Source organism: Amaricoccus sp. B4 (genome assembly GCF_043226085.1).
Lineage (GTDB): Bacteria > Pseudomonadota > Alphaproteobacteria > Rhodobacterales > Rhodobacteraceae > Amaricoccus.
In genome coordinates this window covers 222,056-337,398 of sequence record NZ_CP171225.1, presented here as the reverse complement: position 1 = coordinate 337,398, position 115,343 = coordinate 222,056, and the positions used below count along the sequence as shown (strand labels likewise).

At 66.2% G+C, this 115,343-nt stretch carries 104 protein-coding genes and 1 tRNA gene (2 of these 105 running past the window's edge); 64 read left to right on the top strand and 41 right to left on the bottom strand.

The annotated features are described in order from the left end of the window. A protein-coding gene (locus tag ACF66B_RS01620) for a dihydrolipoyl dehydrogenase family protein (protein ID WP_392663789.1) crosses the window boundary here: on the bottom strand, nt 1–365 show its 5' end (the start). Its footprint begins 1,054 nt before the window's first position; 365 of the gene's 1,419 nt are visible here — the first part of the coding sequence; the start codon lies at nt 363–365; the stop codon falls past the left edge of the window. Next, entirely contained in the window at nt 362–1,105 is a 744-nt protein-coding gene (locus ACF66B_RS01615) for a TVP38/TMEM64 family protein (protein ID WP_111428937.1), read from the bottom strand. The genes ACF66B_RS01620 and ACF66B_RS01615 overlap by 4 nt, the downstream gene beginning before the upstream one ends. 269 nt (nt 1,106–1,374) lie before the next feature. Here ACF66B_RS01615 and rpmH point away from each other — a divergent pair, with 269 nt between their 5' ends. The 4 genes from rpmH to ACF66B_RS01595 all read left to right on the top strand — a co-directional run bounded on the left by rpmH (nt 1,375) and on the right by ACF66B_RS01595 (nt 3,215). Beyond that, entirely contained in the window at nt 1,375–1,509 is a 135-nt protein-coding gene (gene rpmH, locus ACF66B_RS01610; RefSeq protein ID WP_111428564.1) for a 50S ribosomal protein L34, read from the top strand. A gap of 20 nt (nt 1,510–1,529) precedes the next feature. After that, nucleotides 1,530–1,952 (top strand): ribonuclease P protein component, encoded by a 423-nt coding sequence (gene rnpA, locus ACF66B_RS01605; protein ID WP_111428565.1) that lies wholly within the window; start codon nt 1,530–1,532, stop codon nt 1,950–1,952. A gap of 7 nt (nt 1,953–1,959) precedes the next feature. Then, on the top strand, nt 1,960–2,211 hold the full coding sequence (gene yidD, locus ACF66B_RS01600; RefSeq protein WP_111428566.1) for a membrane protein insertion efficiency factor YidD: 252 nt from the start codon (nt 1,960–1,962) through the stop codon (nt 2,209–2,211). 503 nt (nt 2,212–2,714) lie between these two features. Next, nucleotides 2,715–3,215: a ferritin-like domain-containing protein gene (locus ACF66B_RS01595; RefSeq protein ID WP_111428567.1), complete on the top strand. Its 501-nt coding sequence runs from the start codon at nt 2,715–2,717 to the stop codon at nt 3,213–3,215. A gap of 520 nt (nt 3,216–3,735) precedes the next feature. On the opposite strand, the gene ACF66B_RS01590 is transcribed toward ACF66B_RS01595, so the two are convergent. Together ACF66B_RS01590 and parC are read right to left on the bottom strand one after the other, a co-directional pair. After that, entirely contained in the window at nt 3,736–5,058 is a 1,323-nt protein-coding gene (locus tag ACF66B_RS01590; protein WP_111428568.1) for a mechanosensitive ion channel family protein, read from the bottom strand. A gap of 446 nt (nt 5,059–5,504) precedes the next feature. Next, on the bottom strand, nt 5,505–7,745 hold the full coding sequence (gene parC / locus ACF66B_RS01585) for a DNA topoisomerase IV subunit A (RefSeq protein ID WP_111428569.1): 2,241 nt from the start codon (nt 7,743–7,745) through the stop codon (nt 5,505–5,507). A gap of 142 nt (nt 7,746–7,887) precedes the next feature. Between parC and ACF66B_RS01580 the strand changes: the two genes are divergently transcribed. Beyond that, nucleotides 7,888–8,577, top strand: coding sequence for a hypothetical protein (locus ACF66B_RS01580; protein WP_111428570.1), 690 nt, complete (start codon nt 7,888–7,890; stop codon nt 8,575–8,577). Here ACF66B_RS01580 and ACF66B_RS01575 read toward each other — a convergent pair. Beyond that, nucleotides 8,543–9,634: a LuxR C-terminal-related transcriptional regulator gene (locus ACF66B_RS01575; RefSeq protein WP_162683155.1), complete on the bottom strand. Its 1,092-nt coding sequence runs from the start codon at nt 9,632–9,634 to the stop codon at nt 8,543–8,545. The two genes, ACF66B_RS01580 and ACF66B_RS01575, sit on opposite strands and share 35 nt — an antisense overlap. A 213-nt stretch (nt 9,635–9,847) precedes the next feature. Here ACF66B_RS01575 and ACF66B_RS01570 point away from each other — a divergent pair, with 213 nt between their 5' ends. After that, nucleotides 9,848–11,218 (top strand): MATE family efflux transporter, encoded by a 1,371-nt coding sequence (locus ACF66B_RS01570; RefSeq protein ID WP_162683156.1) that lies wholly within the window; start codon nt 9,848–9,850, stop codon nt 11,216–11,218. Nucleotides 11,219–11,266: 48 nt separating this feature from the next. Here the strand turns inward: ACF66B_RS01570 and ACF66B_RS01565 are convergent, their stop codons facing one another. Continuing rightward, complete coding sequence (locus ACF66B_RS01565; protein WP_111428573.1) at nt 11,267–12,877, bottom strand: DUF1254 domain-containing protein; 1,611 nt, start codon at nt 12,875–12,877, stop codon at nt 11,267–11,269. Nucleotides 12,878–13,010: 133 nt separating this feature from the next. Next, nucleotides 13,011–14,138: a carboxylate-amine ligase gene (locus tag ACF66B_RS01560; RefSeq protein WP_111428574.1), complete on the bottom strand. Its 1,128-nt coding sequence runs from the start codon at nt 14,136–14,138 to the stop codon at nt 13,011–13,013. 234 nt (nt 14,139–14,372) lie between these two features. Between ACF66B_RS01560 and ACF66B_RS01555 the strand changes: the two genes are divergently transcribed. Beyond that, nucleotides 14,373–14,615, top strand: a complete 243-nt coding sequence (locus tag ACF66B_RS01555) for a hypothetical protein (protein WP_111428575.1) — start codon at nt 14,373–14,375, stop codon at nt 14,613–14,615. Between the two features lie 240 nt (nt 14,616–14,855). Next, nucleotides 14,856–15,893, top strand: coding sequence for a tryptophan--tRNA ligase (trpS, locus tag ACF66B_RS01550; RefSeq protein ID WP_111428576.1), 1,038 nt, complete (start codon nt 14,856–14,858; stop codon nt 15,891–15,893). Between the two features lie 7 nt (nt 15,894–15,900). Here trpS and ACF66B_RS01545 read toward each other — a convergent pair whose 3' ends face one another. Further along, nucleotides 15,901–16,797, bottom strand: coding sequence for a hypothetical protein (locus tag ACF66B_RS01545; protein ID WP_111428577.1), 897 nt, complete (start codon nt 16,795–16,797; stop codon nt 15,901–15,903). Between the two features lie 226 nt (nt 16,798–17,023). Between ACF66B_RS01545 and ACF66B_RS01540 the strand changes: the two genes are divergently transcribed. The 11 genes from ACF66B_RS01540 to ACF66B_RS01490 all read left to right on the top strand — a co-directional run bounded on the left by ACF66B_RS01540 (nt 17,024) and on the right by ACF66B_RS01490 (nt 26,832). Next, nucleotides 17,024–17,482: a universal stress protein gene (locus ACF66B_RS01540; protein ID WP_111428578.1), complete on the top strand. Its 459-nt coding sequence runs from the start codon at nt 17,024–17,026 to the stop codon at nt 17,480–17,482. 84 nt (nt 17,483–17,566) lie between these two features. After that, nucleotides 17,567–18,127, top strand: coding sequence for a NifU family protein (locus ACF66B_RS01535; protein ID WP_111428579.1), 561 nt, complete (start codon nt 17,567–17,569; stop codon nt 18,125–18,127). Then, the gene (tsaB, locus tag ACF66B_RS01530) at nt 18,117–18,791 is read left to right on the top strand and encodes a tRNA (adenosine(37)-N6)-threonylcarbamoyltransferase complex dimerization subunit type 1 TsaB (protein ID WP_111428580.1); all 675 of its coding nucleotides are present in this window, start codon (nt 18,117–18,119) and stop codon (nt 18,789–18,791) included. The genes ACF66B_RS01535 and tsaB overlap by 11 nt, the downstream gene beginning before the upstream one ends. Then, the gene (locus ACF66B_RS01525) at nt 18,788–19,210 is read left to right on the top strand and encodes a GNAT family N-acetyltransferase (protein ID WP_111428581.1); all 423 of its coding nucleotides are present in this window, start codon (nt 18,788–18,790) and stop codon (nt 19,208–19,210) included. Before tsaB ends, ACF66B_RS01525 begins: the two co-directional genes overlap by 4 nt. Nucleotides 19,211–19,395: 185 nt before the next feature. Then, nucleotides 19,396–20,397, top strand: a complete 1,002-nt coding sequence (locus tag ACF66B_RS01520; protein WP_111428582.1) for a BMP family ABC transporter substrate-binding protein — start codon at nt 19,396–19,398, stop codon at nt 20,395–20,397. Nucleotides 20,398–20,408: 11 nt separating this feature from the next. Continuing rightward, nucleotides 20,409–21,989 carry an ABC transporter ATP-binding protein gene (locus ACF66B_RS01515; protein WP_111428583.1) on the top strand — a complete coding sequence of 527 codons (1,581 nt, stop codon included), beginning with the start codon at nt 20,409–20,411 and terminating at the stop codon, nt 21,987–21,989. Next, nucleotides 21,986–23,083, top strand: coding sequence for an ABC transporter permease (locus ACF66B_RS01510; RefSeq protein WP_111428584.1), 1,098 nt, complete (start codon nt 21,986–21,988; stop codon nt 23,081–23,083). The genes ACF66B_RS01515 and ACF66B_RS01510 overlap by 4 nt, the downstream gene beginning before the upstream one ends. Further along, nucleotides 23,083–24,048, top strand: coding sequence for an ABC transporter permease (locus ACF66B_RS01505; protein WP_111428585.1), 966 nt, complete (start codon nt 23,083–23,085; stop codon nt 24,046–24,048). Before ACF66B_RS01510 ends, ACF66B_RS01505 begins: the two co-directional genes overlap by 1 nt. Nucleotide 24,049: 1 nt before the next feature. Next, a complete protein-coding gene (locus ACF66B_RS01500; RefSeq protein WP_111428586.1) occupies nt 24,050–24,850 on the top strand; it encodes a purine-nucleoside phosphorylase in 801 nt (266 codons plus the stop codon). A 294-nt stretch (nt 24,851–25,144) separates the two neighbouring features. Continuing rightward, entirely contained in the window at nt 25,145–26,062 is a 918-nt protein-coding gene (locus ACF66B_RS01495; RefSeq protein WP_111428587.1) for a sulfite exporter TauE/SafE family protein, read from the top strand. Beyond that, complete coding sequence (locus ACF66B_RS01490) at nt 26,059–26,832, top strand: TIGR02186 family protein (RefSeq protein WP_111428588.1); 774 nt, start codon at nt 26,059–26,061, stop codon at nt 26,830–26,832. The genes ACF66B_RS01495 and ACF66B_RS01490 overlap by 4 nt, the downstream gene beginning before the upstream one ends. Here ACF66B_RS01490 and ACF66B_RS01485 read toward each other — a convergent pair. The 6 genes from ACF66B_RS01485 to ccrA all read right to left on the bottom strand — a co-directional run bounded on the left by ACF66B_RS01485 (nt 26,829) and on the right by ccrA (nt 32,456). Continuing rightward, nucleotides 26,829–27,644, bottom strand: a complete 816-nt coding sequence (locus ACF66B_RS01485; protein ID WP_111428589.1) for an ion transporter — start codon at nt 27,642–27,644, stop codon at nt 26,829–26,831. The genes ACF66B_RS01490 and ACF66B_RS01485 overlap by 4 nt on opposite strands. Before the next feature lie 93 nt (nt 27,645–27,737). Beyond that, entirely contained in the window at nt 27,738–29,255 is a 1,518-nt protein-coding gene (locus ACF66B_RS01480) for an AAA family ATPase (protein ID WP_111428590.1), read from the bottom strand. Between the two features lie 89 nt (nt 29,256–29,344). Then, nucleotides 29,345–29,980: an acyl-homoserine-lactone synthase gene (locus ACF66B_RS01475; protein ID WP_111428591.1), complete on the bottom strand. Its 636-nt coding sequence runs from the start codon at nt 29,978–29,980 to the stop codon at nt 29,345–29,347. Nucleotides 29,981–30,053: 73 nt separating this feature from the next. Further along, nucleotides 30,054–30,755 (bottom strand): LuxR family transcriptional regulator, encoded by a 702-nt coding sequence (locus tag ACF66B_RS01470; RefSeq protein WP_111428938.1) that lies wholly within the window; start codon nt 30,753–30,755, stop codon nt 30,054–30,056. Continuing rightward, nucleotides 30,733–30,945: a hypothetical protein gene (locus ACF66B_RS01465; protein ID WP_162683157.1), complete on the bottom strand. Its 213-nt coding sequence runs from the start codon at nt 30,943–30,945 to the stop codon at nt 30,733–30,735. The genes ACF66B_RS01470 and ACF66B_RS01465 overlap by 23 nt, the downstream gene beginning before the upstream one ends. 212 nt (nt 30,946–31,157) lie before the next feature. Then, complete coding sequence (gene ccrA / locus ACF66B_RS01460) at nt 31,158–32,456, bottom strand: crotonyl-CoA carboxylase/reductase (protein WP_111428939.1); 1,299 nt, start codon at nt 32,454–32,456, stop codon at nt 31,158–31,160. A 258-nt stretch (nt 32,457–32,714) separates the two neighbouring features. Here ccrA and ACF66B_RS01455 point away from each other — a divergent pair, with 258 nt between their 5' ends. Together ACF66B_RS01455 and ACF66B_RS01450 are read left to right on the top strand one after the other, a co-directional pair. Next, a complete protein-coding gene (locus ACF66B_RS01455; RefSeq protein WP_111428592.1) occupies nt 32,715–34,682 on the top strand; it encodes a protein meaA in 1,968 nt (655 codons plus the stop codon). A 96-nt stretch (nt 34,683–34,778) separates the two neighbouring features. Then, nucleotides 34,779–35,267, top strand: a complete 489-nt coding sequence (locus ACF66B_RS01450; protein WP_111428593.1) for an N-acetyltransferase — start codon at nt 34,779–34,781, stop codon at nt 35,265–35,267. 22 nt (nt 35,268–35,289) lie between these two features. Here the strand turns inward: ACF66B_RS01450 and ACF66B_RS01445 are convergent, their stop codons facing one another. The 9 genes from ACF66B_RS01445 to ACF66B_RS01405 all read right to left on the bottom strand — a co-directional run bounded on the left by ACF66B_RS01445 (nt 35,290) and on the right by ACF66B_RS01405 (nt 42,508). Further along, nucleotides 35,290–36,000, bottom strand: a complete 711-nt coding sequence (locus tag ACF66B_RS01445) for an NYN domain-containing protein (protein ID WP_111428594.1) — start codon at nt 35,998–36,000, stop codon at nt 35,290–35,292. Between the two features lie 134 nt (nt 36,001–36,134). Continuing rightward, nucleotides 36,135–36,914 (bottom strand): succinate dehydrogenase iron-sulfur subunit, encoded by a 780-nt coding sequence (locus ACF66B_RS01440; protein WP_111428595.1) that lies wholly within the window; start codon nt 36,912–36,914, stop codon nt 36,135–36,137. A 12-nt stretch (nt 36,915–36,926) separates the two neighbouring features. Continuing rightward, nucleotides 36,927–38,735, bottom strand: a complete 1,809-nt coding sequence (sdhA, locus tag ACF66B_RS01435; protein WP_111428596.1) for a succinate dehydrogenase flavoprotein subunit — start codon at nt 38,733–38,735, stop codon at nt 36,927–36,929. Nucleotides 38,736–38,747: 12 nt separating this feature from the next. Further along, nucleotides 38,748–39,128 carry a succinate dehydrogenase, hydrophobic membrane anchor protein gene (gene sdhD / locus ACF66B_RS01430; RefSeq protein WP_111428940.1) on the bottom strand — a complete coding sequence of 127 codons (381 nt, stop codon included), beginning with the start codon at nt 39,126–39,128 and terminating at the stop codon, nt 38,748–38,750. Nucleotides 39,129–39,150: 22 nt separating this feature from the next. Then, nucleotides 39,151–39,540, bottom strand: a complete 390-nt coding sequence (sdhC, locus tag ACF66B_RS01425; RefSeq protein ID WP_111428597.1) for a succinate dehydrogenase, cytochrome b556 subunit — start codon at nt 39,538–39,540, stop codon at nt 39,151–39,153. A 238-nt stretch (nt 39,541–39,778) separates the two neighbouring features. Further along, nucleotides 39,779–40,813 (bottom strand): MaoC family dehydratase, encoded by a 1,035-nt coding sequence (locus tag ACF66B_RS01420; RefSeq protein WP_111428598.1) that lies wholly within the window; start codon nt 40,811–40,813, stop codon nt 39,779–39,781. A gap of 3 nt (nt 40,814–40,816) precedes the next feature. Beyond that, nucleotides 40,817–41,020 (bottom strand): DUF1737 domain-containing protein, encoded by a 204-nt coding sequence (locus ACF66B_RS01415; protein WP_111428599.1) that lies wholly within the window; start codon nt 41,018–41,020, stop codon nt 40,817–40,819. Between the two features lie 4 nt (nt 41,021–41,024). Continuing rightward, nucleotides 41,025–41,588, bottom strand: a complete 564-nt coding sequence (locus ACF66B_RS01410) for an NnrU family protein (protein WP_111428600.1) — start codon at nt 41,586–41,588, stop codon at nt 41,025–41,027. 32 nt (nt 41,589–41,620) lie between these two features. Further along, nucleotides 41,621–42,508 (bottom strand): CoA ester lyase, encoded by an 888-nt coding sequence (locus tag ACF66B_RS01405; RefSeq protein WP_111428601.1) that lies wholly within the window; start codon nt 42,506–42,508, stop codon nt 41,621–41,623. A 293-nt stretch (nt 42,509–42,801) separates the two neighbouring features. Here ACF66B_RS01405 and ACF66B_RS01400 point away from each other — a divergent pair, with 293 nt between their 5' ends. From ACF66B_RS01400 to ACF66B_RS01345, 12 genes are all read left to right on the top strand, one after another. Beyond that, complete coding sequence (locus tag ACF66B_RS01400; protein ID WP_111428941.1) at nt 42,802–43,146, top strand: hypothetical protein; 345 nt, start codon at nt 42,802–42,804, stop codon at nt 43,144–43,146. Between the two features lie 133 nt (nt 43,147–43,279). After that, the gene (gene mdh, locus ACF66B_RS01395; RefSeq protein WP_111428602.1) at nt 43,280–44,242 is read left to right on the top strand and encodes a malate dehydrogenase; all 963 of its coding nucleotides are present in this window, start codon (nt 43,280–43,282) and stop codon (nt 44,240–44,242) included. Nucleotides 44,243–44,479: 237 nt separating this feature from the next. Beyond that, on the top strand, nt 44,480–44,608 hold the full coding sequence (locus ACF66B_RS01390; protein ID WP_392663769.1) for a hypothetical protein: 129 nt from the start codon (nt 44,480–44,482) through the stop codon (nt 44,606–44,608). A 296-nt stretch (nt 44,609–44,904) separates the two neighbouring features. After that, complete coding sequence (gene sucC, locus ACF66B_RS01385) at nt 44,905–46,098, top strand: ADP-forming succinate--CoA ligase subunit beta (RefSeq protein WP_111428603.1); 1,194 nt, start codon at nt 44,905–44,907, stop codon at nt 46,096–46,098. Between the two features lie 237 nt (nt 46,099–46,335). Then, nucleotides 46,336–46,977: a hypothetical protein gene (locus tag ACF66B_RS01380; RefSeq protein WP_162683158.1), complete on the top strand. Its 642-nt coding sequence runs from the start codon at nt 46,336–46,338 to the stop codon at nt 46,975–46,977. A gap of 13 nt (nt 46,978–46,990) precedes the next feature. Beyond that, the gene (gene sucD / locus ACF66B_RS01375; RefSeq protein ID WP_111428605.1) at nt 46,991–47,875 is read left to right on the top strand and encodes a succinate--CoA ligase subunit alpha; all 885 of its coding nucleotides are present in this window, start codon (nt 46,991–46,993) and stop codon (nt 47,873–47,875) included. Nucleotides 47,876–47,994: 119 nt separating this feature from the next. After that, nucleotides 47,995–50,961, top strand: a complete 2,967-nt coding sequence (locus ACF66B_RS01370; RefSeq protein WP_111428606.1) for a 2-oxoglutarate dehydrogenase E1 component — start codon at nt 47,995–47,997, stop codon at nt 50,959–50,961. Between the two features lie 11 nt (nt 50,962–50,972). Beyond that, nucleotides 50,973–52,511, top strand: coding sequence for a 2-oxoglutarate dehydrogenase complex dihydrolipoyllysine-residue succinyltransferase (gene odhB / locus ACF66B_RS01365; RefSeq protein WP_111428607.1), 1,539 nt, complete (start codon nt 50,973–50,975; stop codon nt 52,509–52,511). A 311-nt stretch (nt 52,512–52,822) separates the two neighbouring features. Continuing rightward, nucleotides 52,823–53,551 carry an STAS/SEC14 domain-containing protein gene (locus tag ACF66B_RS01360; protein ID WP_111428608.1) on the top strand — a complete coding sequence of 243 codons (729 nt, stop codon included), beginning with the start codon at nt 52,823–52,825 and terminating at the stop codon, nt 53,549–53,551. 53 nt (nt 53,552–53,604) lie between these two features. After that, nucleotides 53,605–54,993, top strand: a complete 1,389-nt coding sequence (lpdA, locus tag ACF66B_RS01355) for a dihydrolipoyl dehydrogenase (protein WP_111428609.1) — start codon at nt 53,605–53,607, stop codon at nt 54,991–54,993. 109 nt (nt 54,994–55,102) lie between these two features. Next, nucleotides 55,103–55,702: a hypothetical protein gene (locus ACF66B_RS01350; RefSeq protein WP_392663765.1), complete on the top strand. Its 600-nt coding sequence runs from the start codon at nt 55,103–55,105 to the stop codon at nt 55,700–55,702. A gap of 47 nt (nt 55,703–55,749) precedes the next feature. Further along, on the top strand, nt 55,750–55,971 hold the full coding sequence (locus ACF66B_RS01345) for a hypothetical protein (protein WP_111428610.1): 222 nt from the start codon (nt 55,750–55,752) through the stop codon (nt 55,969–55,971). Nucleotides 55,972–56,074: 103 nt separating this feature from the next. Here ACF66B_RS01345 and lipA read toward each other — a convergent pair whose 3' ends face one another. Together lipA and ACF66B_RS01335 are read right to left on the bottom strand one after the other, a co-directional pair. Continuing rightward, nucleotides 56,075–57,046 (bottom strand): lipoyl synthase, encoded by a 972-nt coding sequence (gene lipA / locus ACF66B_RS01340; RefSeq protein WP_111428611.1) that lies wholly within the window; start codon nt 57,044–57,046, stop codon nt 56,075–56,077. Between the two features lie 24 nt (nt 57,047–57,070). After that, nucleotides 57,071–58,039 carry a hydrogen peroxide-inducible genes activator gene (locus ACF66B_RS01335; protein ID WP_111428612.1) on the bottom strand — a complete coding sequence of 323 codons (969 nt, stop codon included), beginning with the start codon at nt 58,037–58,039 and terminating at the stop codon, nt 57,071–57,073. 281 nt (nt 58,040–58,320) lie between these two features. Between ACF66B_RS01335 and katG the strand changes: the two genes are divergently transcribed. The 4 genes from katG (at nt 58,321) to ACF66B_RS01315 (ending at nt 62,638) form a co-directional block, all read left to right on the top strand. Continuing rightward, a complete protein-coding gene (katG, locus tag ACF66B_RS01330; protein WP_111428613.1) occupies nt 58,321–60,495 on the top strand; it encodes a catalase/peroxidase HPI in 2,175 nt (724 codons plus the stop codon). Between the two features lie 222 nt (nt 60,496–60,717). Next, on the top strand, nt 60,718–61,464 hold the full coding sequence (locus ACF66B_RS01325) for a VIT1/CCC1 transporter family protein (RefSeq protein ID WP_392663760.1): 747 nt from the start codon (nt 60,718–60,720) through the stop codon (nt 61,462–61,464). Between the two features lie 188 nt (nt 61,465–61,652). Continuing rightward, nucleotides 61,653–61,916, top strand: coding sequence for a Rho termination factor (locus ACF66B_RS01320; protein WP_111428615.1), 264 nt, complete (start codon nt 61,653–61,655; stop codon nt 61,914–61,916). Between the two features lie 212 nt (nt 61,917–62,128). Further along, nucleotides 62,129–62,638 carry a DUF1269 domain-containing protein gene (locus ACF66B_RS01315; RefSeq protein WP_111428616.1) on the top strand — a complete coding sequence of 170 codons (510 nt, stop codon included), beginning with the start codon at nt 62,129–62,131 and terminating at the stop codon, nt 62,636–62,638. Nucleotides 62,639–62,687: 49 nt separating this feature from the next. On the opposite strand, the gene ACF66B_RS01310 is transcribed toward ACF66B_RS01315, so the two are convergent. Continuing rightward, nucleotides 62,688–63,101, bottom strand: a complete 414-nt coding sequence (locus tag ACF66B_RS01310; protein WP_111428617.1) for a cupin domain-containing protein — start codon at nt 63,099–63,101, stop codon at nt 62,688–62,690. A 144-nt stretch (nt 63,102–63,245) separates the two neighbouring features. On the opposite strand from ACF66B_RS01310, the gene putP reads away from it, so the two are divergent. Continuing rightward, a complete protein-coding gene (gene putP, locus ACF66B_RS01305) occupies nt 63,246–64,721 on the top strand; it encodes a sodium/proline symporter PutP (RefSeq protein ID WP_111428618.1) in 1,476 nt (491 codons plus the stop codon). 43 nt (nt 64,722–64,764) lie between these two features. On the opposite strand, the gene ACF66B_RS01300 is transcribed toward putP, so the two are convergent. After that, on the bottom strand, nt 64,765–65,970 hold the full coding sequence (locus tag ACF66B_RS01300; protein WP_111428619.1) for an MFS transporter: 1,206 nt from the start codon (nt 65,968–65,970) through the stop codon (nt 64,765–64,767). Continuing rightward, a complete protein-coding gene (locus ACF66B_RS01295; RefSeq protein WP_111428620.1) occupies nt 65,967–68,879 on the bottom strand; it encodes a valine--tRNA ligase in 2,913 nt (970 codons plus the stop codon). Before ACF66B_RS01295 ends, ACF66B_RS01300 begins: the two co-directional genes overlap by 4 nt. Nucleotides 68,880–69,101: 222 nt before the next feature. Between ACF66B_RS01295 and ACF66B_RS01290 the strand changes: the two genes are divergently transcribed. Next, complete coding sequence (locus ACF66B_RS01290) at nt 69,102–71,393, top strand: xanthine dehydrogenase family protein molybdopterin-binding subunit (RefSeq protein ID WP_111428621.1); 2,292 nt, start codon at nt 69,102–69,104, stop codon at nt 71,391–71,393. A 96-nt stretch (nt 71,394–71,489) separates the two neighbouring features. Here ACF66B_RS01290 and ACF66B_RS01285 read toward each other — a convergent pair whose 3' ends face one another. The 3 genes from ACF66B_RS01285 to ACF66B_RS01275 all read right to left on the bottom strand — a co-directional run bounded on the left by ACF66B_RS01285 (nt 71,490) and on the right by ACF66B_RS01275 (nt 74,100). Further along, on the bottom strand, nt 71,490–71,975 hold the full coding sequence (locus ACF66B_RS01285) for a hypothetical protein (protein WP_162683159.1): 486 nt from the start codon (nt 71,973–71,975) through the stop codon (nt 71,490–71,492). Continuing rightward, entirely contained in the window at nt 71,963–73,348 is a 1,386-nt protein-coding gene (locus tag ACF66B_RS01280) for a TolC family outer membrane protein (RefSeq protein WP_162683160.1), read from the bottom strand. The genes ACF66B_RS01285 and ACF66B_RS01280 overlap by 13 nt, the downstream gene beginning before the upstream one ends. A gap of 98 nt (nt 73,349–73,446) precedes the next feature. After that, nucleotides 73,447–74,100 carry a protein-L-isoaspartate O-methyltransferase gene (locus ACF66B_RS01275; RefSeq protein ID WP_111428624.1) on the bottom strand — a complete coding sequence of 218 codons (654 nt, stop codon included), beginning with the start codon at nt 74,098–74,100 and terminating at the stop codon, nt 73,447–73,449. 172 nt (nt 74,101–74,272) lie between these two features. On the opposite strand from ACF66B_RS01275, the gene bcp reads away from it, so the two are divergent. The 3 genes from bcp (at nt 74,273) to ACF66B_RS01260 (ending at nt 76,840) form a co-directional block, all read left to right on the top strand. Then, nucleotides 74,273–74,746: a thioredoxin-dependent thiol peroxidase gene (bcp, locus tag ACF66B_RS01270; RefSeq protein ID WP_111428625.1), complete on the top strand. Its 474-nt coding sequence runs from the start codon at nt 74,273–74,275 to the stop codon at nt 74,744–74,746. 230 nt (nt 74,747–74,976) lie between these two features. Further along, nucleotides 74,977–76,314, top strand: a complete 1,338-nt coding sequence (locus tag ACF66B_RS01265) for a DUF5930 domain-containing protein (protein ID WP_111428626.1) — start codon at nt 74,977–74,979, stop codon at nt 76,312–76,314. Further along, nucleotides 76,304–76,840, top strand: a complete 537-nt coding sequence (locus tag ACF66B_RS01260) for a polymer-forming cytoskeletal protein (RefSeq protein ID WP_111428627.1) — start codon at nt 76,304–76,306, stop codon at nt 76,838–76,840. Before ACF66B_RS01265 ends, ACF66B_RS01260 begins: the two co-directional genes overlap by 11 nt. A 91-nt stretch (nt 76,841–76,931) precedes the next feature. On the opposite strand, the gene ACF66B_RS01255 is transcribed toward ACF66B_RS01260, so the two are convergent. The 6 genes from ACF66B_RS01255 to metZ form a co-directional block, all read right to left on the bottom strand. Next, nucleotides 76,932–77,372 (bottom strand): DUF6446 family protein, encoded by a 441-nt coding sequence (locus ACF66B_RS01255; protein WP_111428628.1) that lies wholly within the window; start codon nt 77,370–77,372, stop codon nt 76,932–76,934. 28 nt (nt 77,373–77,400) lie between these two features. Beyond that, on the bottom strand, nt 77,401–78,324 hold the full coding sequence (locus ACF66B_RS01250) for a glycine--tRNA ligase subunit alpha (protein WP_111428629.1): 924 nt from the start codon (nt 78,322–78,324) through the stop codon (nt 77,401–77,403). A gap of 90 nt (nt 78,325–78,414) precedes the next feature. After that, on the bottom strand, nt 78,415–79,866 hold the full coding sequence (locus tag ACF66B_RS01245; RefSeq protein WP_392663748.1) for a TrkH family potassium uptake protein: 1,452 nt from the start codon (nt 79,864–79,866) through the stop codon (nt 78,415–78,417). A gap of 75 nt (nt 79,867–79,941) precedes the next feature. Beyond that, the gene (locus ACF66B_RS01240; protein WP_111428943.1) at nt 79,942–81,393 is read right to left on the bottom strand and encodes a TrkH family potassium uptake protein; all 1,452 of its coding nucleotides are present in this window, start codon (nt 81,391–81,393) and stop codon (nt 79,942–79,944) included. 533 nt (nt 81,394–81,926) lie between these two features. Continuing rightward, on the bottom strand, nt 81,927–83,048 hold the full coding sequence (gene folE2 / locus ACF66B_RS01235) for a GTP cyclohydrolase FolE2 (protein ID WP_111428630.1): 1,122 nt from the start codon (nt 83,046–83,048) through the stop codon (nt 81,927–81,929). Nucleotides 83,049–83,253: 205 nt separating this feature from the next. Beyond that, nucleotides 83,254–84,447, bottom strand: a complete 1,194-nt coding sequence (gene metZ, locus ACF66B_RS01230) for an O-succinylhomoserine sulfhydrylase (RefSeq protein ID WP_111428631.1) — start codon at nt 84,445–84,447, stop codon at nt 83,254–83,256. 234 nt (nt 84,448–84,681) lie between these two features. Here metZ and ACF66B_RS01225 point away from each other — a divergent pair, with 234 nt between their 5' ends. Then, nucleotides 84,682–85,692: an alpha/beta hydrolase gene (locus ACF66B_RS01225; protein WP_111428632.1), complete on the top strand. Its 1,011-nt coding sequence runs from the start codon at nt 84,682–84,684 to the stop codon at nt 85,690–85,692. Nucleotides 85,693–85,754: 62 nt separating this feature from the next. Next, a complete protein-coding gene (locus ACF66B_RS01220; protein ID WP_111428633.1) occupies nt 85,755–86,459 on the top strand; it encodes a glutathione S-transferase N-terminal domain-containing protein in 705 nt (234 codons plus the stop codon). A 15-nt stretch (nt 86,460–86,474) separates the two neighbouring features. Here the strand turns inward: ACF66B_RS01220 and mbfA are convergent, their stop codons facing one another. Then, nucleotides 86,475–87,458: an iron exporter MbfA gene (mbfA, locus tag ACF66B_RS01215; RefSeq protein ID WP_111428634.1), complete on the bottom strand. Its 984-nt coding sequence runs from the start codon at nt 87,456–87,458 to the stop codon at nt 86,475–86,477. A gap of 135 nt (nt 87,459–87,593) precedes the next feature. Between mbfA and pyrC the strand changes: the two genes are divergently transcribed. The 11 genes from pyrC to ACF66B_RS01160 all read left to right on the top strand — a co-directional run bounded on the left by pyrC (nt 87,594) and on the right by ACF66B_RS01160 (nt 104,420). Beyond that, nucleotides 87,594–88,634, top strand: a complete 1,041-nt coding sequence (pyrC, locus tag ACF66B_RS01210; RefSeq protein ID WP_392663742.1) for a dihydroorotase — start codon at nt 87,594–87,596, stop codon at nt 88,632–88,634. A 12-nt stretch (nt 88,635–88,646) separates the two neighbouring features. Next, nucleotides 88,647–89,342: an orotate phosphoribosyltransferase gene (locus tag ACF66B_RS01205; RefSeq protein WP_111428636.1), complete on the top strand. Its 696-nt coding sequence runs from the start codon at nt 88,647–88,649 to the stop codon at nt 89,340–89,342. Nucleotides 89,343–89,447: 105 nt separating this feature from the next. Beyond that, nucleotides 89,448–91,910, top strand: coding sequence for a glycogen/starch/alpha-glucan phosphorylase (locus ACF66B_RS01200; RefSeq protein WP_392663740.1), 2,463 nt, complete (start codon nt 89,448–89,450; stop codon nt 91,908–91,910). A gap of 32 nt (nt 91,911–91,942) precedes the next feature. Further along, nucleotides 91,943–94,162, top strand: coding sequence for a 1,4-alpha-glucan branching protein GlgB (gene glgB / locus ACF66B_RS01195; protein WP_111428637.1), 2,220 nt, complete (start codon nt 91,943–91,945; stop codon nt 94,160–94,162). Nucleotides 94,163–94,208: 46 nt separating this feature from the next. After that, entirely contained in the window at nt 94,209–95,468 is a 1,260-nt protein-coding gene (gene glgC / locus ACF66B_RS01190) for a glucose-1-phosphate adenylyltransferase (RefSeq protein ID WP_111428638.1), read from the top strand. A gap of 5 nt (nt 95,469–95,473) precedes the next feature. After that, nucleotides 95,474–96,907, top strand: a complete 1,434-nt coding sequence (gene glgA, locus ACF66B_RS01185) for a glycogen synthase GlgA (protein ID WP_111428639.1) — start codon at nt 95,474–95,476, stop codon at nt 96,905–96,907. An 11-nt stretch (nt 96,908–96,918) separates the two neighbouring features. Next, a complete protein-coding gene (locus ACF66B_RS01180) occupies nt 96,919–98,547 on the top strand; it encodes an alpha-D-glucose phosphate-specific phosphoglucomutase (protein WP_111428640.1) in 1,629 nt (542 codons plus the stop codon). Next, a complete protein-coding gene (gene glgX / locus ACF66B_RS01175; RefSeq protein WP_111428641.1) occupies nt 98,544–100,511 on the top strand; it encodes a glycogen debranching protein GlgX in 1,968 nt (655 codons plus the stop codon). Before ACF66B_RS01180 ends, glgX begins: the two co-directional genes overlap by 4 nt. A 136-nt stretch (nt 100,512–100,647) precedes the next feature. Beyond that, the gene (locus ACF66B_RS01170; protein WP_111428642.1) at nt 100,648–101,787 is read left to right on the top strand and encodes a porin; all 1,140 of its coding nucleotides are present in this window, start codon (nt 100,648–100,650) and stop codon (nt 101,785–101,787) included. Nucleotides 101,788–101,978: 191 nt separating this feature from the next. Next, the gene (locus ACF66B_RS01165) at nt 101,979–103,616 is read left to right on the top strand and encodes a SulP family inorganic anion transporter (RefSeq protein WP_111428643.1); all 1,638 of its coding nucleotides are present in this window, start codon (nt 101,979–101,981) and stop codon (nt 103,614–103,616) included. 153 nt (nt 103,617–103,769) lie between these two features. Further along, nucleotides 103,770–104,420: a TenA family protein gene (locus ACF66B_RS01160; protein WP_111428945.1), complete on the top strand. Its 651-nt coding sequence runs from the start codon at nt 103,770–103,772 to the stop codon at nt 104,418–104,420. A gap of 70 nt (nt 104,421–104,490) precedes the next feature. Here ACF66B_RS01160 and ACF66B_RS01155 read toward each other — a convergent pair whose 3' ends face one another. Continuing rightward, complete coding sequence (locus ACF66B_RS01155; RefSeq protein WP_111428644.1) at nt 104,491–107,328, bottom strand: FAD-binding and (Fe-S)-binding domain-containing protein; 2,838 nt, start codon at nt 107,326–107,328, stop codon at nt 104,491–104,493. Between the two features lie 627 nt (nt 107,329–107,955). After that, nucleotides 107,956–108,030, bottom strand: a tRNA-Thr gene (locus ACF66B_RS01150). Between the two features lie 81 nt (nt 108,031–108,111). On the opposite strand from ACF66B_RS01150, the gene ACF66B_RS01145 reads away from it, so the two are divergent. From ACF66B_RS01145 to ACF66B_RS01105, 9 genes are all read left to right on the top strand, one after another. Then, nucleotides 108,112–108,273, top strand: coding sequence for a hypothetical protein (locus tag ACF66B_RS01145; protein WP_162683124.1), 162 nt, complete (start codon nt 108,112–108,114; stop codon nt 108,271–108,273). A gap of 6 nt (nt 108,274–108,279) precedes the next feature. Further along, the gene (gene murA, locus ACF66B_RS01140; protein WP_111428645.1) at nt 108,280–109,554 is read left to right on the top strand and encodes a UDP-N-acetylglucosamine 1-carboxyvinyltransferase; all 1,275 of its coding nucleotides are present in this window, start codon (nt 108,280–108,282) and stop codon (nt 109,552–109,554) included. Beyond that, nucleotides 109,551–110,048: a DUF2948 family protein gene (locus ACF66B_RS01135; RefSeq protein WP_111428646.1), complete on the top strand. Its 498-nt coding sequence runs from the start codon at nt 109,551–109,553 to the stop codon at nt 110,046–110,048. The genes murA and ACF66B_RS01135 overlap by 4 nt, the downstream gene beginning before the upstream one ends. Nucleotides 110,049–110,053: 5 nt before the next feature. Continuing rightward, complete coding sequence (gene hisD, locus ACF66B_RS01130; protein ID WP_111428647.1) at nt 110,054–111,358, top strand: histidinol dehydrogenase; 1,305 nt, start codon at nt 110,054–110,056, stop codon at nt 111,356–111,358. Nucleotides 111,359–111,362: 4 nt separating this feature from the next. Next, entirely contained in the window at nt 111,363–111,851 is a 489-nt protein-coding gene (locus tag ACF66B_RS01125) for a UPF0262 family protein (RefSeq protein ID WP_111428648.1), read from the top strand. A gap of 65 nt (nt 111,852–111,916) precedes the next feature. Next, the gene (locus tag ACF66B_RS01120; protein WP_392664793.1) at nt 111,917–112,333 is read left to right on the top strand and encodes a low molecular weight phosphatase family protein; all 417 of its coding nucleotides are present in this window, start codon (nt 111,917–111,919) and stop codon (nt 112,331–112,333) included. A gap of 182 nt (nt 112,334–112,515) precedes the next feature. After that, nucleotides 112,516–112,734 carry a translation initiation factor IF-1 gene (infA, locus tag ACF66B_RS01115; RefSeq protein WP_111428650.1) on the top strand — a complete coding sequence of 73 codons (219 nt, stop codon included), beginning with the start codon at nt 112,516–112,518 and terminating at the stop codon, nt 112,732–112,734. 1 nt (nt 112,735) lies between these two features. Beyond that, a complete protein-coding gene (locus ACF66B_RS01110; protein WP_111428651.1) occupies nt 112,736–113,356 on the top strand; it encodes a Maf family protein in 621 nt (206 codons plus the stop codon). After that, nucleotides 113,353–114,420, top strand: a complete 1,068-nt coding sequence (locus tag ACF66B_RS01105) for a ribonuclease E/G (protein WP_111428652.1) — start codon at nt 113,353–113,355, stop codon at nt 114,418–114,420. Before ACF66B_RS01110 ends, ACF66B_RS01105 begins: the two co-directional genes overlap by 4 nt. Here the strand turns inward: ACF66B_RS01105 and ACF66B_RS01100 are convergent. After that, a protein-coding gene (locus ACF66B_RS01100; protein WP_111428653.1) for a radical SAM protein crosses the window boundary here: on the bottom strand, nt 114,402–115,343 show its 3' portion. It continues 414 nt past the right edge of the window; the window shows 942 of its 1,356 coding nt (coding positions 415–1,356); its start codon lies beyond the right edge, outside the window; its stop codon occupies nt 114,402–114,404. The two genes, ACF66B_RS01105 and ACF66B_RS01100, sit on opposite strands and share 19 nt — an antisense overlap.

The following is a 115,343-nucleotide window of genomic DNA, read 5'->3' as shown; positions in this document are numbered from 1 at the left end:
GGCGCGACGAACGCCGCCCGCGCCCGGATCACCCGCACCCCAAGCCCCTCGAAGCGCGCCTGACTGTCGTGCGGCGCGATACCCGCGATCACGCCCGCCACATGCGCGGCAACGGCGCCGAAATCCACCTTCGGCTCCACCGCGCCGATGCCGAAGGCCGCGCCCTCCCGGAGCGACTGCGCATGCGCCGCGGCGGCGATCAGCGCCTTGGAGGGCACACAGCCGTGGTTGAGACAGTCGCCCCCCATCTCGCCTGCCTCGATCAGCACGACGGAGGCGCCCATCTGCGCCGCGCCCGCGGCGACCGAAAGCCCGCCGGAGCCCGCGCCGATCACACAGAGATCGGCCCTCGCCGCGCCCTTCACCGCCGGGCCTTCCGCCCGCGCCAGCGCTTCAGCACCAGCGGCAGCGTTGCGAGCGCCGAGAGCGCGAGGAGCGGCCCGAGCACCACCGGATCGCTGAGGAGCCCGAGATCCGGCTGCCCGCCGCGGGCAAAGACCGCACCGAGCCCCGCCCCGATCCAGGCATAGACGAACGTGCCCGGAATGATGCCGAAGAAGGTCGTGAGCACATAGAGCCGCGTCCCGACGCCGAGAAACGCCGGCGCGAGATTGGCAACGAAGAAGGGCACCACCGGCATGAGCCGCATCAGAAGCAGATAGCTCACCGCATTCTCCGCGATGCCCCGCTCGATCCGCGGAAGCGCGCCGTCGCCGCCGCGCGCCCGGAGCCGGGCGTGAAGTGCAGCGCCAAACCCGTGCCGCGCGGCGAGGAACACCGCCGTCGCCCCGAGTGTCGCGCCCAGAACCGCCAGCGCCGTGCCGCCGGCCACACCGAAGAGGAAGCCGCCCGCCAGCGTCATCACCGCCGCCCCCGGCAGCGAAAGCGCCACCACGGTGACGTAAGCCGCGAGGAAGGCCGCCGCCGCCAGCGCCAGATGCCCGTCCCGCCAGGCGAGAAGCTCCGCGCGATTGTCACGAAGCGTTTCGAATCGCAGCACATCGCCCCACAGCCAGAGCGCCGCCAGCGCCGCGAGGCCCAACGCCAGGAGCGGCAGCGCCCGTCGCAGCGAAAGCTCGGGGCCGGCCCCTCGCCTCTCCGTCATGTCCTTCACCTGCCTTCTCCCGTGCGGTCCCCGTTCTCATGCCCTGCCCTCCGCCCCGCCGCACCCCTCCGTTACCGCTCTCACAGAGCCTTGATCTCCCCGCGGGAAATGTTTCAGGAAATGCACGTTTTCCGGCGCGGAAGAATTGACTTGCACAGCCGGTCTGCATTAAAGGCCATGCTTCGAAATTCCGGACGCCGTGCGCGCACCCTCGCATCGCGGCGTCTCCCGGCGGGCTGTCCCGCCGGCAAGTTCAGGAGACGTCAGAGATGAAACGCACTTTCCAGCCGAGCAACCTCGTTCGCAAGCGCCGTCACGGCTTCCGCGCCCGCATGGCCACCAAGGCGGGCCGCATCATCCTCAATCGCCGCCGGGCGCGGGGCCGCAAGGTCCTCTCCGCCTGATCCGAGACCGCGGGGCACCGATGACCGGGCTCGCCGCAACTCCGCCCGCCGCGGAGACCGGCCCGGGCCGCCCCGCGCTCGCGATCCTGAGGAAACGGCCGGATTTTCTGGCCGCTGCACGGGCCCGGCGCCAGCCGCGGCCCGCTTTCCTGTTGCAGGCCCGCCGCCGCGCGCCCGAGGAAGGCGTCCCGGGCATCCGGGTGGGCTTCACCTGCTCCAAGAAGGTCGGCAACGCCGTCGCCCGCAACCGCGCCAAGCGCCGGCTGCGCGAGATCGCGCGCCTCGTCCTGCCCGAAGCGGGCCATGAGGGCTGGGATTACGTCCTGGTCGGCCGCCGCGACGAGACCGCCGCCCGTGCCTTCACCGCGCTCTGCGACGATCTCCGCGCCGCGCTCGCCGCGATCCACGCGCCCGGCAAGGGCGGCAAGCCCCGGCAGCCCTGAGGCGCCGATGAGCCCGCTCGCCCATATCGCAGCCCTGCCCATCCGCGCCTACCGCCTGCTGCTCTCGCCCTGGGTCGGCCATTCCTGCCGCTTCCAGCCCACCTGCTCGGCCTATGCCCTCGAGGCCCTCGAGACCCACGGGGCGTTCCGCGGCAGCTGGCTCACCCTCCGCCGCCTCGCCCGCTGCCACCCCTGGGGCAGCTCCGGCATCGACAACGTCCCGCCCCCGAGGCCGCACCACCACCCGCATTCCCACTGAAACGGCCGCCGCGCGGACGGACTGGTCACGCCGAAGAACCGTCTCCGGAGCAGTGCGACCTCAAGTCCGGGCACACCAGAGGGCCATCGCCCGTCCGCGGGCAGCGATTGCCCCTCCCGAGGCTGCGCCGCGCGACGGGGCGGACGGGCGCTGGCCCGGCGGCGCTCAGGGCCGCCGGGCCAGCAGTTTTCGGGGTGCATCTGCGGGGGAGGCAGGCAATACGGCTCACAAAAAAGCGGTCCAGAGCCGTCCTTGCTGACCGACACCGCGTTGGTCCAGATCGAGCCCACATTATGTTTCACTGCTTGGCGCCCCACTGTCTCAGCCGGGTTCGACCGTGAAGACGGCAGCGGTCCGGGCAGGTGCGGGATGCGGGAAGCTCCTTTCCTTACGTGATTCCGAACAGGCGGTTAATTCAGTTGGCTGGAGCCATATCGGAGCGATCAGAGGAACCTTCCGCGACGCCACCCGTTGGGACGTGAAGCAAAACAAAGGATACCGACATGGCAATGAACTCGCTCAAGGACCTCTACCTCGACCAGCTGCAGGACATCTGGAGCGCCAACACGCAGTCCCTGTCCGTTGTGAACGAGCTGGGCCGCGCGGCGCAGGACAAGGAACTGTCCGAGGCCCTTATCGACGGCGGCAACGGCATCGCCGACGGCATCGCCGAGATCGAAAAGCTCTGCAACGACCACGGCATCAAGCCGAACGCCGAGCACTGCAAGGGCATGGAAGGCCTCGTGAAGGAAGCCCGCGCCCACGGTCTCTCGGACGAGATCACCGACCCGGACGTGCGCGACGCCGCCATCATCCCGCAGTACCAGCGCATGGTCCACTACGCCTTGGCAGGCTACGGCACGCTGGCCGCCTTCGCCAACCGCCTCGGTCTCGATGGTGATGCGGCAGTTCTCAAGAAGTGCCTCGACCAGACCTACGATGGCGACCGCCGCATGACCAAGATCGCCATGAAGGGCGGGGTCAACAAGGAAGCCGTTTCCTGATCTTCACCCGCCAATGGCACCCGGGGGCGCGCGAGAGATCGTGCGGCCTCTTCACATTTTGTGGACAGTCTACGCGTGGGCTTCCTTGAAGCTGCGCCATCAGATGTCTGCTCTGTAATGATCGATTGATGGGATTGGCGCGACATGAGTGATGATCCGCCGGGTTCATCTTCTGTTGCCCATGCTCCCTGATGCACGTTGGCTCATGCGACCTCGGCGTTCTGGATCCGAACCAACCTTCTGATGGTGCAGGCGAAGCTGGCGCTGCCGGTTTTAGCCTTGGTTCTTGCGATCCCGTCTTGCGATCCCGATGGTTCGGATCGTCAGGCCCATGGCCTGTTTCCGAACGGCAAAGACATGCCCGATCGGTGCACGATGCTTCGACCGGGTGGCGTGTCCACGGCGGAGAGGCACGAGCACCGGCTCACCCTTGCACTTGCAGCGAACGGCAGGTTCGACGGGCCGCGAGGCAGCGCTGCAAGGAGAAGGTCGATGTCGGCTCCGGGCCGGTCGCGTCCGATTACTCCCGGGGCGCACTCCTCTCGAGGAGGTCGTTGCTGTCTCGGCGTTCGGCGTCGACAAGGGGGATGAGAGCAGCTTCTTCCGATTTATGCACCGAGGGCTCCTTGAGCGCGGCGGGCGCCTGCGATACCGGCGCCTTGCGCGGCTGCGGGCCAGAGGTGAGCGGAGGCGTTTCAGACCCCTCGAGGCGGATGCGATAGGTCGTATCCGGGATCGCAACACCGGCCTCTTCGATGGCGGTCTTGACCAGGCGGATGGCATCGCCTCGCGCGGAGGCAAAGCCGGTGGCGTTCTGGTCGATCCACCCGGTCACGCGCAGGATCGCCCCGGCCTCGGTGATGTTCTCGATCCAGACCAGTTCCTCGGGATCGTCGAGCACGAATGGTTGCGCCTTCAGGGCCGCTTGTGCCAGGGCGCGCGTTGCCTCGAGGTCCGCGTCGGGGTCGATGCCGATGTCGAACGTGAACCGCCGCGCAGGGTTCTGGGTGTAATTCACGATCTTCCCCTTGAAGACCGTGGCGTTCGGGATGCGGATGTGGTTCCCGTCCAGCGACAGCAGGATCGTCGCTCGGGAGGTCAGACGGATGACGCGGCCGACGTCGCCCTCGATCTCCACCAGATCGTTCGGGCGGAACGGCTGGCGCAGGCTGAGCATGATGGAGGCCACGAAATTCTCGACCGTGTCGCGGACCGCGAAGCCGATGGCCAGGCCGATGATCCCGGCGGCGCCGAGGATGGTGCCCAGCAATGCAGCTGCCCCGAGGACGTCGAGCGCGACCACGATCCCCGCGATGCCGCAAGCGACGCGGAAGGCCTGCCGGTAGATGCCCGCTATGAAGGCATTGGGCGAGATCCGGTCCCAGAACCGCAGACGTGCTATCAGGAACCCTGCCCCAACGATGACCGAGAGGACGGCGAGTGCCAGCAGAAACAACGGCAAACGGGAGATCAGCTGCGCGATCCGTGCCCGGAAGCGGTCCACCGCGGGGTTGATCTGCCGCGCGAGGTCGCCCGTTTCCGCGAGGGTGTTGTTCACCGCGACGACGCCTTCGAGGCGCCCGGCTATGCTTTCGGCCTTCGCACGGGTGGAGGGGTCCGCCACCTCGCCCGTGAGCGAAACGACCCCGGCGTCGACGTTGACAGTGATCCCGTCAAATTCGAGCGCCGCGAGGATGGCTCGCAGACGCTCCGCGATGGCTGTGTCGTCGGGCACATCCTCGACCGCCAGCGTGGGCGAGGCATCGGCCTCGGTCGCGATATCCTGCGCAAGACCCTGGCACGGGGCGAGCAGGAGGCTAAGGCAGAGGAGGACCTGTTTCATACTGGTCCAGATAGCGTGGCGCGGCGCGCAGCCAACCGAACGCGCAGCGGATTGGTGTCGGGAAGCGCGCTCCAACGATCAACAGGGCAGGAACCGCGTCTCTTCGGCCAGGGTCGTGATCTTGCGGAAGCCCGCCGCATTCGGACATCGGACCTGCTGAAGATCGGGAGCGCCGCGACAGGCACGAGTGTCCAGTTCGGTGAAGCTGCATTCTGGCGTGACCCCAGCCGATGAATGGCTGGTCCGGGCCGTTCAGATCCACCGCAAACGCTCGATCGCCGTGGACCAAGACAGCCTCCCCCTGCCCCTGCACCAACACCCCAAAAGGTAATACTGACAGCCCTCCAGGCCGGCTTTCAAACCTCAAGCCCAGTCACTTCAATGACTTGCCCGCATCGTCACGGTGAGAGGTCTTATTTTCACCGTGAAAATACCCCCCTCACACCTCAGGGAAAGCGGTTGTCGCGCGGGAAGCCCCGTGGTGCCGTGCGGCCCGCGCCGGCCCGCGCGCCGAGCCATTCGGTGAACTCCGTCACCGTCCGGGTCCGGCCGGCGGTGTCGGGCCAGGAAAGCCCCGCCGCAAGCTCGAAGACCACCGCGTCGCTCAGGCCCCCGTCCTTGTAGCGCTGGAGCCGCACCCCCTTGCCCCGGCCGAGCTCCGGGAGCTCCGAGAGCGGGAAGACCAGCATCTTGCGGTTCTCGCCCACCACCGCGACATGATCGCCCGAAACCGGCCGGCAGACCTTCGCCACCACGCCCTCGCGCACGTTCAGCACCTGCCGCCCGGCGCGCTTCTGCGCGATCGCCTCGTCCTCGGGCAACACGAACCCGTCGCCCGCGCTCGAGGCGACGAGCAGCCGCCCGCCGGGCACATGCACCCGCAGCGCCACCGGCTCGACCTCGTTGGGCATGTCCACCATGAGCCGCAGAGGCTCGCCCATGCCGCGCCCGCCCGGCAGCTGTGAAGCCTGGAGCGTGAACAGCCGCCCGTTGGTGGCGAGCATCAGGAGCCGGTCGGTCGTCTCGGCATGGAGGAAGAAGCCCGGCCCGTCGCCATCCTTGAACTTGAGCTCGGCATCGGGGGCGATATGGCCCTTCATCGCCCGGATCCAGCCCATCTTCGAGCAGATGACGGTGATCGGCTCGCGCTCGATCATCGCCTCGAGCGGCACGTCCTCGATCTCGGGCGCATCGGCGAAATCCGTGCGCCGCGCCCCGGTCGCGGAGCCCTTGCCGAAGAGCTTCTTGACCTCCCTGAGCTGCTCGGAGATCCGCGCCCACTGGAGCTCCTCCGAGCCCACCAGCGCCTGAAGCTCCTCCTGCTCCTTGCGCAGCTCGTCCCGCTCGCGCCGGAGCTCCATCTCCTCGAGCTTGCGGAGGTTGCGGAGCCGCATGTTGAGGATCGCCTCGGCCTGCACGTCCGTGAGCGCGAACTCGGCCATCAGCACCGCCTTCGGCTCGTCCTCGAAGCGGATGATCTCGATCACCCGGTCGAGGTTGAGGAAGGCGATGATATAGCCCTCCAGCACCTCGAGCCGCTGGGCGATCTTGCCGAGCCGGAAGTTCGAGCGCCGGAGCAGCACGTCGCGCCGGTGATCGAGGAAGGCGCGCAGCACCTCCCGGAGCGAGCAGACCTTAGGCGTCCGCCCGTCGATCAGCACGTTCATGTTCATCGCGAACCGGGTCTCGAGATCCGAGTTGCGGAAGAGCGATTCCATCAGCACCGCCGGATCGACGCTGCGGGTCCGCGGCTCGAGGATGAGGCGGATGTCCTCCGCGCTCTCGTCGCGCACATCCGCCAGGATCGGGATCTTCTTCGCGTTGATGAGCTCGGCGATCCGCTCGATGAGCTTGCCCTTCTGGACCTGATAGGGCACCTCGGTGACGACGATCTGCCACTGGCCCCGGCCGAGCTCCTCGACCTCCCAGCGCGCGCGGAGCCGGATCGAGCCGCGCCCGGTGCGATAGGCCTCCTTGATCGCCGTCCGCGGCTCGATGATGATGCCGCCGGTCGGGAAATCCGGGCCCTGCACGAAATCCATCAGCTTCTCGTCCCCGGCATTCGGGAACTTGATGAGATGGAGACAGGCGTTGCAGAGCTCCTCGATATTGTGCGGCGGAATGTTCGTCGCCATCCCGACCGCGATGCCGGAGGAGCCGTTGGCGAGCAGGTTCGGGAACGCCGCCGGCAGCACCACGGGCTCGGTCTCCGAGCCATCGTAATTGTCCCGGAAATCCACCGCGTCCTCGGCAAGCCCCTCCATCAGGGCCTCCGCCGCCGCCGTCAGCCGCGCTTCGGTGTAGCGCTGGGCCGCCGCGTTGTCGCCGTCGATGTTGCCGAAGTTGCCCTGCCCGTCCACCAGCGGATAACGCACCGCGAAATCCTGCGCGAGCCGGACGAGCGCGTCATAGATCGCCTGGTCGCCGTGCGGATGGTAATTGCCCATCACCTCGCCGACGATCTTGGCGCATTTGCGGAACGCACCCTTCGGATCGAGCTTCAGCCCGCGCATGGCATAGAGAATGCGCCGGTGGACCGGCTTCAGCCCGTCCCGGGCATCCGGCAGCGCCCGGTGCATGATCGTCGAAAGCGCATAGGTCAGATACCGGTCGCCAAGCGCGCGGCCAAGCGGCTCGACCGTGATCGCGCCACCGGAGATGTCGGGGAGGTCTGTGTCATCGCTCATAAATCTTGTGTCTATGTCAGCGCCGTTTCTGCGTCCAGTCGTATCGGCACGCACGTGCCGCACAACCTTCGCGCGCAAGGGATCGCCGCGATTCACCCGCAAATTCGCGTGACCTGCGCGGATCTTCGGCTAATCTCGGGCCATGAACGACACTCCGGCAGCACCAGCGACCCCGGCGGAGCGGGAGAGGGCCTTCGCGCTCGCCGAATGGACGGAGATCCGCGCGCAGATGCTGCAACAGCTCCAGCAGATCTGGCGCTTCGAGGTCTATGTGATCGGCGGGCTCGCCCTGCTCTACGCCTGGATCTTCACCAAGGCGCCGCAGGGCGACGCGATCCTCTCCCGGCGTCTGCTCCTCCTGCTCGCCGTCGCCCTCGCCGCGACCGCGATCTTCCGGCTCAAGATCGAATACGCGATCCTGCTCACCCTCGGGCGCTACAGCGAACGGCTCGAGGCCTATCTCTACGGCGCGGCCGAGGCGCCCGGCGGCTGGCAGGCCTATCTCGGCGAGCGAAAGCCCGACGATCTGAGCTTCAAGGCCGTCTTCGGCCGCTACTCCCATGCCGGCTGGGCCTCATCGCTGATGCTGGCCTTCACGATCGTGCTTCTGCTGGCCTATGGCGGGTTCGGGACGATCCCCTGCACTCCGGGCCCGGCAACCCCTGCGCAGCGCACCGCCCATCTCTCCGCCCGCCAGACGGCACGCCATGGCGGCGCGAGACCACCAGACGCCAGCAGGCGCTCCATACCGCCGGGGCACCGGGCACCGCCCGACAGCCCCTGCCGGCGCGCCCGCCCTACTGCCCCTCGAAGGTCAGCAGCAGGCGCATGAGTTCTGCCTGGCGCGAGACCCCGAGCTTCGACATGACCGTCTTGATCTGCTGGCGCACGGTGGCCTCGGCCACGCCCCGGCGGGCCGCGATCTCGGGGATCGCCACCCCGCGCACGAAGATCTGGCAGACGGCCGCCTCCGCCGCCGTGAAGCCGAAGGCCTGGCGCATCCCGGCGGCGGTCGCGGCGGCCGCCACGGCGGGGTCGCGGATCAGCGCCAGCAGAAGACAGCGGTCAGGGGCGAGAAACCGGTGCTCCTGCGCCAGCGGCGCAACCGTCACCGCATAGGGCGCACGGCGCGAGGGCCTCGGGATCCGGATCGTGCCGCCGCCGGCCCCGCCCGCAGCGTCGCGCAGCGTCCGGCCCGCGCCTGCCATCAGCGAGACGAGCTGGCGGGAGCTCGCGGCATGGCCCGCCTCGAGATGCCCGCGCCGCACCCCGAGCCCGTCGCCCGCCCGGAAGATCGCCTCCGCCCTGCCGTTGGCATGCAGAACCCGCCCGCCCGGTTCGAGGATCGCCGCCGCGACCGCGGCATGCTCCAGCCCCTCGAGCAGCCCCCGCATCGGCACCGCGGCATCGGAAAGCGTCGAGGAGACATGCGCGGCAAGCCTGAGCTGCTGCTCGATCTGCCCGAGCTTCTCGAACTCCTGCCTCTGGGCATGGCCCTGATCCGTGCGCCAGAGAAAGACCAGCGCGCGCGAGACATCGGGCGTGTCCACCAGCCGCAGCGCCAAGCGATAGGAGAGGTTGAAGGATTGGCAGAGCCGGTAGAACTCGCTCCGCGCCATTGCCGGCTCGTCGATGTAGTCGTAATCGCAGAACACCCGCCAGTTCGGATGCGTCATCGCGAAATGGACCGGCTCCGCATCCGGCATGATCTCGCAGAAATAGTCGTCGTATTCGAGCCGCCGCGTCGTGCGGGTCCAGGTCGCATTGCCATGCGCATGATCGACCGAGGCAAGCTGTGTTGAAAACGCCCCCATGAAGGCCGCGGTGCGTTCCTGCACATCGAACCATGCCTCCGGCTCCAGAGCCGCGCGGCGAATGGCTTCAAACATGCCCTCCGTGTCGCTGGACGCATCCATCGATCAAGATCCCCCGCATCCCTCATAGCATTTTTGCCACGTCCGGGCCAGCATCCCCGCGGCCGATGGTGACCGCATTCCCGGATGCCTGGCAAAACGGCCCGCCGGCAATTGCTCCCGCGTGCCGTGAGGCGTAAGACCCGCGGCCCGGGGCCATGCCCCATTTCACCTGTGAGTTTCCCCGCCGTGCCGTCCCCCCAGCCCCTCCGCCATCACGTCCTGCGCACCCTCGTCCTCGCCGGGCCGATGATCCTCTCGCGCGTCGGGCTGGTCACGATGAGCACGGCCGACATCGTGGTTCTCGGCCATGTCGGCTCCGGCGAGCTCGCCGATTACGTGCTGGGGTCGACCATCCAGGAAAGCCTCACCGGCATGCTGGTGGGCCTGCTCCTCGGCGTGCCGGTGCTCGTCGCCCGCGAAACCGCCCGCGGCAACTCCGCCGCGGCGGGCACGATCTGGCGCCGCGGCCTCGTCTTCGCCGCCCTCGCCGGGCTCGCGATGTGCCTTGCGCTCCAGTTCGCCGAACACGTCTACCTGCTGACCGGCCAGGACCCGGAGCTCGCGGCGCGTGCGGCGCGGGTGACGGGGCTGCTCGCCTGCGCGCTCCCCTTCATCGCGCTCTCCCAGGTCTCGACGGCGTTTCTCGAGTCGCTGCACCGCCCGGTGGTGGGGCTCGCGATCATCGCCCTCGCCAATATCGCCAATCTCGGCCTCAACATCGTGCTGGTCCTCGGGATCGGGCCGTTTCCCGCCCTCGGCGCCGCGGGCTGCGCCCTCGCCACCGTCGGCACCGCAGCCCTCGCCGCCGGCGCGGGCTTTCTCTTCATCCGCTTCCGGCTGCGCGAAGCGCCCGGCCTCGGCATCGGCCGCGACAGCGCCCGCGCGGTGATGGTGCCGCGCATCCGCGAGATGACCGCGATCGGCCTCGCCTCGGGCAGCTCCTTCTTCTTCGAGGCCGCCTCCTTCACCGTGATGACCCTCTTCGTCGGCCGCCTCGGCCCGGTGGCGCTCGCGGCCCAGGGCGTGCTCTTCCAGTTCCTCATCTTCAGCTTCATGATCGCGCATGGCATCGCCGGCGCCACCCAGGTCCGGGTCGGCAACGCCTGGGGCCGGCGCGACGCGGCCGGCATCGCGCGGGCCGGCTGGGCCGGGCTCGCCCTCGCCATGCTCTTCACCGGCTGCGTCGCCCTCGGCCTCACCGCCTTTCCCGAGATCCCGCTCCGGCTCTTCACCTCCGACCCCGCCCTCACCGCCGTGGCCCTGCCGGTGCTGGGCTGGGTCGCCCTCGCCATGGTCTTCGACGGCGGCCAGACGGTGCTCAACAACGCCTGCCGCGGCCGGGGCGACACCTGGGTGCCGACCAGTCTCGTGCTGATGAACTACATGGGCGTGATGGTGCCCTGCGCCTGGCTCTTCACCTTCGCCGCCGGGCACGGGCTGCCCGGCATCTACCAGGGCATCCTCGTCGCGAGCATCCTCTCGATCAGCGTGCTCGCGCTCCGCTTCCGCGCCCTCGCCCGGCGCCCCGCGGAGGCGCCGGACGCGCTTCGGGCCTGATCGCCGCCCGAAGCGCGCGGCACTTTCCGTCCTCCGGCCCGCGGGCGCTTACCCGGCGGGTTCGATCTCGCTCGGCTGCCAGGACTTGTCGAAGAAGCTCGGCAGCGGGCTGTAGAGACGCAGGATGGTGAACCAGCCCTTGTCCGGGTCGGTCTGGATCCAGTTGCCGCGCTCCACCCCGTCGGGCTGCTCGGGGGAAAACCAGACCGTGGTGGAGCCGTCCTCGGCCTCGGTCGCCGCCGGCGAGGGATAGCTCTGGCTGCCGGCACGCGGGTATTTCTGCGGCGTCTGCAGCATCGAGCGCGTCTGGTTGTCGTAGACCGTGAGCGACCAGAACGCCTTGGCCGGGATGTCCTTGGGCAGCGTCACCTTGTAGGTCTTCGCGCCGTCATACGGGTCCCCGTTGGCATCGAGAAAGCCCATCAGGTACTGCGATCCCACCCCGGGGATGTTCATGATCATGCCGGGGCTGTCGAGGGTATAGCCGTAGTAGAAGGCCGTGCGCGAATCGAGGGTGCGTGCGCCGGTCGGCGGATGGGGCTTGAACATGCCGTCCTCGAAGGCGGGCGGCGGGGTCTCGAAATGGGCGCCGCCCTGCCACAGCATGCTGCCCCACATGGACTCCGGGTAGTAGGCCCAGTCGGGGTGCGCCCCGTAGGGACGCCAGTTCAGCACGCGTCCCGTGGCCTGACCGACCGCGGCCGCATCGGTGAGGATCTTCTTCATCCGCTCGTCGGGCGCGAACTCCTTGCCCTTGACGATGCCGATGGCGGCAAGCTGGCCGGCGAGTTCCACGTCGTAGCTCGTCGCGGGCTCGTTCTGCACGTTCTCGTTGATCAGTTCGAAGAAGCCGTAGTCGCTGGGCGGAATCGTGTTGTACGACTTGCCGCTTGCCTCGATGAACGTGGTCTCGGGAACCTTCGGCTCGCCGGCCAGCTTGACGGTGCCTTCCAGCGCCTGCGCGATGCTGCTGCCGTAGCTGCCGGGAGCATAGGGGTAGATCTTCAGGTTCGCCTTGATGTTGTCCACGGCCGGCTTCGGGTCGCTGTCGACGAGGTAGGCCCGCGAGGCATAGAGCACGTGATTGGTCTTCGAATGCGCGATGAAGTAGCCGCCCTCCGGCAGCGGCCCGTCATAGTCGGGGCCCACGAGCAGGTACTTGCCGCCCAGACCCCGGTCCGGGCCGGGAGCGCCGATGTCGATGATCCAGGAGAACCACATGTCGTTGATGGTGCCGACCGCGTTCGACGGCTGCTCGACGACCATCGGGCCGTCCGTCAGGTTGATGCCGCTGAGATAATAGACGGTGTCGGCGTTGGCGGTCAGATAGAGCGAACTGGAATCCATCAGCTCGGAGAAGATGATGACGTCGTTGTCCTTCGCGCCGATGCTGGCGGCGCCCTTGAGGAGGGCCAGCGCCGAGGCGCCGCGGAAGCTGTTGTTGTAGACGTTCAGCGCGCGGGTGAAATCGAGTGCATCGAAGACCTTCTGCGCGGTGTCGGCGCTCGGGGCGCCGTCCTTGAAGTCCAGCGTTCCGACCGAAGTCTCGAGCCTGTCGGGCGCGCCAAGCGCCTTGACGGTCTCGCTGGAAACCTCGGCCCATGCCGGTGACAGCGCGGCAGAGAGTGCCAGGCCGCCCAGGACAGTCAATCGTATCATGTCGAAAGATCTCCCTATAATCGCGGTCACCTTGCGCGATGCCTCGCAGCGTTGCAATGCCGCAGGAAGGCACAGGAGCGGAGGGCCTGCCGCCCCCGCACCAGCCCCGCCCGGGCCCCGACCGGCCCGCCCCTCAGGGCAGGGTGAACTCCGCGATCAGGCTGTCCACCACCGCGCGCAGCGCCTCCTCGTCCTCCGCGCCCTGCCGCATCGCCTCGGCATGGACCGCGCGCTGCCGCACCGCCGAGCTGCCCTCCGCCGCGATCCGCCGGAGCCCACTGAGCTCGCGCGAACAGCCGAGCGCCGCGGCATCGTCGGCCAGCATCTCGAGCAGCTCCTCAACCAGATCGCGCACCGGCACCGCCTTGCCGAAGCCGTGGTCGACGAGCTGGCCCTCGACCCCGTAGCGCTGCGCCCGCCAGCGGTTCTCGCGCACGAGCGTGTTGGGATAGATCCGCCAGCGCTGGTTGCGGGTCCGGAGCCGGAAGAGCCAGGCGAGCAGCGACTGATAGAGGGCGGCCAGCGCCGCGACATCCGAAAGCCGCGGGCAGACGTCCGTCACCCGCTGCTCGAGCGTCGGGAAACGCGCCGAGGGCCGGATGTCCCACCAGATCTTGGTGCCGTCCTCGATGCAGCCCGCCGAGACCAGATGCTCGACGAGGCGACGGTATTCCGAGAAGCTCGCAAGCTGGTCCGGCAACCCGGTGCGCGGCATCGCGTCGAACACGGTCAGCCGGTAGCTCGAAAGCTGGGTGTCCCGCCCCTCCCAGTAGGGCGAGGAGCCGGAGAGCGCGAGCAGATGCGGCAGGAAATACGACATCTGGTTCATCAGGTCGATGCGCTGGTCCTCGTCCTCGATGCAGACATGCATGTGCATCCCGCAGATCAGCAGCCGCCAGGCCGGCAGGCCCATGTCGCTCCAGAGCCCGGCATAGCGCTCCTTGCGCGTGTGGCTCTGGCGCCGCCACTTGGCAAACGGATGCGTCGAGGCCGCGATCACCGCATAGCCGAAGCCCTCCGCCGCCTGCGACACCTCCCGCCGCAGACGCCGCAGCTCGTCCACCGCATCGCCCACCGAACGGTGCGGCTCGGTGCCGACCTCGATCTGGCATTGCAGGAATTCCGCCGCCACCCGGTCGCCGAGCACGCCGCTGCAGGCCTCGAAGAAAGCCGGGTCGGGCTCGGCCACGAGATCCCGCGACGCGCGGTCGACGATAAGGTATTCCTCCTCGATCCCGAGGGTGAAACTCGGTCTGTCCATGGCTTCCCCCCAAGGCACCGGCCGTAATGCGGCTGTTACCGGGAATACTGGGGCAGCAGCATAATCCGGTCAATCACCCCCGCGCACCTGCCCGCCACGGAAACGGCCACGGGCCACTCTGCGGGCCGAAATGGATAATTTTAATCAACTGCGCCGGAACCACCGCAGCGGGGCGTTGATTTACCGTGGCGTCCGCGCGACGCCCGAACCTGCATCAGCACAGGAAGAGCCCCGATGCCGCACCGCGCGTATCCCCGCCGGGAGGATGAAACGGCCGCCCCGGCGGTCCGCCACTTCGACATCGACCGCGACCGGCTCCGGATCGACCTTTCCGGCTCCGGGCTCGCGCCGTCGGATGTCCGCATCACCCATGTCTCGTGTTTCGTCGCGCGCATCGATTACGGCGGGCGGCGCATCCTGCTCTACGGCGCCGGGCTCGACCGCCTGGACCGCCACCACCTGAAGATCCTCACCTGAGGATCCGCCGTCCTGCCGCTTCGGGCCGGCGCCGCGACCCGGCCGGCGCCCGGCCGGAAGGCCCCTGGCCGCACCATCCGTCACACCCCGCTGCGGCCGGGGTCACCGGATGCCGGACCTCTTTCGCGCCCGGCATCCGGCATCCGATCCGGCCCGCCCCTTGTTGTTGACGCCGCGCGGCCGAAGGGCAATAAGCGCCCGGCCGCCAGACGCAGACGACGACAGGAAGAGATTGAGACCATGACCGAGGCGACCTCCAGCACCAGCGCCTTCGCTCCCCGCGTGTTCTCGGGCATCCAGCCCTCGGGCAACCTGACGCTCGGCAACTACCTCGGCGCCCTCCGCCGGTTTGCCAAGGTCCAGGACACCGGTGTCGAGACGATCTACTGCATCGTGGACATGCACGCGATCACGGTCTGGCAGGACCCCGGGAAGCTCACCCGCGCGACCCGCGAGCTCGCCGCCGCCTACCTCGCCTGCGGCCTCGACCCCGCCCGCTCGATCCTCTTCAACCAGAGCCAGGTGCCGGGCCATGCCCAGCTCGCCTGGATCTTCAACTGCGTCGCCCGCCTCGGCTGGATGAACCGGATGACCCAGTTCAAGGACAAGGCCGGCAAGAACTCCGAAAACGCGAGCCTCGGCCTCTACGCCTATCCCGCGCTGATGGCCGCCGACATCCTGCTCTACCACGCGACGCATGTGCCCGTCGGCGAGGACCAGAAACAGCATGTCGAGCTCACCCGCGACGTCGCGGCGAAGTTCAACCACGATTTCGGCCTCGAGTTTTTCCCGAGCCCCGAGCCGGTGATCGAGGGCGCGGCGACCCGCGTCATGTCGCTGCGCGACGGCACGAAGAAGATGTCGAAGTCCGACCCCTCCGACATGAGCCGGATCAACCTCACCGACGATGCCGACGCCATCGCCCAGAAGATCCGCAAGGCCCGCACCGACCCCGAGCCGCTGCCCTCCGATCTCGAGGGGCTGAAGGACCGCGCCGAGGCCCGCAACCTCGTCAACATCTACGCAGCCCTGGCCGATACGACGCCCGAGGCGGTGATCGCCGAGCATGCCGGCCAGCCCTTCTCGGCCTTCAAGCCCGCGCTCGCCGATCTCGCCGTCGCCCATCTCGGCCCGATCACCGCGCGGATGACCGAGTATCTCGGCGACCCGGCCGAAATCGACCGCATCCTCGGCGCCGGCGCGGACCGGGCCCACGCCATCGCGGCCCCGATCCTCGACCGGACCTACGACATCGTCGGCATGATCCGGAGCCGCTGAGCCCGCCTCAGTCGAAGAGGCGGCGCCGGAAACAGCAGCCGAGCGCCGCCAGCAGCGCATGCTGCGCCCGGCTGATCCCGAAGAAGCGCCGGAAGACCCGCCGCGCCTCCGGCTCGCCCGCATCGAGCGCCGCGAGGATCATCGCCATCTGCGCCTCGCGCGCGGCACTCATGTTGACCGCGAGCCGCGCCTGCCTGAGCCGCCACTTCGTGCTCCAGCGCTCGAACCCGATCGCGTCGAAATGCCCGAGATAGAGCCCCTGACAGCCGGGGCCCAGCTCCCGCGCCGTCCGCGTCACCACCACGCCGTCGCGCCGGGTGTTGATATTGCCGATCCGGCTGTAGGCCCGCCCGGTGCGGATGAACTGCTTGCCGTCCACATGGCCGAGCAGCCCGGCGCGCATGAACCGCGCCACATCGCCGTAGACCAGCCGGCCGCCCAGCCGCCAGAGCCGCCCCGAGCGCCAGGGCAGCCGGAAATAGGAGCTGCCCCAGGGCTCGCCCGGATCGTCCCCCGGCCCCCAGACCGCCTCCGCCACCGGAATGCGGACCGCCTCGCACGCCTCCGGCACCGCGGCGAGAAACGCAGCGACGGAGGTCTCGCCGAACACGAACTCGTCGAGATCGGCGGCGAGCATCCAGGGGCTCGGGCAGCGCGCGAGCCCGACGGCATAGACCGCCGCCTGACGCTCCTCCAGCGCCTCGGGCCGCCCGCCCTGCGCCGCCCAGAACGCATCGTCGCAGGCGATGATCTCGAGCCCCTCCCGCGGCGCCGGCCAGCCCTCGGGCAGCGGCCCGTCGTGAAACACCGTCACCCGTTTCGCGCCTGCCGCGAGATAGTGCCCGGCGAAGCGCGCCACCACCTCGGGGCTCTCAAGCCCCAGCGATACCGTCGAGAACTGCACCTGAGGCCCCTTTCCGCTGCACTGCACCACGCTTCCCTGCCGGCCCTGACTAGTCCGCCGGCGCCGCACCGCGCAAGCCCGCCTCTCCCGCGCGGGCGGGTCGCCGCCAGCGCCGGGCGCTCGCGGAACGTGCATCCGCCGCAACACCGCCCTGCACCGAAAGCAGTTGCGCCGGGCGCAGCCATGCCGGATGATCCCGGCCCGAAGGAGTCCATCGAGGCCTGGGATGCGCACGTTTCTCATCATTCTTGACGATCTGCCCGAGATGCTGAACGCCATGCGCTACGCGGCGATCCGGGCCGCCAAGACCGGCGGCGCCGTCGAGATGCTCGCCATCATCGCCAACGAGGAATTCCAGCATTTCATGGGGGTCGCCGACGTGATGCGCGCCGAGGCGCACGAGAAGATCGAGGCGCATTTCCAGGTCTTCAAGGACCGGATGGAAAAGCGCGAGGGCATCTCGCCGACGCTGGCGATCCGCGAGGGCGACAAGGTCGACGCCGTGCTCGCCCACCTGCGCGAGAACCCCGAGATCGGCATCCTCGTGCTCGGCGCGGGCACCGGCAAGGGCGGGCCCGGCCCGGTCGTCTCGGCGCTCACCGGCCGCCGGATGGCCGAGCTCCACGTTCCCGTCACCATCGTTCCGGGCTCGATGACCAAGGAGGAAATCGTCGCCGTCACCTGAACCCGCAATCTGGAATGATTCCAGACTGCCCTTGACTTGAGGCCCCGCACGGCGCAGATAAGCCCGTGACGACGGGAGACCCAGATGTTCATCCAGACCGAATCCACCCCGAACCCGGCCACGCTGAAATTCCTGCCCGGACAGTCCGTGATGGCCACGGGCACGGCGGATTTTCCCTCCGAGGCCGCGGCCCAGTCCTCGCCGCTCGCGCGCCGCATCTTCGCCGCGGGCGATGTGACGGGCGTGTTCCTCGGCCCCGATTTCGTGACCGTGACCAAGGCCGAAGGCGTTGACTGGGCACATATCAAGCCCGCGATCCTCGGTGCGGTGATGGAGCACTTCCAGTCCGGCCAGCCGGCGATGGAAGGCGAGGCAGGCTCCGTCGGCCATGCCGACCACGAAGGGCCGGATGCCGAGATCGTCACCCAGATCAAGGATCTGCTCGACACCCGCGTGCGCCCGGCCGTGGCGCAGGACGGTGGCGACATCACCTTCCACGGCTTCGACCGCGGCGTGGTCTACCTGCACATGCAGGGCGCCTGCGCCGGCTGCCCCTCCTCGACGATGACGCTCAAGATGGGGATCGAGAACCTGCTGCGGCATTACATTCCCGAAGTGGTCGAGGTGCGCCCGGTTGGCCTCTGACGCCACCCCTCTCGTCCTCGCCTTCGACACATCGGCCGCGCACTGCGCGGCCGCTTTGTGTCAGGGCCCGGAAACCCGCGCGCACCGCGCCGAACCGATGGCCCGCGGCCAGGCCGAACGCCTGCTGCCGCTGCTCGAGGAGGTGCTCGCGGCGGCGGGCACAAGCTGGGCGGATCTCGACGCCATCGCCGTCGGCACCGGCCCGGGCAATTTCACCGGCATCCGCCTCTCGGTCGCCGCGGCCCGCGGGCTCGCGCTCGCGCTCGGCCGTCCCGCGATCGGCGTCAGCCTCTTCGAGGCGCTCGCCCATGGCCGCCCCGGCCCCGTCCTCGTCCTTGCCGAAAACCGCCGCGGCGCCCCCTTCGCCCAGGCCTTCCGCGACGGCGTGCCGCTCGCCCCGCCGGTGACCGGGCTCGAGGCGCTGCCGCCGCTCGACCCGGCGACGCTCTGCCTCGGCTTCGGCGCGGCGGAGGCCGCCGGCAGCCTCGGGCTTCACGCGGGTGCGGAGGCATCGCTCGCCGATCCCCGCGCCATCGCCGCCGCCGCCATGGGCCGCATCGCGCCCGACGCACCGCGCCCGGTGCCGCTCTATCTCCGCCCCGCCGATGCCGCGCCCTCCTCGGTGGTGCCGCCCGTCCTGCTCGACGCGGAACCGCCGCGGTGAACCCCGATGCGCTCGCCCGCATCCACGCGCTGAGCTTCACCGACACCCCCCGCCCCTGGACCCGCGACGAGTTTGCCGCCCTCGAAGGCCAGCCGGGCGTCCTCCTCCTCTGCCGCCCCGAGGGCTTCGCGCTCGGCCGCATCGCCGGGCCGGAGGCCGAGCTGCTCACCCTCGCCGTCGATCCGGCCGCGCGACGCAGGGGCATCGCGCGAAGCCTTCTCGCGGAGCTTGAGGAAACGGCCTCAAGCCACGGCGTGGTCGAGATATTTCTCGAGGTTGCAACCATCAACACCGCGGCCCGCGCGCTCTACGAGGCCGCGGGCTACGCCATGGCGGGCCGCCGGCCGCGCTACTATGCCCGAGCGGGCGCCCCGGCGGTCGATGCGATCGTCCTGCGCAAGGATCTCTCCCCGCGCTGAGCTGCCGGCCCGCCTTCGCCCGCCGCCGCAGCGCCACGATCTGCCAGCGCAATTTCCGCGTCCCAAAATCAAACCCATTGACCGGTTCCGGGGCTTCGGCCTTTATGGTCTGCAAACCTTTCGGTCCGCGCGGGTGGGGTTCCGGCGGATCGGCGGCTTGGCATTTTCCTCGGAGGAACATTGGGATGACTTTTGCAAGGACCCTCGTCTCGGCGGCCGCACTGCTTCTCTCTGCCGGCGCTGTCTGGGCGGAGGACGCAAACCCGGCGGTGATCTTCGATCTCGGCGGCAAGTTCGACCGCTCCTTCAACCAGGCGTCCTTCGAGGGGGCCGAGCGCTTCAAGGAAGAGACCGGCATCGGCTACCGCGAATTCGAGCTGCAGTCCGACGCGCAGCGCGAACAGGCCCTGCGCCGCTTCGCCCAGCAGGGCTACGACCCGGTGGTGGTGGCGGGCTTCTCCAACGCCTCGGCGATGGAAACCGTCGCCGCCGAATTTCCCGACACCCGCTTCGTGCTCATCGACGCGGTGGTGGATCTCCCCAATGTCCGCTCGGTGGTCTTCTCCGAGCATGAGGGCTCCTATCTGGTCGGCATGCTCGCCGCGATGGCCTCGAAGACCGGTAAGGTGGGCTTCGTCGGCGGCATGGACATCCCCCTCATCCGCAAGTTCGCCTGCGGCTACGTCCAGGGCGTGAAGGCGGTCAACCCGGATGCGGAAGTGTTCCAGAACATGACCGGCAGCACCGGCGCGGCCTGGAACGATCCGGTGCGCGGCGGCGAGCTCGCCAAGAGCCAGATCGACCGCGGCGCCGACGTGATCTACCACGCCGCCGGCGGCACCGGCATCGGCGTGCTCCAGGCGGCGGCGGATGCGGGCGTGCTCGGCATCGGCGTCGATTCCAACCAGGATTACCTCCACCCCGGCAACATGCTCACCTCGATGCTCAAGCGCGTGGACAACGCCGTCTACGACGCGATGATGGATGTCCAGAACGGCGACTGGTCCACCGGTGTCGAGGTGATGGGCCTCGCGCAGGACGGCGTCGGCTATTCCGTCGACGAATTCAACGAGGCGCTGATCACCGAGGAGATGCTCACCACGACCGACCAGGCCAGGACCGAGATCATCAGCGGCGAGATCGAGGTCCACGACTACATGTCGGACGACAGCTGCCCGGCGAGCTGAGGCGCACGCCGGTGCCGCCGCAACCCGGATCCCCCGCCGGCGGGGCGGCCTTCGCCCCCCTCGCCATCGAGCTCTCGGGCATCTCCAAGAGCTTCGGCGCGGTCCAGGCCAACCGCGACATCCACCTCGCCGTCCGCCGCGGCACCATCCACGGCATCGTCGGCGAGAACGGCGCGGGCAAATCGACGCTCATGTCGATCCTCTACGGCTTCTACGAGGCCGATGCGGGCGAGATCCGCATCAACGGCCGCGCCACGCCGATCCGCGACAGCCAGGCCGCGATCGCGGCCGGCATCGGCATGGTCCATCAGCACTTCATGCTGGTCGAACCCTTCACCGTGCTCGAGAACGTCATACTCGGCGCCGAGAACGGCCCGCTGCTGCGCCCCTCGCTCGCCAGGGCCCGCACCGAGCTCACCCGGCTCGCGAAGGAATACGAGCTCCAGGTCGATCCCGACGCGGTGGTGGGCGAGCTCTCCGTGGGCTTCCAGCAGCGGGTGGAGATCCTGAAGGCGCTCTACCGCGAGTGCGACATCCTCATCCTCGACGAGCCCACCGGCGTGCTCACGCCCGCCGAGGCCGATCACCTCTTCCGCATCCTCGAGCACCTCAAGTCCGAGGGGAAGACCATCCTGCTCATCACCCACAAGCTCCGCGAGATCATGGCCGCCACCGACGAGGTGAGCGTGATGCGCCGGGGCGAGATGGTCCGGACCCTCACCACCGCCGAAACCAGCCCCGCCGAGCTCGCCGAGCTCATGGTCGGCCGCCGCGTGCTGCTCCGGGTGGAAAAGACGCCCGCGACCCCCGGCCCGGTCCTCCTCGAGACCCGCGACCTCTCGCTCACCGACGCCAAGGGCGTCGAGCGCCTGCGCGCGGTGAGCCTCGAGGTGCGGGCCGGCGAGATCCTCGGCATCGCGGGCGTCGCCGGCAACGGCCAGTCCGAGCTCCTCGAGGTGCTGGCGGGGATCGCGCCCGCCACCTCCGGCGAGGTCCGCCTCAAGGGCGAGCCGCTCGACATCTCGCGCACCACCAATGCCGACGACCGCCGCCGCCGCGGCATCGCCCATGTCCCCGAGGACCGCCACCGCCGCGGCCTCGTCATGCCCTACCAGACCTGGGAAAACACCAGCTTCGGCTACCACGACCTGCCGAAGTTCTGCGCCCATCTCGGCCTCATGAAGGGCGATGCGATGCGCGAGGACGCCCGCGGCAAGATCGAGCGCTTCGACATCCGCCCGCCCGATCCCAACCTCAAGGCCGCCAACTTCTCCGGCGGCAACCAGCAGAAGATCGTGCTCGCCCGCGAGATCGAATGCGGCCCCGACGTGCTCCTGATCGGCCAGCCGACCCGCGGTGTCGATATCGGCGCCATCGAGTTCATCCACCGCCAGATCGTCGCCCTGCGCGACGCGGGCAAGGCGATCATCCTCGTCTCGGTCGAGCTCGACGAGATCCAGGCGCTCTCCGACCGCATCGTGGTGATGTTCGACGGCCGCGTCTCCGGCACGCGGCAGGCCGCCGACACCGACGAGCGCGAGCTCGGCCTGCTCATGGCCGGGATCGAGCCGGACAAGGGAGCGGCCGCATGAACACGAGCCTGCCCCGCTGGGTCGATCTCGGCCTCATTCCCGCCCTCAACCTCACGCTCGCCTTCCTCGTCGCGGGCCTCGTCGTGGTCTTCATCGGCGAAAACCCGGTCCAGGCGCTCCGCTTCCTCGTCGTCGGCTCGCTCGGCTCCTCCTACGGCATCGGCTTCACGCTGTTCTACGCCACCACCTTCGTCTTCACCGGCCTCTCGGTCGCCATCGCCTTCCACGCCGGGCTCTTCAACATCGGCGGCGAAGGCCAGGCCGCGCTCGGCGGCATCGGCGCGACGCTGGTCTGCCTCGCCGTGCCCTGGCCGCACTGGACCCTCGCGCTCCCCTTCGCCCTCCTCGGCGCCGGGCTCTTCGGCGCCGCCTGGGCCTTCCTTCCGGGCTACCTGCAGGCCAAGCGCGGCAGCCATGTCGTCATCACCACCATCATGTTCAACTTCATCGCCTCGGCGCTGGTGGTCTACCTCCTGGTCAACGTCATGAAGGTGCCGGGCTCGATGTCGCCCGAAACCCGCAACTTCGCGCCGGGCACCCACCTGCCCTTCATGCACGAGATGCTCGGCGCCATCGGCATCACCGTCGCCAAGACCCCGATGAACCTCTCGGCCCTGCTGGCGCTCCTCGCCGCCTTCCTCACCTGGGTGCTGATCTGGCGCACCCGGCTCGGCTACGAGATGCGCGCCTTCGGCTTCTCCGAACCCGCCGCGGTCTATGCCGGCATCGACCCGGTGAAGATCACCGTCATCGCCATGGTGCTCTCGGGGGCGATGGCGGGCATGATGGCGCTCAACGTCGTCATGGGCTTCCAGCACCGGCTGGTGCTCGACTATGTCGGCGGCGCGGGCTTCGTCGGCATCGCGGTCTCGCTCATGGGCCGCTCGCATCCCCTCGGCGTCGTGCTCGCCGCGATCCTCTTCGGCATCCTCTACCAGGGCGGCGCCGAGCTGGCCTTCGAAATGCCCAACATCAGCCGCGAGATGATCGTGGTGATCCAGGCCCTCGTCATCCTCTTCACCGGCGCGCTCGAGAACCTCGTGCGCATCCCCATGCAGCGGCTCTTCGCCCGCTCCCGCACGAGGGCCGCGTGATGGAGCTCGAGATCCTCCTGCAGATCGCCGGCTCGAGCCTGCGCCTCGCCACCCCGCTGCTCCTCGCCTGCCTCGCCGGGCTCTATTCCGAGCGGGCGGGCATCTTCGACATCGGGCTCGAGGGCAAGATGCTCGCCGCCGCCTTCATGGCCGGCGCCGTCGCCGCCGTCACCGGCTCGGCCTGGGTCGGGCTGCTTGCGGGCATCGCCGCCTCGATGGTGCTCTCGCTCATCCACGGGCTCGCCTCGATCACGCTGAAGGGCAACCAGCTCATCTCCGGGGTGGCGATCAACTTCCTCGCCTCCGGCCTCACCGCGCTCGTCGGGCAGAACTGGTTCCACCAGGGCGGCCAGACGCCGCAGCTCACCGCCGGCGGCCGCTTCCTCGCGCTCGAGCTCCCGCTCACCGAAACGCTCGCGCCGATCCCGGTGATCGGCCCGATCTACCAGCACCTGATCTCGGGCCACAACATCCTCGTCTATCTCGCGCTCGCCGCCGTCCCCGCCACCTGGTGGGTGCTCTTCCGTACCCGCTTCGGGCTGCGCCTGCGCGCGGTCGGCGAGAACCCGGGCGCGGTCGATACCGCCGGCATCTCCGTCGTCCGCCTCCGCTACGCCGCCGTGCTCATCTGCGGCCTGCTCTGCGGCATCGCCGGGGCCTATCTCTCCACCGGCATGGCGGCGGGCTTCGTGCGCGAGATGACGGCGGGCAAGGGCTTCATCGCGCTCGCCGCCCTCATCTTCGCCAAATGGCGGCCCTGGCCCGCGCTGGGCGCCTGCCTGCTCTTCGGATTTCTCGAGGCGATCGGCATCCGCTACCAGGGCATCACGATCGGCAGCATCGTCATTCCGGTCCAGTTCATGCAGGCCCTGCCCTATATCCTTACCGTCGTGATCCTCGCGGGTTTCGTCGGCAAGGCGGTCCCGCCCAAGGCCGGCGGCCGCCCCTATGTGAAAGAACGCTGAAATGACTGAAGCCGCAGAGATCATCCGCGCCCGCGCCGGCGCGGAGCCCATCACCCTCGGTCTCGTGCTGGGCTCGGGCCTCGGCCACATCGCCGAGGCCATCGAGGGCGTCTCGATCCCCTATGCCGAGCTTCCGGGCTTTCCCCATGCGGGCGTCTCCGGCCACAACCCAAAGCTCGTGATCGGCACGCTCGAAGGCGTCCGCCTCGCCGTGCTCGGCGGCCGCGCGCATTACTACGAGGCGGGCGATGCCTCCGTCATGCGCACCCCCATCGAGACCCTGCGCGATCTCGGCGCGCGCCATGTGATCTTCACCAATGCCGCCGGCTCCTTCCGCAAGGACGTTCTGCCGGGCGAACTCCTGCTCCTCTCCGATCACATCAACTTCTCCGGCCGCAACCCGCTGATCGGCGAGCCGACCGACGCACGCTTCGTCAACATGGTCGATGCCTACGACCCGGCGCTGCGCGAAGCGCTCCTCACCGCCGCCGACGAGGAAGGCGTGGCGCTCCCCTCCGGCGTCTACGCCTGGTATTCCGGCCCGAGCTTCGAGACCCCGGCCGAGATCCGCGCGATCCGCCTGCTCGGCGCCGATGCCGTGGGCATGTCCACCGTGCCGGAAGTCATCCTCGCCCGCTTCTTCGGCCTCAAGGTGGCGGCGATCTCGACCATCACCAACATGGCCGCGGGCCTCAGCGACGAAAACATCAGCCACGAGCACACCAAGGCCATGGCGCCGCTGGGCGCGGCGAAGCTCGAAAACGTCCTGCGCCGCTATCTCCGGGGCCTCGGCGCGGGCTGAAATCGCGCCCCGCACCGGTGCCGGGCCGCGCCAGCCGCGGGGGTGCGCCCCACCCCGGCGCCTGCCCGGATTCATGATATGTTAACTACGAAAATTCAATGAATTCAAAGGGCATTACCCCCGTTTCACGGTGAAACGCCCCGCTTTCACGCCGGCGATGCCGCCCGTTCTGCCTCCCTGGCAGGCACCTGCGCCACAAGCTGCGAAACAGGCGGCGAAACTCGCCGCGAACGTCTGGCGCGGCCGATTTCCTTGGGCTACGCTCGGAGGGCGCAGTTCAGCTTTCCCGGTGCCATGCAGATCTATTTGCCCATCGCAGAAGTCTCCGTAAACGCGCTTCTGCTTCTTGGCATCGGCGGCATGGTCGGCATTCTCTCGGGCATGTTCGGGGTCGGCGGCGGCTTCATCCTGACCCCGCTCCTCTTCTTCATCGGCATCCCGCCCGGCGTCGCGGTCGCCTCCGCCGCCAACCAGATCGCGGGCTCCTCCTTCTCCGGCCTGCTCGCCCATCTCCGCAAGCGCACCGTCGATCTCAAGATGGGCAGCGTCCTGCTGGCCGGCGGCCTTCTCGGCTCCGGCCTCGGCGTGATGGCCTATTCCGCGCTCCGCAAGATGGGCCAGTACGAGCTCGTGGTGAGCCTGCTCTACGTGGTCCTTCTGGGGGTGATCGGCGCCCTCATGCTCATCGAGAGCCTCCGCGCCATCCGCCGCGCGCGAAACCCCAACGCCGCGCTCGCCTCCCGCAAGCGCCACACCTGGGCCCACGGCCTGCCGCTCAAGATGCGCTTCCGCGCCTCCCAGCTCTACGTGAGCGCCATCCCGCCCTTCGTGGTGGGGGTTCTGGTCGGCATCCTTGCGGCCATCATGGGCGTGGGCGGCGGCTTCATCATGGTGCCCGCGATGATCTATCTCATCGGCATGCCCACCAAGGTCGTCGTCGGCACCTCGCTCTTCCAGTTCCTGTTCGTGACCGGCTTCACCACCGTGCTGCATGCGGTCGAGAACAAGTCCGTCGATGCGGTTCTCGCCGTGATCCTGCTCGTCGGCGGCGTCATCGGCGCCCAGATCGGCGTCGTGCTCGCCGCCCGGCTCAAGGCCGAACAGCTCCGCGTCCTGCTCGCCCTTCTCGTCATCTTCGTCTGCCTCAAGCTCGCCGCCGATCTGGTGATCCGGCCCGCCGAGCTCTTCTCGATCGAGGCGGCCCGCGGATGATCCGCCGGGCCGCCCTCCTCCTCCTCGCGCTCTGGCTGGCCGCTCCGGTGGCGCTGGCCCAGGAAACAGTCGTCACCGGCCTCTCGACCGAGAACATCGCCCTCAATGCCACCTTCGACGGCTCCGAGCTCTTCGTCTTCGGCGCGATCCGCCGCGACGCCCCGATCCCCGAGGACGCCGACCCGCTCGATGTCATCATCACCATCAAGGGCCCGGTCCGCCCGATCACCGTGCGCGAGAAAAGCCGCTGGTTCGGGATCTGGGTGAACCGTTCGGCGGTGCGGATCCGCGAGACCCCGAGCTTCTACGCCATCGCCTCCACCCGGCCGATGGGCGATCTGCTCACCGAAACCGAGCGCCTGCGCTACCGGATCGGCATGGACCAGGCCGTGCGCAAGGTGGAGAGCGCACCGGGGGTCGAGGACACCCGCCCCTTCGCCGAGGCGGTGGTCCGGCTGCGGGAGGAGAGCGGGCTCTACGCCAGGCTCGACGGCGATGTGAGCCTCGCCGAGGACACGCTCTTCCAGACCCACATCAAGCTGCCTTCGAACATCGTCGAGGGCGACTACGTGGCCGAGTTCTTCCTCGTGCGCGACCGCAAGGTCATCAGCTCGGGTGCGGCCGAGATCGTCGTGGAGAAGACCGGCATCGAGCGCTGGCTCTACAACCTCGCCCACAACCGGCCCTTCATCTACGGCCTCTTCTCGGTGGCCCTCGCCCTCGCCGCCGGCTGGCTCGCCGCCACCGCCTTCCGCATCGCCAAGCGCTAGGTTCCGGTCCGGCCCTGCCGCACGTCCGAGGGTTCGAGCGCCTCGAGCTTTTCCTCGATCCGGGCAAGCCGCCCGATCACCGCATCGCGATATTCGTCGGTCTGGGCGTTGCTCTCCTCCGAATGCGCATCCTGCATCGAGTTCACCACCAGACCCACGATCAGGTTCACCACCGCAAAGGTCGTCACCAGGATGAACGGCACGAAGAAGCCCCAGGCCCAAGGATAGACATCCATCACCGGCCGCACGATCCCCATGGACCAGCTTTCCAGCGTCATGATCTGGAACAGCGAGTAGGCCGAACGCCCGATCGTGCCGAACCATTCGTCAAAGGCCGATCCGAAGAGCTTCGTCGCCATCACTGCGCCGATGTAGAAGATGAGCGACATGAGCGCGAAGACCGAGGCCATGCCCGGCAGCGCCGAGATCAGCCCCTCGATCACCCGCCGGAGGCTCGGCACCAGCGAGATGGCGCGCAGCACCCGCAGGATCCGGAGCGAGCGCAGCACCGAAAGTCCATCAACGCTCGGCACAAGGCTGATGCCGACGATCACGAAATCGAAGATGTTCCAGCCCTCGCGGAAAAACCGCCCGCGATAGGCGAAAAGCTTGGCCACAAGCTCGAGCACGAAGATCGCGAGACAGGTCTGGTCGAGCGCAACGAGCAGCGGTCCCGCCGCTGCCATCGCCGTGCCGGAGGTTTCGAGCCCCAGAACCACGGCGTTGAGCACGATCACCGCGAGGATCGCGTTGCGGACCCGCGGCTTCTCCACGAAGGCCGCCACTGCGGCCCGATTAAACCCACCCGTCATTTCGCGAGACCTGTCATATGCTTGAGCTCCGATAAGAAAAACTCCCGAAGGTCAGATGGTCGCGCGCGCCGCGGCGCACAAGAGGGCGCTGGCTCACTCCACCGGGGTTTCGGCCATCAGGACCGGCGGCGGCGCGATCCGGCTCAGATCGTCGATCCCGAGCGGCTCGGCGGGGCGTGAAAGCGCGTAGCGCATGATCCAGAACAGCCGCTCCTCCGCGCGGGTAATCGCGACATAGGCAAGCCGCTTCCAGAGCGGGATCCCGGCCTCGACGCGCCCCGAACGGGCGGCGGCGAGAATGTCGGGGGCGAAGAGCTGCACCTCGGGCCACTGCGATCCCTGGGCCTTGTGGATCGTCACCGCCGCGCCATGCAGGAATACCGCCCCCATGCGCGCCGCGGTGGGGATGAAGGGCTCTTCCTCGCCCGGGCTCTCGATCTGGATGATGCTCGCGACCGCAAGCCGCGGGTCGTCGCTTCCCATGAGGAAGAGGCGGCTGAAACCCGGCTTCTTGCCCGGCCCGAGCCAGACCGCCTGCGCGCCCTTCACGAGACCGCGGGCCTCGAGATCCATCCGCCGCTTGCGGTGCTTGAGCGGAAGCTCGATCCCGTCGCAGATCAGCGGCTCGCCCGGCATCATCCCGTCCGGCGGCGCGCCGTGCGCAAGCCGGAAGGCGTGGATGAGACGCACGCGGGTGTCGTTGCGCCAGACAAGCACCGGGGCCCGCGCCATCGCGCCGGAATCGACACGCCGGGCCACCACCACCCGCTCGTCCCGCGCCGCCATCTCGTGCACGAGATCTTCAAAGCGGTCGAAATCCATGCCGTCGTCGGCCAGCGCATGGGCGAGGTCGATGATCGGGCTGTCCGCCGCCTGACGATGGACGCGGGCAAGCGGCAGCCGCGCCTCCTCCGGCAGGGTCTCGAAGACCATGCCGTCATTCGTGCCGACCGGTGCGAGCTGGGCCGGGTCGCCGAAGAGCACGAGTGTGGAGAAGAGTTCGCGCAGGTCCTCATACTGACGCTTGTCGAGCATCGAGGCCTCGTCGATCATGCCGATGTCGAGCGGCTCGTCACGCCGCTTCCAGCCGCGGATGAAATCCGAACCGCGCAGGCCGGCGCTCGCCAGCGCTCCGGGGACGGACGGGTGGACCTTGTAGAACGCCTCGGCGCGGTCGAGCGCCTCGTCGGTCAGGCTTTCGACTTTCGGCCGCTCGGCCTTGCCGGTCAGCCATTCGGCGATCGCCTCATACTCGGGGTCGTAGAGAGGGGTATAGAGGATGCGGTGGATCGTCGTTGCGGGCACACCGCGCGCCCGGAGCACGCTCGCCGCCTTGTTGGTCGGCGCAAGCACCGCCAGCGTCCGCCGCGACCGGCTGCGCCGGCTTTCATAATCGGCCGAGATCGTCTCCACGCCCGAGGCCACCAGCGTTTTCACCATTTGGGCGAGCAGCATGGTCTTGCCCGAGCCCGCCTTGCCGATCACCGCGAGCGTCGGCTGAGCGCCCCGCGTTTCGGAGGTGAGCTGCCTGCCTTCGAGATCTACCCCCGACGCCGCCAGCGTCGCAGAGATGCGCTTCCACGCCCGGAGCTGATCCGCCGAGAATTCCATATGTGCCGCCCGTCCTGCCTCCCCACCTCTCTAGCGGGAAGCCGGCGGGGCTGCCAGCCTTCGGCGTCAAGGCTCAGATCCTGCCGGTCTCAGGCGACGGCGGCGGACTGGCGAAATCGCGACGGGAAGCTCGCATCGAACCAGGACTGGATCATCGCTTCGGGAACACCCGAGCGGCGGCAGATCTCGTTGCGCGCCTCCTCTGTCACGTCCCAGATGCAGACGCTGATCCGCTCGTTGCCTTCGCCCTTCGTCCCGATCACTTCCGGCACATGGCCGAAGCGGCGGTAGAGGCCGAGCACGCGGGTATAGATCACCCCGACCGCCTGCTCGAGACCGAAGCGCAGGCCGAGTTCGAGCCCGGCGGCAAGAAGCGCACCGGCGACCGAGGATGACGCACCGGGCGCGAGGCAGAAGCGGGTGCATTCCCAGATGAACGGGCTCGTGATCCGCACACCATCCGTGAGATCGAGGAAATGCTCCGCCGTCATGGTGCGGCCGACCGTCGGCATCACCCGGAGCGAGCCGCCGTGACGGCCCGCCGCATCCTTCCAGATGATGTAGAGCGGGTTGAGATGATCGTATTCATCAAGTTCAAATCCATTCTCATCGACAGAAACGTCCCAGTCGAGGCGATCCTTGAACTGAAAGGCACGGTCTCTGTACATTGACGCGCCAAGTTCCGGATGGCGCTCAAGCTGGTCGCGATAGAGATAATGGATCATTTCTAGCTCCTGCGTTCTTCCGCAGCGCCATTAATGCCGATCCTGTCTTAATAAAGCCCGAGCGTGCGCTGCCTCAATATTTGGGCAACGTCCCCGTCGGAACGATGATTCCCTTGGCCAGCGCAAGCGCGACGGCATGGGTCACATTGGCGGCTCCGAGCTTGTGGCGCGCGGAATCGATGTAGGCGCGCAGCGTGTTCTCGGAGATGTTGAGCGAGTCAGCCACATTGGCGCGGCTGAGCCCGACACTGAGCTGGGCAAGCGCCTCACGCTCGCGGGGCGAAAGCTCGGCCGACGGAGGGTCGAGCTCGTTGTGCACGATCCGCATCACCTGCTGATGCACGAGATGCGAAACGAGGAGTGCGTTCTTGGCATTCTGCCGCGTGAACGCTTCCCATGTTTCGTCGTCGCATTTGTCGTTCAGCGAGAAGAGGGCGAACTCTCCGTTCGGACCCCAGATCGGCACAGCCCAACCCTGGTTGCCGACCCCTGCTTCAAGCGCCTCGCGCATGAACTTGCGCGCAGCGGGACTGGACCAGTCGCAGGCCTTCCAGTCCATCGGGTGAAACCGCCGCATCGCACCAAGCACGACGGGATCAATACTTCGGTAATCCCTTTCGATGTATCGACGGACCCATTCGAGAGAGTAGGTGAATGCCCCAACCTGCTCACCTTTCAGAGTTGCCGTATGATAGAAGACGTGGCTGACACCAAAATAATCGCGAAGCTCGTGAGTCCAGACCTGAAGCTCCTCAACGGACTTCGTGGTCTGCAAGCGCTCCAGCAAAGATTCCAGCGTTTCCTTTGACACCCTTCACCGATCCAGGCCCTGACGCCCGCACACCGATTTCGTGTGCAGCGACAAAGATCGCGTCATCCAGCTGCTCTGCGAGCACCATCATTCCGTTCTTTTCGGAAAACTGCCTGATATCTTTGAGAATATCAATCACCCAGTCCGCTTTCATGTCAGAACCTCAAGCTTTCCGTCAATTTCGCTATAATTGTTGATAACACAGCCGCAGGTTGAGCAAAATTCGCCATTTTTGCCCCCTCAAAAATGAGGGGGGATCACAGTTCCAAATTATTGAAATCGTAAGAATCCGGCTTCCCGAAAGAGAATCACCCCGCCGAAGGGGCGGGGTGATTCCGATTGATTCGCGCCGAAGGAAGGCCGGGATCAGCCCCGCGCCTTGCTCGCCTCGATTGTATCCGCGAAGGTGCGCAATCCGGTGTTGGGCGCGCTCACCAGAACAGCCATGTTGCCCGGCTTGTGCTGGTTGCGGAGCATCTTGATATGGGCATCGGGGATCTCCGCCCAGGGGAAGACTTCCGACATGCCGGGATCGATCCGGCGTTCGATGACGAGCTTGTTGGCCGCACTCGCCTGCTTGAGATGCGCGAAGTGGCTGCCCTGCAGCCGCTTCTGATGCATCCACATGTAGCGGACGTCGAAGGTGCAGTTGAAACCCGAAGTCCCGGCGCAGATCACGACCATGCCGCCCTTCTTCACGACGAGCGTCGAGACCGGGAAGGTTGCCTCACCCGGATGCTCGAAGACCATGTCGACGCTCACGCCCTTGCCGGTGATCTCCCAGATCGCCTTGCCGAACTTGCGCGCTTCCTTGAGCCACTCGTTGTATTCCGGCGTGTTGACCTTGGGGAGCTGGCCCCAGCACTTGAAGTCCTTGCGGTTGATGACGCCCTTCGCGCCGAGGCTGAGCACGAAGTCGCGCTTGTCCTCATCGGAGATGACGCCGATCGCATTCGCGCCCGCGGTGTTGGCGAGCTGGATCGCGAAGGAGCCGAGGCCGCCCGAGGCGCCCCAGACCAGCACGTTCTGGCCCGGCTTCAACTCGTGCGGGTGATGCCCGAAAAGCATCCGGTAAGCCGTCGCGAGCGTCAGCGTGTAGCAGGCACTTTCCTCCCAGGTCAGGTGCTGGGGGCGCGGCATCAGTTGCTGGGCCTGGACGCGGGTAAACTGCGCGAATGATCCATCCGGGGTCTCGTAGCCCCAGATCCGCTGGCTGGGCGAGAACATCGGGTCGCCGCCGTTGCACTCCTCGTCGTCGCCGTCGTCCTGGTTGCAGTGGATGACGACCTCGTCGCCCACCTTCCAGCGCTTGACCTTGTCACCGACCGCCCAGACGATGCCCGAAGCGTCGGACCCGGCAATGTGATAGGGCTGCTTGTGGCCGTCGAAGGGACTGATCGGAACTCCCAGCCCGGCCCAGACGCCATTATAGTTGACGCCCGCCGCCATCACGAAGACGAGCACCTCATGGCTGTCGAGCTTCCAGGTGTCGACGACCTCGACCTGGAACGACTTGTCCGGTTCGCCATGACGCTCGCGGCGAATGGCCCATGCGTACATCTTCTTGGGCACGTATCCCAGCGGTGGAATCTCACCGATTTCATACAGATCCTTCTGCGGCGCATCATATTCCGGTTGGGTGGTCGGGGCGTCCAGAGGGGCCATCATTTGCTTCCTTGTAACATGTGCGCTTTCCTCACCCGGGAACGCGCAACTTTATTGCCGAACTCGTCGTCAACGATCATTTACATTATGATTCTGGCCGTGCAACCGGTTTTCTCGCCGCAGGCGCTCAATCTCCGACGAAAGTTTTAGAAACCTCAGATATGGTGAACGTAATATTGTTGCGGGCATTTGCGCTGCAATGCGAAACCGCATATGCTCGCTCGGAACAAAGCGTTGATTCGAACGAGCGAGATCCCGATGAGCGAGACCACACGCGACAAACCCTGGCTCTTCCGCACCTATGCGGGGCATTCGACGGCCGAGAAGTCGAACGAGCTCTACAGGTCCAATCTCGCCAAGGGCCAGACCGGCCTCTCGGTCGCATTCGATCTGCCGACCCAGACCGGCTATGACAGCGACCATGTTCTCTCGCGTGGCGAGGTCGGCAAGGTCGGCGTTCCGGTGAGCCACATCGGCGACATGCGCGCCCTCTTCGACCAGATTCCGCTCGAGGCGATGAACACCTCGATGACGATCAACGCCACCGCAGGCTGGCTCCTCGCGCTCTATGTCGCTGTCGCCGAGGAACAAGGCGCCGACATCTCGAAGCTCCAGGGCACGGTGCAGAACGACATCATCAAGGAATACCTCTCGCGCGGTACATATGTGTTTCCGCCCGAACCCTCGTTGCGCCTGATCGGTGACATTGCCGAATACTGCTACCACAACGTTCCCAAGTGGAATCCGATGAATGTCTGCTCCTACCACCTGCAGGAAGCTGGCGCGACACCGGAGCAGGAGCTTGCCTTTGCGCTTGCGACCGCGACCGCTGTACTCGATCAGGTGAAGGCACGGGTAGATGCGGAAGACTTCCCGCGCATGGTCGCCCGCATCTCGTTCTTCGTCAATGCGGGCATCCGCTTCGTCACCGAGATGTGCAAGATGCGCGCCTTCGTCGAGCTTTGGGACGAGATCTGCCATATCCGCTACGGTGTCGAGGATCCAAAGCTCCGGCGGTTCCGCTATGGCGTTCAGGTGAACTCCCTCGGCCTCACCGAGCAGCAGCCGGAAAACAATGTCTACCGCATCCTGATCGAGATGCTGGCCGTGGTTCTTTCCAAGAAGGCTCGCGCCCGCGCCGTGCAGCTTCCGGCCTGGAACGAGGCCCTTGGCCTGCCCCGCCCCTGGGACCAGCAGTGGTCGCTCCGCATGCAGCAGATCATGGCCTACGAGACAGACCTGCTCGAATACGGTGATCTCTTCGATGGCAACCCGGCCATCGAGCGCAAGGTCGAGGCCCTGAAGGAGGGAGCGCGCGCCGAGCTTGCCGCCATCGACGAGATGGGCGGTGCCGTCGCGGCCATCGATCACATGAAATCCGCACTTGTTACCGCCAATACCGCACGCCTGTCGCGGATCGAGGCCGGCGAGACCACCGTCGTCGGGGTGAACCGCTTCGTCGAGGGCGAAGCCTCGCCGCTCACCGCAGGCGACGGTGGCATCATGGTGGTGGATCCGGCGGTGGAAGCCGACCAGATCGCCCGCCTCAAAACCTGGCGCGATTCGCGTGACGCGACGGCGGTCGAGAAGGCGATCGCAGATCTCAAGGCCGCCGCCTCGTCGGGCGAGAACATCATGGGACCCTCGATCGTCGCGGCCAAGGCCGGTGTCACCACAGGAGAATGGGGCACCGTGATGCGCGAGGTCTTCGGCGAATACCGCGCACCGACCGGCGTCGGGAAAGCTGCGAGCGCGGCCGCCGGCAACATCGCGGAGGTGCGCGAAGCCGTCGAGGCCGTCAGCGCCCGGCTCGGGCGCCGCCTCAAGTTCCTTGTCGGCAAGCCCGGTCTCGACGGTCATTCCAACGGTGCCGAGCAGATCGCGGTTCGCGCTCGCGACGCCGGGATGGAGGTCGTCTATGAGGGCATCCGCCTGACGCCGGCGCAGATCGTCAACGCAGCCCTCGAGGAATCCGTCCATGTGATCGGCCTCTCGATCCTTTCGGGCTCGCATATTCCTCTTGTCACCGAAGTGCTCGAGCGGATGCGCAAGGCCGGGATCGACGACATTCCGCTTGTCGTCGGTGGCATCATCCCCGAGTCCGACGCCGCCGAAATGCGCAAGGCCGGGGTCGCGCGCGTTTACACGCCGAAGGACTTCGACCTCAACAAGATCATGATGGACATCGTCGATCTTGCGGAAGGCGAAGGCCGCGAGGCCGCCTGACCACCTCTGCCCCGGAACGGCTTGTCGCACACCCTGTTCCGGGCCTGAGCATTCCTCTCGACAAGAAGACCCGCACCGGGGCAGCATTCCACAACCATGACCTTCACGATCCGCCCGGCCCGCCCCGGAGATGACGACGCCATCTGGCGCATTCTCGAACCGGTTTTCCGCGCCGGCGACACCTATTGCATCGCGCCAGACATTTCGCGCGAGGCGGCACTCGACTACTGGAGCGGCGGCAATCATCGCGCCTTCGTCGCCGAGGCGGATGGCGCCATCCTCGGCACCTTCTATCTCTGCGCCAACAAGGCCGGCGGCGGCAGCCACGTTGCCAATGCAGGCTTTGCCACCGCCCCTGAGGCGCGCGGCCGCGGGATCGCGCGCGCGATGTGCGAGCGCGCGCTTTCCGAGGCCCGCGCCATGGGTTTCCGCGCCATGCAGTTCAATTTCGTCGTTTCGACCAACACATGCGCCATCGCGCTCTGGGAGGATGCAGGCTTCGCGTCCATCGGCCGCCTGCCTGGCGCCTTCCTGCACCCGACCGAGGGCTACGTGGACGCGCTGGTCATGTATCGCCAGCTTTAAACGCCGCCCCTTGCGGACCGGATCAGGCAGCCGAAGCGATACAGCCTTTCCGCACCCGGCCCTTCGCCTTTGGCCCCTTCGGGTCCAGCGCGAAAAGTGCCTTTCGCAACTGAAGATAGCTGCGCCAGTTCCCTTCGGGAAGTGAGCTGGCCGCTGTGCCATGCTCCGTGTGCATCTTCGCACCGAGCAGACTGATCGGCATTCCCTGCGTGCCCGCGCCATACGCCTCGATGATTGCGACGACCCGCCGGTCGAGTGCAGAGGGAGACAACGGCGTTACCGTTGCACTCGGTTTTTCGGCAATTGCGGGCACATCAATGGGTTCGAACCTCGAACAGGCAGCCTGAAAGGTCCGCGAGGCATTTCCTCGCCCGATGCCGACGACGCTCCGGCCACTCTCACGCAGGCGGAGCGCAAGGGGTGTGAAATCCCCGTCCGACGTGGCAATCACGAAGGTGACTATCTCGGCGCTCCAGAGCAGTTCGACCGCATCCATGCTCAGCAACAGATCGGAGGCATTCTTGCATGTTCCAGAGTGGATCAGCCGAAAACCGGGAGTTGCCAGCCAGTCCACAGCGCGACTGGAGTTGACATAGACTCTCGCAAAATCCACCCGTCCCAAACGGCCTCCGCGTCGAAGGATCGGATCGGCACAGCTCGCACCGATATTGTCACCGTCCACAAGGATCGCCACACGCGGCGGCATACCCTCCTCGTCTCTCAAAATCGTCATGCGCAAGCATCTCGTTCTACCAATACTGAATAAAAATTGCGGAGAACGAGCGAAAATACAATTTCAATGCGCCATAAAGGTGAACGCCCGGCCCCGCATTTGCGGCACCGGGCGTCCACAAGCATTGGCCGCGATCAGAGCGTCCGCTCGACCATCATCTTCTTGATCTCGCCGATCGCCTTCGCCGGGTTGAGACCCTTCGGACAGGTGTTCGTGCAGTTCATGATCGTATGGCAACGGTAGAGCTTGAACGGATCTTCAAGTTCGTCCAGCCGCTCGCCGGTCGCCTCGTCGCGGGAGTCGATGATCCAGCGATAGGCATGCAGCAGCGCGGCCGGGCCCAGATACCGGTCACCATTCCACCAGTAGCTCGGGCAGGAGGTCGAGCAGGAGGCGCACATCACGCATTCATAGAGCCCATCGAGCTTGCGCCGGTCCTCGATCGACTGCCGCCACTCCTTCTCGGGCGTGTTGGTCTTCGTCTCGAGCCACGGCATGATCGAAGCATGCTGGGCATAGAAATGCGTGAGGTCCGGGATCAGATCCTTCACCACCGGCATATGCGGCAGCGGATAGATCTTCACATCGCCTTTCATCTCGTCGAGGCCGTAGATGCAGGCGAGCGTGTTGGTCCCGTTGATTGTCATCGCGCAGGAGCCGCAGATCCCCTCCCGGCAGGAGCGCCGGAAGGTGAGCGTCGGGTCGATCTCGTTCTTGATCTTGATGAGCGCGTCGAGAACCATCGGCCCGCAGGTGTCCATGTCGACGAAATAGGTGTCGATGCGGGGCGCGGAGTTCTCGACCCCGTCATAGCGGTAGATCTTGAACGTGCGGACGTTCTTCGCGCCTTCCGGCTTCGGCCAGGTCTTGCCCGTCACCATCCGGCTGTTCTTCGGAAGATTGAACTGAACCATGGAAAGACCTCCTCAGTACACGCGCGCCTTGGGCGCAATCTTCTTCAGATCGATGCCACCCTCGTCGTGGGTGGTCAGCGGATCGAGATGCACCGGACGGTAGGTGAGCGTGACGGAATTGTCGTCGCCCACAACGGCAAGCGTGTGATGCCGCCAGTTCTCGTCATCGCGGTTCGGATAGTCCTCACGAGCATGCGCCCCCCGGCTCTCGTGCCGCGCCTCCGCGCCGACGATCGTCGCGAGCGCATTGGGCATGAGGTTGGTGAGCTCGAGCGTCTCCATGAGATCCGAATTCCAGATCAGCGAGCGGTCGGTGACCTTGAGATCCTTCATCTCGCCGGCAACCTGGCTCATCAGCACGCAGCCTTCCTGCAACACCTCCTCGGTGCGGAAGACGGCTGCATTGTTCTGCATGGTCTTCTGCATCTTGAGGCGCAGCGCGGCGGTTGGCGTCTGGCCATCCGCATGGCGCAGCGCGTCGAACCGGTCCATCGCCTTCTCGACCGAGGTCTCGTTGAGCGGCGGGTTGGGTGCATCGGGATCGACCACCTCGCCCGCCTTGATCGCGGCGGCGCGTCCGAAGACCACGAGATCGATGAGCGAGTTTGACCCGAGCCGGTTGGCGCCATGCACGGAGGCACAGCCCGCCTCGCCCACGGCCATCAGGCCCGGGAAGATCGCGTCGGGGTTCTCTGCCGTCGGGTTCAGCACCTCGCCCCAGTAGTTGGTCGGGATGCCCCCCATGTTGTAATGCACCGTCGGCAGAACCGGGATCGGCTCCTTGGTGACATCGACGCCCGCGAAGATCTTCGCCGACTCCGAGATCCCCGGCAGACGCTCATGCAGCGCTTCGGGCGGCAGGTGGTTGAGATGTAGGAAGATGTGATCCTTCTCCGGCCCCACGCCCCTGCCTTCGCGGATCTCGATCGTCATGCAGCGCGACACAACATCACGCGACGCAAGATCCTTGTAGGTCGGCGCATAGCGCTCCATGAAGCGCTCGCCCTCGGCGTTGGTGAGATAGCCACCCTCGCCGCGCGCGCCTTCGGTGATGAGACAGCCCGAGCCGTAGATGCCGGTCGGGTGGAACTGCACGAACTCCATGTCCTGGAGAGGCAGGCCCTGGCGCGCCACCATGCCGCCACCGTCGCCGGTGCAGGTATGCGCCGAGGTGGCGGAGAAATAGGCCCGTCCGTATCCACCGGTCGCCAGCACGACCATCTTCGCGTTGAAGCGGTGCATCGTGCCGTCATCGAGCTTCCAGGCCACCACGCCCTGACAGGCGCCGTCCTCGCTCATGATGAGGTCAATGGCGAAATACTCGATGTAGAACATCGCGTTGTGCTTGAGGCTCTGACCATAGAGCGTGTGCAGGATCGCATGCCCTGTGCGGTCAGCCGCGGCGCAGGTGCGCTGCACGGGCGGGCCTTCACCGAATTCGGTGGTGTGACCGCCGAAGGGCCGCTGATAGATCTTGCCCTCTTCGGTGCGCGAGAACGGCACGCCGTAATGTTCTAGCTCGTAGACGGCAGCAGGCGCAGAACGCGCGAGATACTCCATCGCGTCGGTGTCGCCGAGCCAGTCGGAGCCCTTCACCGTGTCATACATGTGCCACTGCCAGTTGTCGGGGCCCATGTTGGACAGCGACGCGGCGATACCGCCCTGCGCGGCGACGGTGTGGCTGCGGGTCGGGAAGACCTTGGTGATGCAGGCGGTCTTCAGGCCCTGCTCCGCCATCCCGAGGGTTGCGCGCAGACCCGATCCGCCGGCGCCCACGACGACGACGTCGTAGGTGTGATCGATAAATTTATAAGCGGCCATCTTCCCCTCCGGTCAGGCAGTGAATGCGATCTTGGCGACGGCAAAGACACCGGCCAGGGCGAAGGCCCAGCTAAGGAGTACATTGGCAATAAGCGCCGCGGTGCGCGCGGGCTTGGAGCTCACGTAATCCTCGATAATGACCTGGAGGCCGAGCTGCAGATGCCGAAAGGCAACCAGGATGAACAGGATCGCGACGATTGCGTTGAACGGGTTGGAATAGGTGGCGACAACGGTCTGGTAGTCAGATCCGAGGCTCCGCGCGAACGGAAACACGAACAGAAGCACCAGCGGAAGCAATGCAACCGCCGTGATCCGCTGGGTCCAGAAATGATGCACCCCGTCCTTGGCCGAGCCAAGGCCCGCGACACGTTGCCGGTCGGTCCTGTACGACATGACGTCCTCTTTCATTCGAATCTCAAAGATATGCGACGATCCAGGTGATCAGCGTCATCGCGCCCGCAGCCGCGAGCATCGCGAGACCGGTCATGCGCACGACGGGCTTTTCATACCCGTTGCCGGTATCCCAGATGAGGTGCCGGACGCCGTTGAAGAAGTGATACCAGAGCATCCCAAGACAGCCGAGCATGATGAGCCCGCCGATCCAGGAGGTAACCAGATCATCCACGAACTGGAAATAGTCGGAGCCGCCAGCAACGCCCAGGAACCACCAGACCATCAGGATGCCGCCGACCGTCAGACCGGCGCCCGTGGCGCGGTGCAGGATCGAAAGAACGGCGTTGAAGGGCTGCTGGTAGCTGGTCAGAAACGGCGAAAGCGGTCGGTTGCCCCGGTTGACGTCTGCCATGTTTCGGTCCCTCTCTTCGCACCACGCTCACCTGGATCCTACCGGACAGCGCGACGGACAATCGGAGACCTGAACCAGAGCAGGGACCGAATGTGAACCGCTGCGGCGCCGAGCGGAGTTTCCCGCCAACCCGGTGAAGCTGTGGCGATGTTTCCACGAAAAAATATCGTAATGCAAGTGCGAACACGCCTGTGATCACACCTTGATGTCGTGTGATCACAGATGGCGGCCAGCGCGATCACATGGGGATGAAAACCCAGTAATCCAGATCGAGCAGCACATCGGGCCGATACTTGCCATCTGTGCCCTTGATCGAGAAATCGCCCGCACCGCCCTTCACGGCGAGCGTGCGCAGCCGCAGCGCACCGACCCCCGGCGCACCGGTCTCCGCCTTGTCCAGCACCTCGCTCCAGGCCCCGATCGTGTCGCCCGCAAAGCAGGGATTGGCGTGAGCGCCCGCGTTGATTCCCGCCACGATCTGGGCATTGGCCAGGCCGTTGAACGACAGAGCGCGCGCCATGGAGATCACATGACCGCCATAAATCAGTCGCCGTCCGTCCTCGCGCAACGTGGCATCGAAATGCACCTTGGAGGTGTTCTGCCAGAGGCGAGTGGCGATCATGTGCTCGGCCTCCTCGATGGTCACCCGATCCACATGGTCGATGCGCTCACCGACCTCGTAATCGCCCCAGCGATGGGGCTCGCCCGCCAGCGCGAAATCGTAGGTCGAGAAGTCTAGACCCTCGGGCACCACCAGATCAGCGGCCGCCACCGAAGGCGCGAGATCCGGCAGCACCGTCTCCGGCGCGGGCGCATCGAGGTTGCGCTTGCGCACCATCACCCAGCGGCAATAGCTCATCACGGGCTCGCCGCGCTGATTGGTGCCCGTGGTCCGCACGTAGACGACGCCGCTCTTCCCGTTCGAGTTCTGCTTGAGCCCGATCACCTCGCTCGTGGATGTCAGCGTGTCGCCCGGATAGACCGGCTTCAGGAAACGCCCCTCGGCATAGCCGAGATTGGCCACCGCATTGAGGCTTACATCCGGCACCGTCTTTCCGAAGACCACATGGAAGGCCGCGATGTCCTCGAGCGGGCTCGCCGGCAGCCCGCTTGCGCGGGCGAATTCATCGGAGGAATAGAGCGCGAAGCGCGTCGGATAGAGCGCAGTGTAGAGCGCCCGGTCGCCCTCGGTCACCGTCCGCGGCACCGCATGGGTGATCGTCTGGCCGAGGCTGTAGTCCTCGAAGAAGTTTCCGGCGAAAGTCTTTGACATGTCTTAGAGTTCTCCGAGAGACATTTCGGGGTCGTAGGTCGCGTCGACCTCCTTCACCACCGCCTGGCCACAGCGCATCACGCCGGCCGAAGCATCGAAGGCGTAGGTCGGCTGGCCATGCAGCGACCAGCCTTTCGAAAGCGCCTTCGTTACCTTGTGGCAAAAGGCGGAGGTGTCGACATCGGTGAGAAAACGGTAGGCCAGCATGGGGTTACCTCGGAAACGGCGGGTAGCCGAGCCAGGTGTGGATGGCCACGATCACGCCAAAGACGACGATGGTGATCACGGCCAGAATGATGTCCTTCTTCACCGGGCCGGGTGCCGGGCGCTCCCAGGGGCCATCCTGGGCATTGATCAGGACGATGGCACTGACGGCCCATACGAGCATCACGCCAAAGAGAAGCAATGAGGCAAGATCACCGTTCACCAGCAGATGCGCCACGGCCCAGGTGGCTGTGCCGAGCAGCATCGGGTTCCGGAACAGGCTGCCGATCCGGCCTTTCGAATGGCTCGCGCCGTAGAGCCCGACGGCTCCCAGCATCATCAGGTTGTTGAGATGCACGGTCCAGGCGGCGGGCGTGTAGACCGGAATGAAAGGCGCGCTGCGGAAACCCACTATGATGAGCAGAAGGCCAACGCCGATCCCGGCCGCGACGACGCCCCGAGCGCCCTTCGGACCGGCCTTCGCTTCCAGTCGGTCATGCAGCGCCGGGGCGATGCGTTTCATCAGATGAAAGCCGCACCAGAGTGCGAGCCCGACTACCAGCCAGAACATTGTCTTGCTCCCTATTTCAGGTCCGCGGGCGCTCAGGCAGCGGTTTCCGCCTCGAGGGCGGCGATCGCCTCCGCCCGCGCCAGCAGCCGCCGCGCGGTCACCACATGCAGGTTCTCAACGATCTTGCCATTCACAACCGCGACACCCTCGCCGCGGGCCTCCGCCGCCTCGAAGGCCGAAACCTGCTCCTTGGCAAGCGCGACATCGTCGGCGGATGGGGCGAAGACCTCATTGGTAATCGCGAGCTGGGCAGGATGGATGAGCGTCTTGCCATCAAAGCCCATGTCGCGGCCCTGAACACAGGACGCCCGCAGACCGTCCTCGTCCTTGAAGGCGTTGTAGACGCCGTCGACGCAGACGAGACCTTCGGCCCGGGCCGCGAGCAGACACCAGCCGAGGCTCGCGACAAGCGGTGTGCGCTCGGGCGTGTGCGCGGCGCCGAGATCCTTGACGAGATCGTTGGTGCCCATCACGAAGCCTTCCAGCCGGGGATGCGCCGCAGCGATTTCTGCCGCCTTGAGGACACCCCGAGGGGTTTCCATCATCGCCCAGATCCGCGTCCGCTCCGGCGCACCATGCTCGGCAAGCAGTTCCGCAACACGCTGGATGTCGGCGGCGCTCTCCACCTTCGGCAGCAGTACCGCATCGGGTCCGGCCTTGGAGGCGCGCGCGAGGTCGGCCAGCCCCCATTCGGTCTCAAGCCCGTTCACCCGCACGATCAGCTTGCGGCTTCCGTAGCCACCCTTCTCCACCGCCGCACCGACCAGTTCGCGCGCATTCGGCTTCTCCGCCGGAGCCACCGCATCCTCGAGATCGAGGATCAGCGCATCCGCCGCGAGCGTCTTGGCCTTCTCGAGAGCCCGTTCCTTGGACCCCGGCATGTAGAGGACCGACCGATAGGGATGCGCGCTTTGCTCCATGACCCACTCCTGTTGCACTGCAGCGGTCTGAATATCCGAGCAGGCCGGAATTTCAAGAGCCCCGGGACAGATTGTTGCGCGATTCGCAGGCATGGCGCGCGCATCGTTAAGGTTTTGTTGGCCGAATCCGCACAGATTTTTCCTCGCGAGCCGGCACTCGCTCCAGCCGAGCGACTGCCGGATCCGCAAGACGGGCGAGCCGCACGCCCCGAACCTCCGGAGATGACCCCACAAAGGTGCGCGGGACGGATGGACGAATCCGGTGGGCCCGCACCGGCATGAAGGAACTGGACATGACCCTTGCGCCCCTCCTCGCCCGCATCGCCGTCTCGCTTTCCCTTTTCATGGCGACGCCGCCTGCCCAGGCGGAAGGCACCGCCGCGCCTGAGATCGCGCCGCAAACGGCCTGCGGCGAGCGCGGCACGGTCGTTGCGCGCCTCGCGGAGCGCTATGGCGAGAGCCTGAAGAGTCTCGGCCTCCAGCAGAACAACGTCGTGCTCGAGATCTATGCCTCCGATTCGACCGGCACCTGGTCGATCCTCGTTTCCCACGCCGACGGCACCGCCTGCCTCGTGGCCTCCGGACAGATGTGGGAACAGGAAGTCGCCCCGCTCGGCGCCCCCGGCGACGACGCCTGACGCGCGAGCGGGCGTGCCGTAGATCGCCTCTTGCGGCGGTGCAGCACCGTTTTCGGCCATTGCGTCTTGCTAAAGTGATCGCGAGGGGCTAGCCACTTGCGCGTTTCATACGCAGAAGGGGAGACTGGCCCAAATGGCAAGACCGAAGATCGCTCTGATCGGTGCCGGACAGATCGGGGGCACGCTCGCCCACCTGGCCGCACTCAAGGAACTTGGTGACGTTGTCCTGTTCGACATCGCCGAGGGCACGCCCCAGGGCAAGGCACTCGACATTGCCGAGAGCAGCCCCGTCGACAAGTTCGACGCCGTTCTCAAGGGCACGAATTCCTATGAGGACATCGCAGGCGCCGACGTCTGCATCGTTACCGCCGGTGTCCCCCGCAAGCCCGGCATGAGCCGCGACGACCTCCTCGGGATCAACCTCAAGGTCATGCGCTCCGTCGGCGAAGGCATCGCCGCCAATGCTCCGAACGCCTTCGTGATCTGCATCACCAACCCGCTCGATGCCATGGTCTGGGCACTGCGCGAGTTCTCTGGCCTGCCCCACGAGAAGGTCTGCGGCATGGCCGGCGTCCTCGACAGCGCCCGCTTCCGCCACTTCCTCGCAGAGGAATTCTCGGTGTCCGTGAAAGACGTCACCGCCTTCGTGCTCGGCGGTCATGGCGACACGATGGTGCCGCTCACCCGCTACTCCACGGTTGCCGGCATTCCGCTCCCGGACCTCGTGGAAATGGGCTGGACCACCCAGGAAAAGCTCGACGCGATCGTGCAGCGCACCCGTGACGGCGGCGCCGAGATCGTCGGCCTCCTGAAGACCGGTTCGGCCTTCTATGCGCCGGCAGCCTCCGCCATCGAGATGGCCGAAGCCTATCTCAAGGACCAGAAGCGCGTCCTGCCCTGCGCGGCGCATCTCTCCGGCCAGTATGGCCTCAAGGACATCTACGTAGGCGTCCCGACCGTTATCGGCGCCGGCGGCATCGAGAAGGTCGTCGAGATCTCGCTCGACAAGGCCGAGAAGGCAATGTTCGACAAATCGGTCGACTCGGTTCAGGGCCTCATCGCGGCCTGCAAGGGCATCGAGTCCAGCCTCGCCTGATCCGAAACCCTCGGGTCTCATGTTTCGCGCCGGCCCCTTCGGGCCGGCGTTTTCTTGTGCGCATCGCAACAGGAAACCTGATTGCGCCAGTGCTGGCGCGAGGCAACCGCCAGGGGCGAGGTCGAGAGAGATTTCCGGCCGCGAGCGGAGCGGCTCCGTGGATTTGCGCAATGCACTCGCCCGCATCGGAAACCCGCTTCTCGTCTCAGTGCACATGCCCAACACCGGCGGACCAGCATGGCGACCTGCCTTCGCGCGAAGGACGAGGTCGGTCTTCTCGAGGAGTGCCGCAGCAGCCGGTCGATCATCTCGGCGCAGCACAAGTATTGCGACTTCCAACGCCGCCTGATCCCGTCCGGCAGGTAGCCAGACCACCGTCCTCTATCCCTTGCGCAGCCAAAGCCCTCGTGCGCCATCACTTCACCGAGGACTACGCGCTGATCGGGCACTTACGGCAAGGCGCACAGGGCACGAACCCGATTCGTTCCAATCACGGCGAAATTGTGATCACGGAAAAAAATCGTGTGATCACATAAGCCGGAATTTGGCCCGAAATTACCGCTCTCACCCTAATATCATTGCAAGACCTGCCGCTTCGACCTAATCAGACCCGCAGGCCGGTCTCGGTGAGTGCCGGCGGAAAAACGTAGGGACGGCGGCACATGAACATTCACGAATACCAGGCCAAGCAGCTCCTCAAGGAATACGGAGCGCCCGTATCCGACGGCAGGGCGATCACCAAGGCCGATGAAGCCAAGACCGCAGCGGGTGAACTCGATGGACCGATCTGGGTCGTCAAGGCACAGATCCACGCCGGCGGCCGCGGCAAGGGCAAGTTCAAGGAAGCCAGCGCCGGCGAGAAGGGTGGCGTCCGCATCACCAAATCCGCCGAAGAGGCCGCCGAGGAAGCCCAGAAGATGCTCGGCCGCACCCTCGTGACCCACCAGACCGGCCCGGCCGGCAAGCAGGTCAACCGCATCTACATCGAGCACGGCTCCGACATCTCCCGCGAGCTCTACCTCGCGCTGCTCGTCGACCGCGGCTCCAGCCGGATCTCCTTCGTCTGCTCCACCGAGGGCGGCATGGACATCGAGGAAGTTGCTGCCTCGACCCCGGAAAAGATCCTCTCCTTCACCATCGACCCGGCCACCGGCATTTCCGGTTTCCACGGCCGCCGCGTCGCTTTCTCCCTCGGGCTCGAAGGCAAGCAGGTGAAGCAGTGCGTCGATCTCATCAACAAGCTCTACAAGCTCTTCGTCGAGAAGGACTGCGAGATGCTTGAGATCAACCCGCTGATCGTCACCACCGACGGCGATCTCAAGTGCCTCGACTGCAAGATGGGCTTCGACTCGAACGCCCTCTACCGCCAGAAGGACATCCTTTCGCTCCGCGACGAGACCGAGGAAGACCCGAAGGAACTCGCCGCCTCCAAGTATGACCTGAACTACATCGCGCTCGACGGCGAGATCGGCTGCATGGTCAACGGCGCGGGCCTCGCGATGGCCACGATGGACATCATCAAGCTCAAGGGCTCGGAACCGGCGAACTTCCTCGACGTCGGCGGCGGCGCCACCACCGAGAAGGTCACCGAAGCCTTCAAGATCATCACCTCCGACCCCAACGTGAAGGGGATCCTCGTGAACATCTTCGGCGGCATCATGCGCTGCGACGTGATCGCGGAAGGCGTGATCGCGGCGGTGAAGGAAGTCGGCCTCCAGGTTCCTCTCGTCGTCCGCCTCGAAGGCACCAACGTGGAACTCGGCAAGAAGATCATCAACGACAGCGGTCTCAACGTGATCGCGGCGGACGATCTCTCTGACGCAGCCGAGAAGATCGTCAAGGCGGTCAAGGGTTGAAGAGCCCGGAGCGCGCCAATCGTCAGCAGACGGCAGGAGATCATGCCTGAACCCAGTGAGCACATCGGAGGCCCCACCGCCCCGGGGAAGCATAAAGCGGCTTCTCCCCGGCGGAAGGGCCGCGGTCCCAGTGCCGCTCCTGATGCGATTCACTTCCTGCACGTCGGCAAGACCGCCGGTACGCAGATCGCTGCAGCGATCGAACAGATCAATGCGGCGATGGGATCGGAGTTCATCGTGAAGCACCCGCATGCGGTTAGGCTCACGCAGCTTGGCCCCAAGCCACGCTACTTTTTCTCCACCCGCGACCCAGCGGCACGCTTCCGCTCCGGCTTCTACTCACGCAAGCGCAAGGGCCGCCCGCGCAACGATGTCGACTGGACACCCCACGAGGCGCTCGCCTTCGCGCGCTTTGAACATGCCAACGATCTGGCCGAGGCTCTGTTCGAGGAAGGTCCGCGCGGCAATGATGCCGTGGCGGCCATCCGCTCGATCAGCCACACCTCGCGCAATCTCGTTGACTGGTTCGAGCGCCGCGGCCAGCTCTTCGAGGTCTGCCCCCCGCTCTGGATCGTCCGTCAGGAGCAGTTCGAGAGCGATCTCGCGATCCTGCTTGCGCGGATCGGATTCGACGACACCTCAAGGCTTGTGCACGACGAGGACGCGGCACACCGGAACGACTATGCCGGAACGCCGCCGCTCTCGGAGAAGGCGATGGCAAACCTGCAGGCTTGGTATGTGCAGGACTACGCTTTCCTGCGCCTTTGCGAGGCCTGGATGGCGGCAAACGGAGCCGGAAGCCCCATGACCGAAAGATCAGGCGCCGCGCGGCATCATCCGCGCGCGCCACACGAAGCAATTTTGGACATATCGAAGTAACAGGACCGGAACCATGGCTGTACTCGTAGACGAAAACACCAAGGTCATCTGCCAGGGCTTCACCGGCTCGCAGGGCACCTTCCACTCCGAACAGGCGATCGCCTACGGCACCAAGATGGTCGGCGGCGTGACGCCCGGCAAGGGCGGCAGCCAGCATCTGGGTCTGCCAGTCTTCAACAGCGTCCATGAAGCCGTCGCCAAGACCGGCGCCAACGCCTCCGTGATCTACGTCCCGCCGCCCTTCGCAGCCGACTCGATCCTCGAAGCCATCGACGCCGAGATCCCGCTCGTCATCTGCATCACCGAGGGCATTCCGGTGCTCGACATGATGAAGGTGAAGCGCGCGCTGATCGACAGCTCGACCCGCCTCATCGGCCCGAACTGCCCCGGCGTCATCACGCCGGACGCCTGCAAGATCGGCATCATGCCCGGCCACATCCACAAGCGCGGCTCGGTGGGCGTTGTCTCCCGCTCCGGAACGCTTACCTATGAAGCCGTGAAGCAGACCTCCGACAGCGGCCTCGGCCAGTCCACGGCAGTGGGTATCGGCGGCGACCCGATCAAGGGCACCGAGCACATCGACGTGCTCGAGATGTTCCTTGCCGATCCCGAAACCGAGTCCATCATCATGATCGGCGAGATCGGCGGCTCGGCGGAAGAGGATGCCGCGCAGTTTCTCGCCGACGAGAAGAAGAAGGGCCGCTGGAAACCGACCGCGGGCTTCATCGCCGGCCGCACGGCGCCTCCGGGCCGCCGCATGGGCCACGCGGGCGCGATCGTCGCCGGTGGCAAGGGCGGTGCCGAGGACAAGATTGAAGCCATGAAATCGGCTGGTATTGTGGTCGCCGACAGCCCCGCCGGGCTGGGTGATGCCGTCCTGAAGGCCCTTGGCCGCTAAGGAAAGGTAACGCAGCGCCCGCGCGGGGAGGTCTCGAGGCCGCCGCGCGGGCGATCACGCCAGACCCCGGCGCACGGGGCCGAGATATTCAGGGAGCGGGTTTAGCCCCGTCTTGTGCCATGACCGAGCAGTCGCAGAATACGGTCTTCCATTCGTCGTCGTTCCTTCAGGGTCAGAACGCGGATTTTGTCGAGCATCTCTACGCTCGCTATTCGGAAGACCCGGACAGCGTGGATGCCAACTGGCAGGCCTTCTTTCAGGGCCTCGGCGATGCCGCCGGAGACGTGACCAAGAGCGCCACCGGCCCCTCCTGGGCGCGTGCCGACTGGCCGCCCATGCCCAATGACGACCTGACCGCGGCGCTCGACGGCCAGTGGTCGCCGGAGCCGGTCAAGGCCGCACTCGGCGCGAAGATCCAGGCGAAGGCTGCAGAGAAGGGCGTTGCGCTCGACGAGACGCAGGTGCGCCAGGCTGTGCTCGATTCCGTGCGCGCGCTCATGGTCATCCGCGCCTATCGTATCCGCGGCCACCTCGCCGCCGACCTCGACCCGCTCAAGATCACCGAGGTGAAACCCCACCCCGAGCTCGATCCCGCGACCTATGGCTTCACCGAAGCCGACATGGACCGGCCGATCTTCCTTGACAACGTGCTGGGCCTGCAGACGGCGAGCCTCCGCGAGATCCTCGCGCTTGTGAAACGCACCTATTGCGGCACCTTTGCGCTCCAGTACATGCATATCTCCGACCCGCAGCAGGCCGCCTGGCTCAAGGAGCGGATCGAGGGCTACGGCAAGGAAATCCACTTCACCCGCCGTGGCCGGCGCGCGATCCTCAACAAGCTCGTCGAGGCGGAAGGCTTCGAGAAGTTCCTCCAGGTGAAATACACGGGCACCAAGCGCTTCGGCCTTGACGGTGGAGAGGCGCTGATCCCGGCGATGGAGCAGATCATCAAGCGCGGTGGCGCCCTTGGCGTCGAGGAAATCGTGATCGGCATGCCGCACCGCGGCCGCCTGAGCGTGCTCGCCAACGTGATGGAAAAGCCCTACCGCGCCATCTTCAACGAGTTCCAGGGCGGCAGCTTCAAGCCTGACGAGGTCGAAGGCTCGGGTGACGTGAAGTATCACCTTGGTGCCTCCTCCGATCGCGAGTTCGATGGCAATTCTGTCCACCTCTCGCTCACCGCCAACCCGAGCCATCTCGAGGCGGTGAACCCGGTTGTGCTCGGCAAGGTCCGCGCCAAGCAGGCGCAGAAGAACGATCCCGAGCGCCGCAAGGTGCTGCCGATCCTGCTTCATGGCGACGCGGCGTTCGCGGGCCAGGGCGTCGTTGCCGAGTGCTTCGGGCTTTCCGGGCTGAAGGGTCACCGCACCGGCGGCACGATCCACATCGTCGTCAACAACCAGATCGGCTTCACCACCGCGCCGATGTATTCGCGCTCGTCGCCCTACCCGACAGACATCGCGCTGATGGTCGAGGCCCCTATCTTCCACGTCAACGGCGACGACCCGGAAGCGGTGGTGCACGCCGCACGCATCGCGACCGAGTTCCGGCAGAAGTTCGGCAAGGACGTGGTCATCGACATGTTCTGTTACCGCCGGTTCGGGCACAACGAGGGCGACGAGCCCATGTTTACCCAGCCGCAGATGTATACCGCGATCAAGAGCCACAAGACGACGCTCCAGCTCTATACCGAGCGGCTCATCAAGGACGGCCTCATCCCCGAAGGCGAGATCGAGGACATGAAGGCCGCCTTCCAGTCCTACCTCAACACCGAGTTCGAGGTCTCCAAGGACTATCGCCCGAACAAGGCGGACTGGCTTGACGGCCGCTGGTCGGGGATCGGCAAGCACGAGGGCCGCTATCAGCGCGGCAAGACCGCCGTCGATCAGAAGACGTTGAAGAAGGTCGGTGAGGCGCTCACCCGCCTGCCCGAGAACTTCAATGCCCATCGCACCGTCCAGCGCATGCTTGATGCCAAGGCGAAGATGATCGAGACCGGCGAAGGCATCGACTGGGCGACCGCCGAGGCGCTGGCCTTCGGTACCCTGCTCGTCGAGGGCTACCCCGTCCGTCTCTCGGGCCAGGATTGCACCCGCGGCACCTTCTCGCAGCGCCATTCCGGCATCATCGACCAGCAGACCGAGGAGCGGTATCACCCGCTCAACCATATCCAGTCCGATCAGGCTCAGTATGAGGTGGTCGACTCGATGCTCTCGGAATACGCCGTGCTGGGCTACGAATACGGCTACACGCTCGCCGAGCCCAACGCGCTCACGCTCTGGGAAGCCCAGTTCGGCGATTTCGTCAATGGCGCTCAGATCATGATCGACCAGTTCATCTCGTCGGGCGAAAGCAAGTGGCTGCGCATGTCGGGCCTCGTGATGCTGCTGCCCCACGGCTATGAGGGACAGGGCCCTGAGCACAGCTCGGCGCGCCCCGAGCGCTTCCTGCAGCTCTGCGCCGCGGACAACTGGATCGTGGCGAATTGCACCACCCCGGCGAACTATTTCCACATCCTGCGCCGCCAGCTCCACCGGAGCTTCCGCAAGCCGCTGGTGCTCATGACGCCGAAATCCCTGCTGCGCCACAAGATGGCGGTCTCGAAGCTCAAGGATTTCGCCCGCGGCTCGAGCTTCCACCGCGTGCTCTGGGATGACGCCGACAAGGGCGGCTCGAGCGGCCTCTCGACCGCGACGCTGGCCGAGGACGACAAGATCCGCCGCGTCGTGATGTGCTCGGGCAAGGTCTACTTCGACCTCCTCGCCGAGCGCGATGCGCGCGACCTCTCGGATGTCTACATCATGCGTCTCGAGCAGTTCTATCCGTTTCCGGCGCTCTCCCTGACCAAGGAACTCGGCCGCTTCAAGAATGCCGATGTGATCTGGTGCCAGGAAGAGCCCAAGAACCAGGGCTACTGGACCTTCGTCGAACCCAATCTCGAGTGGGTCCTCGACCGCATCGGCGCGAAGCACACGCGCCCGCATTACGTCGGCCGTCCGGCCTCGGCCTCGCCGGCCACCGGGCTCGCCCGCGAGCACAAGGCGCAGCAGGATGCGCTTGTCAACGAAGCGCTCACCATAAAGTAAGGACCGTCCAGATGGCCGAAATCCGCGTACCAACGCTCGGGGAAAGCGTTACCGAAGCCACGATTGCCACCTGGTTCAAGAAGGTGGGCGATACGGTGGCTGTGGACGAGATGCTCTGCGAGCTCGAAACCGACAAGGTGACCGTCGAAGTGCCCGCCACCGCCGCCGGTGTGCTGAGCGAGATTGTCGCCAAGGAAGGCGACACGGTGGGTGTCGATGCCCTCCTCGCCAATATCGACGAGAATGCCGATGCCTCGGCAGGCGCAACACCGGCGCCCGCGAAACCGTCCGACACCTCCGAAGCTTCGGAGGAAACCGGGGGCGACTCCGGCGCCTCCGTCGACATCATGGTTCCGACGCTCGGCGAGAGCGTGACCGAGGCGACTGTCTCGACCTGGTTCAAGAAGGTGGGCGATACCGTCGCGCAGGACGAGATGCTCTGCGAACTCGAGACCGACAAGGTCTCGGTCGAAGTGCCCTCCCCCGCGGCCGGCACCATCACCGAGATCCTTGCCGAGGCCGGCGCGACCGTTTCGGCCGGTGGCAAGCTCGGCGTGATGACGGCTGGCGCCGGAACTGCCTCTGCCTCGCAGCCGGCGGCCGCACCCGACATCACCATGAACGCGCCCGCCGATGGCGGCCGTGACGTCGAGGATGCGCCCTCGGCGAAGAAGCTCATGGCCGACAAGGGCCTCGAGCGCGATCAGGTGACCGGCACCGGCCGCGACGGCCGCATCATGAAGGAAGACGTGCTGAAGGCCGGCTCCGCGTCCGCCGCAGCCCCGGCCGCCTCCGCGCCGGCACCGGCACCCACCTCGATTCCGCGCGCGCCCGTCCCGGCCGAAGACGCTGCCCGCGAGGAGCGCGTGAAGATGACGCGCCTGCGCCAGACCATCGCGCGCCGGCTCAAGGAATCGCAGAACACCGCCGCCATGCTCACCACCTACAACGAGGTGGACATGACCGCGGCGATGGAGCTGCGCAAGGAATACAAGGATCTCTTCGAGAAGAAGCACGGCGTGAAGCTCGGCTTCATGTCCTTCTTCGTGAAGGCCTGCTGCCATGCGCTCAAGGAAGTTCCCGACGTCAACGCCGAGATCGACGGCACGGACGTGGTCTACAAGAACTTCGTCCACATGGGCGTCGCGGTCGGCACGCCGACGGGCCTCGTCGTGCCGGTGGTGCGGGATGCCGACAAGATGGGCTTCGCCGACATCGAGAAGAAGATCTCCGAGCTGGGCGCCCGCGCCCGCGACGGCAAGCTCTCGATGGCCGAGATGCAGGGCGGCACCTTCACCATCTCCAACGGCGGCGTCTACGGCTCGCTGATGTCCTCGCCGATCCTCAACCCGCCGCAGTCGGGTATCCTCGGCATGCACAAGATCCAGGAGCGCCCGATGGCCATCAAGGGTCAGGTCGTCATCCGCCCGATGATGTATCTCGCGCTCTCCTACGATCACCGCATCGTCGACGGCAAGGGCGCGGTGACCTTCCTCGTCCGCGTCAAGGAAGCCCTCGAGGATCCGCGCCGCCTGCTGATGGATCTCTGAGCAGATCCCCGTGCCCGTCCCTCCCCACGAGACCAGGGGCGGCACCCGAGATGCGGGGGCTCGCGCAGCGGCGCGGGCCTTCCGGCTACCAGGAGGCCGGGAGGGAAACCCGGCATCCCGCATCGTCCGGGCGCATCCGCCGCGCCGGAACGATGCGGCGCCCGCCCCGACTGGGCATGCTTTTAACGCCGGACGGACAGGCCCGGCAGGATTATTTCTTTTCGCAACCGGTCTGATCCGATGGCGGCGCACCAGACCGAAAGCTGGCTGAACGGGGCTCGCGCGCCCCACACATTGCCCGGAGTCCTGCCATGATCGAAGTCACATCCTCGCCGGACGACACGGTCTTCGAATTCAGGGCCAGCGGCACCGTCACCGAAGCAGACTACCGCGATGTGCTGGTGCCTGCGCTCGATCGTGCGATTGAAGCCCGCGAACACATCCGCCTGCTCGGCCGCTTCGGCGCGGACTTCGACGGCTACACGGCCGGGGCGATGTTCGAGGATGGCCGGCTCGGCCTCAAGCACTGGCGCGGGTTCGAACGCGCAGCCATCGTCACCGACATCCACTGGATCACCGCGGCGGTGAAGGCCTTCTCGGTCTTCATGCCCTGCCCCGTCGCGACCTTCAGCCTCGGCGAGGAGGACGACGCCCGGCGCTGGCTGCGCGAGTCGCTCGGCAGCATCCACCACAGCGATCTCGGACAGGACGTGCTCCATGTCCGCCTGCTGGGCCAGCTCGACGGCGCCGCCTATGCTGATGTGACCGAGGACCTCAACGCCTTCATCCGCGGCCACGACCGCTTTCGCCTGCTTCTCGATCTCCGCGAGTTCGACGGCTGGCAGGGCCTCGGCGCGCTGGCTGCGCATTTCACCCTGGTCCGCGACCACCAGAGCCTGCTCGATCGTGCCGCCATCGTCGGCGACAAGGCCTGGCAGGCCCTTGCGGAACGGATCGGACGCCAGTTCATCAAGGCGCCCGTCCGCTATTTTCCCGCCGACGACTTCGAGCAGGCCAGAGCCTGGCTGCTCGCGGACTGAGCCGATGCTTTTGGGAGAGGCGCGGCACGCCAACGACTTCGAAGGAGACCATCATGGCAGAATATGACGTCATCGTAATCGGCGCCGGTCCCGGCGGCTATGTCTGCGCGATCCGCTGCGCGCAGCTCGGCCTCAAGACCGCCTGCGTCGAATCCCGCGAAACCCTCGGCGGCACCTGCCTCAACGTGGGCTGCATTCCCTCGAAGGCGCTGCTGCATGCCTCCGAACTCTACAAGGAATCGACCACCCATTTCGCCGATATGGGCCTCAATGTCGCGACGCCGAAGATCGATCTCGCGAAGATGCTCGAATACAAGCAGTCGACCGTCGACGGCAACACCAAGGGCATCGAATTCCTGTTCAAGAAGAACAAGATCGACTGGCTGAAGGGTAAGGGCAAGATCACACGGGCGGGGGAAGTCACCGTCGGCGAGACCGCCTACAAGACCAGGAATATCGTCATCGCCACGGGCTCCGAGCCCGCCTCGCTCCCCGGCGTCGAGGTCGACGAGAAGGTCATCGTGACCTCGACCGGCGCGCTCGTGCCCGGCAAGCTGCCGAAGAAGATGGTGGTGATCGGCGCCGGCGTCATCGGCCTTGAACTCGGCTCGGTCTATGCCCGCCTCGGCGCCGAGGTGACGGTGATCGAATTCCTCGACCACATCACGCCCGGCATCGACAGCGAGATCGCCAAGACCTTCCAGAAGATGCTCACCAAGCAGGGCCTGAAGTTCGTGCTCAATACCGCCGTGCAGAGCGCGACCGTCTCGAAGGGCAAGGCCACCGTCACCTACAAGTCCCGCAAGGACGAAGCGGAGGGCTCGATCGAGGCGGACATGGTGCTCGTTGCAACCGGGCGCAAACCCTATACCGAGGATCTCGGCCTCGCACATACCGGCGTTGTCGTGAGCCAGCGCGGCCAGGTCGAGATCGACAATCACTGGCAGACCGCAGTCCCCGGCATCTACGCCATCGGCGACGTGGTGAAGGGCCCGATGCTCGCCCACAAGGCCGAAGACGAAGGCATGGCGGTGGCCGAGGTGATCGCGGGCCAGCATGGCCACGTGAACTACGACGTGATCCCGGGCGTCATCTACACGAGCCCCGAGGTCGCCACCGTCGGCAAGACCGAGGAGCAGCTCAAGGAAGAGGGCCGCAAATACAAGGTCGGCAAGTTCCCCTTCATGGGCAACGCGCGCGCCAAGAGCTACTTCATGGGCGAAGGCTTCGTGAAGCTTCTCGCCGATGCCGAAACCGATCGCATCCTCGGTGCACATATCGTCGGCCCGCAGGCGGGCGAACTCATTGCCGAGGTTTGCGTGGCGATGGAATTTGGCGCCGCCGCCGAAGATCTCGCGCGGACCTGCCACGCCCACCCGACCTGCTCCGAAGCGGTACGCGAGGCAGCACTTGCCTGCGGCGACGGCGCCATCCACGCCTGAGCCCCCACTGCGCCGCGATCGCGGCGCAGAACGAATGGACGTCACATACTGTGACATCGAATTACGGCTGCCCTGTTTCATGTCATATGCAGTGACATGAAACAGGAGTGTGCCGCACGCCCCGGCCTCGTGCGTACAACAGCCCCCTCCGCGAGGAGAAAGCCCGGCAGACGCGCGCGGCGATCCTCGCCGCGCTTTTCGATCTGCTGCAGACATCGGGCTCCACAGAAGACATTTCCATGGAGGCGATCGCCCGGCAGGCCGGGATAGAGCGACGCACGCTCTTTCGCTCTTTCGCCACTTCGCGACCCGCAATGACCTGCTCGCCGCGTTCTGGCACTGGATCAACGCGCGCATCGGCGCCAATCCCGCGCCGCACAAGCTTGCGGAGATCGTCGACGGGCCGCGACAGACCTTCCCCCTTTTCGACAGCCACGACGGCGCGATCTGCGCCGCGCTGCATTCGCGCACCGGACAGGCGATGCGGGCCAATACCATCGCCGAGCGCCGTGCCGCCTTCCAGGCGGCGCTCTCCACCATCACCGACGGGCTCGCGCCCGGCGAGGCGGCCAGCGTCGAGGCGCTGGCGCATTTGCTGTTCTCGGCCTCCGCCTGGGAGGACATGAAGGATTACGGCGGGCTGAGCGGCACAGAGGCCGGCGAGACCGCTTCCTGGGCACTTGAGGTGATCCTCTCGGCGATCGCCTAAGGTCAAAGGCCCTCGGACAGGGCATCCATCTCAAGGAGTGACTTGCAATGACGTTTGACGTGATGCGGCCCGGCGAAGGCGACATCGTCTGGGCCGTCGCCGACCGCCTCCGCTTCCTCGGTGGAGTCGAAGGTCCGGCTCTGGAGCTGGTCGAGGTCGAGATCCTCGCGAACTCCGGCACCCCGGCGCCCGAGCCACAGCCGGCTCTCGCGCGCCTTGGCGCCGCCATGACCCGCCACGGCATCACCGTGCCGGCAACGGCCGGCTGACGCACCGGCCGCGTCCCCTGACGGGGCGTGCGGCCTCAACGTCAAACGCCCTCTGCCACCTTCAAGAAGGCAATGGATACGCGGAGAACGCCCGCTCCCCGCCTCAGGCCTGTTCGAGCTTTGCCAGCCGGGCCGCGCGCAGCTGGGCGAAATCGTCGCCCGCGTGGTAGCTCGAGCGGGTGAGCGGTGTGGCCGAAACCATCAGGAAGCCCTTGCCGTAGGCCGCCTTCTCGTAGCCCTTGAACTCCTCGGGCGTCACGAACCGCGACACGACATGATGCTTCGGCGTCGGCTGGAGATACTGGCCGATGGTCAGGAAATCCACATCCGCCGCGCGCAGGTCATCCATCACCTGCACCACCGCCTGACGCTCCTCGCCAAGCCCGACCATGATACCCGACTTGGTGAACATCGTCGGATCGATCTCCTTCACCCGCTGCAGCAGCCGCAGGCTGTGGAAATACCGCGCCCCGGGCCGGACCTCCGGATAGAGGCCGGGCACCGTCTCGAGATTGTGGTTGAAGACATCCGGCTTCGCCGCCACCACCGTCTCCAGCGCATCGGGCCCGCATTTGAGAAAGTCCGGCGTCAGCACCTCGATGGTGGTGTCGGGCGTCTTGCGCCGCACCGCCCGGATCGTCTGGGCAATGTGCTCCGCCCCGCCATCGGCGAGATCGTCGCGGTCGACAGAGGTGATGACCACATGCTTCAGGCCGAGCTTCTCGACTGCCACCGCAACTCGCCCCGGTTCGAACGCATCGAGCGCGTCGGGCCGGCCGGTCGCCACATTGCAGAAGGTGCAGCCGCGGGTGCAGATCTCGCCCATGATCATCATGGTGGCGTGGCCCTGGCTCCAGCACTCGCCCACATTGGGGCAGCCCGCCTCCTCGCAGACCGTCACCAGCCGGTTCTCGCGCATGATGCGCGCCGTCTCGCGATAGCCTTCGCTCACCGGCGCCTTCACCCGGATCCAGTCGGGCTTGCGCAGAATGGGCGTGTCGGGGCGATGTGCCTTTTCGGGATGGCGCGCCGCCCGATTGCTCAGGTCGCGGTCGCCAGGGGTCCTGTCTGCCATGATGATCCTCCGTCCTCGCGCTTATTACCGCGGTGCGGCAGAAATGTCCTGCGGAAATTCATCCGATCGGCTCGGATAATGCACCCAGGCATGCACGAGCTCCGAACGTCCGGCCTCCGCGAGAACGCTCGCGAGATCGGTAAACCAGCCATCGTCCACCGAAAGGTGCCGGCGCACGAGCCCGACCCGCCGCCGCGGCTCCGTGCCCGAGAAGCGACGCAGCACCAGACCGGGCGCCGAGGCGCTCTCGGCCCGGAGCGCGAGCTCGGGAACAAAGGTAAGCCCGATTCCCTCGCCCGCAAGACGGCAGAGCGTCGAAAGCGAGGAGGCGCGCAGATCCATCCGCGTCTGGTTGCGCCGCAGGCTGCAGGCCGCGAGCGCCTGATCGGCGAGGCAATGGCCGTCGTCGAGCAGGAGCAACCGTTCGGGATCGAGCCCCTCGGGCTGCGCCGCAGCGCCCACCGCCTCCATCAGCCGCCCCGAACCGCCGAGCAGGAACCGGTCGTCGAAGAGCGGGGCCTCGACCAGATCCCCGGCTTCCGTCGGCAGCGCCACGATCACCGCATCGAGCTCGCCCGCCCGGAGCTCTTCGAGCAGCCGCTCGGTGCGCGCCTCCCGCACGCCGAGATCGAGATTGAGATTGCGGCTCCGCAGGAGCGGCAACGCGGCGGGCAGCAGATAGGGCGCGATGGTCGGGATCACCCCGAGCCGCAGCCTTCCACCAAGGCCGCGCTCCCAGCGCGCTGCCTCGCTGAGCTCACGCATCTCCTCCATGATCCGCCGCGCCCGGACGAGGATCTCCCGCCCGACCGGCGTCACCACGATCTCGCGCCCGCCCCGCTCGATCAGCCGCGCGCCGAGCGCCTCCTCCAGCGTCCGGATCTGGACGGAAAGCGCGGGCTGGCTCACGTTAACGGCAGCAGCCGCCTTGCCGAAATGCCCGTGCTGCGCGAGTGCAATCAGGTACTTGAGCTGCCTGAAGGTAATTTCCATAATCTCAGATTATCGCAACAAGAATAAAATGCAATTTCCAATTATCACGCTAAGGTGCCATTTGAGAATCATTCCAGACTGAGCAAGGGAGGGAAGTCTGACCGAGCGAATGAAAGCGGCCGCCTTGGTGCCCCAGGGCACCTCGTGATCGGCCCGCGCCGAAATTCCAGAGAAACGAGAGACAATCGGAACCCCGCGGACGGCCCACCGAGCGGCCACGCGGAGAGAAATCCGCACCGGAACCCGAAGAGACACACGCTACGGCATCGGAGAGACTGAATATGGACGCAATCGTAGACAAGAACGCCGGCAAATGCCCGGTCATGCACGGTGGCAACACCGAAACTGGCCAGTCGGTGATGGACTGGTGGCCCAACGCGCTGAAGCTCGACATCCTAAGCCAGCACGACACCAAGACCGACCCGCTCGGCCGGGCCTTCGACTATCGTGAAGAGCTGAAGAAGCTCGATGTCGAGGCGCTGAAGAAGGATCTTCACGGCCTGATGACCGACAGCCAGGATTGGTGGCCGGCCGACTATGGGCATTACGGCGGCCTCTTCATCCGCATGGCCTGGCACGCTGCCGGCTCCTACCGCATCGCCGACGGCCGCGGCGGCGGCGGCACGGGCAACCAGCGCTTCGCCCCGCTGAACTCCTGGCCGGACAACGTGAGCCTCGACAAGGCCCGCCGCCTGCTCTGGCCGATCAAGAAGAAATACGGCAACAAGGTGAGCTGGGCCGACCTCATCATCCTCGCCGGCACGGTGGCCTATGAGTCGATGGGTCTCAAGACCTTCGGCTTCGCCTTCGGCCGCGAGGACATCTGGCACCCCGAGATCGATACCTACTGGGGCGCCGAGCAGGAATGGCTCGCGCCGTCCGACGCGCGTTACGAAGATGTCGAAGACCCCAAGACGATGGAAAACCCGCTGGCCGCCGTCCAGATGGGCCTCATCTACGTCAACCCCGAAGGGGTGAACGGCAAGTCCGACCCGCTGAAAACCGCAGCGCAGGTGCGTGAGACCTTCGCCCGCATGGCGATGAACGACGAGGAAACCGCCGCGCTCACCGCGGGCGGCCACACCGTCGGCAAGACCCACGGCAACGGCAATGCAGACGCCCTCGGGCCGGAACCGGAAGCCGCCGGCGTCGAGCAGCAGGGCATGGGCTGGGCGAACCCCAACCAGAACGGCCTCGCCAGCCGCGCCGTGACCTCGGGCCTCGAAGGCGCCTGGACCACCCACCCGACGAAGTTCGACATGGGCTTCTTCGACATGCTGTTCGGCCACGAATGGGAGCTTCGCAAGAGCCCTGCCGGAGCCAACCAGTGGGAGCCGATCAACATCAAGGAAGAGGACAAGCCGGTCGACGCCTCCGACCCGACGGTCCGCCGCAACCCGATGATGACCGACGCCGACATGGCGATGAAGATGGACCCGACCTACAACGCGATCTGCCAGAAGTTCATGGCCGATCCGGCGTATTTCCAGGACACCTTCGCCCGCGCGTGGTTCAAGCTCACCCACCGCGACATGGGCCCCAAGGACCGCTACGTCGGCCCGGACGTGCCCGCCGAGGATCTGATCTGGCAGGATCCGATCCCCAAGGGCAGCACCTCCTGGGACGTCGAGGCGGTGAAGGCGAAGATCGCGGCCTCGGGCCTCAGCCTCGCCGACATGGTCTCCACCGCCTGGGACAGCGCCCGCACCTACCGCGGCTCGGACATGCGCGGCGGCGCCAATGGCGCGCGCATCCGCCTTGCGCCGCAGAAGGACTGGGAAGGCAACGAGCCCGAGCGCCTCGCGCGCGTCCTCTCCGTGCTCGAGCCCATCGCGGCCGAGGCCGGGGCGTCGGTGGCCGACGTGATCGTGCTGGCGGGCAATCTCGGTGTTGAGCAGGCGGCGAAGGCCGCGGGCTTCGACGTCAAGGTGCCCTTCGCGCCCGGCCGGGGTGATGCCACCGCCGAGCAGACCGACGGCGACAGCTTCGTCCCGCTCGAGCCGCTCGCCGACGGATACCGCAACTGGCTCAAGCAGGACTATGTCGTGAGCCCCGAGGAGCTCATGCTCGACCGCACCCAGCTCATGGGCCTCACCGCCCCCGAGATGACCGTGCTCGTCGGCGGCATGCGCGCCATGGGGACCAACCACGGCGGTACCAGGCACGGTGTTTTCACCGACCGCGAAGGTGCGCTCACGCCGGACTTCTTCGTCAACCTCACCGACATGGCCTACAAGTGGGTCCCGGCGACCGGCGGCACCTACGAGATCCGCTGCCGCAAGACTGGCGCGGTGAAGTGGACGGCAACCCGGATCGACCTCGTGTTCGGCTCGAACGCGATCCTGCGCGCCTATGCGGAAGTCTATGCCCAGGACGACAGCGCCGAGAAGTTCGTGAACGACTTCGTGGCCGCCTGGACCAAGGTGATGAACGCCGATCGCTTCGATCTCGCCTGATCGGCGGAACGATTTCCCCGGACTGACCGGAGGCGGGAGCGACGCTCGCCTCCGGTCACTATCGCGGCGCCGGTCTCCCCTGCCGGCGCCGCATTTTTCCGTCACCGCTCACATTGCGACAGGCCGCGCGAACGGCGCGCTGCCCCGCCGGGTCTCCGAAGAGACTCGCATCGCATGCGGATCCGGATATATTTGAATCATTCCAGGATCCGGATCTCGGCCGTGACCAATGCCCTTACCGAAAAACTGCTGCGGCGCCGGCGTGACGGCCGCGGCATCGGCCGTGCCGAGGAGTTTCTCAAGCAGATCGTCTATGGCGGCAATGACGGCATCGTCACCACCTTCGCCGTGGTCGCGGGGTTTGCGGGCTATGGCGCGCATGGCGCCGCGGCGCTCGGCGGCATCGCGGTGCTGCTCTTCGGGCTTGCCAATCTCTTCGCCGACGCCACAGCCATGGGGCTCGGGGAGTTTCTCTCCAGCCGCTCCGAGCAGGATGTCTACCGCGCCGCGCGGCGCAAGGAGGAGCGCGAGATTGTCCGAAACCCCGACCGCGGCTGGTCCGAGGTGATCGACATCCTGATCTCCCGCGGCATGAAATGGGAGGATGCCCACCGCATCGCCGATGTGATCGCCCGAAACCCCGCCTTCATGGCTGATTTCATGATGCAGTATCAGGTCGGCATGGCCGATCCGGAGGAAAGCTCCCCGGCAGCGCGCGCGACGATGACCTTCGTTTCCTTCATCGCCTTCGGCTCCGCGCCGCTCCTGCCCTATTTCCTGCTCGGCCCCGATCCCGCGACCTTCCGCATCTCGGCCTTCGCGACCTTCGCTGCGCTGGTGGCGCTCGGCCTGCTGCGCTGGAAGGTGACGTCCGAGACGCTCCGCCGCTGCGTCGGGGAAACCGTCCTCGTCGGCGGCATCTGCGCCCTCGTGGCCTATGTCGTCGGGCTTGCCTTTACCGTGAATTGACGCACAGATCCCGATACTTCAAATACGTGTAAATCGTACTTTAATCGCAACTTTTCAGAGAAAGGTATTTAATACTGATGTCGGTCAATGCGAACGAGGGAATGCCTGCTCTAAGGTCCGATCTGCCGCTCCGGACGGGTGCGGCGACAGGTGTGGCGCGAGTCGCACCACGAACATGAGGTGAGACCATGACGAAGAAACATGGCCCGAAAATCGGCAACGTCATCCACCCAGAAGCCTTCGGAGGCAAGACCCTGCAGGATACGAAAACCGGCAATCACGAATCGAACGTGATCGGGCTGCGCAACACCGGACCGGACCGCGGCGGCATTGCCTACGAGGCCTGGTCGGAAGACGAACTTTACCGCAAGGCGCGCGAGCTCGACATTCCGGGCCGCTCCTACATGAGCCGTGCCGATCTGATCGCGGCCCTGCGCGACCGGGAGGTCTGACCTCCGCCCAGGACGCAATATCCGGGCGGCGGATGACAGCGGTGCCCCGCCGGAAGCAGGCGGCCGGGGCGCCGGCACTCGTCCCGGCCATCATCAAAATTTCACGTGAAACGCTCCGCTTCGGCTTCCCATGACGAAGGGCCGGGTCTAACTCTGAAATCGCCGCCGCCTGCGGCGCGCATGTTCTCTTCGTTGAAGCATTGGAGATCGGAATGCCTGATCTGGTTGCAGTCGTCTTTCCGAACGAGGCCCGGGCCGAGGAAGTTCGCGACAGTCTCGTCGAAATGGCAAAGGAATATCTCATCGAGATCGGCGACGCCGCCATCGCGCTGAAGACGGAAAAGGGCGTGAAGCTCAACCAGCTCCTCAACACCACCGCCGCCGGCGCGGCGGGTGGCAGTTTCTGGGGGCTGCTCATCGGCCTTCTGTTCATGAACCCGCTGCTGGGCGTCGCCGCCGGGGCCGCCAGTGGCGCAATCGCCGGACGCCTGACCGACGTGGGCGTCAACGACAAGTTCATGAAGCACATGGCCGAGGAGGTCGCGCCCGGCGAGGCCGTGCTCTTCGTGCTCGTCAACAAGGTGACGGGTGACAAGGTGCTCGAACGCCTCTCGGGCGTCGGCGGCCGCGTGCTGCAGACATCGCTCGACACCGCGGCGGAGGAAAAGCTCCGCGAAGCGCTCGCCGCACACATTCCGGCCACCGAACCCGCCGCCTCCTGAGGTCCGGGGTCAGTGCCCGCCGGTCCCTCCGGCGGGCACCTTTCCGGGCTCAGCCCGGCACCAGCGCCTCGAGCTCGGGCAGCAGGACCACGCTCTCCTGCTCGTTCGGATCGGTCCGCGCGATGACTGCTTCCGCCTCGGCCGCCGAGCGGTTCATCGGCAGATGCGGCATTCCGGCCGGGATGTAGAGCATCTCGCCCGCGCGCAGCACCAGATGCCGCTCGAGCCGCGGCCCGTAATACATCTCCGTCTCGCCCGTCAGCATGTAGATCGCCGTCTCATGGGCGGCATGCATATGCGCCTTCGCCCGGTCGCCGGGTTTCAGCCGCAGCAGATGCATGCAGATCCCGCCAGCCCCGGCGCTTTCCGCCGAGATGCCGGAAAAATAGGAGAACCCCTGCTTTCCGGCGTAGGTCTCATTCGCCCGAAACACCCTGCAATCCAGGTCCGTGTTTTCAGTCATTTTGCCGTCTCCCATGTGCTGAATGCTCCAGGCCGGGAGTCTCTCCGGATACCTGAGCAATTGCTCTGAGCGAATATTACCTCTATCAGCGACCTTTCAGCTGCGAAAACCGAGAAAACAGATGCAGATTTAGGAGGGGTAAAAATGCAACTTGGTGTTTGGATCAGTCTCACGCTCTATTTTGTGCTGATGCTCGCAATAGGATTCTATGCTTGGCGGAAATCAACCGGAAACTCCGAAGAATACATTCTGGGCGGGCGAAACCTCCCTCCAGCCGTTGCCGCACTTTCCGCTGGCGCATCCGATATGAGCGGCTGGCTGCTCCTTGGCCTTCCTGGCGCGCTTTATGCCGCGGGTCTCGTCGAGGCCTGGATCGGCATCGGTCTCTTCTTCGGCGCCCTGCTCAACTGGATCATCGTCGCCCCGCGTTTGCGCGAACAGACCGAGCGATACGATAACGCACTGACAATTCCGGAGTTTCTGGCCAACCGCTTTCCGTCCCAGGCCACGCTGCTGCGGATGGTTTCCGCCGTCGTGATCGTCACGTTCTTCTCGGTCTACACGGCCTCGGGCCTTGTCGCAGGCGGCAAGCTGTTCATGAGCGCCTTCGAGGGCAGCTATCAGACAGGTGTCTGGCTGACGCTCGGTGTCGTTCTGGCCTACACGGTCGTGGGTGGGTTCCTCGCGGTATGCCTCACCGACTTCGTGCAGGGCTGCATCATGATGCTCGCCCTTGTCATCATGCCCATCGTCGTGCTGACCGCCGGACAAGGCAACGGCTTCTCGCAGGCCGCCGAGACCCTGAGCGCGGTTGATCCGAACTACCTCTCGCTCACCCACGGCCTCACCGTCGTCGGCTTTCTCTCCGCCGTAACCTGGGGGCTGGGATATTTCGGGCAGCCGCATATCATCGTGCGCTTCATGGCGGTGCGCAGCGTCAAGGACGTGCCGATGGCACGCCGGATCGGCATGACCTGGATGGCGATCTCCCTGCTTGGCGCGATTGGTCTTGGCATCTACGGGCGCGCGTACTTCGTGCGCAACGGCATGACGATCGAGGATCCGGAAACGATCTTCATCCTGCTCGCCGAGCTTCTGTTCCATCCGCTCATCACCGGCTTCCTGTTTGCCGCCCTTCTCGCCGCCATCATGAGCACGGTCTCGAGCCAGCTTCTCGTCTCGTCGTCCTCGCTCGCCGAAGACTTCTATCGGCTGCTCCTGAACCGTGAGGCCAGCCAGAAGACCCTGGTTCTTGTCGGCCGGATCGCCGTGGTCCTCGTCGGCGCCGTGGCAGCGCTTATCGCCGGCGATCCCGACTCCGAGGTGCTTGGACTGGTCGCCAACGCATGGGCCGGTTTCGGCGCGGCGTTCGGTCCGTTGATGATCCTTTCGCTCACCTGGCCCCGCATGACGGGCGCCGGCGCCGTCTCCGGTCTCGTGGTGGGGGCCGCGACCGTGATCATCTGGATCAGCCTTGGCCTCAATGCGAGCTTCCTCGGCGGCCCCGGCGTCTACGAGATCATCCCGGGCTTCATCGCAGCCTTTGCCGCGATCTTCTTCGTCAGCCGCGCCACAGCGGATACCGGCGAGTTCCGGCCGCTCACGAATCCCGCGGAGTGAGAAAACCGACCGGCCCCGGCGTCTCGCGTCCGGGGCCGGTCAGTTATGACCGCCGGCCCGTCAGGCAGTGAAGACCATAGACCGCCACCGCCGCGCCGCCGAAGATCACCATGGTGAGGCTGATCGCCCGGTGATCCGTCCCGTGGAGCGCGGTCGCGACGGACCCGCCGAGAAACGCCCCGATCATCAGAAGCATCCCGAGAAACGAGGCCGCGAAGCCCGGCATCCCGCCCGCCGGCCGCATCGCGATCGCCATGCCGGAGGGCATGATGGCGCCGAAGCAGAGCAGATAGAGACAGATCCCGCCCCAGAAGAGTGCCAGCGGCGGGGTGAAGGCGAGGAACGCGCCCTGCACGCAGATCGCGAGCGCCAGTACCGAAACCGCCACGGCCATCACCCCGTCAAGCGAGAACCGCGCCCCGAACCAGCGCATCGAGACCGAGCCCACCGCGTTGCACACCGCCGCGACGAAGAAGATCGCACCGAATGCTTCCGGCGTTACGCCATAGGCCTGCTCGGCCACCACCGCCCCGAGCGCCAGAACCGAGCCGTAGCCCGCGAAGGTGAGCACGATCACGCTGCCCCCGAGCAGATATTCCCGCTCGCGCAGGAGGTTCCGCCCGGCCGGCAGCACGAAGCCGAGCGAGAACCGCTCCGGCCGCCGCACGCGCAGGGTTTCCGGAAGCATCCGGAAGGCCAGCACCCAGCAGACGGCGCCGACGACCGCGAGCAGCACGAAACAGGCCCGCCAGTCGAACAGCACCAGCAGCGCCGAGCCCAACACCGGTGCCACCAGGGGCCCGAGCGAGACCGTCGCCATCAGGAGCGAGAGAAGCTGCACCGTCTGCGGCCCTGTGCCCAGATCGCGGGTCATCGCGCGCGCCACCACCGGCGCCCCGGCACAGAGCCCGTGCACGAACCGCAGCGCCAGCAGAACCCAGAAGTTCGGCGCCACCACGCACCCCGCCGCCGCGAGCGTCATCGCTCCGAGGCTCATGAGAATGATCGGCCGCCGCCCCCAAGCATCCGAGGCAATGCCCCAGACCACCTGCCCGAAACCGTAGCCGAGCAGGAAGCCGCCCACGAGCAGCCCGCCGAACGCTTCCGGCACGCCGTATTCCGCCGCGATCAGCCCCGTCGCCGGAAGCATGATGTCCGTCGAGACGGCGGGCATCATCGAGATCGCGCAAAGCAGCCAGACAACCGCGGGCGGGATCAGCGGCGCCGTCTCCGCCCGCGCCGCGCTCACGCGAGTTCGGCCAGCCGCGCCTCGGCCGACTGGAGGATGGTGATCTCCTCCTCCGCCGCCTCGAGCCGGGCCTTGTTCTCGTCCACCACCTCTTCCGGCGCCTTGGCGAGGAAGGCCTCGTTCGAAAGCTTGGAGCGCAGCCCCTTCACCTCTTTCCCGAGCTTGTCGAGCGCCTTGGCAAGCCGCTTGCGCTCGGCGGAGACGTCGATCACATCGGCGAGCGGCAGACAGAAGGTCGCGCCCCCCACCGCGAGTGTCACCGCCCCCTTGGGCGCGGCCGCGGCGGTCTCGAAACGCTCGACGCGCGCGAGCTTGCCCACCAGCGCCTCGCTCGCGGAGAGGAGAGCTGCACGCTCAGGCGCAAGGTCGAGCGCGATCAGGGTGACCTTCGCCCCTGCGGGCACATGCATCTGCGCCCGCACCGAACGGATCTCCTCGATGAGCCCGATCACCCAGTTCATCTCGTCATCGGCCGCCGTATCCACCAGCTCCGCGCCATAGGTGGGCCAGTCCGCATGGGCGAGCAGCTTCGCGCGCTCGCCCGTCGCACCCCAGAGCTCCTCGGTGACGAAGGGCATGAAGGGATGCATCAGGATCAGGCACTGGTCGATCACCCAGGCCATGGTCGCCCGCGTCTCGTCCGCCACCGCCGGATCGTCGAAGAGCGGCTTGGCGAGCTCGACATACCAGTCGCAGACCTTGCCCCAGACGAAGGCGTGGAGCGCGTTGGAGGCATCGTTGAAGCGATAGGCCGCAAGGGCGGCATCGAGCGCCTCGCGCACCTTGCCGGTCTCGCCGACGATCCACTTGTTGGTGACCTGGCGGACCGCCTTCGGATCGAACCCCGCCAGCGGACGGCAGCCGTTCATCTCGGCAAACCGCGCCGCGTTCCAGAGCTTGGTGCCGAAATTGCGATAGCCCGCAATCCGGTCCTTGGAGAGCTTCACGTCGCGCCCCAGCGCCGCCATGGAGGAAAGCGTGAAGCGCACCGCATCGGCGCCGTATTCGTCGATGAGTTCGATCGGATCGAGCACGTTTCCGAGCGATTTCGACATCTTCTTGCCCTTCTCGTCGCGGACGAGAGCATGGATGTAGACATCGCGGAACGGCACCCGCTCGGCGAGATCGGGCCGCTCGTCCTTCAGCAGCTCGATCTGCATCATCATCATGCGCGCGACCCAGAAGAACAGGATGTCGAAGCCGGTGACGAGCACGCTGGTCGGCACGAACTTCGCCAGATCCGCGGTCTCCTCCGGCCAGCCCATCGTCCCGATCGGCCAGATGCCCGACGAGAACCAGGTGTCGAGCACGTCGGGGTCACGGGTGAGCGCCTTGCCGCCCGCCTGCGCGACCGCCTCGGCCTCGGACATGGCGCAGTAGTGGTTGCCCTCCTCGTCATACCACACCGGGATCTGGTGCCCCCACCAGAGCTGGCGCGAGATGCACCACGGCTCGATGTTCTCGAGCCAGTGGTCATAGACCTTCTGATATTGCTCCGGCACGATGCGGGTCTTGCCCGAATGCACCGCCTCGAGCGCCGGCCCCGCGAGCTTCGCCGCATCGACGAACCACTGGTCGGTCAGCATCGGCTCGATGACGACCTTCGAACGGTCGCCGAAGGGCTGCATGATCTTCTTGGCCTCGACCAGCGGCACCATGCCGGTGTCGAAACAGACGCGGCCATCGCTGTCGTCCGGCGCGCCCTGCACCATCACCGCAAGCCCTTCCTCGGTGATCTGCGCGATCACCCGCTTGCGCGCCTCGTAGCGGTCAAGCCCGCGCAGATCGTCGGGCACGAGGTTGAGGCCATCGACTTCCGTCTCGGTGAATGCCGCCCCGGCCGCAAGCTCCTGCGCCCGCGCCGCGCAGTCTGCATAAGGCGCGCCGTCGTCGCGCATCCGGGCCTGGGTGTCCATCAGGCGGTACATCGGAATGCCGCCGCGCTTGGCGACCTGATAGTCGTTGAAGTCATGCGCGCCGGTGATCTTCACCGCGCCCGAGCCGAATTCCGGATCGGGGTATTCATCCACGATGATCGGGATCAGGCGGCGGTGCGCCTTTGGGCCCACCGGGATCTCGCAGAGCTTGCCGACGATCGGCGCATAGCGCGCGTCGGAAGGATGCACGGCAACCGCGCCGTCGCCCAGCATCGTCTCGGGACGGGTCGTCGCAATGGAGATGTAATCCCGCGTCTCGCGGAGCGTGACGTTCCCGTCCGCATCCTTTTCGATGTATTCATAGGTCTCGCCGCCCGCGAGCGGATACTTGAAATGCCACATGTGGCCGTCGACCTCGATGTTCTCCACCTCGAGGTCGGAGATCGCGGTCTCGAATTTCGGGTCCCAGTTCACCAGCCGCTTGCCGCGGTAGATCAGTCCGCGCTCGTAGAAGGTGACGAAGGCCTTCAGCACCGCGTCGTGGAAGTTGCCTTCCTCGCCTGCGGGCGCGCCCGGTGCGCCCGACATGGTGAAGGCGTTGCGGCTGAGATCGAAGCTGTCGCCCAGCCGCTTGCACTGCTCGAGGATCGTGCCGCCCGAATGCGCCTTCCACTCCCAGACCTTCTCCACGAAGGTCTCGCGGCCCATCTCGCGGCGGGATGGCTCGCCCGCGGCCGCCATCTGGCGCTCGACGACCATCTGCGTCGCGATCCCCGCATGGTCGAGCCCCGGCTGCCAGAGCACGTCATCGCCCTGCATCCGATGCCAGCGGGTCAGGATGTCCATGAGCGTGTGGTTGAAGGCATGCCCCATGTGCAGGCTGCCCGTCACGTTCGGGGGCGGCAGCAGGATGCAGAACGGATCCGCCCCCGGCTTCGCATTGGCGCCCGACACGAAGGCCCGCGCCTCTTCCCACATTGCGCTGATCCGCGGCTCGGCGCTCGCGGCGTCGAAGGTCTTTTGCATCGGCATGGGCTGGCTCATCCGTTTCTTGTCAGACCCGTCTCATAACCGCGCGCGACGCAGAGGAAAAGGCCGCGGAAAGCGTTACCGGATGGTCCAGAAACAGCCATATGGATTCCATACGCTTTCCATATGGATTCCATATCGGCCCCCTACACCTTACGGCGCTCTGGACGCCACCCGGCGAGCCGTTAGTCTGCCCTCCGAACGACCAGCGGGAGGAATCGCGAGATGACGAAATTCGGAACCAGCCAGAGCGTCCTGCGCCGCGAGGATGCCCGCTTCCTGACCGGTACCGGCAGCTATATCGAGGACATGATCCCCGAAGGAGCGCTCTTTGCCGCGATCTTCCGAAGCCCCGTCGCCCATGGCCGCATCACCGGGCTCGATGTGAACGATGCGCGCGAGGCGCCGGGTGTCCGGGGCGTATGGACCGCTGCGGATATAGACGGCAAGATGTTGAATTCAATAGCCTTCAGCGTCGTGAAGAACCGCGATGGCAGCAAGGGTGCCAGCCCCGCGCGCCCCATTCTTGCCTCCGATACGGTGCGCTTCGCGGGGGAAGCCATTGCGATCGTCGTCGCCGAAAGCCGCCTTGAGGCGCTCGATGCACTCGAGCTCATCGCCTGCGACATCGACGAACTGCCCGTGCATGTCGAGACCGCCCCGGGCGGCGAGGCCATCCACCCGGAAGCCCCGGACAACATCGCCTACGACTGGTCCCACGGTGATGAGGGCTCCGTAAACCGCGCCTTTGACTCAGCGCCCTACACGACGAAACTCGATCTCGTCGACAACCGCATCATCTGCGCCTCGATGGAGCCCCGCGGCTGCATCGCCACGTGGGACGGCAGCCGCCTCCACGTCGGCTTCACCGGTCAGGGTGTCTGGAACCTGCGCAACGAACTGGCGGGCGTCCTCTCCCTTCCGAAGGACGCCGTGCATGTAACCACCCCGGATGTTGGTGGAGGTTTCGGCATGAAGTCCTTCAATTACCCGGAATATTTCGCTTCTGCCTTTGCCGCGCGCGAGCTGGGCACCACCGTAGCCTGGATCCCGAGCCGCTCGGAGTCCATGCTCTCCGACAATGGCGGCCGGGATCATGTCACCACCGCCGAGGCCGCCTTCGACGCGGAGTATCGCCTCACCGCACTCCGCATCACCTGCACCTCCAACCTCGGCGCCTACAACTCCTCCTTCGCCCAGTACATCGCCTCCGAGCTTGCGCTCAAGGTCATGCCCGGCGTCTACGATGTCCAGAATACCCTCTTCTCGGTGAAGGGCGTCTTCACCAACACCACCCCCGTCGACGCCTACCGCGGCGCAGGCCGCCCCGAAGCGATCTACGTGATCGAGCGCCTGATGGACTGGTCTGCCCGCGAGCTCGGGCAAGATCCGCTGGAGCTGCGCCGCAAAAGCTTCATTCCGAAGGAAAAATTCCCTTACAAAACTGCCGCGGGCGAGCTCTATGATGTGGGGGATTTCAACCGCGTCCTCGATCGTGCCGTGATGGAAGCCGATCTCGCCGGCTTCACGGCCCGCAAGGAGGCAAGCGCGGCGGCGGGCAAGCTCCGTGGACTCGGGCTCTGCTACTACATCGAGTCGATCCTCGGCGATCAGAACGAGACCACCACCATCGCCTTCGCCGATGACGGCATGGTCGAGCTCGCCGTCGGCACCCAGTCGAACGGCCAGGGCCACGAAACCGTCTTCGCCCAGTTCCTCAACGAGCACGCCGGCATCCCGTTCGACCGCATCCGCTTCATCCAGGGCGACTCGGACCGCATTGCCAAGGGCGGCGGCACCGGTGGCTCGCGCTCCGTGACCATGCAGGGCAACTCCATCATCAAGACCGCCCGTGAAGTCATCGAGAACTTCCGGCCGCTCGCCGAGGACGAGCTCGAGGTCTCCGGCGCCGATCTCGTCTTCGAGGACGGCGCCTTCCGCATCGCGGGCACCGACCGCGAGATCGGGCTGGTCGCACTCGCGGATCTCGCGCGCTCGAAAGGTCAGGCGGAACTCCTTGTCACAACACGGGAATTTACCGTGCCCGGCCGTTCCTACCCGAATGGCGCGCATCTGGCCGAGGTCGAGATCGACCCCGACACCGGCAAGCTCGATGTGGTGAAATACACCGTGGTCGACGATTTCGGCTATCTTGTGAACCCGATGCTGGCAGAGGGCCAGGTCCATGGCGGCGTCGCCCAGGGCATCGGACAGGCGGTGACCGAGCACGTGGTCTATTCCGAAGACGGCCAGCTCCTGAGTGGCTCCTTCATGGATTACGGCCTTCCGCGCGCCGATGATGTGCCGTTCATCGCCTTCCACGCCGAGCTTGTACCCTCGACCGCCAACGACATCGGCATGAAGGGATGCGGCGAGGCCGGCACCGTAGGGGCGCTTGCCGCCGTCACCAACGCAGCACTCGATGCGGTCTGGGACGCGGGCGTGCGGCATGTCGACATGCCGCTCACCCCGAGCCGGGTCTGGAGCTGGCTCAATACGGCCCAGGCCGCCGAATAGAAACCGCCTCGAGCCCGCTCCGGTCGGGAGCGGGGCTCGAGGGACAAGGCATTGTGATATATTGGGAATCTCGCGAGGGCTACGCGCTGCCGCCCCTTACCCCTGAGAGGAGGTTTCGCGCTCCTCGGCAAGGATCTGGCCGATCTCACGACGGATGAGCTTGCGGAGATTGCGACTGATCCGGTCTCCGAGTTCCCCCTGAAGCTCCTCGCGCACGATGGCGTTGATGACAGCCCGCAGCGCCTCCTCGTCGAGGATCGGGGCGCCATGGCCCGGCAGGCCGCTCGCATCGATGCCTTCGGTCAGGATCTCGCCGGACCGCGCGTCCTCGCGGCCCGCGTCGACCCGCATCTCCGGCGTGAGGATCAGCACGCCTTCCAGACCTGCAGCCTCTTCGCGCTTGCTCACGCGCGCGGCGGTCTCGGCCGTCACCAGCTGGCGGATCGAGGCGAGCACGTCGGCAAGATCCTGGCGCGGCGGCCCATCGGAGCGCGGGGCCGCTCCGCCCTCCGCTTCAGCCGCCCTTGGCTCTTCCCCGTCCTTGTCGCGCTCCGTCTCCAACCGCTGCTCTACCGTTCCCATCTGGCCCTGATCCGATCGACCGCGGAGGTATCATAGCCGCCAACCGGCGCATTCTGAACCTTCGCGAAATAGACGTCGGGATTGTATGTCTCGATACCGAGATTGAGATGCTCGACCGTCATCAGACCCATGGCCTGGAGGAGCGCATAGGCCGCGACATATTCGTCGCGTACCGCCGAAACGACCTCGGCCTCGGCCTGCAGGCGATCCTGGTCGGCATCAAGCACATCGAGTGTCGAGCGCGCACCGAGCCGGGCCTCTTCGGTGACCCCTTCCGCGGCGATGCGGCTCGCATCCGCCTGTTCACGCCGCGCGGTGATCGCAACCTTGGCCACCTCGAGCTGAGTCCAGGCGGCCGCGACCGACTGCGTGACGCTCCGCCCCGCGTCCTGAACCTCGAACTGGCGCTGATCGACCACGGCCTGCGCCTGCCGGATAAGGCTCGAATTGCTCCCACCGCTATAGAGCGGCATCGAACCGTTGATGGAGACCTCCGCAAAGGGATCGCCGGTGAAATCCCCGAACTGGTTGGTGGCCCGTTCGATCCCGGTCGTCACGTTGACACCAACCGATGGGCCGGTCGCGGCGCGGGCGCGGTCGAAATCGTATACCGCCGAGCGCTCGGCGAACTGGGCCGAAACGATCTGCGGGTTGCGCTGCATGGCGATTGAAGTCGATTCCTCGAGCGAGGCCGGAACGGCGGGCAGCGGCGGCAGCGGGTCGAGATTCTGGGGCGGATGGCCCACAGCCGCGCGGTAGGCCTCCCGCGAAACCTCGAGCGCGCCGAGCGCATCCGCGAGGTTGGCCCGGCTCTCGGCCAGGCGGGCCTCGCTCTGGCTCACGTCGGTGCGCGTCACCTCGCCCACATCGAAGCGGTTCTGGGTGGCGCGGAGCGTCTCATCGAGGCGCTGCACATCGGCCCTCGCAATCCGCACGAATTCCTCGTCCCGGCGCACGTTGGCATAGGCCTGCACCGCGGAAAAAAGCACGTTCTGCTCCACCGTCTTCAGGTCGGCCCGGCCGGCGGCGATGTTGTTGCGCGCCGATTCGATTGCGGCCTTGGTCTGGCCGCTGTCATAGATCAGCAGTGTCGCGACAAGCGTCGCCTGCAACGCATCCGCATGGCTCTCGAAATCACCGTAATCGGCCCCGGTTGACCCCGCGACATTTGCATCAACCTGCGGCCTGCGGTTCGCGCGCGCCTGCGGCACACTTTCGTCGAGGCTGCGCAGCGCCGCGCGGCTCGAGGCAAGCAGCGGGCTCGTCTGGTAGGCCTGGATCAGCGCGTCGGTCAGCGTCTCCGCAGATGCGGCCGAAAGCGCGATCCCGTTCGTTGCAGCCGCGATGGCCGTGGTGAAAAGAAGGGCTCTCAATCGTCTTGTCCGCATGTCGGTCCTCCGGAAACTGCTCAAACCGGCCGGCCCGGCATTCGGGCTCACTGAGGGTTTGGCGCACTATCGGATGCGGCGGATCAGAATTCAAACGCTTTCGTTTCGCTGAACCCGGGCAGGACAGGCGCTGTGGCATCGAAGATACGGCGCCAGGCAATGCCGCCGGTGGTATTGATTCCGAGCCGGGCCTGACCGTTGCGGCCATCGCCGAAGATTGCAACGATCCGTCCGCCGGGCTTCAACTGCGCCGCAATCGCCTCCGGAAGCACCCCGATGCAGCCCTCGATGACGATTGCATCGAAGGGCCCGTGCCCGGCCCGACCTTCGGCGAGCGGCCCGGATTCCACCAGCGCATTGGTCGCCCCCTCGGCGGCGAGGATTTCCTCGGCCTGGGCCGCCATCGCCGCGTCTTCCTCGACGCCGATCACCGCCTCGGCCATCCGCGCGAGCACCGCGGAGGAGTAGCCGAGACCGCAGCCGATATCGAGCACGAGATCCTTCGGGCCGACATTCACGGCATCCAGAAGTTTCGCAAACACCCGCGGATCGAGCAGCACACGCCCCGGCGCCAGCGGCACATGCTCGCCGAGATAGGCCACCGGCCGCAGCCCCTCGGGCACGAATTCCTCGCGCGGGACGTTCAACAGGGCCTCGATGATCGGATAGCGCGTCACGTCGGACGGCCTCACCTGACAATCCACCATGGCTTCACGCGCTGCCGCAAAATCGGTCATGTTCTCATCACCTTTCCGCCCGAACCGGATCTCAGGCGGTGATGCCACATTTGCAACGGCGTGACAACGCGCGACCGAGCCGCCCGGACCCGCCGTATTTTGCCTGTTGCGGCTCCCCGATGCCGTGTCCAATTTGGCAACCCAGCCGATGACAGACCCGAAGGAGATTCCCATGCCGACCCTCGAAGCCGGCCAGCCTGCCCCCGCATTCAGCCTGCCGCGCGATGGCGGCGGGACGCTCGATCTCGCGGACTATGCCGGACGCATCGTCGTCGTCTTCTTCTATCCCAAGGACGACACCTCGGGCTGCACCAAGGAAGCCATCGGCTTCACCGAGCGCATGGCCGATTTCGAGGCCGCGGGAGCTGCGGTCATCGGCATCTCCAAGGACAGCGTGAAGAGCCACGACAAGTTCAAGGCCAAGCACGAACTCGCCATGCCGCTGCTCTCCGATGAAGATGGGTCGGTATGCGATCAATTCGGGGTCTGGGTCGAGAAGTCCATGTATGGCCGGAAATACATGGGAATCGAGCGCTCGACCTTCCTGATCGACGGCACCGGAACGCTCCGGCAGGTCTGGCGCAAGGTGAAGGTGCCCGGCCATGTCGACGCGGTCCTGGCTGCCGTTCGCGAGATCTCCGGCTGACGCAGGCGCGAATTTCCCCGGTGTCGCGGGTATTTGAACAGTCGACTTCGCAAGCCGCCTCAACAGGGCCGAATTTCGGCAGGGCAAGGCGAAACCGAAACAACTGGCAGATATCCGCCGACCGGGTAACCTTCGTTAAAGATCACGTTGCATTGCACCACGCCGCCCCATATCACACCATCGATTGGGGCTGAAGCTGCACCATATACAAGAAACGGTTGGGTGGACGTATGGCGATCACGCTGCGCCGGACGAATAAAGTGTTGTCGGCGGTTGTTTCCGAGAAACGCATCTACATTCAGTCCGGCCCTTCGACCAGCTACATCCGGTTCACGCCCATCTCGCAGCTGCTTCTCGGCAGCGCGGCCTTGGCACTCGTCGGCTGGCTTGCCGCCTCGACCTCGATCGTCGTGCTCGACCGGATCTCCTCGCGCACCGAGGTGAACCAGACGCTGGTGCTGCGCGACGCCTACAAGATCCGGCTCGACGAACTGGCCGCCGAGCGCGACCAGCGCGCCGCCGAGGCCCGCTCCGCCCAGGCTCGCTTCCAGGTGGCGATGGATCAGATCAGCCGCCAGCAGACCACGATCCTGCAATCCGTCGAGGAGCGGCGGGAGCTCTCGAATGCGCTCGATCTCATGCGCAACCGCCTGCAGGAAGCCGTGGCACAGCGCGACACGGTCGCTGCCAGCAACGAAGCCCTGCTCGACCGCATGAACGAGGTGAGCAAGTCGCTCAACCAGAGGCAGGGCGCGGATTCCGATCTGACCGAAACGCTCGATGCCGTTTCCGCCGCACTGGCCGAAGCCGTCACCGCCCGCGACACCGCAACCGCGGACCGCGCCGACCTCGAGCGCCAGCTCGCCGACCTCGAGCTGCGGATGAAGGTCAATGCGCAGCGTCAGGACGAGATGGTCGGGCAGATCGAGCAGGCCGTGGCGATGTCCTTCGGGCCGCTCGAGAAGATGTTCGAGAGATCGAGCGTCGATGTGGACCGCATTCTGGCCGAGGTCCGCAGGAACTATTCCGGCGAGGGCGGCCCGCTCAGCGGCGTCACGGTCTCGACCCGGTCCTTCGACAACGGCAACGACAGCAGCCGGCTCAACACCGTCCTCGTTTCGCTCGGCAAGATGAACGAGATGCGCATCGCGGCCTCGAAGATCCCGTTCGCGATACCGGTGAAGGATTCCTTCCGCTTCACCAGCGGCTTCGGCTACCGCCGCGACCCGAAGGGCGCGGGCCGCAGGATGCATGCGGGCCTCGACATGGCCGCCCCGAAGGGCACGCCGATCTACGCCACTGCCGACGGTGTGGTGGAATCGGCCGGCACCGAACGCGGTTATGGCCGTGTCGTCCGCATCCGTCACGAGTTCGGCTTCGAGACGGTCTATGCGCACCAAACAAAACTTCTGGTTGTAAAGGGTCAAAAAGTATCGCGCGGAGATTTAATTGGTGCTATGGGTTCAACTGGGCGTAGCACAGGCGTCCATCTCCACTATGAGGTCCGCCTGGATGGTCGCCCGGTTAACCCGATGACCTATCTGGAGGCTGCCAAGGATGTTTTCTAAGACCCGCCCCTCTGATTCCGGGCCGCACCCCTCTGAAACACAGGACGAGGCCCCCGTCCCGTCCCCCTCCGCCGAGCTCCGCACCTCTGATGCTCCCGCCCCGCCGCCGGCCATTCGCAAGCAAAAGCCGGCCGCCTCGGTGCTCTCCTCCGACATCACCATCACCGGCAACGTTCAATCGAGCGGTGACATTCAGGTCGAAGGCATCGTCGAGGGCGACATCCGCGCCCAGACCCTCATCGTTGGCGAAAGTGCAACGGTGAAAGGCGAGATCATCGCCGACGAGGTCATCACCCACGGCCGTGTCATCGGCCGGCTGCGCGGGCTCAAGGTGCGCCTCTCCTCCACCGCGCGTGTCGAGGGCGATATCGTCCACAAGGCAATCGCTATCGAGAGCGGCGCGCATTTCGAAGGTTCGGTGCAGCGTCAGGACGACCCGGTCGGCCAGAGCAATCCGCGCCACCAGTCTTCTTCCTCGGCGCTTGCAAGCGTGCCGGCACCCGCCCAGGCCAAGGCCGCGGGCTGACGATACCCGACGCGTACATCACCCACCCTGCGCCAGGACACGCCGCGATCTTCCGGCGTGTTCCCTTTCATTCAGGCCGCGGCGTCGGCCCTCACTCCGCATAGCCTTCCGCGAGCTGGCGCCAGAGATAGGCCCGGCCATCGGGATAGACTGCCACGATCGTGACGGTGCCCTCTGGCTCGCCGGTCGCGAGCTCGTACGCCTGCGCCTTGCCCGAGGCGATATCGACGGAAAGCCGGCCGACATCGAAACAGTCGAACCACGGCGGCGGGGTCAGCGGCGTCGGCGCCTTCGCCACCGGCAGGTCCCGAAGCAGCGCGGGTTCGGTCCGGAAGCAGGCCCGCAGCTTGAGCGGCGAGGTTTCCGCGTCGATCCGGTCGAGATCGCGGGCCGGCAGGATACGCCCACCCGCCTCGATCATCGCGCTCTCCTGATCGCGCTGGTAAAAGGCAAAGAACTGGAAATAGATCAGTGCCGCGGTGAAGACCGCAAGCATGACGAGAAAGCCGAGGATCAGCCGCCGTCCGCTCATCGCTCCGCTCCTCTCAAGCTGGTCCTGCTCACGCCACCACTGCGCCGCCGGCCTCGGTGGTGACGAACGCATCGGCGCAGGCCTTCGCCAGCGCCCGCACCCGGCCGATATAGGCCTGCCGTTCCGTCACCGAGATGACGCCACGCGCATCGAGCAGATTGAAGAGGTGGCTCGCCTTGATGCACTGGTCATAGGCCGGATGGGCCATGACGATCTTCCGGCCGGCCTTGTCCTCGACCGGGGCTGCGAGAATGCGGGCGCATTCCGCTTCCGCGTCCTCGAAATGCTTGAGCAGCATGCCGGTATCGGCCTGGTCGAAGTTCCAGCGGCTGTATTCCTGTTCGGTCTGGCGGAAGATGTCGCCATAGGTGAGCGGGATCGGCGCGCCGGGATCGTTGAAGGGCATGTCCATCACGTGATCGACGCCGAGGACGTACATCGCCAGCCGTTCGAGCCCGTAGGTGAGCTCGCCCGCGACCGGGTTGCAGTCATGGCCGCCGACCTGCTGGAAGTAGGTGAACTGGCTCACCTCCATCCCGTCGCACCAGACTTCCCAGCCGAGCCCCCAGGCACCGAGCGTCGGGCTCTCCCAGTCGTCCTCGACGAAGCGGATGTCGTGCAGCATGTCGTCGATCCCGATCGCATGCAGCGAGCCGAGGTAAAGCGCCTGCAGATCGGGCGGCGAGGGTTTGATGAGCACCTGAAACTGGTAATAGTGCTGAAGCCGGTTCGGGTTCTCGCCGTAGCGCCCGTCGGTCGGCCGCCGCGAGGGCTGCACATAGGCCGCCGCCCAGGGCCGCGCCCCGAGCGCGCGCAGGGTGGTCGCCGGGTGGAACGTGCCCGCACCCACTTCCATGTCGTAGGGCTGCAACACGGCACAGCCCTTCCCGGCCCAGTAGGACTGGAGGCGCAGGATCAGTTCCTGGAAACTCTTGGGCGCGGTGGTGCTCATGGATGCGTCCTTGTCTCGCAACTCGGGGCTCCCGTTTAGCACCCTGCCCGGCCGCGTCAATGCGCCGGGCCGCGAGGCCGCCGCAACCGTTCAGTCGCGCCAGAAGCCCACCGAGAAGAGCACGAAGACCGACATGAGCTCGAGCCGGCCGGCGAGCATCGCAAAGGAGAGCACCCATTTGGCGGCGTCCGACAGGCCCGCGAAATTCCCCGCCGGGCCGATCTCGGGCCCCAGCCCCGGACCCACGTTGGCAAGGCAGGTGGCAACGCCGCTGATCGCGGTGATCGGTTTCAGGCCCATCAGGATCAGCGCGACGGAGAAGATCGCCAGCGAGAAGAAATAGAGCGCGAAGAAGGCCTTCACGGAGTCGAGCACCTCGGAGGTCACCCTGCGCCCCAGATAGCGCTGCACGAAGACGATCTGCGGGCTGTGCATGCGCTGCATCTCGGCCGACACGCTCGAGGCCAGAAGCTGATAGCGGAAGATCTTCACGCCGCCGCCCGTCGAGCCCGAGCATCCGCCGACCATGTTGATGATGAAGATCAGCATGACCGCGAGCGGGCTCCACTGGCCGTAATCGAGCGTCGCGTAACCGGTGCTCGAAATGAGCGAGGCCACCGTGAAGGCGACCTCGCGGATCTGCCGCTCGCCCACGCCATCCCCGGCCAGGGCCCGGGCCAGCACGATGGCAACGGTGAAGGCGAGGCTCACCAGCAGGAACATGCGGATCTGGCTGTCGCCGAGCAGCGACTGCACATCGCCGCGCATCACCTGGACGAAGCGGGCAAAGGACATGGCGCCAAGCATCATGAAGACGATGGAGACATACTGCGCGCCCGCACTGAAGACGCCGAAGGAGGCGTCGTAGGTGCCCATGCCGCCGGTCGAGAGCGTCGTCATCGCATGCACGATCGCCTCGAAGGTCGACATGCCCGTCCAGACGTATCCGAGGGTGCAGGCGAGCGTGAGGAGGCAGTAGACCTTGCCGATCGCGAAGGCGATTTCCGTCGCGCGGGGCAGGATCTTGCCAAGGGTGTTGAAATCCGCGGTGCGCAGGATCTGCATGCCGCCGATCCCGAGAACCGGGAGGAGGATGATCGCGACGAGAACGATGCCGATCCCGCCCACCCATTGCAGCAGCCCGCGCCAGAGCAGCAACCCGCGCGGCGCGGCATCGAGCCCGGCGATCACCGTGCCGCCGGTGGTGGTGAGCGCCGACATCGCCTCGAAATAGGCGTCGGTGAAGGAGAGATGCGGTGCGCCGATCATCATCGGAAGCGTCGCCACCGCCGGATAGATCGCCCAGGCGCCGCCCGTGAGCAGGAAGCCCTGCCGGAGGCTCAGGTTGCGGGTCCAGCTGTCGGAGCAGGCGAGCGCGATGACGCTGCCGGCGAAGATGGTGAGAACGGCCGAGACCGCGAAGGCCCCGGCATTCGCGTTGCCGTCCGCAATGTCGAGCACCATCGGCGCGGTCATGAGCAGGCCGAGCCCGAAGATCTGCCAGCCGACGATGTAGCCGACGGGACGCACATCAATGATCACCGGGCAGATCCCTCCGAGCGAGACATCCGGGGAGGCGTGCGGCGGCGGAGCGGGCTTGCAAGCTCGATCATGCGCTCAGCCCCGCCAGAAGGCGGCCGTGAAGAGGACGAAGACCGACATGAGCTCGAGCCGGCCGATCAGCATCGCGCCGGCGAGGATCCATTTCGCAAGCGCGGGCAGCCCGGCGAAATTGCCGGCCGGGCCGATCTCCGGGCCGAGGCCCGGACCGATGTTGGCGATCGCCGTCGCCGCCCCCGAGATCGCGGTGATCGGTTCGAGCCCGACGAGAACGAGCAGGACCGCGACGACGGCGAGGGAGAGGTAGAAGAACATGAAGAAGGCGATCACCGAGCCCATGATGTCGTCGGAGACCGCCCGCCCGGCATAGCGGGGGGTGAAGACCCGGCTCGGGGAATGGATGCGTTTCACCTCGGCGGAAATCGCCGAGATCAGGAGCTGGTAGCGGAAGATCTTGACCGAGCAGGCCGTGGAGCCAGAGCAGCCGCCGATCAGGCCGATGATGAAGAAGAGGGAGACCGCGAGCGGCCCCCAGACGCCGTAATCGGCGCTTGCGTAGCCCGTGCCGGTCGCCACCGAGGTCACGTTGAAGAGGACCTCGCGGAAGGCCGGCTCGAAGGCGCCTTCGGCCCGCATGGCGTAGTAGACCGAGAGGACGAGGGTGAAGCAGCCGATGACGATCAGGAAGCCCTGGATCTGGGTGTCGCGCAGGATCGGCCGCGCCGAGCCGGCGGCGAGCTGCATGAAGCGGACGAAGGGAAGTGCGGCGAGAACCATGAAGATCACAGAAACATAATGGGTGCCTGCCCCATAGATACTGAAGGACGCATCGGTATTGGCCATGCCGCCGGTCGAGATCGTGGTCATCGCATGCACGAGGGCGTCGAACGGCACCATTCCCGTAAAGATATAGGCCATGAAACAGAGGAAGGTCAGCAGGAAATAGATCGAGGTCAGCGACATCGCGATCGTTCCGGCGCGCGGCAGCATCTTGCCGAGGGTATCGAAGGCTTCGGAGCGGAAGATCTGCATGCCGCCGACCTTGAGCGTCGGCAGGAAGACCATGGCCACGACGATGATCCCGAGCCCGCCGAACCACTGGAGCATGCCGCGCCAGAGCAGGACGCCGGGCGGCAGGCTCTCGAGCCCGCTGAAGACGGTGGCGCCGGTGGTGGTGAGCGCCGACATCGCCTCGAAGAAGGCATCGGTGAAGGAGGCGTGGGGCTCGCCCATCATGAAGGGGAGCGCGCCGAAGAAGGGAAAGACCGCCCAGATCACGGTTGCGAGCAGGAAGCTTTCCTGAACCCCGATCCGGCGCCGGTCGCAGTTGGCGCAGGCGAGGGAGACGGTGGCCCCGGTCACGACGGTGATGATGGCGGCAGCGGAGAATTCGCCCGCATTCTGCCCATGCCCGACCACGAGGTTGGCCAGGAGTGGCAGGATCATCGACCCGCCAAGGGCTGCCACAAGCCAGCCGACCAGATACCCCGCGGGTCTGAGATCAATCATGAGCGGATCGTTGGCGTGCGCCGCTGCGGCTGTCAAGCGCGCGTGAGGGGGGCAAAACCGGCCCTCGGGCGGGCCCCTTTCGCGGTGAAAGCAGGGCGTTTCACCGTGAAAATCACAAAATCGCGTTGAAATCATTGAATTTTAAGGTAAACAAATCATGAATCGCACCCAAGTCAAGGCTCATGCCGCACGGCGCCTGAGGCCGGCTGAGGCTGCGCCCTGGGGAAGCGGGCGCAGCGGGCCGGATGCGCAGATGCCGCCGGGGCAGGCCAGGGCCGGTCCGGTGCCATGATGTGCAATGGCAGCCGCGGGCCTTACGGCGGAGCGTTTCCCGCCCGAGGGGGCCCGCAGGGATGCCAGGAGGACGGAGGGTCAGGTGGGCAGAGGCCCTCCGGCGGAGCGGCGGCCACGGGGCGCGTCCCCGTCGGAGACGGTGGGCTGCCCGTTCGGCCAGCCCTGGGCGCTTTTGCCGGAGCGCGACGTCGCTCGTCCTGTCTCGGATTGCAGCGGGGCCGGTTGCGGCCCCGGCGCGTTCAGCCGACGTGATAGAGCGAGTCGAAGAGGCGCGGATCGTAGCTCGCCTGCTTGAAGGTATCGCCCTTGGTCAGGATCGAGACGGCATCGTGGCTGTGAAGCGATTCCTGATGGCTCGCGACGACGCGGAAATCGCCGATGCGCGGATCGCTCTCGAGGCTCGCGCAGAGCAGCCGGACCGCATCCTCGACGAAGATCGGATGCGCGCCGTTGAGCTCGGCGAATGCCTGCTCGTCCTCGCGCTTCACCATCACCTGGGTCTCGGTCGGGATCGCCTTGTTGCAGAGATCGACGATGTCCTCGAACCAGAGCATGTCATCGCCGGAGATCTCGAGCGAGACACGGGCGACGGACCGCTGCGAATGCGGTGTCGCGAGCTGGTTGCGGGTCCGGCGGGCATGCTCGGAGAGCTCGAGCGAGCACGGGCAGGTCGAGGAATAGACGTAATCGAGATGCACGATCCGCTGCGTCTGCTGCGCGTTCTTCGCCATCTCGAGCGCGACATTGTAATACTGGTAGCCCTCGAGCCCGGAGCGGAGCGCCCGGCGCAGCATCGGGTAGCGCAGGCGCATCTGGATGCGGGCATCGAAGCTTTCGAGATCGGCAAGATAGGACTCGAGTACGCCGCCGATCACCTCGAAGGAGAACGACTCCTCGGCATGCTTGTAGAAGGACCGGATGATCCGGCTCATGTTGATGCCCTTCTTGTTCGCCTCGAGCGAGACGGAACCGGTCACCGAGGTTTCGAGCTGGACCTCGCCGCCCTCGCGGGTACGGAAGCGGATCGGAAGGACAAAGTTTGAAATACCAACATGTTGGATCGCGGTCTTCGCGCCCTTTATGAGGCTTTCGGGGCCATTCTGCAGATCCGGGAGCCCGCCGCGATAGGCCTCGTCGGCCAGAAAGCCGTGCGGATAGCTGCGCGAAAATTCCGGATAGGCGGGCCGACGCGGCGCGACGCCCGCAATCGCTTCCGCAAACGGATCGCCGGCATCAGGCGTGCCGGTGCGCGCCCAGGCCTGAAGGACGCGCAGCGCATCCTCGACCTCGGACCGGCTTGGGCGCGCATCTTCGATTTCCGTACGCGACTCGCGGCGGATTTCGGAACTCAAAGCATTCATGTCGCCCACTCCACGTTACGGCCCCGGCACTCTAAACAGATTGGAAAGATTCCAAGAAGAAAAAAGGGTCCATCAGAACATATGGCCAGTGCATTGACACTACACAACCTTTGCGTGAAAATCGACGGCAAAATCGCGCAGAAGTTACGACTTATGCGCATATGTGTCTTGCGTGCCGCGCAATGGCCCCGACAGCCGCGTGCCGTCAGACGGCTTCGAGGGCGGCCAGAAGATCCGCGACGAGATCGCCTGCATCCTCGAGGCCGACGGAAATCCGCACCATTCCATCGCTGATGCCGAGCGCTGCGCGCTGCTCGGGGCTCAGGCGCTGATGCGTCGTGGTGGCAGGATGGGTCACGAGGCTCTTGGCATCGCCGAGATTGTTGGTGATGCGGAAGATCCGCAGCGCATCGAGGAACCGGAAGGCCGCCGGCTTGCCGCCCGCGACCTCAATCGCGATCATCGTGCCGCCCGCCTCCATCTGGCGCCGGACAAGCTCGGCCTGCGGGTGGTCGGGCAGGCCCGGATAGATCACCCTGGGGACGTTCGGATGGCCCTGGAGCGCCTCGGCGATGCGCTGCGCGCTCGCGGCCTGGGCACGGCAGCGCAGGTCGAGGGTCTCGAGGCCCTTGAGCATGATCCAGGCGTTGAACGGGCTCAGCGCGCCGCCGGTGTGCTTGAGATAGGCCTCGAAGGTGCCGCGGATGAACTCGCGCGTGCCGAGCACGATGCCGCCGAGGCAGCGCCCCTGCCCGTCGATGTGCTTGGTGGCGGAATAGATCACCACATCGGCGCCGAGCGCGATGCTGCGCTGGAAGATCGGCGTGGCGAAGACGTTGTCGACCACGACGATCGCGCCGACGGCATGGGCGATCTCGGCAACCGCGGCAATGTCGATGACCTCGAGGGTCGGGTTCGACATCGCCTCGAGGAAGACGAGCTTGGTGCCCGGACGCACGGCGGCCCGCCACTGGTCGAGATCGGCGCCGTCGACGAAATCCACCTCGACGCCGAAGCGCGGCAGCAGGGTTTCGGTGATGTAGAGGCAGCTCCCGAAGAGCGCCTTGGCCGAGACGATGTGATCGCCCGCCTTGAGCTGCGAGAAGAGCGCGCCGTTGACCGCCGCCATGCCGGACGCGGTGGCAAAGGCGTCCTCCGCACCTTCGAGCGCGGCCATGCGCTCTTCGAACATGCGCACGGTGGGGTTGCCGTAGCGGGCATAGATGAATTCGTCGGGGCCGGATTCGATGAAGCGCGCCTCGGCCTGTGCGGCACTCTCGTAGACGAAGCCCTGGGTCAGGAAGATCGCCTCGGACATCTCACCGTACTGGCTGCGGCGGGAGCCCGCATGCACGAGTTTCGTACGAGTGTTCCAGTCGTTCGCGGAGTCTTTCGCCATGTCGGATGCCGCCGGACCGCCCGGCCCCCCAAGTTTTCCTAGCCAGAAAGGCGTGGTGCTTCACGCGCGGCCTTACTGGACGCCTTACGCTGGGTCAATGGCGCCATCCCGGCGGTGCGGCCGGCCCGGTTCATGTCACGATTGCGTCACCCGAATGCCATGCCGTTTTCAAGAATTTCACCTAAATTTTCGGAAAATTCGCGATTTCGGGCAGTTTGCTGACGGACAAGGGCCATGGCGTATCTGGGACTTGCAGCCTCCCCCGGCGGATTGCGCGCGATCCGCAGCGGCGGAGATCTCGCCACCCGCATCGCGCGGCATCATGCGCGGCTGCCCGCGGGCGCGCCGATCGTCATCCTCATTCACGGCTACCGTTTCGATCCCCATGACCGCGCCGCCGATCCGCACCGGCACATTTTCGCCTTTCGCGAGGCCGCGCAGGCCCGCAGGGCGCGGAGCTGGCCGCGGGGGCTCGGTTTCACCCGCCATGCCGATGCCGCGGGGCTCTGCATCGGCTTCGGCTGGCCCGCGCAGATCCCGCATCTCGGGAGCCTGATGGCGCGCGGGCGGACGGGGTTTGCACAAGTCTATTCGGATGCAAGGGGTTACGGGGCTCAGCTCGCGCATCTCATGAGGCTACTTGCGCGCCATGCGCCGGGGCGGCGGGTGGATATCGTCGCCCATTCGCTCGGCGCACGGGTGGCGCTCGCGGCCCTTCCGGCGCTCGAGCACGCGCCGGGACGGATGATCCTGCTCGGGGCGGCGGAATTCGATGGCGCGGCGCTGGCGTTTCTCTCCGCGCTGCGGACCGAGGCGCGGCCGGAGATCTACAATGTCACCGCGCGCTCGAACGACGCCTATGACGCGCTCTTCGAGACCTTCGCGCCGCGGCGGGGCCCGCATGACCGCGCCCTGGGCCTCGGGCTCGGCCGCCGGGTGCCGGACTGGCTCGACATCCAGCTCGATCGCGCGGATGTGACCGCCTGGGTTAACGATCGGGGCATCCCGCTCACGCCCGCGCAGACGCGCCTCTGCCACTGGAGCTTCTACACCCGCAGCGGGGCGTTCGGGGTCTATCGCGCCATTCTCGGGCGCAAGCCCGGTTGGGATATCAATACCTTGCGGAACGTTCCCGGGTTCGGCGCACAGGAGCCGCGCTGGAGCCGGATGCGGCCCGGCCTCGGGCTGCCGGGCGGTGGAGCGGCGGAGACCGGCGCACTGCCGGCGGGACTGAAAAGCGCTTGAACCTTTTGAGGGCTTCGCGTGTTGTGTAATTCAAGACCGAACATTCCATAAAGGTATCCGCAATGACCCGACCGATCGAACTCCATTACTGGCCGACGCCCAATGGCTGGAAGATTGCCATCGCGCTCGAGGAGATGGGGCTTCCCTACAACGTGCATCTCGTCAACATCGGCGCCGGCGATCAGTTCAAGGCCGAGTTCCTGAAGATCTCGCCCAACAACCGCATGCCCGCGATCGTGGACCCCGAGGGACCGGACGGCGCGCCGATCGCCATCTTCGAGTCGGGCGCGATCCTGCAGTATCTCGCGCGCAAGACCGGCATGTTCTGCGGCAGCACCGAGCGCGAGCGGATCGAAGTCGACAAGTGGCTGATGTGGCAGATGGGCGGGCTCGGGCCGATGGCGGGCCAGGCGCATCACTTCCTGCGCTATGCCCCGGCGATGGAGCCTGCGAACGACCTGCCCTATGCCAAGGAGCGTTACCGCAACGAGGTCGCCCGGCTCTACGGCGTGCTCGACCGCCAGCTTGCCCATCATGATTATGTCGCCGGCCCCTACTCGATCGCCGACATGGCGATCTGGCCCTGGGCGAGCCTCTGGGAAGGCCAGGAGCAGACGATCGCCGATTTCCCGAACATGGCGGCCTGGCTCGAGCGCGTGGGCGCGCGGCCGGGCGTGCAGGCGGGCCGGGCGCTGGCGGCAGACCAGCGCAGCAACCTCCAGGACGACCGCGAGGCGCAGAAGGTGCTGTTCGGCGGGCGGCGCTGAGGCCGCCCGCGGCCCTCAGGCATTGCCGATGAGAATGCCGGCGGCAAGCACGAGCGAGCCGCCGAGCACGACCTGGAGCGCGGCGCGCAGCCATGGGGTTTCCATGTAGCGGTGCTGGATCCAGGTGATCGCCCAGAGCTCGACGAAGACGACGCAGATCGCGATCACGGTCGCGGTGAGGAAATCGGGGATCAGGTAGGGCAACGCGTGGCCGAGCCCGCCGATCGCGGTCATGATGCCGGAGGCGAGCCCGCGCTTTACCGGCGAGCCGCGGCCGGAGATCTTGCCGTCGTCATGCGCGGCCTCGGTAAAGCCCATGGAGATCCCCGCCCCCACCGAGGCCGAGAGGCCGACGAGGAAGGTCTGGGTGGTGTCGCCGGTGGCGAAGGCGGCGGCGAAGATCGGCGCGAGCGTCGAGACCGAGCCGTCCATCAGGCCCGCGAGGCCGGGCTGCACGAAGGTGAGGATGAACTGCCGCCGTTCGGCCTGATCCTCCTCCGAGCGCACATCGTCGGGCGTATGGGTCTCGACGAGGCGGCGCGCGAGCTTCTCATGCCCGAGCTCGGCCGCGGCAAGATCGCCCAGCAGCTTGCGCACGCCGGGATCGCTCGCCCGCGCCTCCGCCGCCTGGTAGAAGCGCGCCGCCTGCTCCTCCATCTGCTCGGCCATCGCGCGGGTCTTCTCGAGGCCGAGCGGCCGGACAAGCCAGTCGGGCCGCCGCTCGTAGAAGCCGCGCACATGTTCGCGCCGGATCAGCGGGATGTGCCCGCCGTAGCGGCTTTCGAACATGTCGATGAGGCGGCGGCGGTGTTCGTTTTCCTCCGCGGCCATCTCCTCGAAAACCCTCGCCGAGGCCGGATAGGTTGCGGAAAGACCGTCGGCATAGGCCGCGTAGATCCGCGAATCCTCTTCCTCCGACGAAATTGCCAGCGCCAGGATCTCGGCTTCGCTCAAACTGTCGAAGCTCCGCCTCGAAAAGCTCATCAGACGCTGCAACATCGGTAATCTCCTGACATCCCTAGCGGCATTGCATCATTCCGCGCCACCTTACCGCACTGCAACCCGAAGGCAAGAACCGGGGGTTGCCACGCGCGCAAACCGCGTTTAATCGAAATGGGATATCGGGAATTCACCTTGACCAGTACACTCACGCTTACCCGCCCCGACGATTGGCATCTCCACCTGCGCGACCGCGCGATGATGGAGGGTGTGCTGCCGCACTCGCGGCATTTCGCGCGCGCCATCGTGATGCCCAATCTGGTGCCCCCGGTGGTGACCGCGGTGGATGCCGCCACCTACCGCGACCGCATCCTTGCCGCCCTGCCCGACGGGCAGGATTTCACCCCGCTGATGACGCTCTATCTCACCGAGGCGACCGATGCCGCCGACGTGGCCGCCGCCCATGGCGCGGGGATCGCGACGGCGGTGAAGCTCTACCCGGCCGGCGCCACGACCAATTCCGCCAGCGGCGTGCGCGACATCGACAAGGTGATGCCGGTGCTCGAGCGGATGGCGCAGATCGGCATGCCGCTCTGCGTCCATGGCGAGATCACCGACGCCGCCGTCGACATCTTCGACCGCGAGGCCGTGTTCATCGACCGGGTGCTCGACCCGCTGCGCCGGCGGCTGCCGGAGCTGAAGGTGACGATGGAGCATGTCACCACCGCCGATGGCGTCGCCTATATCGAGAGTGCGGAGCGCAACCTCGCGGGCAGCTTCACGGTCCAGCACCTGGTGCTCAACCGCAACCACATGCTGGTGGGCGGCATCCGGCCGCATTTCTACTGCCTGCCGATCCTCAAGCGCGGCACGCACCAGAAGGCGCTGCGCCGGGCCGCGACCTCTGGCGATCCGCGTTTCTTCGTCGGCACCGACAGCGCGCCGCATCCGCAGCACGCCAAGGAAGCGGCCTGCGGCTGTGCGGGCGTCTTCTCGGCGCCGGTGGCGGTCGCCTGGCTTGCGCAGGTCTTCGAGGAAGAGGGCGCGCTCGACCGGCTCGAGGGCTTTCTTTCGCAGCACGGGCCCGCCTGGTACGGGCTCGCGCAAAACACCGGAACGATCGAGCTCGTGCGCGAGGACGCGCCGGTGCATTTTCCCGCGTCCGTCGAGACCGGCGCCGGCCCCGTGGTGGTCTTCGACCCCGGCCTGCCCCTCCACTGGCGCGTCAAGGACTGACAGGAGCGACGCATGTTTGCGAACACCTTTCCCGATGACGCAGAGATGGCGCGTCTCACCGCCCGGATGCTCCTGGAGATCAAGGCGGTGCATTTCCGCGCCGGTGAGCCCTACAAGCTCACCTCCGGCCTTGCCTCGCCGGTCTACATCGACTGCCGCAAGCTCATCTCCTTTCCGCTGATCCGCTCGGCGCTGATGGATTTTGCCTGCGCGAAGCTCCTGCGCGACGCCGGGTTTTCGCAGTTCGACGCGGTGGCGGGCGGCGAGACGGCCGGGATTCCGTTCGCGGCCTGGATCGCCGAGCGGCTCGGGCTGCCGATGCTTTACGTGCGCAAGAAGCCCAAGGGCTTCGGGCGCGACGCGCAGATCGAGGGGGCGCTCGCCGAGGGCGCGCGGGTGCTGCTGGTCGAGGATCTGACGACCGACGGCGGCTCCAAGCTCAAGTTTGCCGAGGCGATCCGCACGGCCGGGGCCGAATGCGCCCATACGCTGGTCGTCTTCTACTACGGGGTCTTTGACCAGACCGAAGCCGTGCTGGCCAAGCATGGCCTGACGCTGCATTATCTCGCGATATGGCGCGACGTGCTCGCCGAAGCACGCGCCGGAGGACATTTCGACGAGGCGACGCTGAGGGAGGTCGAGGCCTTCCTCGAGGCACCGCTGGCGTGGTCAGCCGCCCATGGTGGGGTGGACAAGATCGCGGATTGACCCGCCTCCCCGCGGGTCAGGCGCAGTGACTGAGTAAGGAGTCCGGGCAGGCCCCGGTTGCTCCCGTTCTTCAACATCCGAACGCCGGAAAATCGGAGATTACCAGTGAACAAGCCTGACAACGCCTTCATGGTTCCGAAACCACGCTCGTCCGATCCCGAAGACCTGGCCCATGAGATCGTCGGCCGCCTCTGCTACCGTGTGGGCAAGGACCCCAAGGTCGCGAAGCCGCATGACTGGCTGATGGCAACGATCCTCGTCACCCGAGACCGCGCCATCGAATACTGGATGCAGTCGACGCGGGCGACCTACGAAAACGGCGACAAGCGCGTCTACTATCTCAGCCTCGAGTTCCTCATCGGGCGGCTGATGCGCGATGCGATCTCCAACCTCGGCATTCTCGAGGAAATGCGTGAGGCGCTCAGCCGGCTCGGCGTCGATTTCGAGGAGATCGCCAAGCTCGAGAGCGATGCGGCGCTCGGCAACGGCGGCCTCGGGCGTCTGGCGGCCTGCTTCATGGAGAGCATGGCGACGGTGGGCGTGCCGGCCTATGGCTACGGCATCCGCTACCGCCACGGGCTCTTCCGCCAGCGCATCAAGGACGGCTGGCAGCTCGAGTATCCCGAGACCTGGCTCGAGCACGGCAACCCCTGGGAATTCGACCGCCGCGAGAGCGCCTATGTCGTGGGCTTCGGCGGCTACGTGGACTATCACGAAGCGGTCGGCGAGGAGGAGAAGTTCGTCTGGCATCCGGCCGAGCAGGTGATCGCCTCGGCCTATGACACGCCGATCGTCGGCTGGCGCGGCCACCGGGTGAACACGCTCCGGCTCTGGAATGCCGAGCCCGTGGCGCCGATCCGGCTCGATGCCTTCAACGCGGGCGACCACATCGGCTCGCTCAAGGAGAGCAACCGGGCCGATGCGCTCACCCGCGTGCTCTATCCGGCGGATGCCTCGCCCTCGGGCCAGGAGCTGCGGCTCCGGCAGGAATATTTCTTCTCCTCCGCCTCGCTTCAGGACATCCTGCGGCGGCATCTCAACCAGTTCGGAACGCTCGAGAACCTGCCCGACAAGGTGGCGATCCAGCTCAACGACACGCACCCGGCGGTCTGCGTGGCCGAGCTCATGCGCATCCTGATGGACCTCCACGGCATGCCCTTCGCCAAGGCCTGGGATCTGACGCGCGGCACGATCGCCTACACCAACCACACGCTGCTGCCCGAGGCGCTCGAGAGCTGGCCGGTGCCGCTCTTCGAGCGGCTGCTGCCGCGGAACATGCAGATCATCTACGAGATCAACGCGCATCTGCTGCGCACCGCCGGCAAGGAACACGGGCTCGACGGCGATGCGATCCGCAACATCAGCCTCATCGACGAGAACGGCGAGCGGCGGGTGCGGATGGGCAACCTCGCCTTTGCCGGCGCGCATTCGATCAACGGCGTTTCCGCGCTACATACCGAGCTCATGAAGCAGACCGTCTTCCGGGATCTCCACCGGATGTATCCCGACCGGATCAACAACAAGACGAACGGCATCACGCCGCGGCGCTGGCTCATGCAGTGCAACCCGGATCTGACCCGCATCATCAAGGACGCGATCGGCGACAAGTTCCTCGACGACATCCGGGTCTTGCGCGCGCTCGAGGATCACGCGGAGGACCCGGCCTTCCAGGATGCCTTCGCGAGGATCAAGCGCCTCAACAAGGACCGGTTGACCGAGCTCGTGCGCGAGCGCATGGGCATCCGGCTCGATCCGAACGCGCTTTTCGACATCCATGTGAAGCGCATCCACGAATACAAGCGCCAGCTTCTCAACATCATCGAGGCCGTGGCGCTCTTCGACCAGATCCGCTCGCATCCCGAGAAGAACTGGGTGCCGCGGGTGAAGATCTTCGCCGGGAAGGCCGCGCCGACCTATCACAACGCGAAGCTCATCATCAAACTCGCCAATGACGTCGCCCGGGTCATCAACGCCGATCCGAGCGTGCGCGACGTGCTGAAGGTGCTGTTCATCCCGAACTACAACGTGAGCCTCGCCGAGATGCTCGTTCCGGCCGCCGATCTCTCGGAGCAGATCTCGACGGCGGGTCTCGAGGCCTCGGGGACCGGCAACATGAAGTTCGCGCTCAACGGCGCGCTCACCATCGGCACGCTCGACGGCGCCAACGTGGAGATCCGCGAGCAGGTCGGCGCCGAGAACATCATCATCTTCGGCCTTCTCGCCGAGGAAGTCGCCGAGCGGCGGGCATCGGGGCACAATCCGCGCGCGATCATCGAGGCCTCGCCCGAACTCAGCCAGGCGCTCAACGCCATCGCGTCGGGGGTTTTCTCGCCCGATGACCCCAATCGCTACCGTGATCTGATCAACGGGCTATATGACCATGACTGGTTCATGGTTGCCTCGGACTTCGACAGCTATGCCGCCGCGCAGCGGCAGGTCGACGCCCTGTGGTCCAACCCGTCGGACTGGTGGAAGAAAGCAATCCTGAACACGGCCCGCATGGGCTGGTTCTCGTCGGACCGCACGATCCGGGAGTACTCAAAAGACATCTGGAATGTGCCGGTGTAGCAGCGTAGATCTAACAACAGGAGAGGAACCCCGTGACCAACGAGCCGAAAAAGGCAGGCCCCGCCCCGCGGTCCGAGATCACTCTCGCCGAGAGCGAGATCGATGCCATCGTAAATGGGCAGCATGGTGATCCGTTCGCGGTACTTGGGGTTCAGTCTGCCGGAAAAGGCCTCGCGGCACGGTGCTTCATAGAGGGCGCCGAGACCGTCGAAGCCTTCACACTGGCCGGAAAGAGCGCAGGCGTTCTCGAGCGCCTGCATCCCGAAGGGTTCTTTGCCGGCAAGCTCCGCGTCCGCAAGCGCCAGCCAATCCGCTATCACGCCAGCAATTCCGGCGGCGACTGGTGGGTGACGGACGCCTATTCCTTCGGCCCCGTCCTCGGGCCGATGGATGACTACTATATCGGCGAAGGCACGCATCTCAGGCTGTTCGACAAGTTCGGTGCGCATCCGATGACGCATGAAGGCGTCGAGGGGGTGCATTTCGCGGTCTGGGCACCGAATGCGCGGCGCGTCTCGGTCGTCGGCGATTTCAACGCCTGGGACGGGCGGCGGCACACGATGCGGCTCCGGCGCGACATCGGCGTCTGGGAGATCTTCATCCCCGAGGTGGCGGTCGGGTTGCATTACAAGTTCGAGATCCTCGATGCCAACGGCACGCGGCTGCCGCTGAAGGCCGACCCCTATGGGCGCGCCTCCGAGCTCAGGCCCGCGACCGCCTCGATCGTCGCGGCGGACATGAATCACGACTGGGGCGATGCGGATCACCGCGCCTACTGGTCGAATGTCGATGCCCGCCGCCAGCCGATCTCGATCTACGAGGTCCATGCCGGCTCCTGGAAACGGCACGAGGACGGAAGCTTCCTGACCTGGGACGAGCTCGCCGACGAGCTCATTCCCTATGTGGTCAAGATGGGCTTCACCCATATCGAGTTCCTGCCGATTTCCGAGCATCCCTATGACCCCTCCTGGGGCTACCAGACCGTGGGGCTCTATGCGCCGACCGCGCGCTTCGGCCCGCCCGAGGGCTTCGCCCGCTTCGTCGATGGCGCGCACCGGGCCGGGATCAGCGTGCTGATCGACTGGGTGCCGGCGCATTTCCCGGTGGACGAGCATGGGCTTGCGAAATTCGACGGCACTTCGCTCTACGAACATGCCGACCCGCGACAGGGGTTCCACCCCGACTGGAATACCGCGATCTACAACTTCGGACGCCGCGAGGTGCGGAGCTTTCTGGTCAACAACGCGCTCTTCTGGTCGGAGAAATACCATATCGACGGGCTGAGGGTCGATGCGGTGGCCTCGATGCTCTATCTCGACTACTCGCGCAAGGCGGGCGAGTGGATTCCGAACCAGTTCGGCGGCCGCGAGAATCTCGAGGCGGTGAACTTCCTGCAGGAGACCAACAAGGCCGTCTACGGAAGCCATCCCGGCACGATCACCATCGCCGAGGAATCGACCTCCTGGCCGCAGGTGAGTGCGCCGGTCCACGAGGGCGGGCTCGGCTTCGGCTTCAAGTGGAACATGGGCTTCATGCACGACACGCTGCAGTACATGTCGCACGAGCCGATCCACCGGCAGTATCACCACAACGAAATGACCTTCGGCTTGCTCTACGCCTTCAGCGAGAATTACGTGCTGCCGCTCAGCCATGACGAGGTGGTGCACGGCAAGGGCTCGCTGATCGGCAAGATGTCGGGGGACGGCTGGCAGAAATTCGCGAACCTTCGCGCCTATTACGCCTTCATGTGGGGCTATCCGGGCAAGAAGCTGCTCTTCATGGGGCAGGAATTCGCGCAGGGTGCGGAGTGGAGCGAGGAACGCAGTCTCGACTGGTGGCAGACCGACATCGCCCAGCACAAGGGCATGCAGGATCTCGTGGCCGATCTCAACCGCAACTACCGCACCAAGCCCGCGCTGCATGCGCGCGATTGCGAGGGCGAGGGGTTCGAGTGGATGCTGGCCGACGAGAGCCAAAGCTCGGTCTTTGCCTGGATCCGCAAGGCGCCGGGCGAGAACCCGGTGGCGGTGATCTCCAACTTCACGCCGATGCCGCGTTACGACTACCGCGTGCCGCTTCCCCATGCCGGTACCTGGAAGGAAATCGTGAACACCGACTCGAGCGGCTACGGCGGCAGCGGCGTCGGCAATTTCGGTCAGGTTACCGCGACGGAAGACAGCCGCGGGATCAGCGCGCAGATGACACTGCCCCCGCTCGCGACACTCTGGCTCGAGTTCGAGCCGGCCGAGTGACAGCAGGCCGGGGCGGGACAAGAACACTATTTGAGGGGAGACGACCATGGCCACACGAACCCATCCCTTGTCACGCGACGCGATGGCCTACGTTCTTGCAGGCGGCCGCGGCAGCCGCCTGAAGGAACTGACGGATTCCCGCGCGAAGCCCGCGGTCTATTTCGGCGGCAAGACACGGATCATCGACTTCGCGCTCTCGAACGCGCTCAATTCCGGCATCCGGCGGATGGGGGTTGCGACCCAGTACAAGGCCCACTCCCTCATCCGGCATCTGCAGAACGGCTGGAACTTCCTCCGGACCGAGCGGAACGAGGGGTTCGACATCCTGCCCGCGAGCCAGCGCGTCTCGGAGACGCAATGGTACGAGGGCACGGCCGATGCTGTCTTCCAGAACATCGACATCATCGAGGGCTACGGCCCGGAATACATGGTGATCCTGGCGGGCGACCACATCTACAAGATGGACTACGAGATCATGCTCCAGGAGCATGTGGACTCGGGCGCGGATGTGACCGTGGGCTGTCTCGAGGTGCCGCGCGCCGAGGCGAGCGGCTTCGGGGTGATGCATGTGGACGAGGCCGACCGCATCACCGCCTTCGTCGAGAAGCCCAAGGATCCGCCGAGCATTCCTGGCAATCCCGACATGGCGCTCGCCTCCATGGGGATCTACGTCTTCCACACCCGCAAGCTCATGGAGCTGCTCCGGCGCGATGCCGCAGATCCGAATTCGAGCCGGGATTTCGGCAAGGACATCATCCCCTATCTGGTGGAGAACGGGAATGCGGTGGCGCATCGCTTCAGCAATTCCTGCGTGCGCTCGAGCACCGAGTCGGAGCCCTACTGGCGCGATGTTGGGACGATCGATGCCTACTGGGCGGCGAATATCGACCTCACGGACGTGATCCCCGAGCTCGACCTCTACGACACGCACTGGCCGATCTGGACCTATGCCGAGATCAAGCCGCCGGCGAAGTTCGTCCATGACGAGGAGGGCCGCCGCGGCGCGGCCATCAGCTCGCTCATCTCGGGCGACTGCATCGTCTCTGGCGCACGGCTCTGGCGCACGCTGCTCTTCACCGGTGCACGGGTGAACTCCTTCTCCAATCTGGAGGAAGCCGTCGTGCTGCCCGGGTGCCATGTCGCGCGCAACGTGAAGCTCAGCAAGGTCGTGGTCGATCGGGGCGTGCACATTCCCGAGGGGCTCGTGGTGGGCGAGGATCCGGTGCTGGATGCCAAGCGCTTCCGCCGCACCGAGAGCGGCGTCTGCCTCATCACCCAGAAGATGATCGACGCTCTGGACCTCTGACGCAGATGAAACTCCTGTCGGTCGCCTCCGAGGTCTATCCTCTCGTCAAGACCGGGGGGCTCGCGGATGTCGCGGGCGCCCTTCCCCCTGCCCTCGAGCGCCTCGGCGTCACGGTGAAGACGCTCATGCCGGGCTATCCCAAGGTGATGGCAAGCCTCACCGACCCGGAGACAGTCTTCGAATTTCCGAGCCTGCTCGGCGAGCCGGGCCGTCTGATCGCGGCGCAGGCCGGTGAGCTCGACCTGCTCGTCCTCGATATTCCGGGGTTCTTCAACCGGCCCGGCGGGCCCTACATCGATGCGGCCGGAAAGGATCACGACGACAACTGGCGGCGCTTCGCCGCGCTCTCGCTTGCAGGCGCGATGGTGGCGGGCGGCATCCTCTCGGGCTTCCAGCCCGACATCGTGCATGCCCATGACTGGCAGGCAGCCCTTGTGCCGGCCTACATGCGCTACCGCGGCATCCGGCGCCCTTCGGTGCTCACGATCCACAATCTCGCGTTCCAGGGCCAGTTCGGCCCCGACATCTTCAGCCACCTCGAACTGCCCGCCCATGCCTACGGGATCGAGGGTGTCGAGTATTACGGCGGCGTCGGCTATCTCAAGGCCGGGCTGCAATGCGCCTCGGCCATCACGACGGTGAGCCCGACCTATGCCAAGGAGATTCAGTTCGCGACCTCGGGCATGGGTCTCGAGGGACTGATCTCGGCGCGGGCGGATGTGCTCCACGGCATCGTCAACGGCATCGACACCGACATCTGGAACCCGGAGACCGACCCGTATCTCGCCGAACATTTCTCGCAGAAGGCGCCGAAGATGCGGGCGGGCAACCGGCGGCTGCTCGAGGGGCGTTTCGGCCTGGACGCAGACAAGGCACCGCTCTTCATCGTGGTGAGCCGGCTCACCTGGCAGAAGGGTCTCGACCTTGTCTGCTCGACGGCGCCGGCGCTCGTCGAGGCGGGCGCGAAGCTCGCGGTGCTCGGAACCGGGGATGCTGGGCTCGAATCCTGGCTCCTGAGCCTCGCCGGCCAGTATGAGGGGCGGATCGGGGTGCAGCTCGTCTATGACGAGACGCTGGCCCATGTCATGCAGGGCGGGGCCGATGCCATCCTGATCCCGTCGCGCTTCGAGCCCTGCGGCCTCACGCAGCTCTATGCGCAGCGCTACGGCACGGTACCGGTGGTCGCGCGAACCGGCGGGCTTGCCGACACGGTGATCGACGCAAACAGCGCGGCGCTTTCGGCGGGCGTCGCGACGGGCCTGCAGTTCATGCCCGATAACGGCGACTCCCTCATCGACGCGATCCGTCGCGTCGTCGAACTCCGCAACGATGCCAAGACCTGGGGCGCGATGCAGCGGCAGGGCATGCGGCTCGACGTGTCCTGGACACGCAGTGCCGCCCAGTATGCCGATCTCTTTACCTCGCTGGTGCCCGCATAAGGACGAGAGTGATGATCAAGTCTGTTCCGACGACCCCCTATGACGACCAGAAGCCCGGAACCTCCGGCCTGCGCAAGAAGGTGCCGCATTTCCAGCAGCCCAACTATGTGCAGAATTTCGTGCAGGCGATCTTCGACAGCCTCGAGGGCTTCGAGGGCCAGACGCTCGTGGTGGGCGGCGACGGCCGTTACTTCAACCGCGAGGTCATCCAGATCGTTCTGAAGATGGCCGCGGCGGCGGGCTTCGGCCGGGTGCTCGTCGGTCAGGGCGGCATTCTCTCGACTCCGGCCGCTTCGAACATCATCCGCACCACCAGCGCCTTCGGCGGCATCATCCTTTCGGCCAGCCACAACCCGGGCGGGCCGAACGAAGATTTCGGAATCAAGTACAACATCAGCAATGGCGGGCCGGCGCCGGAGAAGATCACCGAGGCGATCTATGCCCGGACGAAGACCATCTCGGAATACCGCATCTTCGATGCGCCCGATGTCGATCTGGACGCGATCGGCACGCTGGCGCTCGGGCCGATGACGGTCGAGGTGATCGACCCGGTCGAGGCCTATGCCGCGCTTATGGAGAAGCTCTTCAACTTCTCCGCGATCCGGACGATGTTCGGGAACGGCTTCAGCATGGCCTTCGATGCGATGCACGCGGTGACCGGGCCCTATGCCAAGGAGATCCTCGAGAACCGGCTGGGCGCAGCGCCGGGATCGGTCCGCAATGCGGTACCTCTGCCGGATTTCGGCGGGCACCATCCGGACCCGAACCTCGTGCACGCCAAGGAGCTCTATGACCAGATGATGAGCCCCGCGGCGCCCGATTTCGGTGCGGCGTCGGATGGTGACGGCGACCGCAACCTCATCATCGGCCGGGGCATCTTCGTGACACCCTCGGACTCGCTGGCGCTTCTGGCGGCGAACGCACAGCTCGCTCCGGGCTATGCCGCGGGGCTTGCCGGCATCGCGCGCTCGATGCCGACGAGTGCGGCAGCGGACCGGGTGGCGGAGAAGCTTGGCATCGGCATCTACGAGACGCCAACGGGCTGGAAGTTCTTCGGCAACCTGCTCGATGCCGGGAAGGCCACGATCTGCGGCGAGGAGAGCGCCGGCACCGGTTCGAACCACGTGCGCGAGAAGGACGGGCTCTGGGCGGTGCTGCTCTGGCTCAACATCCTCGCCGTGCGCCAGGAGAGCGTGAAGGATATCGTGGAAGCGCACTGGCGCAATTATGGCCGCAACTACTATACGCGGCACGACTACGAGGGCATCGACACCGAGGCCGCAAACGGGCTGATGGCGCATCTGCGCAGCGAGCTTGCGAGCCTTCCGGGCACCAAGATCAATGGCCTCTTCGTCTCCATGGCCGACGATTTTACCTATCACGATCCGGTCGACGGCTCGGTCAGCGCACAGCAGGGCGTGCGCGTGGTCTTCGACGATGGCAGCCGCATGGTGTTTCGCCTTTCGGGCACCGGCACTTCGGGAGCGACGCTGCGCGTCTATCTCGAGCGTCTTGTGACCGATGAGGACAAGCTCGGGCTCGAGACGCAGGAGGCGCTGGCCGACGTGATCGCGGCGGCCCAGAGCCTCGCTGGCATCTCGGAACGCACCGGACGGACCGCGCCGGACGTCATCACTTGAGCCCAGCCGGAACGACCTTCGGCGCACGCCCGCATCGCGATGGCGTGCGCTTCGCGCTCTGGTCGGGGGCCGCCGAGGCGGCATGGGTCTCGCTCTTCGATCCCGGGGGCGGTGCGGAGACCGACCGGATCCCGATGCTTGCCGAAGGCGGCGGGATCTTCAGCGTCGATGTGCCCGGCCTCGCCCCCGGCGCGCTTTACGGCTTTCGCGCCGACGGGCCGACGGCGCCGGGCAACCGGTTCGACCCGGCCAAGCTGCTGGTCGATCCCTATGCGATCGCGATCGACCGCCCTTTCGCCTATGATCCGCGGCTGGCCGCGCCGCGTGAGGAGGCGCTCGACACCGCGCCATTGATGCCGAAGGGGATCGTCACCGCCCTGCCCCGCGCCCAGCGGCTGGCTGCGCCGAAGTTCCGGCCGGGCGGGCTCATCTACGAGATCAATGTCCGCGGCTTCACCATGCGCCACCCGGACGTGCCGGAGGCGCAGCGCGGCACGATAGCCGCGCTCGGATCGCCCGCGATCCTCGAACATCTCAAGCGGCTCGGGGTGAGCGCGGTCGAGCTCATGCCGATCCCGGCCTGGATTGACGAGCGGCACCTGCCGCCGCTCAAACTGCGCAATGCCTGGGGCTACAACCCGGTGGCCTTCCTTGTGCCGGACCCGCGGATCTGCCCGGGCGGCATCGGCGAACTGGCGGCGGCGGTCCGGGCGCTTCATGGCGCAGGGATCGGGGTGATCCTCGATCTCGTCTATAACCACACGGGCGAGAGCGATGCCATCGGACCGACGCTTTCGCTGCGCGGCCTCGATAACGCGGCCTATTTCCGCCATCTCGACGACGGCACGCTGGTGAACGACACCGGCTGCGGCAACACGCTTGCCTGCGATCATCCGATGGTGCGGCGGCTGATCCTCGACTCGCTGCGTCATTTCGTGGCGCAGGCGGGGATCGACGGCTTCCGCTTCGATCTCGCACCGATCCTCGGACGCTCGATGGCGGGGTTCAGCCCCGATGCGATGCTGTTTCAGGAGATCGCCGCCGATCCGGTGCTCGCGACGCGGGTGATGATCGCCGAGCCCTGGGACATCGGGCCGGGTGGCTATCAGCTCGGGCAGTTTCCGGAGTGGTTCCTCGAATGGAACGACCGCTACCGCGACCGGGTGCGCCGCTTCTGGCGGGGCGATGGCCACATGCTCGGCGATCTTGCCTCCGCCGTTGCAGGCTCGAGCGGGACCTTCGACGGCGAGGCGACGCGGACGGTCAATTTCATCGCCGCCCATGACGGCTTCCCGCTCGCCGATCTTGCGCGCTATTCAACGAAGCACAACGAGGCGAATGGCGAGGAAAACCGCGACGGGCATGGCGAGAACCTGTCCTGGAACAACGGTGTCGAGGGGCCGACGGAGGATGCCGGCGTTCTCGCCGCGCGCAAAGCTGATGTGCGCGCACTGCTCGCGACGCTGTTTGTCTCGCGCGGAACGATCATGTTGACGGCGGGCGACGAATTCGGGCGCAGCCAGCAGGGCAACAACAATGCCTATGCCCAGGACAACGAGATCACCTGGCTCGACTGGGAGGGACGCGACACAGAGCTCGAGACGTTCTGCGCCGGGCTCTCGACGCTGCGGCGGCGCACGCCCGCGCTCGGAGGCACCGGGTTCCTCACCGGGGCGGAGGACGAGAGCGGCGTGCCGGATGTGGCCTGGCTCGGGGCCTCGGGCGAGCCGCTCGACTCCGCGGGCTGGGAGGCGGCGGACGGCGGCGTGCTCGGCATGGTGCTGCGCGATCTGCGGTGGCCGCGGGTGGCGATTCTCTTCAACCGGACGCATGACGCGGTGACGTTCCGGCTGCCGCAGCGCGAGGGGCATTTCTGGCCCGATGCGCCGGACGAGACCATTGATCTCGCACCGCGCTCGGTGACAATCGTGCGCGAACGGCGGCGTCAGGGCAACAAGGACTGATTTTCTGCCCTCCGGAAGCCAATTCGTCGTGCCGGTATCACATCGCGGCCCCTAGGCTTTGCACTGTCGTTGTACGGTACCGCACGCAGCGCGGGCCCACGACGCAGGGTGATCAGGCAATCGGGAGCGCATTCACATGACCTCGCATCGCAGACTGAGGGGGGCCCTTGCCCTCGTACTTTCCACGACCGCCATGCCAATCGCGGCCCTTGCCCTGGAAGACCAGGGAATCCAGCCTTTCGAATGGGAGTTTCAGGACAACACGAAGATCGTCTTCTACGGCCAGATCGACGTGGGCAGCCTCTGGTTCAACGACGGTGACGAGACGACGAGTTACGGCCTCGTGGGCAACAAGAACTCGAGCAGCCGGATCGGGGTCACGTCGACCACCAATTTCGACAGCGGCTGGGAGCTCTTCAGCAACATCGAGGCGGAATACGTTCCGCATCCGTCGAGCAGCGTGAACCAGCTCGACAAGTACCAGGCGAATTACGACTTCGACAAGACCAACTTCCGCAAGGCGGAAATCGCCATGTCGAGCGAGAAGGCCGGCAAGGTCTGGCTCGGTCAGGGCAGCATGGCGACCGATGGCATCACCGAGATAGACCTTTCGGGCACCACCGTTGTCGCCTATTCGAACGTGGCCGACTCCGGTGGCGGTCTCTTTCGCTTCGACAACGACACGCTGTCGGGCGTGAGCACGAAGGACGCCTATTCGAACTATGACGGCAATCGCGAGATGCGCGTCCGCTATGACACGCCGTCGTTCTCGGGATTCCGGCTCAAGGCCGCCTACGGACAGGACGTGCTCCATGACGACAACGACAGCATCTATGACGTCGCCGCGACCTATGAGGGCGACTACGCGGCGTTCGACGTTTCCGCGGGCATCGGTTACGCGCGCTATGACGGGAGCGATTCCGACATCTTCTCGGGTTCGATGTCCGGTCTGCACAAGGCCTCCGGCGTGAGCCTTACGCTGGCCGCGGGCCAGAAGAGCGCGGAGGAGGATGCGCACTACGGCTATGTGAAGCTTGGCTGGCAGCATGATTTCTTCCGGACCGGAGCCACGGCGTTTGCGGTCGACTATTACAAGGGCGACGGCGTAACGGTCGACGGATCGGACAGCACGACCTATGCCTTTGCCGCGGTCCAGAATTTCGACTTCTGGAATACGCAGTATTACCTCACCGTCCGTCAGTACGAGTATGACGACGATGCTGGATCCTACCAGAACGGTCTCACGACCTTCACCGGCCTGCGCGTCAAGTTCTGACCGGATTTCCGGCCGCCTGCGACCTCTTCCTGCCGACCAGAGCGCCGGCAGGTTTCTTCCGGTCGCGGGTATGCCCGCTCGCCGGGCCGACGTTGCCGGGCACGCGCCGCTGGCGCATGATCAGGATTTCTGTCACCAATACCGAAGGTTCAGGCGGATCCGAGCGTGCCGCGACCGACTGAAAGCATGAGATGAAGTCCGGTTTTTCCCTGCTGCCGACGCTGCGTGCCGCGTCACCAAGGCATGATCTCCTTGCAGCATTGAGCCTCGCCGCGATCGCCATTCCCGAACAGCTCGCAACCGCGCGGCTGGCCGGGCTGCCCGCAACGCAGGGGCTGATCGTCTTCGCCGTGGCTTCCGTCATGATGCTTCTCGTATCACGCAGCGCGACGCTTTCGGTCGGCGCCGATTCCACGATCGCGCCGCTCATCGGCACGACACTGGCCGCAGGCGCCGCGGTTCAGGGCGATGCCGCGCTGCTGGCGGGCATGGTCGGGGCGCTGCTTCTGGCGGTCTATGCGATGCGCCTCGAGTGGATCGCGAACCTGCTGTCGAAGGCGGTGGTCGGCGGCATGCTTGCCGGGATCGCGGTGCACATCCTGATCGGCCGTCTGCCGATCGCATTCGGACTCGACCTGCCCCCCGCCAACCCGCCGGACACCCTTGCCCTGCTCCTCCGTCACGCGGGCGAGGCACGGCTGTCGCCATTTCTGATGGCGAGCGGTATTGCGGCCGTCTGCATCGCGGGCTCGCAGATCCGGAAGCACTTTCCAGCGCCACTCCTCGCGCTCGCGACCGCGGTCGCTGTTGCGGCCGTGTTCGATCCCGGAGCTTCGATCTTTCCCCGCACCGAGGCGCTGTCGGGGAACGCCGGCCTTGCCTGGCCGTCGCCGGATCCCGCGAACATGGCCGCCCTGCTGCCTGTGGCACTCAGCATCGCCTTCCTCTGCCTCGCCCAGACGGCAGTGGTGCTGCGCAGCGGGCGACATGACAGCGCGGAGACGCGGCGCAACGCCTTCGGCGCCGTGGGCATCGCCAACGTTGCGGTCGCCTGTATTGGCGGGTTCGGGGTCAACTCCAGCCCGCCGCGCACCCAGCTTCTGCGCGACAGCGAGGCCCATTCGCAGCTCGCGGGGTTCGGCGCGGCACTGATCGGCGTGCTCCTCGTGCTGTTCGGCGCCGGTCTGATCCGGGCGCTGCCATCGGCGGCGCTCGCCGGGGTGCTCATCTACATCGCCTATCACCTCTTCACCAACGCCGCGCTCGAGGAGCTGATCCGCCGCAGCCCGCGCGAGGGGCTTCTTGCGCTGGCCACGGCGGCGCTCATCATCGTGATGCCGCTCGGAATCGGCCTGCCGGTCGCGATCCTGCTCTCGCTTCTCCATGCCTCCCTGCCGCTGTTTCATGCCGAGGTCGTGGAGTTGCGCAATGTGCCGGGCACGACGATCTGGTGGCACCAGCCCGCGAGCGAACATGCCAAAGCCGGATCGTCCGAGCCACTCGTGCTCGGGCTCACATCACCGATCAACTTTGCCAACGCCGCTGGTATCGTCGGACGCATCCGAGGAACGGTGGCCGCATGTCCGGCGCCGCCGACGCTTCTCGTGCTCGAATGTGCAGGGGTCCTGGCGGTCGACCTCTCGGGCGCGGATCTGCTCATGGAGTTGATTCGCGATCTCCGGGCGCGTTCCATTCCTGTGGCCATTGCGCGTCTCGAGTCCGATGAGGCGCAGCAGGACATGGTGCGCAACGGGCTGCTCGATTGCCTCGGGCGCAAGAACCTCTTCCTTTCCGTGAGCGAGGCCGTCAGCGCTCATGCGGCGCGTTGAGCGCGCGGCGAAACCAGACCCGTTGCCGGGGCCCTCGCGCCGGGCGAGTTCGCGGTGTTGCCTGCCGGGCTGGAGCGATAGAAGGTTGGCGACGGGGCTGCGGCCGCGGCCCCTCTTTCAATGAACTCCTGCAAGGCATCCGAATTCTTCCTCATGAGACCGACCGATCACCTGCGCACGCTTGCCGACTCCGACTGGATTGCGGCAACGACTCATCCCTTCTGTTCCGAACTTGCGGCTGGCACCCTGCCCGAGGTCAAAATGGCCTGGTATCTCGCCCAGGATTACCAGTTCGTCGATGGTTTCGTGCGGTTGCTGGCCTCCGCGATCGCCCATGCCCCGAGCCTTGCCGACAGCGTTCCGGCGGCGCAGTTCATCGCTCTGGTGACCGGCCCCGAGAACACCTACTTCCTGCGCGCGCTGGAGTCTCTCGGCGTGCCTGAGCGCGAGTGGCAGGAGCCTGCGCCGGCGACGGCAGCCTTTCAGGCGCTCATGGCGCGCGCTGCCGCCTCCGGGCGCTATGAGCAGATGCTGGCGGTGCTGGTTGTCGCGGAATGGAGCTATCTGAGCTGGGCAAGCCCGTTCGCGCCGCCGCGCGAGGATCTTTCCTTCGTCTTCGCCGAGTGGATCACACTCCATGCCGGGCCGGAATTCGAGGCAGTGGTGGAGTACCTTCGCGGCCAGCTCGACAAGGCCTGGGAGGGGCTCGACCCTGACGGCCGCGCCGCTGTCGAGGCGACCTTCCGCGAGGCCGTGCGGCTCGAACGCGCCTTCTTCGACGCCGCCTACGACCGTCCGGTCTGATCCGGCCAGCTACGATTCCGGAACCTGACTCCGGCAAGCGTAATGCTCGCCAGCCGGGGTAGAAACTGGCTCAGGCTGACTTCAGCAGATCGGCGATCACGCCCATGGGATGGCGTGGCGCCTTGCCGGAAAGACGTTCGATCTGGCAGCGGCAGGAGAAGCCGGTCGCCATGATCTCCCCCTCGTCCTCGACCTGCGGCCGCCAGGACATGTCGAAGAGCCGCTTCGAGACGTCCTGGTGCCGCTTCTGGTGGCCGAAGAGCCCCGCCATGCCGCAGCAGCCGGTGGCGGGGGTCTCGACCCGGACGCCGAGCGCCTCGAAGACCAAGGCCCATTGCGAGCTGCTCTGCGGCTGGGCGGTGGCTTCGGTGCAATGGGAGAGCAGCTTTGCCGACATGCTCCGTCTGGCCGGAGGGAAGCGGCGCGCCGCGGCTTCCCCGGCGAGGAATTCCTGCGGCATTTGTACGCGCGGGACGCTGATGCCGGTGTTGGCATATTCCTGGCGCAGCATCATGCCGAAGGCGGGCTCGACTGCGACGAGCGGCGCACCGGTCTTGGCGGCTTTGTGGAGCAGCCCGGCAAGGCGGCTGGCGAGGCGGCGGAAACCTTCCATGTCACCGGCTGTATGGGCGGCCTTGCCACCGGGACGCACCTCGAGGAGCCGCGGGGTGTAGCCGAGCGCGGTGAAGCCTGCGATCATGTCTCGCTGCACTTCGGCGTCGAAGAGCGCCGTGAACCAGTCCTGCACGAGGATGACGGTGCCATCGGACAGCGGACCGGAGAGTTCGGCCTCGCGCAGCCAGATGCCCTTCGGCAGACCGCTGGTGAGGTGAGACGGCATGTCGACGCTTCCGGTGAGCGCTTCACCGAGCCTTGCCAAAAGCGGCCAGACCGGTGCGAGCACCGGCGCGAGGCGCAGGGTGACCCGGCTGTTGCGTTCGGCCCCGAGCGTCAGGCGGTCCGCAAGCGAGCGGCCATGCCGCTTGAAGTAATTGGCGTAGAAGGTCGTGCGCATCGAGGGGATGTCGACCTGAACCGGGCAACTCGAGGCGCAGGCCTTGCAGCCGAGGCAGGTGTCGAGCACGGCGAGCAGATCGGCCTCACGCACGTCGAGATCCGGAGCGTTCCCGGCTTTTGCGCTGTGCCAGGCGCGCAGGGCATCGGCGCGGCCCTTCGGCGAATGGCGGAGGTCGGCGCTTGCCTTGAAGCTCGGGCACATCGGCGTCGCGGCGGCATAGCTCAGGCACTGCGCATTGCCGTTGCAGCGGAAGGCCCTGGTCAGCGCATCGCCTTCGGGCGCGTTGAAGGCGCGGAACGGAGTCGTTGCGATCCCGAGGATCGGGGTATCATTGCTGACGAGCTTGCCAGGGTTGTAGCGCCCGGAAGGGTCGAAAGCGGCCTTGATGCCCTGGAACGCGCCATAGGCTTCCGGCCCGATCCAGTCGCGGAGATAGGCACCGCGCACGCCCTTGCCATGCTCGCCCCAGAAGATGCCGCCGTATTTGCGCGTGAGATCGTAGACGGCATCCGACACCGTCACGAGCTTTTCACGGTCAGTCCTGGCATCGATGTTGAGCGCCGGGCGGATATGGAGGCAACCGACATCGACATGGCCGTAGATGCCGAAACCGAGGCCGTTCTGCGATAGCACCGCGAGGAATTCATCGACGAAGGCCGGCAGGTTCTCGGGCGGGACAACGGTGTCCTCGACGAAGGCCACGGGGCGGGCCTGACCGTCGACCTTGCCGAGCAGGCCCACGCCTGCCGAACGGATCGCCCAGAGCTCCCTGATCTCGGCCGGATCACCCACAACGCAGACCGCGCCCGCCCCGGGAAGGCCTGCGACGATCTCCCGGCAATGCTGCACGCGCTGGTCGACGAGTGCCGCATCCTCGCCGTTGATCTCGATGAAGACATAGGCGACGCGCTGACCGTCCCCTGCGTGCAGGCCTTTGGGCAGGCGGCGGAGGATACCGGCGGCATCGGCGATTGCCTGCACTGTCTCGTCCATCACCTCGATGGCGGTGGGCTCGGCGGCGAGCAGCGGCGTTGCGGCTGCGAGCGCGCTGCGGAAGCTCCCGAAGCCCGCGACGATCAGGCGCTTTTCCGGCTCGATCCGGCGCAGCTTCACGCGGATGCGGCTCATGAGGCCGAGCGTGCCCTCGGAACCGAGGAAAAGACGCCACCACTCGAAACCGCCGCCTTCGGGGCAGGCGCGCTCGAGATCATAGCCGGTGAAGCGGCGGTTGAGCCGCGGTGTGTGATCGATGAAGGCCTGGCGCCCGGCGCGCGCGGCCTTTTCGGCCCGGGCGAGCATGCCGCACGCCCAATCCGGCGTTTCGGCCATGCTCGAAAGCAACCCCTCGGGCCGCGCGATTTCGACCCCAAGGATGTTGTCGGATGTCTTGCCATAGACGCGCGAGCCCTTGCCCGAGGCGTCGGTCGAGACCATGCCGCCGATGGTGCAGCGGGTCGAGGTGGAGGTTTCGGGTGCGAAGAACCAGCCCGAGGCGCGGATCCGGCCATTGAGGTCGTCGAGCACCATGCCTGGTTCGACATCGGCCCAGCCTTCCTCGGCGTCGAGCTCGATCAGGGCGTTCATGTGGCGCCGGAGATCGACAATGATGCCGTGATTGAGGCTCTGGCCATTGGTGCCTGTGCCGCCGCCACGGCCGGTTACGGGAACATGCGCAAACTCAGGATCTTCCACCACGCGCAGCAGCGTGACGAGATCCAGTGCGCCGCGCGGCGCGACGATCAGGTCGGGCGCGATCTGGTAGACCGAGTTGTCGGTCGACATTGCGGCACGCAGCGCACTGTCATTCTCGATTTCACCTGTGAAACCAGCGTGGCGCAGGGCGTCAGACAGCCGAGAGATGGTTGCCCGCGCAGGCTGCAGGTCGAGCATCGGGCGTCCTTTCGTGACTGCGCCTGTGAAACTCGGGATCGATGTTCACCACGCTGGAAAGCCATGAAGATAACGCCGGAGACCCAGAACATAAACCTGCGCCATCTGCACGAGATCACCTAAGAAGGCGCATTCGGTGTAGAAGCTGCGACCCTGGGGGTTTTGCCTCGGTGCTTTCGGGGACGATATTGCCGAACGTCCGGCCATAATGCTCTCGGACGCAAGGCACGTCATGGCGACCGCAGGGCGCATGCGCAATTCGCTGAACCTTGCGCAGCGGCCGATTCTGCGGGATCCGATCGAGCGTGCCTGCCCCGCCGGCCATCCAGCGCTCGCCCAAAGGTGGCCGAACTCGCATATATCGCCCCGGAAATGCTGATCGGGCTTGATCCGCAGGCCCAGATCAGCTGTGGCACGGGCCTTTTGCGGTGGCGCTTTCTGCCCGCATCCCGGCACTGACGGGCAAGCTCGCAACCTGAAAGGCGCCCCGGCATCCGTGGAAGAGGCATCGTCGGACCCGGGTCGCGTCAAAACCGATGTGATCTGGAGGCAGGCGATGAGCGTCTTGCTTCCGGTCAGTTCCGCGGCATGCCGCTGACAGAAAAAGACAATCGAGAGTGGTGGGTATGGTGCTGCCGGAGAGATTTGAACTCTCGACCTCTCCCTTACCAAGGGAGTGCTCTACCCCTGAGCTACGGCAGCGATGCGCGGCCTTGTAGCGGATTCGGCGGGGGGTGCAAGCCAAATCTGGACCCTCCCCCGCGCTTGCGCTAGAGAGACGCCATGCAAGACATGAAGCCCCCGCATAAACCCGCTCGCATTCCCGGCAAGGATGACAAGTCCGCCCGGCTGGCCGAGGCCTTGCGGGCCAATCTTGCCAGACGAAAGGCGCAGAAGCGCGCCCGCGCCGAGCAGTTGCCGCGCGAGGAAGATCAGGGAAACTGACACCACATGGACAGCATCCTGGTCCGCGGCGGCGCGGAACTCAACGGCACCATTCCGATCTCGGGAGCGAAGAACGCCTGTCTCGCGCTGATGCCGGCGGCACTGCTCTCTGACGAGCCGCTGACGCTCACGAACGCGCCGCGGCTTTCGGACATCCGCACCATGACGGTGCTGCTGGAATCGCTCGGCTGCGAGGTCGCCAGGCTTCAGGCCGGTCGCGTGCTCGTCGTGGGCACCGAGCGGATCAGCAATCACACCGCCGACTATGACATCGTGCGCAAGATGCGCGCCTCGATTCTCGTACTCGGGCCGATGCTGGCGCGCGACGGACATGCCGTCGTCTCTCTGCCGGGCGGCTGCGCCATCGGCGCCCGGCCGGTGGACCTGCACCTGAAGGGCCTCGAGGCACTCGGCGCGACCCTCGATCTGCGCGACGGCTATGTGCATGCCGAGGCGCGCGGCGGGCTCAAGGGCGCGGTCTTCGAATTTCCGATCGTCTCGGTCGGCGGGACCGAGAACCTGCTGATGGCCGCAACGCTCGCGAAGGGGACGACGGTCCTGAAGAATGCCGCGCGTGAACCCGAGATCGTCGATCTTGCCGAGTGCCTCCGGCGGATGGGCGCGCGGATCGAGGGCGACGGCACGAGCGAGATCATCATCGAGGGGGTCGAGCGGCTTTCCGGGGCGACGCACCCGGTGGTGGCGGACCGGATCGAACTCGGCACCTACATGCTCGCGCCCGCCATTGCGGGCGGGCGGGTTGAGCTTTCCGGCGGGCGGCGCGATCTCGTCGCAGCCTTCTGCGACAAGCTCGAGGAAGCCGGTGTCGAGATCGAGGAGACGCGCTCCGGGCTGACCGTCACGCGGCGGAACGGGCGGATCCGGGCGACCGATGTGGTGACGGCCCCGCATCCGGGTTTTCCGACGGATCTTCAGGCGCAGATGATGGCACTTCTGGCGACCGCCGACGGGGTCAGCCACCTCGAGGAACGGATCTTCGAGAATCGCTTCATGCATGCGCCGGAGCTTGCGCGCATGGGCGCCGAGATCGATGTGCAGGGCGGCACGGCAAGGGTGACGGGCGTGGAGCGGCTGCGCGGGGCCCCGGTGATGGCGACCGACCTGCGCGCCTCGGTGAGCCTCATTCTTGCGGGCCTCGCGGCAGAAGGTGAGACCCGCGTGTCGCGCGTCTATCATCTCGATCGCGGCTACGAACATGTCGAGGAGAAGCTCTCGGCCTGCGGCGCACGGATCGAACGTATTGGCGAGGCGGCCGAATGAGCGATGGTCCCCGCTTCGAGGATGCCCGTTTCGAGGATGGTGGGGAACAGCCGTTGCGCCTGCGCGCGGAGGCGGCGGAGGATCTCGGGATCATCTCGGCGCTGGTGCAGGATGCGGTGACCGGACGGGGCGACATGGCCTGGCTCGCGAAGCGGCACCGCTTCACGCTGCTCCTCAACCGCTTCCGCTGGGAAGACGCGCCGGCCGCCGAGCGGCAGGGCCGCGCCTTCGAGCGGGTGCGTGCGCTCCTGAGCTTCGACGGCGCCCTGCGCGTCCGCTCGGAAGGGATCGACCCGGAGGATCGCGAGGCGGTTCTGTCGCTGCTTTCGATCCGTTTCGAGCCCGGTGCAGACGGCGCCGGCACGGTGCTTCTCATCTTTGCCGGCGATGGCGAGATCGCGATCGACGTGGAATGCCTCGATGTGACGCTGGCCGATGTGACCCGCCCCTATCTCGCGCAGGCCACCCGCGCGCCGCATCACCCGACGGACTGACTGCCATGGCTCTTTTTCTCGACACCCGCGACGGCGATTTCGAGGTACGGTTCCGCGCGCTTCTCGGCATGAAGCGCGAGGCGGATGCCGATGTCGATGCGGATGTTCAGGCCATCCTTGCCGACGTCGCGGCACGGGGCGATGCGGCTCTCATCGAGATGACGGCCCGCTGGGACCGCCTCACGCTGACACCGGAGACACTGGCCTTTACGCGGGAGGAGATCGACGCGGCCTGCGCGGCGGTGGGTGCGGAGGACCGCGCGGCGCTTGAACTGGCCGCGGCGCGGATCCGCGCCTATCACGAGCGCCAGTTGCCGGAGGATGCTCGCTGGACCGACGCCGACGGCGCGGAACTCGGATGGCGCTGGAGTGCGGTGGATGCTGCCGGGCTCTACGTGCCCGGCGGGCTGGCCTCCTACCCGTCTTCGGTCCTGATGAACGCGATCCCGGCGCAGGTTGCAGGGGTGCGGCGGCTGGTGATCTGCGCACCGACGCCCGATGGCGCGGTCAATCCCCTGGTGCTGCTCGCCGCCCGGATCGCGGGCGTCGAGACGATCTATCGGGTGGGCGGGGCGCAGGCGATCGCGGCGCTGGCCTATGGCACGGAAACGATCGCGCCGGTGGACAAGATCACCGGGCCGGGCAATGCTTATGTCGCCGCGGCGAAGCGGCGGGTTTTCGGGACGGTCGGAATCGACATGATCGCAGGCCCCTCGGAGGTGCTGATTCTCGCGGATTCCTCGAACGATCCCGACTGGGTGGCACTCGATTTGCTGGCCCAGGCCGAACACGATGCCTCGGCCCAGTCGATTCTCATCACCGACGATGCCGCCTTCGGCCGGGCGGTCGATGAAGCCGTGCTGCGGCGGCTCGAAACGCTGGAGCGGCGCGAGATCGCCGGCGCGAGCTGGAGGGCGTTCGGGGCGGTCGTCACGGTAGGTGACTGGGACGAGGCCGTGGCACTTTCGGACCGGATCGCGCCAGAGCATCTCGAGATCTGCACCACGCATGCGGATGTGCTGGCCGAGAAAGTCCGCCATGCCGGAGCGATCTTTATCGGATCCCTGACCCCCGAGGCGATCGGCGACTATGTCGGGGGGCCCAACCATGTGCTGCCGACGGCGCGGTCGGCACGTTTTTCCTCGGGCCTCTCGGTGCTTGACTTCATGAAACGCACGACGGTTGCGCGCATGTCTCCTGCCGCGCTTTCGGCAATCGGACCGGCGGCAGCACGGCTGGCCCGATCGGAAAGCCTCGAGGCGCACGGGCTTTCGGTGCTGGCGCGCCTCGACCGTCTGAACGCAAGGTAGAGCCATGTCCGGAACCGACCGCCTCATCGATGTGACCCTCGACGATACCGGCCTGGCCCCGCCAACGCCCGAGATCGATCAGGAGCGCAAGGTCGCAATGTACGACCTGCTCCAGGAGAACGTGTTCTCGCTGCCGAAAAGGGGCGAACAGGATATTCCGGAGGGGCCCTACCGCCTGCGGCTTGCAATCCGGGAGCGTCGGCTTGTCTTCGAGGTTGCGACCGAAGATGGCACACCTGTTGGCGAGACGCATCTTTCACTCACGCCGTTCAATCAGGTGATCCGGGATTATTTCCAGATCTGCGAGAGCTATTTCGACGCGGTGAAGCGCCTGCCTCCGGCGCAGATCGAGGCGATCGACATGGGCCGACGCGGGATCCACAATGAGGGAAGCCGGCTGCTGCTCGAGCGGCTTGAGGGCAAGGTCGAAACCGACCTCAACACTGCCCGGCGCCTCTTCACGCTGATCTGCGTCCTTCACTTCAAGGGCTGATCCGCGTGGAGGACAATCCCCATTCGGTGCTCTTCTGCTGCGACTACAATGCCGTGCGATCGCCGATGGCGGAGGGAATCATGCGCCGGGACTATGGCCGGCGCATTTTTGTCCAGTCCGCCGGGGTGAAGAACGAGCTCGAGATCGACGGATTCGCGGTCTCGGTCTGTGCGGAAATCGGTCTGAAGCTCGATGCCCACCGGGTACGAACCTTTCAGGAGATGGAGCAGTGGGGCGATCAGATCGGCGCCTTCGATCTCATCATCGCGCTCTCACCCGCCGCTCACAGACAGGCGCTGGAGTATACCCGATACTACGCGGTGGACGTGGAGTTCTGGCCTATCTTCGACCCGACCGGGTTGGGTGAAACGCGCGAGGCGAAGCTCGCGGCTTACCGGCAGTCGCGAGATCAGATTGCGCAGCGCATCCGGGCGCGGTTCGGCCCGCCTGATCCACCCGTTGAAAAGAAGAATGATGCGTAAGCGATATGCCGGGTGGAAACCCGCCGTGATGTCGCGCCCGATGGCAGCACAGCGGAAACCACCTTTTCACAAAGACGGATCAATGTATTCATTGTCCTTGATTCATTAACGCGTCAGGGGCATATAACGGCCGCGGGTCAACTTTTGTTGTCCCGCGTGCTTTCAATTGCATCGGAGCAAACATGGCCAAGGAAGAGCTTCTTGAATTTCCGGGTGTCGTGACCGAGCTTCTGCCCAACGCGACTTTCCGGGTGGAGCTCGAGAACGGCCATACCATCATCGCCCACACTGCCGGCAAGATGCGGAAGAACCGCATTCGCGTTCTGGCTGGCGACAAGGTGCAGGTCGAGATGACGCCCTATGATCTGACCAAGGGACGGATCAACTATCGCTTCAAGTGACCTGACGGCGCCGGAAACCGCCCGCCCGGGCAAACCGGCCCCCGCAGCCGCCCTCATTCTCGCCTCCGCCAGCCCGCGCCGTCGCGAGCTGCTTGCACAGGTCGGGATTACCGCGGCAGCGATCAGACCCTCAGACATTGACGAAACTCCCCTGCCCCGCGAGCTGCCGCGGGCGCTGGCGCTCAGGCTTGCAAGAGCCAAGGCGGATGCCACACCTGCCGCTCCGGACGAGATCGTGCTCGCTGCCGACACCGTTGTCGCGACGGGCCGGCGCCTGCTCGGCAAGCCGGATGACGCGGCGGAGGCCGAAGTTTTTCTGCGTCTTCTGTCAGGGCGACGCCACCGGGTCATCACGGGCCTGGCGCTGCGCCGTGGGGACCGACGCTGGAGCCGTGCCGTGGAAACCGCAGTGCGGTTCAAACGGCTCTCCGAGACGGAAATCGCCGGATACCTCGCGTCCGGCGAATGGCAAGGCAAGGCAGGCGGCTATGCCATCCAGGGGCTAGCAGGTGCTTTCGTGCCCTGGATCAGCGGATCCTACAGCAACGTGGTGGGCCTGCCGCTGACGGAGACGGTCCACCTGCTTACAGCCGCAGGCTATCAACGGAAGATTTCCCCATGAAGGGCAGACAGATCCGCATCGAACCTGCCGCCGGCGGGGGTGTTGCCGCTGCGCTGATGGTCAACGGTCGCCTTGAGGATCTGCTGATCGATCCGCCGGACGATGATCCCGCGCCGCGGCCGGAGGCGATCTATCTCGCGACGGTCGGGCGCCCGATGAAGGGTCTGGGCGGGGTCATGCTCGATCTCGGCGATGGCGGAACCGGCTTTCTGCGCGGATCGCGATTGCCCGCACCGGGCCGCACGCTGCTCGTTCAGGTTTCGAACTGGGCCGAACCCGGCAAGGCGCCGGGGGTGAGCGACCGGCTCCTCCTCAAGGGCCGTGGCGCTATCCTGACACCGGGTGCACCGGGCCATAACATCGCCCGTTCGCTGCGCGACCCCGAAGCGCGCGAAGCGTTGTCCGAGTTGGCGCACGAGGCGATGGCAGGATGCCCCGACGATCTCGGATTGATTGTACGCACCGCCGCAGCCGATATCCCAGAAGACGAGCTTCTGAACGAGATCCATGCGCTGCGCGCAACCTGGGCAAGGGTTCTGGAGCGCGCAGAGGTGCAGGCCACCGGGCTCGTTCACGCCGCGCCCGACGCCGGCGATCAGGCCTGGCGGGAATGGTCCGAGCCCGGAACGGACATGGTGGAGGCACCGAACGCGCTGGCGGAGGCTGACCTGTGGGAAGAGATCGCGGCGCTGCTGGAGCCTCCCGCGGCACTCGGAACCGATGCCTTCATGGCAATTGAACCGACGCGGGCTCTGATCGCGGTTGATGTGAACACGGGGCGCGACATGTCGCCTGCCGCGGCTCTCAAGGCCAATCTGGCTGCGGCGGCGGAGCTGCCGCGGCAATTGCGGCTGCGCGGCCTTGGCGGCCAGGTCACTGTGGATTTTGCGCCGCTGGCGAAGGCGGATCGGCGAAAGATCGAGAGCGCGCTCGGCGTAGCCTTGCGTGCTGACGGCATCGACACCACGATCTCCGGCTGGACACCACTCGGCAATCTCGAGCTTCAGCGCAAGCGGGCGCGGCGGCCGCTTGCCGGGCTGGCTGGTCAAATCGCGCCGCTGTAGCGACCTTCCGCGGCGTTGCGGGCGTCGAGGCAGCGCGCAATGAGGCGGGCAAGGATCGGGCCATCGCGCACAATTCTGAATGTCTCGCCCTCGAGTGCAACGGCCTCCCCGAAGCGCTCGCGTGCTGTCGCGAGCCCTGCGTCGAGGATCGAGGCGAAGTCGCCGAACTCGCGCCGGAGCGCGGCAAGATCGACGCGAAATCCACACATGAGCATCTCGATCGCTCGCCCGCGGACCTTGTCCTCGAGCGAGAAGGCCCAGCCGCGCTGGATTGCCAGTCTTTCCGCCCCAATCCGCGCAGAATAGGCAACTGTCTGGCGTTCGTTCTGCAGGAATCCCTGACGAAAGCTTGAAATCGCGGAGGCGCCGATGCCAATCACGGCGTCGAGACTGTCGTCGGTATAGGCGAGATGCCGACGCCGGAGACGGCCCTCGCGCGCGGCCCGCGCCATGGCGTCTTCCGGCTTGACGAAATGATCGATGCCGACTGGATCGTATCCGGCGCGCACCAAATACTCCGCGGCAATTCCATATTGGGTCAGCCGTTCCTCAGTACCCGGAAGTTGCGCCTCGTTGATCATGTTCTGGCGTTTGGCCATCCAGGGCACGTGCGCATAGCCAAAGAGCGCGACCCGGTCTGGTTCGACCGAGAGAATGGCATTGGCGGTTTCCAGAACCTGGACGCAGCCCTGGAGCGGAAGCCCATACAGCATGTCGATCCCGATCGAGCCAACCCCGCCCTTCCGCAGCAGCCGAACGGCCCGCCCCGTATCATCAAGGCTTTGCAGCCGCCCGATCGCCCGCTGCACACGCGGATCGAAATCCTGGACGAAAAGCGTGGAGCGGGTCATACCTTGCCCGATAAGAGCCTCGATCGTCTCGGGCACGACCCGGCGTGCATCGATCTCAACCGTGAATTCGGC

Coding starts and splice junctions, on each gene's coding strand:
- hisD (WP_111428647.1), top strand. CDS start 110,054: ATGGCTCTTTTTCTCGACACCCGCGACGGCGATTTCGAGGTACGGTTC.
- folE2 (WP_111428630.1), bottom strand. CDS start 83,048: ATGAATGCTTTGAGTTCCGAAATCCGCCGCGAGTCGCGTACGGAAATC.
- ACF66B_RS01205 (WP_111428636.1), top strand. CDS start 88,647: ATGTTTGCGAACACCTTTCCCGATGACGCAGAGATGGCGCGTCTCACC.
- murA (WP_111428645.1), top strand. CDS start 108,280: ATGGACAGCATCCTGGTCCGCGGCGGCGCGGAACTCAACGGCACCATT.
- ACF66B_RS01555 (WP_111428575.1), top strand. CDS start 14,373: ATGCCGCACCGCGCGTATCCCCGCCGGGAGGATGAAACGGCCGCCCCG.
- ACF66B_RS01345 (WP_111428610.1), top strand. CDS start 55,750: ATGACGTTTGACGTGATGCGGCCCGGCGAAGGCGACATCGTCTGGGCC.
- ACF66B_RS01495 (WP_111428587.1), top strand. CDS start 25,145: ATGCAGATCTATTTGCCCATCGCAGAAGTCTCCGTAAACGCGCTTCTG.
- ACF66B_RS01120 (WP_392664793.1), top strand. CDS start 111,917: ATGGCGGAGGGAATCATGCGCCGGGACTATGGCCGGCGCATTTTTGTC.
- bcp (WP_111428625.1), top strand. CDS start 74,273: ATGCCGACCCTCGAAGCCGGCCAGCCTGCCCCCGCATTCAGCCTGCCG.
- ACF66B_RS01540 (WP_111428578.1), top strand. CDS start 17,024: ATGCGCACGTTTCTCATCATTCTTGACGATCTGCCCGAGATGCTGAAC.
- sucC (WP_111428603.1), top strand. CDS start 44,905: ATGAACATTCACGAATACCAGGCCAAGCAGCTCCTCAAGGAATACGGA.
- ACF66B_RS01560 (WP_111428574.1), bottom strand. CDS start 14,138: ATGGACAGACCGAGTTTCACCCTCGGGATCGAGGAGGAATACCTTATC.
- ACF66B_RS01580 (WP_111428570.1), top strand. CDS start 7,888: ATGAACGACACTCCGGCAGCACCAGCGACCCCGGCGGAGCGGGAGAGG.
- ACF66B_RS01310 (WP_111428617.1), bottom strand. CDS start 63,101: ATGACTGAAAACACGGACCTGGATTGCAGGGTGTTTCGGGCGAATGAG.
- metZ (WP_111428631.1), bottom strand. CDS start 84,447: ATGGCGAAAGACTCCGCGAACGACTGGAACACTCGTACGAAACTCGTG.
- ACF66B_RS01290 (WP_111428621.1), top strand. CDS start 69,102: ATGACGAAATTCGGAACCAGCCAGAGCGTCCTGCGCCGCGAGGATGCC.
- ACF66B_RS01250 (WP_111428629.1), bottom strand. CDS start 78,324: ATGAGCACCACCGCGCCCAAGAGTTTCCAGGAACTGATCCTGCGCCTC.
- ACF66B_RS01505 (WP_111428585.1), top strand. CDS start 23,083: ATGGAGCTCGAGATCCTCCTGCAGATCGCCGGCTCGAGCCTGCGCCTC.
- lipA (WP_111428611.1), bottom strand. CDS start 57,046: ATGGCAGACAGGACCCCTGGCGACCGCGACCTGAGCAATCGGGCGGCG.
- ACF66B_RS01275 (WP_111428624.1), bottom strand. CDS start 74,100: ATGACCGATTTTGCGGCAGCGCGTGAAGCCATGGTGGATTGTCAGGTG.
- sdhA (WP_111428596.1), bottom strand. CDS start 38,735: ATGGCCGCTTATAAATTTATCGATCACACCTACGACGTCGTCGTCGTG.
- ACF66B_RS01465 (WP_162683157.1), bottom strand. CDS start 30,945: ATGAAAGCGGACTGGGTGATTGATATTCTCAAAGATATCAGGCAGTTT.
- ACF66B_RS01160 (WP_111428945.1), top strand. CDS start 103,770: ATGAGACCGACCGATCACCTGCGCACGCTTGCCGACTCCGACTGGATT.
- parC (WP_111428569.1), bottom strand. CDS start 7,745: ATGAGCGATGACACAGACCTCCCCGACATCTCCGGTGGCGCGATCACG.
- ACF66B_RS01415 (WP_111428599.1), bottom strand. CDS start 41,020: ATGCTGGCCTACCGTTTTCTCACCGATGTCGACACCTCCGCCTTTTGC.
- ACF66B_RS01145 (WP_162683124.1), top strand. CDS start 108,112: ATGCAAGACATGAAGCCCCCGCATAAACCCGCTCGCATTCCCGGCAAG.
- odhB (WP_111428607.1), top strand. CDS start 50,973: ATGGCCGAAATCCGCGTACCAACGCTCGGGGAAAGCGTTACCGAAGCC.
- infA (WP_111428650.1), top strand. CDS start 112,516: ATGGCCAAGGAAGAGCTTCTTGAATTTCCGGGTGTCGTGACCGAGCTT.
- ACF66B_RS01335 (WP_111428612.1), bottom strand. CDS start 58,039: ATGGAAATTACCTTCAGGCAGCTCAAGTACCTGATTGCACTCGCGCAG.
- ACF66B_RS01165 (WP_111428643.1), top strand. CDS start 101,979: ATGAAGTCCGGTTTTTCCCTGCTGCCGACGCTGCGTGCCGCGTCACCA.
- ACF66B_RS01170 (WP_111428642.1), top strand. CDS start 100,648: ATGACCTCGCATCGCAGACTGAGGGGGGCCCTTGCCCTCGTACTTTCC.
- sdhD (WP_111428940.1), bottom strand. CDS start 39,128: ATGTCGTACAGGACCGACCGGCAACGTGTCGCGGGCCTTGGCTCGGCC.
- ACF66B_RS01410 (WP_111428600.1), bottom strand. CDS start 41,588: ATGTTCTGGCTGGTAGTCGGGCTCGCACTCTGGTGCGGCTTTCATCTG.
- sucD (WP_111428605.1), top strand. CDS start 46,991: ATGGCTGTACTCGTAGACGAAAACACCAAGGTCATCTGCCAGGGCTTC.
- ACF66B_RS01220 (WP_111428633.1), top strand. CDS start 85,755: ATGACCCGACCGATCGAACTCCATTACTGGCCGACGCCCAATGGCTGG.
- ACF66B_RS01265 (WP_111428626.1), top strand. CDS start 74,977: ATGGCGATCACGCTGCGCCGGACGAATAAAGTGTTGTCGGCGGTTGTT.
- ACF66B_RS01590 (WP_111428568.1), bottom strand. CDS start 5,058: ATGAAACAGGTCCTCCTCTGCCTTAGCCTCCTGCTCGCCCCGTGCCAG.
- yidD (WP_111428566.1), top strand. CDS start 1,960: ATGAGCCCGCTCGCCCATATCGCAGCCCTGCCCATCCGCGCCTACCGC.
- ACF66B_RS01455 (WP_111428592.1), top strand. CDS start 32,715: ATGAGCGAGACCACACGCGACAAACCCTGGCTCTTCCGCACCTATGCG.
- trpS (WP_111428576.1), top strand. CDS start 14,856: ATGACCGAGGCGACCTCCAGCACCAGCGCCTTCGCTCCCCGCGTGTTC.
- ACF66B_RS01535 (WP_111428579.1), top strand. CDS start 17,567: ATGTTCATCCAGACCGAATCCACCCCGAACCCGGCCACGCTGAAATTC.
- ACF66B_RS01255 (WP_111428628.1), bottom strand. CDS start 77,372: ATGAGCGGACGGCGGCTGATCCTCGGCTTTCTCGTCATGCTTGCGGTC.
- mbfA (WP_111428634.1), bottom strand. CDS start 87,458: ATGTTGCAGCGTCTGATGAGCTTTTCGAGGCGGAGCTTCGACAGTTTG.
- ACF66B_RS01475 (WP_111428591.1), bottom strand. CDS start 29,980: ATGATCCATTATCTCTATCGCGACCAGCTTGAGCGCCATCCGGAACTT.
- ACF66B_RS01445 (WP_111428594.1), bottom strand. CDS start 36,000: ATGACGATTTTGAGAGACGAGGAGGGTATGCCGCCGCGTGTGGCGATC.
- lpdA (WP_111428609.1), top strand. CDS start 53,605: ATGGCAGAATATGACGTCATCGTAATCGGCGCCGGTCCCGGCGGCTAT.
- ACF66B_RS01490 (WP_111428588.1), top strand. CDS start 26,059: ATGATCCGCCGGGCCGCCCTCCTCCTCCTCGCGCTCTGGCTGGCCGCT.
- rnpA (WP_111428565.1), top strand. CDS start 1,530: ATGACCGGGCTCGCCGCAACTCCGCCCGCCGCGGAGACCGGCCCGGGC.
- glgA (WP_111428639.1), top strand. CDS start 95,474: ATGAAACTCCTGTCGGTCGCCTCCGAGGTCTATCCTCTCGTCAAGACC.
- rpmH (WP_111428564.1), top strand. CDS start 1,375: ATGAAACGCACTTTCCAGCCGAGCAACCTCGTTCGCAAGCGCCGTCAC.
- ACF66B_RS01450 (WP_111428593.1), top strand. CDS start 34,779: ATGACCTTCACGATCCGCCCGGCCCGCCCCGGAGATGACGACGCCATC.
- ACF66B_RS01390 (WP_392663769.1), top strand. CDS start 44,480: ATGGCGACCTGCCTTCGCGCGAAGGACGAGGTCGGTCTTCTCGAGGAG.
- ACF66B_RS01315 (WP_111428616.1), top strand. CDS start 62,129: ATGCCTGATCTGGTTGCAGTCGTCTTTCCGAACGAGGCCCGGGCCGAG.
- glgC (WP_111428638.1), top strand. CDS start 94,209: ATGGCCACACGAACCCATCCCTTGTCACGCGACGCGATGGCCTACGTT.
- ACF66B_RS01565 (WP_111428573.1), bottom strand. CDS start 12,877: ATGATACGATTGACTGTCCTGGGCGGCCTGGCACTCTCTGCCGCGCTG.
- ACF66B_RS01105 (WP_111428652.1), top strand. CDS start 113,353: ATGAAGGGCAGACAGATCCGCATCGAACCTGCCGCCGGCGGGGGTGTT.
- sdhC (WP_111428597.1), bottom strand. CDS start 39,540: ATGGCAGACGTCAACCGGGGCAACCGACCGCTTTCGCCGTTTCTGACC.
- ACF66B_RS01125 (WP_111428648.1), top strand. CDS start 111,363: ATGTCCGGAACCGACCGCCTCATCGATGTGACCCTCGACGATACCGGC.
- ACF66B_RS01155 (WP_111428644.1), bottom strand. CDS start 107,328: ATGCTCGACCTGCAGCCTGCGCGGGCAACCATCTCTCGGCTGTCTGAC.
- ACF66B_RS01510 (WP_111428584.1), top strand. CDS start 21,986: ATGAACACGAGCCTGCCCCGCTGGGTCGATCTCGGCCTCATTCCCGCC.
- putP (WP_111428618.1), top strand. CDS start 63,246: ATGCAACTTGGTGTTTGGATCAGTCTCACGCTCTATTTTGTGCTGATG.
- ccrA (WP_111428939.1), bottom strand. CDS start 32,456: ATGGCCCCTCTGGACGCCCCGACCACCCAACCGGAATATGATGCGCCG.
- ACF66B_RS01485 (WP_111428589.1), bottom strand. CDS start 27,644: ATGACGGGTGGGTTTAATCGGGCCGCAGTGGCGGCCTTCGTGGAGAAG.
- ACF66B_RS01480 (WP_111428590.1), bottom strand. CDS start 29,255: ATGGAATTCTCGGCGGATCAGCTCCGGGCGTGGAAGCGCATCTCTGCG.
- ACF66B_RS01360 (WP_111428608.1), top strand. CDS start 52,823: ATGATCGAAGTCACATCCTCGCCGGACGACACGGTCTTCGAATTCAGG.
- ACF66B_RS01295 (WP_111428620.1), bottom strand. CDS start 68,879: ATGCCGATGCAAAAGACCTTCGACGCCGCGAGCGCCGAGCCGCGGATC.
- ACF66B_RS01240 (WP_111428943.1), bottom strand. CDS start 81,393: ATGATTGATCTCAGACCCGCGGGGTATCTGGTCGGCTGGCTTGTGGCA.
- ACF66B_RS01420 (WP_111428598.1), bottom strand. CDS start 40,813: ATGTCAAAGACTTTCGCCGGAAACTTCTTCGAGGACTACAGCCTCGGC.
- ACF66B_RS01400 (WP_111428941.1), top strand. CDS start 42,802: ATGACCCTTGCGCCCCTCCTCGCCCGCATCGCCGTCTCGCTTTCCCTT.
- ACF66B_RS01370 (WP_111428606.1), top strand. CDS start 47,995: ATGACCGAGCAGTCGCAGAATACGGTCTTCCATTCGTCGTCGTTCCTT.
- ACF66B_RS01575 (WP_162683155.1), bottom strand. CDS start 9,634: ATGTTTGAAGCCATTCGCCGCGCGGCTCTGGAGCCGGAGGCATGGTTC.
- ACF66B_RS01320 (WP_111428615.1), top strand. CDS start 61,653: ATGACGAAGAAACATGGCCCGAAAATCGGCAACGTCATCCACCCAGAA.
- ACF66B_RS01615 (WP_111428937.1), bottom strand. CDS start 1,105: ATGACGGAGAGGCGAGGGGCCGGCCCCGAGCTTTCGCTGCGACGGGCG.
- katG (WP_111428613.1), top strand. CDS start 58,321: ATGGACGCAATCGTAGACAAGAACGCCGGCAAATGCCCGGTCATGCAC.
- ACF66B_RS01595 (WP_111428567.1), top strand. CDS start 2,715: ATGGCAATGAACTCGCTCAAGGACCTCTACCTCGACCAGCTGCAGGAC.
- ACF66B_RS01520 (WP_111428582.1), top strand. CDS start 19,396: ATGACTTTTGCAAGGACCCTCGTCTCGGCGGCCGCACTGCTTCTCTCT.
- ACF66B_RS01285 (WP_162683159.1), bottom strand. CDS start 71,975: ATGGGAACGGTAGAGCAGCGGTTGGAGACGGAGCGCGACAAGGACGGG.
- ACF66B_RS01180 (WP_111428640.1), top strand. CDS start 96,919: ATGATCAAGTCTGTTCCGACGACCCCCTATGACGACCAGAAGCCCGGA.
- ACF66B_RS01260 (WP_111428627.1), top strand. CDS start 76,304: ATGTTTTCTAAGACCCGCCCCTCTGATTCCGGGCCGCACCCCTCTGAA.
- ACF66B_RS01135 (WP_111428646.1), top strand. CDS start 109,551: ATGAGCGATGGTCCCCGCTTCGAGGATGCCCGTTTCGAGGATGGTGGG.
- ACF66B_RS01500 (WP_111428586.1), top strand. CDS start 24,050: ATGACTGAAGCCGCAGAGATCATCCGCGCCCGCGCCGGCGCGGAGCCC.
- mdh (WP_111428602.1), top strand. CDS start 43,280: ATGGCAAGACCGAAGATCGCTCTGATCGGTGCCGGACAGATCGGGGGC.
- ACF66B_RS01440 (WP_111428595.1), bottom strand. CDS start 36,914: ATGGTTCAGTTCAATCTTCCGAAGAACAGCCGGATGGTGACGGGCAAG.
- ACF66B_RS01225 (WP_111428632.1), top strand. CDS start 84,682: ATGGCGTATCTGGGACTTGCAGCCTCCCCCGGCGGATTGCGCGCGATC.
- ACF66B_RS01405 (WP_111428601.1), bottom strand. CDS start 42,508: ATGGAGCAAAGCGCGCATCCCTATCGGTCGGTCCTCTACATGCCGGGG.